The following is an 83645-nucleotide window of genomic DNA, read 5'->3' as shown; positions in this document are numbered from 1 at the left end:
ATACATCCAGAATCAGTCAGAGGGTGCTATCCATCCCCACCGTATAGACGGTGGGGAATTCCGCACCTTACGTTAAGCCACAAGATCACCCCGACCTAGGGCAAGATGGAGCGGCGCTCCGTCACGCGGTCGCTCTGCTGCTGGCGATCCGGGCTGACGGCCCAAGCCTCGAAGATCAGCTCGGGGACGCCAGGAGGGATCGTCAGGCGGGTGAGGGCTTGCCACTGCCCTTGGTCGTCGCGGGAGAAGTCCAGCAACCAACGGGGCCCATCCACCAAAGAGCGGGTGCGGCCATGCTTCACCCAAAACTTGATCCAAAAAGGAGCTTGATGGGGCGATCCGGCAGGGTCGGCCATGGGGGGCAAGCGCAACACCACATCGAAGTTGTCTCCGGCTCGGAGTTGCTCCGGCACCACCAGTTGAGGAGTGGGACAAAGCGAGTTTGAGGACTCCGTTCCGCTTACGCGACCAGAGCCCTCCGGGATCCCAGCCCGTGCCTGCGTTGGCAGGACGGACTCTAGGCAGGGTGGCTCAGCTTGGGCAGGTGAGGGAGGCAACTCTGCCGTCTCCGCTGGGGACTCCGTCCAAGGGTCGCGAACAGACAGAGGTTGAGCAGATTGCAGGGGATCGTCCTCGGGAGAGGGGGTCTCGCGCTCCCGTCGCAGGGTGGAGTCTTCTTCTGGGGCGCTGTGCTGCCAGATGCGCAACAACTTTTGCAGGGTGCGTTCCGGAGACAGCAAGGTTGGCGTCGGGGCGGGACTGCTGCTTGCAGCTTGGGGGGAGGCTTCCCGCAACTGTGGGATCCCCGAAGAGGAGGCAGGCAGCTCTCCACCTTGGCTTCGGCAGCGGATGGAAAAAGGAATGGTCAAGGGTTGCCGGTTGGGATCCCCCCACGAGGAAGGGGTGAGGCGCAGTTCTCCCTGCAAAGGCTGGAGCCAAGCGTGGCTCGGCAGAGTGATGGGGATGCTGAACACCGCCGTCCGAGCTTCTGCCGGAAATTGGATCAGCCGTTGCCCTTGGAAAATTGGGTTCTCTCCCCCTTCTTGCCAAACCCGTACCCGTAGCTCGCCGCTGCAGCCGATCCGCCCCGTCAACACCAGCACCTCATCGGGGGATCCCTCCAATTCGCTGTGCATCAGGGAAAACAGCTCTGGTGGGACGGCAGCCGCTTTGGTCTGGGCAGAGGGTTCGGGCCCCGTTGGCTGGGCCGCCAAAGGTGCTGCGGGTTCCGGCTGAGCCGAGACGGGCACAACCTGGAAACGCAGGCAGTTGTTCAGCTCTGTCTCACCGAACAGCTCGGCGATCAAATCGGCATCGCGACAGTGCAATTCCCAAAAGCCAGGGGTGAGGTGGGTGGCCGGCAAAATGATGCCGATCCCTTCCTCGTTGGTGCGCACTGAACGGGTTTGGATTTGCGCAGGAGTGGCAGCAGTGGATCCTGGATTCTGTCGGACTTCCACCGTAATGGTGAAGTGGGGCTGGGGGGAACGGGCAACGATGGTGTAGGTGTCCTCTTCTAGAACGGCCCCCTCGGCTGGTACCGGCTGCCACTCTTCTTGGCCGTTGCGCCGCACCCAAAAACTCAACATCGCTCATCACCTCTGGGACGCCAAATACTTCACCAGGTCAGCTTGCAAGAGGGTTTGCTGCTGCCCCGTGGGCAAGTGCTTGAGCTGCACTTCTCCGGCCCCAGCTTCTGCATCTCCCAGCACAACAGCCCAAGTGGCGCCGCCGCGGCTGGCCCGTTTGAACTGCTTGCTGAAGGCGCTGCCGCTGAGATCCAGCTCGGTGCAAAAACCGGCCTGGCGCAGGGCTTGGGCAATTTGAAGGGATTGAGCCTCGGCTTTGGCTCCGCGGGAGATCACGTAGATGTCCAGCGGCCTTACCACCCCCTCTGGCTGCTTCTTTTGCAACAGCAACACCAGCCGCTCCAGGCCAATGGCCCAGCCCACCGCCGGGGTGGGAGGGCCGCCCAGCTCTTCCACCAGGCCGTCGTAGCGACCGCCCCCGCAGACGGTGCTCTGGGATCCCAGCTCCGGCGAGATGATCTCAAAGGCGGTGTGGGTGTAGTAGTCCAAGCCGCGCACCAGGTAGGGATCCAGCTCAAAGGGGATGTCTAGGGCTTGGAGATGGGCCTGCACTTGCTCAAAGAAGGCCCGCGAGTCGGCGCTGAGGTAATCCGGCAGCTTGGGGGCCCTCTCGGCAATGGCACGGGTGCGGAGATCCTTGCTATCCAGGATGCGCAGCGGGTTGCGGCCAAGGCGCTCCTGCGAGTCGGGATCCAGCTCCTCCTTCAGGGGGGTGAGGTAGTCCACCAAGGCTTGGCGGTAGGCCCGCCGATCCTGCGGATCCCCAAGGGAGTTGAGCCGCAAGGTGAGGTTCTCCGCCCCCACCGCCCGCAGCAGATCCCAGGCCAAGGCGATGACCTCAGCATCGGCGCGGGGATCGCGGCTGCCCAGCAGCTCCACCCCCAACTGGTGGAACTGACGCTGCCGCCCCGCCTGGGGACGCTCGTAGCGAAACATGGGCCCACAGTACCAGAGGCGCTGCACATCGCCCGCCATCTGCAACCCGTGTTGGATGTAGGCCCGCACCACGCCGGCGGTGTTTTCGGGGCGCAGGCTCACCTCCTGCTCGCCGCGGGTGCTAAAGGAAAACATCTCCTTGCCCACCACGTCGGTGGCGCTGCCAATGCTACGGGCAAAGAGTTCCGTCAGCTCCAGAATCGGGGTGCGGATCTCCTGGTAGTTGGCCCGCCCCAAGATCTCGCGGGCGCTGGCCTCCACGCGCTGCCACAGCCTCACCTCCGGCGGCAGGATATCGCGGGTGCCCCGCACCGCCTGGATCATCTCCATGCCTGCTCTCCCTTTTTGGAGCCGCGCCAATGGCGATTGTTGTTATCCATCCATCAATTATCGACGACAGCGCTCCGCACTGCTAACAAGACAGGCTAAGCTCGCCCAGAGCGAGGATGCCGTTCGAGGAGCGGAAGCAGATCCCAGCCCAGGTAGGGGGTAGCAATTTGGCTGGCGGCAACAACAGCGGCGGTGGTGGCCCGCAAAATGGTGGGGCCGAGAGAGACCGGTACTCCCCCATGTTCCTCGGCCTGCCGACGTTCGGCAACTGTCCAGCCCCCCTCTGGGCCGATGGCCATAGCCAGGACGAGCTCCTTCTGCGGCATCCCCAGCTTCGGCAGGGCTTGCACCAGCAGGGGGACGTTCTCTCGAGCGACGGCTATACCCCACCAGTCGGCCCTGAGCTCGGCCAGCCAACTTGTCCAAGGGGTCGGGGGATCAACCTGGGGCCAGCGCAGCCGCTCACATTGTTCGGCGGCCTCCTGCACAATTTTCTGCCAGCGTTCCCGCCGGCCAGATCCCGGCTCCACCACGGTGCGCTCCGTCAGCAGAGGAGTAATGCGTGCTGCCCCCAGCTCGGTGACCTGGCGAAACACCTCATCAAACCCCGGCCCCTTGACCACCGCCAAGCCCAGATGCAGGTAAACGGGCAACTCCCGCGGCAGCGTCTCCACCTCGCCCGCAATTTGGGATCCCTGCGGCTGCCAATGGGCCAGCCACAGCTTGCCGGAGCCATCCAACACCAAGAACGGATCCCCCGGCTTGAGGCGGCGCACCCGCTGTAGGTAGTGCCGCTGCGGGCCGGTCAAATGCAGCCCACCAGCGGGATCCCGCTGCGCCGGGTCGATGGCCAGGCGGGGCAGGGAACTCAGGTCGTGCGTGCGTTCAGACAGCACCACTCCCCCCGTCGCCAGAGGGCTGCCACCACCCATTCATTGGCCTCCAACATCTCCGCCACCAACTTGGCCTGCTCGATGAGGATACCGCTGAGGATCAGCCATCCCCCCTTTTTCACCACCAGGCCAAACTCCGGGATCATATCCAAGATCACGTCCGTCAAGATGTTGCACACCAGCCCGTCCACCACCTCGGGAATATGCTCCAGGCTGCCTTGAGCCACCACAATGCGATCCGTCAGGCCGTTGAGATCCCGGTTCTGGAGCGTGGCCTGCACCGCCAGCGGGTCGATGTCTACCGCAAACACCCGCTTTGCCCCCAAAAGAGCCGCCGCCACCGACAAAATGCCCGAGCCACAGCCTACATCGGCCACCGTCACCGCCAGGGGATCCCCGCTCTCCAGGCGCATCTCCAAAGACTCCAGACAGAGCTGGGTGGTGGGGTGCGTGCCCGTGCCAAAGGCCATGCCCGGATCCAGCCGCAGCAAGAGACGACCGGGGTGGGGGGGTGGATCCAGCCAGGCCGGACAGATGAGCAGCTTGTCCCCGACCGGTTCAGGCTGCCAGTGCTGCTTCCAACTGTTGCTCCAATCCTCTGCCTCTATGCGTTCCCAGCGCAGTTTGGGAAGGGGCTGGCCGGCAACAAGGGCGTCTTGCCGCAGGCGCAGCGCCAGAGCCGCCAAATCCAGAAGCGTGGCGCGGAACCAGGGCAAATAGGCGTGAATGCTGATTCGATCTTCGCCGTAGGCCTGGCTGGCCATGCCCTGACAGCCAAAGCTCTCCAGCCGCCAAAAGATCTGATCCTCCTGGGCAGGGGCAGCAATGATGTTGAGATCCCACCAGGCCCCAGCCGGATCCGGCCCTTGGGCAGGCGAGAGCGGGCTGAGGTTGGCAACGGTCGTGCTCACTAGGGATCCCTTCAACAAACCTAAGGAAAACCGAAATGTTGGCTAACAGAATAGTGATCCAAGTCGCCAGCAGGCTAGCACTTAATACAGCACTCTACATCAGAAATTGGAGCCCTCCCCTCAATTCATCGTTTAGGCTTTAAGAGCCTGCCCCATTGTTCCTGGTTAATCTGGGATTTGAAGGCGCACGCTGTTGGCTCAGCAGCGACGCAGGGATGAACTCCCCCCAATTGGGGGATGGCCCTCAGCGGTTCCTTGGATGTCCAGCTCAGCCTTATGAGATAGATTAAATCAAAAAGTATTGAACAAGAATTGGGTACAGCGTTGACGTTCACTTCGAGCCCCAGTGATTTTACGGATAGATGGGGTTGGGTTAGGGCGTGTTGAGGAACGATGGAGAAGGAGCAATGCAGGTGGCAAGGCCGATGTCAACCGAGCAGTCAGCGCAGCAGCCGAAGGTGGCTCCTCTTGCCAGAGGGGAAAGGGCTGCCCATGAGGATCCCCAGCCGCTCAAAGTCAGCACTCACAAGGACTCCGTCCCGCTGACGCGAACGGCTCTCATGCAGCGCTTCAACCAGAGCTTTCCGCCTTTTTATAGCCAGTTTGTCAGCAGCGAGGTGCAGGCCCAAAATCTGCGCTTGGCCTATGCCCTCTACCAAACCCGCAAGGCCGTGGTACAGATGCAGGACGAGCGCGGCAAGACGGTGGTTTGTCTGGCCTATCGCAACCGACCTTCTCTGCTCAGCGACCTGTTTGGGGTGCTCACCGCTTTCAATCTTGCGGTGCATGGCATTCACCTTTACGGGCAGATCTACTCACCGCACTTGGTGTTTATCCGCGTCACCGTCTCCCGCGATGGCCACAGCCTTTCTGCCCAAACCAAGCTCAACCTAGAACGGGCTATTCACGAGTGCTTGGCAGGGGTGTTTCCCGTTCATGAAACTTTGGCGCTGGAGTTTGATCTCAAGGCCGGCTTGAAAGACACCCAGGTTTCTTTTTATTTTGACCCAGTGTTTCATCTGCCCACGCTGTTGGTGGATGTGGACAACCAGCCGGGCGTGTTTTACCGGGTGATGACCGCTCTAGCGCAGGAGGACTTGACTGTGGTTAACCTCAATCTGATGCTCCGCCGCAAACGGGCGCGCTTCATTTTCTACTTGCTGGGGCCGGATGCAACTCCAACCATGCCAGAGTTCCTAGGGCAAAAATTGGCGTTGAGCATCCGGCAGCGGCTGCAAGGGGATCCCGTCTAGAAAGGACTCCGTTCGAGTAGCGCGAACGGCACTAGATGGGCATAGGACTGGGGGGCAAGTCAAAAAGGACGGTGCTCATGTAGCGCTCGGCCCAGGCGGGGCCAAAAGCTTTTTCTAGAACGCGGCGGGTGCGGTCGTTTTGCTGTTGCTGGCTGCAGTAGCGCTGCTGCCCTTGGTAGTGGGCCAGGATCTGTGCGGGATCCGTCTGCGGGGGGAGCTGTTGCGCCAGCCGGCAGTGGATTTCCAGATAACGGCAGGCGAAATCCAAAAAGCGGTCGGCTTCCGCCTCATCGCCGGGCCGGATAAACAGACAGTAAGGGGAAAAAATCGTCCCCCACGGCGGCAACTGGCGCCGGTTTTGGAAAGGGGCGAGATGAGCTCCCAAAGCTTCCAGCTCTTGGACATAGGGATCCGGCAAAGTGGGGGTGACCGGCGAGAGATCGACGATGGCGGCGCTCACCTGGCCGCGGCCGGCCACAATATCACAGCCAAACAGCGGCAGCGGGTACTGCGGCTGCGGAAACATGACGCAGTGGAGAATATCCAGGCTTTGCCCGGCCTGGGCCAGCTCCAGGTGCAGCTTGCGAAAGGGATCCCCTTGGTAGCAGCGGTTTTCGATCTGCAATTTCTCCCCCTCTAGGCGGCCCTCCACATAGCCCAGATCCTCCGGCAGGGCATAGGGAGCCAAGGTGAGGTGGGATCCCCAGATCTCTAGGATCGCCTCGCAGAGACGCCGGATAAGGGGGTGCAGTTGGGTTTGCAGAGCAGGGGCGGTGAACATGGGAGCCAAGAAGACCGGTTAAGCGACAAGTCCTCGGAAGCCCCGCCGGGCCAATCCCCAAAGGTGCCTTCCTGAAACCCAGGTTTCAGTAAGCTGAGGTGGGACTTAACAAAGCAAGGGATCCCAGCCAGTCCAGGGCTGCCGGGGGCTTTGGCGGAGGTTGAGAGGGCCGGGTGCTGACCCTACCAGGCGTTGGCAGCGTTGAGCGCCATTGGATTGCTCGAAGACGGAAGGGGTGGGATTCGAACCCACGGTGACCTTGCAGTCACAACGCTTTTCGAGAGCGTCACAATCAACCACTCTGTCACCCTTCCAGTCTGCATAGGGCTTTACCATCTTAGCGGCAAACCGGATATCCTGCTCAAATCCCCCGCAGGATGCAGTTGATGGGAAAGTGCTCCGCACCGGCGGAGCCCAGATGAGATCATGAGGATATGGTTGCTCTATCCATTCACCACTTTCGCCAGGCCAAACAGGCGGGCCAACCCTTGGTGGCCCTTACGGCTGCCGACTACGCCACGGCTCGGATTTTGGATCAGGCCGGCATCGACTTGATCTTGGTGGGCGACAGCCTGGCCATGACCAACTTGGGGTATACCAGCACTCTGCCCCTGACCCTGGAACAGATGATCCACCACGCCCAGGCGGTGCGTCGCGGGGTGGAACGGGCCTTTTTGGTGGCCGACTTGCCCTTTTTGACCTATCAAGTCCACAAAGAACAAGCTCTCCTCTCGGCAGGGCGGCTGATGAAGGAGGCAGGGGTAAACGGGGTCAAGCTGGAGGGGGGCTACCCCGACATGGTGGAAACGGTGGCCTTTCTCGTACAGCGAGGGATCCCAGTTTTGGGCCATATCGGCCTCACCCCGCAGGCCAAACATCAACTGGGGGGCTATCGCCAGCAGGGCAAAACTACTCCAGAGGCCGAGCGCCTGCGGCAGGAAGCCCTCAGCCTGGAGCAAGCCGGAGCCTTTGCCCTGGTTCTGGAACACATGCCGGCGGAATTGGCTGCCCAAATCTCGGCCCAGGTGGGGATCCCGACCCTGGGTATTGGGGCCGGGCCAGCCTGCGACGGCCAGATTCTGGTCACCCACGACCTGCTGGGGCTGAGCGAGCGGATCCCACCTTTTGCCAAGGCTTATGCCAACTTGAGGCAGGCGATCCAAGAAGCAGTGGAAGCGTTCGCCGAGGATGTCCACAACAAAGCGTTTCCCCCCCCCTGAAGAGATCCCCTGCAAACTTGGGGCGGCCGCTGGCAGCCTCTGTCAGGGATCCCTCACCAGCACCGTCCCGCTCACCACAGCACTTTGCCCCAACCGGTCGAAGACCCGCAAACTGAGCAGGTAGGAGCCGGGCGTCAAGCTCAGGGGGGGGCGAATGCGGAAGCGGGTTGTACAGGACACCTCTCCAGACACACAATTGACTTGGGCTGCCGATAGCGTCTGAACCTCGATCCCCGACCAGGACACCTGAAACGCCAGCTCCGCCGGGATCCGACCCGGCACCGACACGGAAACCCCCAGCTCCAAAAAACCGCCCCGGCTGACTACAGACGGAATGTCGCTGCTGGTAATTAGAGGTGGCAGAGGAGTGTTGGCGGTGATCGCGTCGGCACCGCAACTAGCCAGGGTTGTCCCCAGCAAACCCAGCAGCAGTAGCCAAGGTTTGGATCCCAGCTTCATCACAAAGTTCAGCCCGAAAACTCATCTCCCCAGTATAGAAGCGGCGGCAACAGGCTTAGCGTCAGTTTTGGAAAAAGCTAAAAATTTACGCCACATATAGTGCCAAGCTGGATTTTCGCCCAGGCCATCTGCTACAGTAAGGCCCATAACCTGTCGAGCAGTGGTCATGGAAGGGGAAGAGGAGCTAAAGGCTTTGCGGGCGCGGGTGCGCAGCCTGGAGCGATCCCTGGCAGAATCGGAGGCGCTGTCGTTGCAGCAGATTGAGTGTACCCATCGCTTGGAACGTCAACTGCTGGAAGCGCAGGCCCAGATTCAAGAGCGGGATCAAGCTTTGCAGGCGTGTCAAGAAGAGCGAGAGCGGCTGGCACAACGTCCTACCCTAGAGGCTTTTCAACTGCAGCAACAGCACATCGAAGAACTGCAGAATCTCCTGTGGGAAATGGAGCGCCGTCCAACGCTGGAGCACTACCACATTCTGCAGCAGCAGTTGCAAACCAGCCAGACGGAAATCGAAACCCTCAAGACAGAATTGCAGCGGCGCGTCGATCCGGCCCGCTTTTACCAACTGCAGCAGGAGCTCCTAGAGCTGAAACAGCAGGCCGGCCAATTGGCGGAATACGCCGTCAAGTTGCCGCAGGTGCAGCTTTTACAAGCCCAATTGCAGCTCCGTGTACAAGAGCTGGAAGAGGAAAAGGCGCAGTTGCAGGCGCAAATCCAGGAGCTGGCCGGTCGGCCTTCTGCCCAGGAATTGGAAACCCTGCGGACGGAGCTGGAAGCTGCCCACCGCCAGGCCGAAGCGGAGTGGCAACGTCTGCAAACCCATCTGGAGGGCGAAAAAGCCCACCTCGAGGCCGAGCTGGCCACGGCCCGGCAGCAGATTTGCCAGTTGGAGGAACGCCCTACCCCGGAGCAGTGGGCGCGCCTGCAAGCGGAGCTGGAGCACCTGCGCCAACAAGCCTCTTTTGCCAAAGCGGAGCGGGCCACTCTCCTGGAAGAGTTACAGCAGAGCCAGCAGCGGCAGGCGGAGCAGGCCCAGCAAATTGCCAGGCTGGAAGCAGAACTCCAGGCCTTGCGCCAAGAGCCACCCTCGGCAGCAGCCCCGGTGGATCCCAGCGGCGAGGTAGAGCCTCTGCAGGCCCAGCGGATCCTAACCCTAGAAGAGCAGGTGCGGGCTCTCACCCGTGAGCTCGACGCCCTGCGGGCCGAGCGGGATCAGCTTATGCAAGAGCTGGACCAGCGACCCACCCGAGAAACCCTGGAGGAACTCCGGCGAGGGCGGGAACTGGCCGAGGCCCACCATCTGGTCAGCCAAAAACAGATCGAGAAGTTGCAGCAGCAGGTGATGGCTTTGAAAACCGAGTGTGTGCAGGCCCACGCCTACGCGCAAACTCAGGAAAAAGAGGTGGCCCTATTGCTGCAGCGTAACCAGGAGCTGGAGGAGCAACTGGCCGCCCTGCGGCAGTCGGCTCCCTCTCAACCTGCGGCTGTCGAGGCCAGGTCTGGCCGTCCGGTTGGTGCTGCGCACCGCTGGCCCGACCAGGAACGGGCGCCTGAGCAGCCTGCTCCCTCCCCAACCACCGTCCGCCCCACAACTGGGAGAACGCCCGCCGGCGGGATCCCGACTCTGACCCTCGAGGAACGGCAGGATCGGGCGGAAAAGCTCCTAAGACGCTCCGCCTTGGCCTCTGCACGGGCCGGGGGAGAAGGGGGTAGTCGCAGCCGCATCGAGTTGCCGGCTTTTGTGCAGCGGCGGCTCTACTGAGCGCTCCATTCTCGGGGATGCAGCGGCTCTCCCGCCTGAAAACGGGGCCAGGCCCAGCGCAGCAGGGATCCCAGTTGGGCATGGAATCGCTGCGGGGCAAATTGCAGGGCGTGGGCGCGAATCTGTTGCGGATCCCATTCCCGACGATCTGCCTGGCGCAGCCCTTCCACCAACGCTTCCACGCTAGCCTCGGGAACGAGGATCCCAGTTTGGCCGTGGACGACGGTCTCGCGGGTGCCGCCTCGGTCGAGAGCGACCACGGGGCGGCCACAGGCTTGTGCCTCCACCGGCACCAGGCCAAAATCTTCCTCCCACGGGAACAGCAGCACCCGGCAGTGGGCCAGCAGCTCCTGCAGACGGTCTTGGGGCTGGTGGGGTAAAAACTCGACTCGTGGCCCTGCCAGTTGCTGAAGTCGCGGCAGCTCCGGCCCTTCCCCCACGATCAGCAGGCGGCGGCCCAGCCGTTCACAGGCCGCAATGGCCAGATCCACCCGTTTGTAGGGCACCAACCGCCCCGCCACCAGGTCGTAGTCGGCTCTGGGATCCGCCACCGGCTCGAACCCCTGCAGCGGCACCGGCGGATAGATAACGACCGCCTCGCGGCGGTAGAGCTTGGCGATGCGGCGGCGGATGTGCTGCGAGTTGGCGATCAACAGATCTGGCCGTTGGGCCGCCACAAAATCCCACTGGCGCAAGCGGTGCAAAAGCCATTGGCTGATCGCATAAGTAGGACGTAGGGCCCGCATCCCCGCCCGTTCCAGGTAGAGTTCCCGGTTTTCCCAGAGATAGCGGGTGGGGCTGTGGATGTAGCTCAGGTGCAGCGTTGAGGCCCCTGTCAGGATCCCTTTGGCAAAGGCATGGCTGCTGGAGATCACACAGTCATAGGCGGAGAAATCGAAGCTCTCGTAGGCCAAGGGCATCCAGGGCAGCAGATACTTGAGGCGACCATGGTAGTTGCGGCGCAGCACCCCCAGCCACCTGGCCCAGCCCTGCAGAAAAGAAGTGTGAATCGACAGCTTCTGCCAAGTCGGCGGCAAAGTGTGAGCCGAAAAAAGGCTGACGTACAGAGGTGCCTGCGGAGCAAAGGTCAGCAGCTCCTGCAAAACCTTTTCCGATCCTCCTGGCCAGATCAGGTACTCGTGCACCAGCGCCAGGCGCTCAGGCCAGGCAGGATCCCGGCTTGGGAGAGTGGGGACGACGGCCACGGGAAGGGATAGGCACGGTCAGGACTTGACAAGACGGCGTTTTTGGCCAATCGGGCCGCTCACCTGCTTGGCTTTTTCGTCGATCCGCTCGTTGATATAGTTGTAAATTTCGCGGAAGCGAGGCAGGGCCCGCATCTCCAAGCGGCTGCCATCCTTGAGGGTGAGCACCATATCTCCCCAGACGCCCAAGCCCCGTGGCACGATGACCACCTTGGCGATCTCGCTGTAGATCACGTCAGAGCGCTCCTTGCCGCCCCAGCCGCCGATCACCGTGATGCGGCGACTGGTAATCCGGTAGTGTACCCAGAGCTTGCGCACCAGTGCTCCCACAAACAAAGGCAGGCCGACCAGCGTGGCCCCGATGAAGGAGTTCAACACCAAATCGCCACTGTGAGGGCCACCCTCAAAAAAAACCTCTTCTTTTATAGCCATGTCCAGCTCACTTGCTGCCCCGCGTCAACCCGAACGATCCTAAAAACAATCGTGACATTCTCCCGTCACCGACTGCAAGCGGTACGGCGCCGGCTTTCCCACGTCCCTGTTGGGCTTTTCCGGCCATTGCCAACGATGGAGTTTCCCTTAGCTGTCCCGGGGCACTTCCCAACCCGCCCAATCCCACCATTCGAGCCGCCGCCCGCCGGGTTGGCGAGCAGGGGAAGCAAGTAAACTACCCGCACTCTAGGCGTCAGCATGAGTGCGGGCTTTGGGTAGCCCCGCAGTTGGTAAACCAACGGCCCCTCACCCCCAGCCCCTCTCCCAGAGGGAGAGGGGAGCTGCGCGTTCGCGACAGCGTTGCGCGGCAGTAACGACGTAGAGAAAGGTTTCATTGCTATTTGAATGACTATGTAGTCTGGCTCAACCCCTTTGTTGGCCTAGCGTGCCAGGGGGAATGCCAGAGTCCAGGTATCTCGACGTTCACCGTTTGGGCAGAGCGCGGGACTTGGAGCTCCCCGCTGAACTCCTCGAAGGTTAAACAACAGGCGGAAAGCTCAGAAAGGGCAGGCGGGTGAGGATCCCTGGCACAGGGCCTACTTCCACTGGCAAGCCTTCGGCAGGCTCGAACTTGGTGCGCACATATCCCAATCCCAGGGATCCCGCTGCAGCGGGGCCGGCACTGGTCAGCAGCCCAATCTTTTCCCCCTGCCGCAAAATCGCTGTGCCGGGCAGGACTTCTCCTTGGACGCGGATCCCCCACAGAGTTTGGCGGATGCGTTTGTAGGTCACTTGCTTGGCCAAGACTTCCTGGCCGATGTAGCACCCTTTGGAGAGGGAAATGGCGTGCCACAGACCAGCTTCCAAGGGGTTGTAGTCGGGGGTGAGTTCTCGGTCGGCGGCGGGGCGACCGGCCTCCAGGCGCAGGACTTCCCAAAGTTCAGGTGGGGCCAGCTCCGCTCCGGCTTGGAGCAGGCGCTCGGCAAGGGCAGCTTTGTGTTCGCTAGCCCCCCAGAGGGTAAATCCCGGCTGGGCAAGGCCCGTGCCACAAGCCAGATGGACAGGGATCCCTTGGATCTCCACGCGGCGGTGCTCATAAGGTCTGGTTGGGATCCCTTCTGGGCCCACCACCTGCTCCAAGAGGGCCTGGCTCTGCGGGCCGATTAACCCAAAGCCAAAGGTCTGGTCGGTCTCATCTTCCAACTTTGCCCCCCGCACAAAGGGCAACAGACGCCCCAAATTCTGCATCAGCAGGCTGCGCCGCTGGGGTGAAGTCCAGATCCAGCAGTCTGCTTCTTCCACGTACACCGTTGCCAAATCCAGAATGCCGGCGGTGGAGGTCACGAAAACCGTATCCGCCCCTTGGCCGGGCTTAAGGGCTTTCAGATCTTGCGTGCTCTGGCTGTGCAAATAATCCAAGCCCGGGGATCCTTGCAGGCGCAGGCGGCCCCAGTCAGAGCGATCCAACAGCAGGGATCCCGTCCGTGTGACAGACATCGCTCACCCCAAAGATAGGATTTGGCTTTCTTTCCTACCCTAGAATAGGCTAGTTCACCCTATCGTCTGTGGCAGACCCCCGGTGTACTGATTGTGATCGAAGTTGAGGTTCACCAACAGTTGCGGCAGCTTTTGCGGCAGTCTCCCGAAGCTGTGTGGCCCCATCAGTTGACGATGGCCCGCATGGTGGCGCGGGGGCTGCGGTTGGGTCGCAGCACCTTGATTCAGGTGCCTGCTGGGGGCCAGCACCGCCTCAGTTATCTGCTGCCGGCTCTGATGTGGCCGGATGCCACGTTGCTCTGCGCTCCGGCGCCCGTGCAGGCGCAAATCTTGGGGGAAGAGATCCCCTGGCTACAACAGACCCTGCAGTTGCACAAGCCCGTCCTGCAAAAAGACCGCTGGCCGGAGCCCGATTTTCGGGGGCTGCTGTTGGTGGATCCCCTGGATTGGCTGCAGGCTCGCCTGAGAAAAGATACCTCGGAAGTGCCAACGGGGATCCCTCTGATCCTCGATGGAGCCGAAGACTTGGAAGATTGGGCCTACCAAGCGCTGACGGTGACCCTGGAAGCCAGCCACTGGCAGCAGCTCCGGCAGATCTTCCCCGCCGAAGCTGAGCAGCTTTCTCAGGCGCAGGTCAATTTGGCTCTGCGGCTTTTGCGGCGACCGCTTTGCCGCTGCCTGCTGCATGCGGATGAACAGGTTCACCTGGATGCTGCGCTGTCTTTGCTGGTGGGCTACCCCGGCTGGTTGCCGGATCCTTGGGATCAGATCCGCCGGCGGCTCAGGGATCCTGTTTCCAGTTGGATCTGGTGGGCGGAAACCGACCGAGAAACCGGTCGCCTCACCCTTCACCACAGCCCGACAGCTCTGCACGATCGGCTGGCACCCATTTGGGCCACACAGCCGGTGGTCATTATTGGGGAAGCGCTGGATCTGGATCGTCAGGCAGCAACCTATCGGCAACGGTTGGGCTTGCCGGATCTGACGCCGTTGCGATTTGCCTCAGGCGAAAGTTGGTCACGTTCCGGCGAGGCGGAGCTTTGCCTCTACTTGCCGCGCCTGCCTTTGCCCAACAACCCTCTATTTCGAGATCACCTGCTGCAAGAGCTGAAAAAGCTGATCCCTCAGACGCAAGGCTTTGTGGCGGTGTTGGTATCGGATCGGCCCCTGCAGGCACAGGTGGGTGCGGCTTTGGCCGCCGAATTCGGCTCGCGGGTGCGGGTGAACAGCCTATCTCCGGGAGAAAGAGGGATCTTGGTCTGCGACTGGCTCCACTGGCTGCACCACAAGGCCAGCCTGCCCTGCCCGGAGCTGCTGGCCATCGTCACCTTGCCTTTTCCCTCTGTGGAAGATCCCAGGGTGGCCGGACGGGTGCACCATCTGCAACGCACTCAGCAGGACTGGTTCCGTCAGTACCTTTTGCCGGTGGCCGCTGCCCAGTTGCAACGGGCCGTCGCGCCCCTGCGGCAAAACCTGCATGCGGGCCAAGACTCCAGCTCGCCGACCCGATGGGTGGCCATTTTGGATAGCCGCATCATTACCCGTAGCTACGGCGTCTCGCTGCTCAATGCCTTGGGGCCAACTTTGCGGGTCGAACAGCGCAGCCAATTGTTTGTTTAGGGATCCCTGGGCTTGTGGGCTCTTTGCCCTCACCCCCAGCCCCTCTCCCAGAGGGATGACCCAAGCGCTCCGCGCCGCTAGCGCGAACACCCCCGGCCCCTCTCCCAGAGGGATGACCCTCACCCCCGGCCCCTCTCCCAGAGGGAGAGGGGAGATTTGTATCCTAGGTAGCCAAAGCCAACCGGGATCCAAGCTATTCTGAAGGTGAATCACTCCTGTTCACCCTCTTCTCTTTCCTCTCATGACCAGTTCTACTCTCAGACCCGATGCAGCCCTGCGCGAGCAAGCCGTCTGGAAGCCGTTGCGGCAGGCCATTGTGGAAAGCTCAGGGTTTCGAGGATGGCTGCAGGGGCGGGAGCTGCCCAGCCAGGAGGCGGAGCTGGATCGTCTGGTGCATCGCTACCTGGAGCAGACCCTCTCTCACTTGGCCTACTAGAATCCCCATAACCACAGCCAAAGGGGCAAGGTGAACAGAGCCGCCAAGTAGCCCACGGCCAAGGCGGCTACGGTGAGCTCCCGATCCAGATTGTATTCTTCCGTAAGCACCAGGGTGGCGATAGCGGGGGGCATGCCCGCCTGCAGGGTCAGCACCAGCTTGGCCAAGGATGGATAAGGGGTAAAGGCGAGGCCGATCCCTACCAAAAGAGGCACGAGCAGGATTTTGATCGAGAGGGCCACTGCGGCAGGGAAAAAGGATCCCCAGCGCTTCACTTGAGCCAGCCGCATTCCCAAGATGATCAGACCCAGGGGAATCGTGCTCCAGGCAAAGGCAACCAAGCCTTGAGAGAGCCACCCCGGCAGGGGTTGGCGAGCCAAGGCCAAGCCGACAAAGAAGGCCCAAAGGGTGGGGCTGCTCAGCAGTCGGATCGCTGTTTGCCGGGGACGAGGGCGAGAGGGACTGTGGCGGCTGGCCACCCACACCCCCAGCCCATAGGCCGTAAAGAGCGTACCCAACAAATCGTAGAACAAAGCCCAGCCGAAGTAGGCGCTCCCGGCCACCGCCAGACAGATGGGGTAACCCAAATAGCCGCTATTCCCTAAGGTGGCCGCCAGATAAAAACTTCCTCGCCGTGCTCTGCTCCAAAGCCAGGGATCCCGCTCGTTCTTTCCCTGCCAGGCATGGTGTTGCCATCTTAGCCAGGCGTTGGCCAGGGCAAACCCCAGCCCGGTTGCCAGCCAGCAGACCAAAGGGGCCACCCAGATCTGGCCGGAGAGATCCGCCTTCTGGATAAATCCAATTGTGCCCAGGGGCACCCCCACCCAGAACATGAACCGGCCCAGAACGTGGGGATCCAGCCAACGCTTCCAGCTGGTGGGCAGCCTTTTCTGGAGGACAAACCCCAGCAGCGTCCAGCCCAGCAGGGGGAGATAAACCTGAAAAAGGGTGGTGAGCACGCCAAAGTGGCTCTAGGGGGAAGAGGAAAGGGATCCCGTCATCACCCAGTTAGCTAGGGATCCGCTGGGGTTCTTCACGTAGGGCAAAGATGCGCAGAATCACCGCTTCCACAACCCGGTCTGGGGTAGAGGCGCCAGACGTGATGCCGATCTGCACCGGCCCATCGGGTAACCAACCCTCGGTAACAATTGGGTCTTGGTGGAGGGGCTTGTGGCGGATGCGGTTGGGGGGTTGGATGCAGTCGGGGCCATCGATATGGAAAGAGGGCAGCCCCTTGGCCAGGGCAATTTCCTGCAGGTGGGTGGTATTGGAGGAATTGAACCCGCCGATCACCACCACCACGTCCAAGGGCCGCTCCAGCAGCTCGAACATGGCGTCCTGCCGTTCTTGGGTGGCGTTGCAGATGGTGTTGAAGCTCATGAAGTGGTTGTCCAGCTCCTGGGGGCCATATTTGCGCAGCATGGTGGTCTCAAACAGCTTGGCAATGGCGCGGGTTTCCCCTTCCAGCATCGTGGTTTGGTTGGCGATGCCAATCCGCTCCAGATCCCGATCCGGATCGAAGCCGGGAGAGGTGGCCTTGCCGAAGCGCCGCCGAAATTCTGCCGCATCTCCGCCTTGCAAAATGTAGCGGGCGACCCATTGCGCTTCTTCCAGGTTCAGCACCACCAGATATTTTTGGGCAAAGGAGCTGGTGGCCACGGTTTCTTCGTGGTTGTACTTGCCGTGGATGACAGAGGTGAATTGGGCGGCGCGGTGCTTGTCCACCTGGTTCCAGACGCGGGACACCCAGGGGCAGGTGGTATCGACGATCTCATTGCCCTGCGACCGGAAAAACGCCATCTCCGATACGCTGGCCCCAAAGGCAGGCCAGATCACCACGTCCTCGGGCCGGATCTGGGAAAAGTCCTTGTTGCCGTCGGGGCCTTTTTCCACAAAGCGGATCCCCATCTCCTGCAGGTGGCGGTTGACCAGAGGGTTGTGGATGATCTCGTTGGTGATCCAGATCTGGCGATCCGGAAAGCGGCGCCGCGCCTCGTAGGCATATTCCACCGCCCGCTCCACCCCCCAGCAGAAGCCAAACGCCTTGGCCAGATGGATGGTGATATCCCCCTGCCGATAGCGGTAAGACTGGGCGCGGATCTGCTCCACCAGAGGGCTTTTGTAGGTGGTTTGCAGCTCCCGTTGGGCCTGGTCTTTGTGCTCCTCAAACCCCTTGGCAAAGTAGGTGCTGGAGCTGCGCAGAGCCTTGCGCAGGGCGCGGGGATCTTCGGGGAAGGTGTTCGGAGAAGAAGCTTGAGAATGAGGCATGGTGGTTACTCGTGCTTGCGCCGCTGGTGCCATAAGGATCCTTTCTCAGCTTACGCCCTATCTTAAAGGCGTGCGCCAACCCGGCAGCCGGATAACCTACCCAAATCGGACAGGATCCCGGACTCAAACCCCAAAGGCCAGGGCAACTCCCGAAAGATGGCGCTCTAGGCAGGCGGCTGATCCTGCCTTTCCAGTTGCTGCAGCCGTTCCTGGAGCTGGCGGGCAGTCAGAGAAAAACTGCGCCCCGGCCAAAGAAGAGAGCCCAGCCCCGCCGTCAACAGTCCCAGGCCGATGGCCGCGGCGATGAGCAATCCCAGCGGCAGCTCCACCGAGCGCCACATTAAAAAATGGACGGTCAGGGGAGTGGGGTTTTGTCCGGCCAGGACTGCCACTCCCAAAGCCAGCAGCACCGTCAAGACCAAGTGGAACAGCAGCAACATGAGGGATCCCGTCGCAACAGTTCTATTCTGCCTTGCTGGCCGACGGAGCAGGCCAGGGCCGCACTGTGCCATCGGGCAGGATGGCGCCGCTTAGGTCGGCACCGGTCAGCACCGCTCCGCCTATTTTTGCCCCGCTCAGGTCGGATCCCTGCAGTTGCGCACGGGTTAACTTGGCTTCCCACAGGTAGGCCCCGTGCAAGTTGGCTTCCCGCAAATCGGCAAAGCTGAGATCGGCGCCAATGAGGTTGGCTTCCCAAAGGTTGGCACCGCGCAGGTTGGCCCCCATCAGGTTGGCGGAGCTGAGATCGGCTCCACGCAGATCCGCCTCCTGCAAGTTAACCCCGCTCAGCTTGCCAAAGGAAAGGTTGGCCCCTCTCAGATTCACCCCCTGCAGGGTGGCGCGTACCAGATCCACGCCCACCAGGTTGGATTCTTGAAAGTTGCGCTCGCCGGCGGCATAGTTTGCCAGCAGCTCATCTGCAGTGGTCATTCGGGGCATGGCCGGGTACCCCCAATCGCCGAGTTTATTCAGCAACCCTTGATTGCCAAACGAGGTGCTGATGACTCAATGCTAGATGTTGGCCATTATACCGTCTATCTACAGCCGCTCGCGGCTCACGGCGGGCAAGAAGGGATCCCCGCCGTTGTCTCATCTGCCCTCTGGGGAGAGGGCGGGGTTGCTTCTGCCACCCTTTGGATGTGCAGCTCCAAGTAGCCGGTGGCCGGATCCGGCTGACGGGAGAAGCGGTAGTCCAGGCTGTCGGCGAGGACAATCTCGGCGGTGGTGTAGATGAGGCAGCCGGGGCGCAGGTGCCCTCCCCAAGTTCGGCCTTGGGCATCGGCAACAGCCAGATGGAGATGGACGCCGTCCGGGCACAGGGATCCGCTCAGGGACAGGATCTCCAGGCATTCCGACAAGAGGTGATCCTCTGTTTGGTCAGCCAGGCGCAAGGTGGCTTGGCTGAGGCTGCCGACGGCGCTGAGGACAAAGGCTGCCTGCAAAGGTTGTTGGCGGGCAAAGCGCTCCAGCTCCTGCTTGAGGTCTTGGCCGGGCAGCAGGCGTAGGGGGTAGATCTTGAGGGATCCCGTGGGTAGAGGCTGTTGGCGCTCAGCAGCAGCGCTCCCCGGTCGCCAGCCGGGCTTGACCACCGGGTAGGCACGGGCAATCACCAGGCAGTCGTCAGGCACAGGGTAGCGGGCAGGAATGGTGGAGCCGGCGGCAATGGTGACATCGGATCCCACCTTGAGGGGGGCCACCAGCACCGAGTTGGCGCCGGTCTTGCTGCGATCGCCGATTTCTGTGAAGTGCTTCTGCTGGCCGTCGTAGTTGGCGATGATCGTGCCGGCGCCGATGTTGACCTGGGATCCCAGCTTGGCGTCACCCAGGTAGGCCAGGTGGGCGGCGTTGGTGTGGGATCCGATCTGGGTGTTTTTGACTTCCACAAAGTTGCCGATGCGGCAGCCGTCGCCAATCTGGCTGTGGGGACGCACATGGGCGTAGGGGCCTACCCAGACGCGATCCCCAATCTGGCTGTGGCTGACCACCGAGTAGAGAATGTGGCAATCGGAGCCGATGGTGCTGGACTCGATCCAACTGCCCGGCCCCAGGCGGGTGCGCGGCCCGATGCGGCACCTCCCGCGCAGGTGGGTTTGGGCTTCGATCACCACATCGGGGGCCAATTCCACCGTCTCTTCCAGGCTGCTGCTCTCGGGATCCACAAAGGTGACCCCGGCTTCCATCCAAGCTTCCTTGAGGCGATCCTGCAAAATCTGGTGGGCCTGGGCCAGTTGGCGGCGGTCGTTGATGCCCACAATTTCTTGCGGGTCGGCAACATCCAGGGCGATGGCTTTGCTCACCCGCTTGACGGCATCGGTTAAGTAGTACTCCTGCTGGGCGTTGTTCCGCTCCAAACTCGGCAGCACCCGGGCCAGGGCCGGCCAATGGAAACAGTAGACGCCGCTGTTGATGCGGCGATTTTGCCGTTGGGCCGGGGTGCAGTCCCGCTCTTCCACCAACTCCAGGATCCGCTGTTGAGCATCGCAAAACACCCGCCCATAGCCATAGGGATCCACCACCTGAGCCGAGAGCAAGGTCACATCCGGCTGGACTTGGCGGTGGCGTTCCACCAGCGCCTGCAGGGTTTCCACCCGCAACAGAGGCACATCCCCGTTGACCACCAGCAGATCCCCCTGAAAATCGTCCAGGACGGGTAGAAGCTGCTGCACCGCGTGTCCGGTGCCCAGTTGCTGGGCCTGCTCCACAAATTCGACCGGGTACTCCCGCAGGGTCTGTCGCACCTGCTCCTGCCCGTAACCCACGATCACCAAACAGCGCTGGGGCTTTAAGGTCAGCACCGTGCGCAGCAGCCGCTCGATCAAAGACAGGGATCCCAGCTTGTGCAGCACCTTGGGCAATTGCGACCGCATGCGGGTGCCCTTGCCCGCTGCCAGGATCGCCACCGCCAGCTCCCGCTCTGCCATCTTTGCCCTCCGATCTGCCCCCATCAAGTATACGCGGCAGTTGCTTGCCCAACCTGGAGCTGGTGTTCCCTCCCCCTCTGCCAAGCCCTGGGAAACTGCGCTAGCCTGGTGGCACGTGTAGGTGGGGCAGGGTATGGCCGAGAGCGAGGGCTCCGATACCCCTCTTCAAAAACGTCAGCGCTTGGTTCGCGAGGCAGCCGGCTGGCTGGCAGTGCTGGGGGTGCTGATCCCAGGGCTGCAGCGTTTTTACATGGGCCACAAGCGCTGGGGCTGGGTGTACTTGCTGGTGGGGCTGATGGTGTTGGTTCCCTCTATTCCCCTGCAGATCCTCAGCTATGGGCTACGAGCGCTCTGCCTGCTGGAAGGGCTATGGTTGCTCACCATGACCAATGAGGACTTCGATTTTCGCTTCAACCGGGATCTCATCGAGCTGGACTGGACCAGTGCGCAAGATCGGGAAGTCCGGGATCCCGAGCAGCAGTTGCAAAGTCAGTTGCAGCAAGGCTTGATCACCCGCGCCGAGTACGAGGAGCGCCGCCGACAAATCCGCAAGATCTCCTAAGTCGAGCATTAATCCCTGGATCAGGCTTTTGCTTGGACAGCCAGCCCGATCAATAATCGTTTCGGTGTCGTTTTTCTCAGCAATAACCCCCACCCAAGCCGGGCTTTTTCCTCTCCCTTGTCCATTCTGCTCTACTCTCCTGCCTGTCTGTATGTTGCCAAGTCTTCCTCTCGCAGCCGTTCCCCTCTTCTCCATCGCGGCAGCCATGCTCTTGGTCTACTTGCCCATGGGGGTGGTGGGCTATGCGCGGGCCCGCGTCGGCTACGACCTGCATGCGCCTCGGGCTATGTTCGATAGGCTACCCCCCTACGGCCAGCGGGCCACCTGGGCCCATGCCAACGGGTTTGAGACTTTTGGGATGTTTGCCTCAGCGGCGTTGATCGCCTACATCACCGGCCCTCACCCGGATCCCTGGTCTTTTGGCCTCAGCGGCGACGAAGGGGTAGCTGTGCTGTGTGGGGTGTTTCTGCTGGCACGGCTGCTCTACAACTTCTTCTACATCGCTGACATCCCCATCGGGCGATCCCTCTCCTTTTTGGCCGGATCCCTGGCCACCTTGGGCCTGTTGCTGATCAGCCTGCTGCCTTTTCTCGGCGGGAGCTTGGCCTAAGCTGGCGAGGGAAGTTCCCCCGTCATTTTTTGATCCTGCCGGTACCCTGACTCAACCTGCAATACTGGAAAAGGATGGCGTCCCCTATCCACGGCCCACTACGCAACGGTCAGCCATGTATACTCTGGAATTGCTTCTGAAAGGGAACCCTGCCCCCATCGTTGTCCACCAAAAAGAGGAGGAAGCGGCCAACCGGGCCTACCAAAGCATAGTCAATGCTTTGCAGAACGGCTCCCCTCAGAGCTTGGAGCTGACCTGCGACCGCACCGGCAAAAAGGTGTTCCTGCTCACCGGCGAGCTGTGTGGTGTGCAAATGACCTCTAAGTCGGGTGGCGCCAGCCCCATGGGAGCCCGTCCCGGTTTTTTGGCCCAGTTGCAAGGCTGAGGACGGCTCTTTTCTCTCTACCGCCAGGGATCCCCATGTCTGAGGTGGCCATTCGGGTGGAGAGCTTGACCTTTGCCTGGCCGGAACGTCCGCCGGTCTTGCAGGGGTGCAGTTTTGCCATTCCCAAGGGCCAGTTGTGGATGCTGTTGGGGCCCAATGGCAGCGGCAAGTCCACCCTGTTACAACTGTTGTCCGGATCCCTGACCCATCCCCAGCCTCTTTCAGGTCACCTGGAAATTTGTGGTCGGCTGGGCTATGTGTTTCAAAACCCGGATCACCAACTGTTCATGCCCACAGTGGGGGCCGATGTGGCCTTTGGCTTGGGGGCAGAGGCTCTGGCTTGGGCGGAAATTCACCGGCGGGTGGAAACAGCCTTGGAACAGGTGGGACTCAAGCACCTGATCCGCCGGCCCATCCACGGCCTCAGCGGCGGACAGAAGCAACGGGTGGCGGTGGCGGGGGCCTTGGCCCGACGCAGCGAAGTGCTGCTTTTGGACGAGCCGACCGCTCTGTTGGATCCCGATAGCCAGGCGGAGTTGCTGCGCTGCATCCGTCAACTGGTGGATCAAGAGGGCATCACCGCCCTCTGGGTCACCCATCGGCTGGCGGAACTGGAATGGGCGGACGGAGTAATTTTCCTCTCCGAAGGACGGGTGCGCTATCAGGGATCCCCAGAGCAGGTGCGGCAACAAATCGGGCAACTGTTTGACGCCTAAGGGATCCCTGCGATCCCAAAGAGATCGCAAAAGGGTGGCTGCACCTCGCCGGCGCCCCTGTCTAGAATAGGTAATGTATGCACGTGTTCAATTCGATTGACACAGGGTCATTATCCTGGACTCATTCCCCACTTGGATTGGCTGGTTCCCACCAGTTGATCCTCAGCCACATCCGATCCCTGCTGACCTGCGTCAATCGGCTATCCAGCGGGCCATCGGCCCCATCTAGTCTAAAGGAGCCTTGAGACCATGGGACTGTCTGAAGTCATCGCCAAAGAACTGGAAAATGCTCGCAACGTCTGCTCTGAGTACGGCGAAGGGGATCCCCACTGCCGTGCCGCTTGGGATGCCGTTGAGGAGGTGCTGGCAGCCCGCAGCCACCAGCCCAAAACTCCCAGCAGCCTGGAGCAGCACTGCGCCGAAAACCCAGATGCCGTCGAGTGCCGGGTTTACGACACCTAGTTCCTGGGAGCCCTGCAGATGATCTCGGTTGATTGCGTAGCGATCGACGGGGCTTGCTGCTGGGGATCCCTAGCCAGATTCACCAGCCTGCCGGATCCTTGCCGGTAGGCTTTGCCCTTCGCAGCTAGAAGGCCACTTTTGGCTGCCATCCATCGAAGCTAGGATCGGAACTCTCCAGAAGGTCGATGGGATCCCCACCGCCTTTGCAGGAGCGTCTTTTCACGAAGAAAGTTTTTGGGCCGAATGAGCCCGAACCCACAAGACAAAGGCTAGCGCCAGCAGCACCAGTTGGGGGAGCAGCGTCTGCCAAGTGGGATACAGGCCCAGCCAGCGCAACTTTGGGATCCCGATGAGAGGGGTGACCGGCAGCCAGTCCGCCACCTGCAAAGCGTGCAGGCCACTACCCAGAAACTTAAAGCCCAAATAGAAAACCAGCAGACTGAGGCCCCGGAAAAAAGCTCGCAGCGGCAATCTCAGCCCCACCTGCAGCAGCAGGATCGCCACCCCCACCAACATCAGGGATCCCAGTCCGATCCCCAGCCAAAATTCTTTTGCCGGCAGGGCGGGGGCCAACCCCACATAAAACAACACTGTTTCCGCCCCCTCTCGAAACACCGCCATAAACGCCAGGGAAGCCAAAGAAAAAACCTGGCCGGTGGCCAGTGCCGCCTGCGCTTGTTCTTGCACAAAGGTTTGCCAAGAAGCCACTGCAGCCCGGCGGTGCAACCAAAGGCTGACCGAAAACAACAAGCCTGCCGCCACCAGCCCAGTGATCCCCTCCAGCACCTCTTGCCGCGTGTGGGTGAGCAACTGCTGGAAAAACAGCTTCACCAGCAGACCCAGCATCACCGCTGCCAGCAAGCCTGCGGATCCTCCCAGCCACACCCAGCGCTGCTGAGCCGACTGCCCGCTCTTGCCCAAAAGCGCCAGCAGCGCCACCAACACCAGGAGAGCCTCCAGGCCCTCCCGCAGCAAAATCGAAGCGGCATCCAGGAAGGTGTAGTCGGACATCAGTTCACCCAGACAGGCGGCTCAATTCTGTCCGGAGCCAAGAGGGTTTCTAGGTGGTGGCCGGAATGAACTTGAGGGCAGCAGAGTTCATGCAGTAGCGCAAACCCGTGGGCGGGGGGCCATCCCGAAACACATGCCCCAGATGCCCACCGCAGTTAGAGCAGTGCACTTCTGTGCGGGGCACGAACAACTTCCAATCCGTCTTGGTACCGATCACATGGGGAGCAATCGGCTCCCAAAAGCTGGGCCAACCGGTGCCACTGTCGTACTTGGCTGCCGAGGAAAACAGCTCCTGCCCACAGCCGGCACAGACGTAAATGCCTGCGGCCTTGTTGTCGTAGTAGGCATTGCGGAAAGGAGGCTCCGTGCCCTCCTGGCGCAGCACATAGTACTGCTCTTCGGTGAGCAGTTGCCGCCATTCGGCATCGGTTTTGGTGACGGGATAGGTCTGTTGAGCCATTGCTCGTTGCTCTCCTACCAAGCTAAGGGATCCTGGGATGAACCCAGCCACGGTCAAAGTCAATAGCTTGCGTCGTCGCATGAGAGGTTCATCCATCCTCACCGTCTAAACAGCGGAAGGAGCCATCGCCAACCCGTTCTCTACTTGGCTGAGGGGGATCCGTCCGCTTTTGTCCGCTGGCTGTTGTTGGAGGATTGCCAGCAGATTGTCTTTATCTTAACTCTTCTTCTTTACGAACAGCCGCGTAAAGCCTCCGGTTTCCAACCGGGGGAGTGTCCAGTCCTTTTCCCCTCTTCCCGAAAGCTGAGCAGGTATCCATCTATGGGTTCTATCGGCAGCTTTTATCCTCAGCCTGAGGCGTAATCCCGTTACAATTAAGCTCGAGCAAGCTGCTTGTCCAACTCTAGACGAGTAATGGAGTTCTTCCTATGCTGCTGGTCGGCTCAGGCGCACGGTTTGTGCAGCAACTGGAGCAATCTGGGGCTCTGGCCATCTTTGTGACCCCAGAAGGGGGATCCGAAGGGCATTACCTGCGGCGGCTGCGCGGAGCCGGGTATGAGGTGGTCACGCTCTCCAGCAAAGGAATCGGAGATCTGGCGAGCTATTTGACGTGCAGTCATGGGGTACGGCCTGCCACGCTGGGCAAATCGGAGCGGCGCACCTATTTTTTCCCGGCGTTGATCGAGCAGTATCGAGCCACCTTGCCCGCGAAGGCGAAAGGATTGGTGTTTTGGTTTTACGAGGGGCATGTGCTCAGCCAACAGGAACTCTCTTACCTGGTGAAGCTGAGCCGGGAAGACAAGGGGGTCAAATTTGTCGTGGAGCTGGGCCGAGAGCGCTCCATTCGCTGGCAACCTCTGCAAAGCGCCTGAGCATCTTCTCAGGATCCTGGAAAATTCTCTGCTACCATCTCAGATAGATGGCCTGCAGCTCAGAACCATCCTGCTAGCGGCTTCTCTCACCTGTGACCTTGCCAACCGCCTCGCTGCAACAGGGTACTTGGTTTAAGCTGATCTGTGGCGCAAGTTTTCACCACTTGCCCTCGGTTCGCGAGCTGGCTTTTCTCTACACGCTGGCTGGGGCAGATTGCATTGACGTCGCTGCCGATCCCGCCATTGTGCGGGCTGCTCAACAAGGGATCCAATGGGCCCAAGCCGAAGATCCCCGGGCGCGCTCCCCTTGGGTGATGGTCAGTGTCAATGACGGGGAAGATGTGCACTTCCGTAAGGCGGTGCTGACGGCTCCGGTCTGTCCTGCCGACTGCCCCCAGCCGTGTCTGGCCGTCTGTCCTCCCCATGCTTTGACACCGGCAGCCCTTCCTGCCCAAGTCCACATTCAGGCAGAGCTGTGCTATGGCTGTGGGCGCTGTGAGCCGGTTTGCCCCCACCGGCGCATTGCCACCTGCGGCTATCAAGTTGCTTTGGCAGAGGTGTTGCCGCCTTTGCTCGAGTTGGGCATTCAGGCAGTGGAGATCCACACCTGCATCGGTCGTCAGAGGTCATTCGAGCAACTGTGGGGATCCCTGAAGCCCTGGCTACCTCACCTCCAGGCAATCTCGATTAGCTTTAACGATGGCCCGGGCCTGGAGGCCTACTTGAGGGATCTGCTGGCCCTGATGGATCCCTTGCCGGAGGTGTTGATCTGGCAGGTGGATGGCCGGCCCATGAGTGGCGATATTGGCGCTGGCACCGGCAAAGCCACCCTGAAGTTGGCCCAAAAGGTGCTGGCCATGGGTTTGCCCGGCTATGTGCAACTGGCGGGCGGAACCAATGCCCAAACGGTGTCGCTGTTGGATCCCGATTGGCCAGTGGCGGGGGTGGCCTTTGGCAGCTACGCACGACAGTTGGTAGCGGCCCATCTGGAAGGGCCGAGCCCAGCGGAGCCAGGATGCAATCCTGGATTGGCGGCGGGGATCCCGTTGGCCAAGCAGTTGGTGCAGCAAGTGAAGCGGCGATCCATTGCTTGCAAACAAACCTGTTTTTCCTGCGTTTAGTGACCTTGCTCAGCCATGAGTTTTCCCGCACAGCCCTCAACCCCAAATCCGTTGGCGGATCCGCACCGCTTACGCGAACACACTGGCTTTCCCGGCCAGGTTCAATACAGCGACGACTTGAGCAAACTTCTGGATATCCTGCCGGCTCCGATTCGCGAGCGCCTAGAGCAGCATCCCCACCTGGATCGATTGGTAGAAGTGGTGATGGATTTGGGTCGCCGCCCCGAAGCCCGCTTCCTTGGCTTTGCCGATTACCTCTCAGAAGAGGTGATCACCCGAGCCGACTTGGATCAAGTGATCAGTCGGGTTGGAGAGTTCAGCGGTGACAACCGGGCGGGCATCGCCTCTACCCTGCATCGCATCAGTGCCATTCGCAACCGCCAAGGCACGATCATCGGTCTCACCTGTCGGGTGGGTCGCTGCGTTATCGGCGTCATCAGCATGATCCGCGACTTGGTGGAGCAGGGTCGCTCCATGCTGTTGCTGGGCCGACCGGGGGTGGGTAAAACCACGGCTTTGCGGGAAATTGCCCGCGTGCTGGCGGATGAGCTGGGCAAACGAGTGGTTATTATCGACACCTCCAATGAGATCGCCGGCGATGGCGACGTGCCCCACCCGGGTATTGGCCGAGCCAGACGGATGCAGGTGGCCAGCCCAGAGCTGCAGCACAAGGTGATGATCGAGGCTGTGGAAAACCACATGCCCGAGGTGGTGGTCATCGACGAGATCGGCACCGAATTGGAAGCCTTGGCCTCTCGCACCATCGCCGAACGGGGGGTACAACTGGTGGCCACCGCCCACGGCAACCGCATCGACAACCTGATCAAAAATCCCACCCTCTCGGACTTGGTAGGCGGGATCCAATCCGTCACCTTGGGAGATGAGGAGGCACGGCGACGGGGCTCTCAAAAGAGTGTCTTGGAGCGCAAAGCCCCACCCACGTTTGAGATTGCCGTCGAAATGCTAGAGCGATCCCGCTGGGTCATCCATGAAGATGTGGCCGCCACCGTGGATCGCCTCCTGCGCAACCGCGAGCCCCTGACCCAAACGCGCAGCCTGGACGAACACGGCCAGGTGGTGATCGAGCGCCCGGCTCTAGCCGGCCCCCAATGGCCCCCTGCAGGTGCAGCACGGGAGCGAGGTGGATGGCGGCGCTCTGGACGGATGGAAGCTCTGCCCAAGGACTCCGTCCCGCTAACGCGATCAGAACCGCTCGAAGGTTGTTCGCGACAGCGAGGAGAGCCAAGCCTGCTCTTGGACAAGCGGGAGGACGCTGTCCCGCCGACGCCGGCGGGATCCCATCCTGCGGTTCAGGTCGTGGCTGAATCCGGAGCAGCCGAAGAGGAAGAAGATTTGGACTGGGAGGGATCCGCTCTGGCTCCAGCAGAGCGGCAGTGGGATCCGGATGAGCCGCTGATGATCTACCCCTACGGAGTGAGCCGCTTCCATCTGGAGCAGGTGATCCAGACTTTGAAACTGCCGGCGGAGGTCACCAAAGACCTGGATGGGGCAGATATTGTCTTGGCTTTGCGATCCCAGGTGCGCAGCCGCTCCAAGATCCAGCAACTGGCCCACTCCCGCCAGATCCCGATTCATACTGTTAAGGCCAATACTTTGATCGCCCTGGCCCGCGCCCTGCGCCACATCCTCAACATCGAAAGCGAAGACGGATCTGATTCCGACCTGGAGCTGTTCATTCGCGCCAGCTCGGGCGACGAAACGGAAGCTCTGGAAGAGGCCCGCCTGGCAGTGGAGCAGATCGTCATTCCCAAGTCTCAGCCGGTGGAACTTTTGCCCCGTTCGCCTCTGATCCGCAAGCTCCAACACCAGTTGGTGGAACATTATCACCTGCGGGCCCAAAGCTTTGGGGAAGAGCCCAACCGCCGCTTGCGCATTTATCCCAACTAGAGCAACTCGACAACTTAGCCGGCTAGCCCAAGCGCTCTGCGCCGCTGCCCTCACCCCCGGCCCCTCTCCCTGAGGAACGACCCAAGCGCTCCGCGCCGCTAGCGCGAACACCCCCGGCCCCTCTCCCTGAGGAACGACCCTCACCCCCGGCCCCTCTCCCTGAGGGAGAGGGGAGTTAGGGATCGACGTAACCAACCATTGGATGCCAGGATAAGCGGGTGCCAAGCCTTGGCGATGTCTCCTCAGTCCTCTCCCGGCCAGTCTCCTGGGGTGGCAAGTGGTCTGCCCGATCCCTTGCCCCCTCTTTCGACGCGACTAAAGGAAATTGCTGCGGTGTTCTTGCGGCTGGGATCCCTGGGGTTTGGCGGCCCACAAGCTCACATTGCCATGCAACACGATGAGGCGGTGATCCGGCGGGGCTGGATGAGCCAGGAGCAATTTGCCGAAGGGGTGGGCCTGTGTGAACTGTTGCCGGGGCCGGCTTCTACCCAGATGGGGATCTATGTTGGCTATGTGCGGGCAGGCTGGTTGGGGGCGGTGCTGGCGGGCTTTTGCTTCATCGCGCCGGCTTTTGTGATCGAGGTGATTTTTTCTTGGCTTTATTTTCGCTTTCAGGGGGTGCCACAGCTAGAGGGGCTATTTTTTGGGGTGGCCCCGGTGGTAATCGCCATTGTCTTGGCCTTTTGCTGGAAGCTGGGCCGCAAGGCGGTGCAAGACTGGAGCCGGGGGCTGATCGCGGTGGCGGCTTTTGCTCTGCTGCTAAGAGGGGTGAACATCCTGGTGTTGTTTGGGCTGGCGGCGCTGGTGGGGTTGGTGCTCTACGGGCCAAGGAGCCCTTTGCCAGGGATCCCAGCTCTGCTGCCGGGGCCGGTGTTGATGTTGGCCCAGACGGTGGGGGCCGCGGTTCCGCCAGAAACCCTAGCCGTGAGCAGCTTTTGGGGGCTGGAGCGCATTGGCACTTACTTCTGGCCTTTGACGCTGTTTTTTTTCAAGGTGGGCAGTGCCATCTTCGGGGGAGGGTTGGTGATCATTCCCTTCATCGCCGACGAAGTGGTGGATCAGTTGGGCTGGTTGACGCCAGCGGAGTTTTTGGATGGGGTGGCCATTGGGCAGTTTACCCCCGGCCCGGTGGTGCTGACGGCAGCTTTCATCGGCTACAAGGTGGCGGGGGTGTTGGGGGCGCTGACGGCGACGGTGGCGATCTTTGCCCCTTCTTTTGCCTTTATTTTGCTGGCAGCACCGCTGTTGCTGCGCATACGGCGCAACGCTTGGGTGAAGGGATTCCTGCAAGCCATCACCCCAACCGCGCTGGGGGCGGTTGCCGCAGCCACAGTGCCTCTGGCCCAAAAGGCGCTGCTACAAGAAACAACAGCAGCCTCGTTGATGGCCTTGGGGATCGGTGGGGCGGCCTTGATCGCCCTGCTGCGCTTCCGGCAGCCCACGTGGCTGTTGGTGATGGCTGGAGCGGGGTTGGGCTTGCTGGCCCGCAGCCTGTAGGTGCTTTTGCTTTGGATTCCTGGATCCCCTCTCTATTATGAAGAGAGCCTAACTCGCGCTTGCTGGGATTGACAGCGCTAACTTGCCTGGGGAAGCCCTTCTCCAGCGGGATCCCGGCCTTCCAGACGGCAGAACAGTTGCCGTATCAACAGCTCCCGTTGGCCCAGCGAGAGATGGGGGGCAAGGGTGCTTGGAAAGTGGGGCATGGCCAGAGTAACGCGATCCAGCAAGTCGGCGCGGCGGTGCTTTTGCTGGATGGCCCAAGCCCGCTGCACAAGATCTGCGGCTGTTCCCAGCTCCAGCCCTGCTCGTTCGGCCAGCCAAGCGGCCAATTGCTCCAAATCGGGGTCGAAGCGCAGCCGGTACATGTAGATCAGCATGCCAATCCCAAGCACTAGGCCTACAGCGCTGGCCACATAGGCAGCCTTGATGGAGGTTCCCGGCAGATAGGCCACCGCCGAGACGCGCAAGATTTCATAGGGGATGCGAATTAAGCTGTAGCCGACGACATAGGTCCAAACCCAGGTGCCATCTTTGAGTTTGGGAAAGCGCCAGAACATCCCCATCAAGAGGGCAAACAGAACCAGGTTGAGGACGCTTTCGTAGAAAAAGATGGGGTGAAAAAACTCAAACTGGCTGTATTGCGGCTCGCGGGCTTGGGGCGGGATGTACACCCGCAAGGGCCATCTGCTGTCGGGGAGAATGGGGGCCCCGTAGGCCTCGGAGTTAAAAAAATTGCCCCAGCGCCCGATGGCTTGGCCCAAAATTAACCCTGGCGTGAGCACATCGGCGTACTTCCAGCCGTTGATCCCGGTGGCGCGGCAATAGAGGTAAAGAGCAAGCGCGCCGGCCAGCACGCCACCGTGAATGATGATGCCTCCCCGCCAGATGGCGAAGGCCGAGAGGGGATCGTCCCTGAACTCCGACCAGTGGGTGAGGACGTAGTAGAGGCGGGCGCCCAGAAACCCGGACACCACCAGCCACAGGGCTAGGATCTCGACCCGTTCGCTGGCCTTGCCGGGCTCTTTCTCCAAATGGCGAGCCTCTGCCAGGGCTTTGGTCAGGAGCAGGCCGACCAACACGGCAATAGCCATCAGCAGGCCGTACCAGCGCAGCCCCAGCCCACCTACCAGAGGGGTTTCGGGGGGAAAACGGAAGACAAACTCTCCCGGTGAGCTGAAGGTAAGGCCCAGCAGACCTGCACTCCATGGATTCATCGACAACACCCTCTGCACCCCAAAATCCCCCAATTCAGTTCCAGCAGTCGGCTTCCATCAACCTCACCTGCCAGCAGGACGAAATCCTCTCCGGGTTCTTTGCTCCAGTTTTGAGCAGCCGTTCCCGCACCTCGATAGGGATCCATTCTTCCCGATCTTGCCACAGCAGCGATCCCCCTCAGGCTGCCCAGGCCATTCTTCTGGGGGATGTCGGCCTCAGTCGCGCTTCTAGTCCCGCAACACGTAGCCTACCCCGCGCACCGTCTGGATGAGGCGCTTCTCTCCTGGGCCTTCGATCTTGAGACGCAAGTAGCGGATATAGACCTCGATGATGTTGGAATCGCCCGTAAAGTCATAGCCCCACACATGCTCCAAAATCTGTTGGCGGCTGAGCACCTGGCGGGGGTGTTCCATCAAGTAGCGCAGCAGGTCGTATTCCTTGGCCGTCAGCTCCACCTGCCGCCCTCCCCGGCTCGCCTGCCGCGTCACTGGATCCAGCGTCAAATCCATAAACACCAACCGACCGTCACGGGATCCCTTGGGGTGCTGCAAATAGATCCGTATCCGCGCCAGCAACTCCTGAAGGCTAAAGGGTTTCACTACGTAATCATCCGCGCCGGCATCCAGCCCTGCCACCCGATCTGCCACCTCATCACCGGCGGTCATCAGTACCACGGGCACGCGGCTGCCCATCAAGCGCAGTTGCCGACAAACTTCCAACCCCGAGATCCCGGGCAACAGCCAGTCCAGCAGCACCAAGTCGGGGTTCTGGTCGCGGGCTGCTGCCAACCCTGCCGTGCCATCGCCGACCACACTGACCCGATACCCCTCATAGGTCAGCTCAGTTTCCAGGAAACGGGCCAGTTTGGCCTCATCTTCGATCACCAGAATGTGGGCTGAGGAGGATTCCGGTTCCGGCATATTCTCTCCTCAAAAGAAGAGGTGGGAAACTTGCTCACTGCCCACCAGCATACCCTAGCCGTAGGGATTGATAGTCGGGACCACCGAAAGCCTGCGCCAGTCTTGGGGAATCGCCTGGGGTTGATCCCAGAGAGGGCTTTGAGTTATCCAAAGGGCATCCCTGCACCTTATGGACTGTGGGCCATGTCGTCTCTACCCCCAATCGCATGGGAAAAACTGCCAGGCGCGAGGCTTTGGAACTGGCTCAGCTCATTCCCCCCAACCTTTGATCGCCTCCAACTTTGGCCTGGGCAGCAAGGTGGTGGTGAAAGCCCCCAAGTGGCTGTACGTGCCCAGGGTGAGATCCCGGAGATTGGCTTGTTCCTGGAGATGTGGCGCGGACAAACAGCCGAGACCCAAGCCAACTGGTTGCAGCGGTGGACTGCCGACGGGAATTTGCTCCTATGGGGAATTGAACAAGTAGAGCAGGAGCGGCAGCAGCAGCCCTTGCCCAAGCCCGTCGGGAACAACAGCGCCTAGCCGCAAAATTGCGGGAGTTGGGCGTCGATCCTGAGGCAATCGACTAGTAGGTGCGCCCGCGCCAAGAGCGGGGGCGACTGAGGGCCGACAAGATCACCCGCAGGACAGCCAAGGGATCCGCCAGCGGCGAAGACCAGAACGTCCAGGGGGGATCCTGGTAGGAGCCGCGAATGCCCGCCAGCACGCCCAAGCGCAGGGCGAGTAGGCCTAGGTTTAGCCCCAACAGAACCTGCTCTGTTAGGGAAAAGGGCAACCCCATCCCGGCCTTGATCCCCAGCCCCCCAACCGCCAAGACTGGGATCCCTTGGGTGAGCGCCAGCAGGGCGATATCCCCCCACAGCTGAGCTCTGGGAGTGGCGTCTTTCAAATCCAGGGATCGGCCCCACTCCCGCCAAGTTTCGCCAAAAGAAGTGTACATGCGCACCTTGAGCAGGTGCCGACCATCGCAGAAAGCTACCTTAAAGCCGGCTGCCGCGATCTGCCGCACCAGGGTGACGTCGTCGCAAAAGGAAGCCCGCGCCAGCGTGTAGCCGTTCATGGCTGCCAGCACCGAGCGGCGCACCAACATGCACTGCCCATTGGCCATCGTCCGCTCCGGCAGAGCAGCCGTGTCCCCTGCCGCCCCATAGCGGTAGATCAGGGTTGTCAAAAGAGCCGGCTGCAGCCAAGCTTCTCCCCAGTGCTCCAAGATAAACTGCGGCGCCAGGGTGATGAGATCCAGCTGGTTGGCCTGGGCAGTTTCCAGCAAGCGCTCTACCAGGCCCGGCTGGGGGCGGGTATCGGCATCAATACCCAGGATCCACTCAGAGGCGGGATCCGACTGGAGAAATCCGTAGTGCAACGCCCAGGGACGACCTACCCAGCCACTGGGCAGGGGATCGTCGGTCAAGAGGCGAAAGCGGGGATCCCGCTCGGCCATCTGCAGCACTTTCTCGCGGGTGCCATCCTGGGAGTGGCTATCCACCACCAGCACCTCGCGCACAACCGCTCCCTGGCGGTGCAGCCCTTCCAGGCAGGGATCCAGGCGCTTGGCTTCGTTGAGGGTGGGCAGTAGGACGCTGACCAGGCCCGGCGGGAAGGGGATCCCCGCTTGGCCAGGGGGCAGAGGGGAAGGGCGCCGCAAAGACGGCAGCAGCCGCGCCAGCAACACCGCCACCATTGGCAGCTGCAGGGCCAGCAAAATCAGGGCAGCCGCATCCCCCATCGGGATCCCGTGCGTATCCATTGGAGCTACCTTCCCACCTCAAACAAATCAAACAAAAGTTGCCCGGCGGAACCCAACCCGGCGACTTTGGTTCAGAATCAATGTGGCTCCCGACCTTGACTTTCTCAGCCCTTTGTGGATGTTTCCACCCAGCTCGGCCTCAAGGGATCCCTTGTCACCCTGGTCAAGCTTCCGGCAGGAAAGCTGGATCCCGCTTTGGTGCGGAAAGAGCTGGGCCAAATTCTTGCCGAGAAACCCAAACACCTCTTACTGGATCTAAGCCAGGTTACGCTGATCAACAGCAGGGGGGTGTCGGCTTTGGTGTAGGCAAGACGCCTCTGTTCTGCCGCTGGCTGTCATCTCAAGCTCTGCGGCTTAGGAGAACAAGCCAAGCTGGTTCTCAAGGTTACCCATCTGGATTCTCTTTTTGAGATCCATCCGTCAGTGGAAGCCGCCCTCAAGGATGTCTCCGAGTCCTGAAGGGGAGAGCTTGTTACAAGTTTTACCGCATCCTCAAATCAAAACCCCCTAGGGGCTAGTCTCCTGGTTCTCAACAGCCTGGGGCTGGTTTCTTTGGGCGTAGAGCTGCGCCTGTTGCCGGATTTCCTCCCGCACCTTGGGCGGGGCCAGGCGGGCCGCTTGCTCAAACAGATCAGGGGCTTGTGCCCGTAGGTCGGCATCGGCAGCAGAGCTGAGGGCTATTGCCTTGCCCAATACCGGGGCAAAATCGCTGGGATCCGCTGCAATCATCTCATCATAAAGGGCCACCGCTTTTCCCGTCTGGTTGTTGCGGGCGTAGATAAAAGCTAAGCGCAGGCGGACATCGTTATCTTCCGGTACTTCCTTCAGATAGTTCTCCAGCAGGTCAATGGCTTCAGAAGTGCGGCCCAGAACTAGTTGAACATCGGCCAGCTCCTGCAGAACTTGGCCATCTTTGGGATCCTTTTTGTAGAGAGCTTGAAGCTGCTCCAGCGCTCCTTCCAGATCTCCTGTCTCCCGCTGAATTTGAGCCAAAAAAGCTCGCAGTTGCCGATTTTCCGGCTCCAGTTCTACCAGCTTCTTCAGCGGCTCAATGGCCCCTTGCGGCTCGTTGAGCTGCAGTTGCGTGTCAATTAACCCCCGCAGGGCAATGGGGTTATCCGGCTCCCGTTCCAGCACGGCCCGGTAGCCGTCCGCCTGGGCCCGCAGTTGCTCGGTAACCAAATTGGCGGTGTCTGCCGAGTCAGAAGGCCCCAGTGCCTGCAGTATCGGGCCAAAGGAGAAGCCCAGGAACATGACTGCGCCAAACACCAGCATCAGGGCTTCCAGGAATTTGCGGAGGGGCGATTTGTCAGGTTTGGACTGAGGCATGAAGGGGCTCGCACCAATCTCTCTGTACTCTATCATCGGCCCCCTTGAAAACACAGCAGCCTACTGGCCAGGCCAGCGGCACAAAATTTGCCCTAACAAAGGGGTGGTGCTAGAACCTCGCCGGCAGCCCCCTTATCTTTAAACCTGCTGGAGCTGCTGCACCTGGGCCTGCAGGTAGGGGATCCCCACCCGGTGGCAATAGTCGCCGAAGCGCTCCTGGGGGTGACGCTCCTGCTTGTAGAGCTGCAGAAGAACTCTCATCAGCGGCACGATCTGGCTAATGTGCACCCGATCCTGAAACGGCTGGGCCAGGCGATCCCCTTGCGGGCTGGCCCCCAGCCAGATTTGGTAGTGGTCGGGGGCGGATCCCACCAAGCCGAGCTCTGCCAAGTAAGGCCGGGCACAGCCATTGGGGCAGCCGGTCATGCGCACCAAAAAGGGCGAATCCTGCAGCCCCAGCTCCTGCAACACCTGATCCAACTGGCGAATCAGGGTGGGCAAAGCTCGCTCTGACTCGGTGATGGCCAAGCCGCAGGTGGGAAGCGCCGGACAGGCCATGGAGAGCCGCACCAGCTCCGGGATCTCCTCTTTGGAAAGCACCTCATGGGACTTGAGGATCTGGTTGATGGCCTCTCGCTGGTGATCCTCGATGTCAATGAAGATCACGTCCTGCGTAGGAGTCAGCCGCAGGTGTAGAGAAAATTCCTCTACAATCTTGCGCAGGGCCGTTTTCAACTGCCGCTCCGGCGTATCTTGGATGCGGCCATTTTCAATGGAGAGGCCCAAAAACCAACGGCCATCCCCTTGCTCGTGCCAGCCCAGGTAGTCGTCGCTGTTGGGGATACACTTGGGCAAGGGACGAAAACGGGGCAATTTTTCCCCAACATACTCCTCAACAGCGCGGCGAAACTTGCGGATCCCCCAGTCGCGCACCAGATACTTCAGCCGTGCCTGCTTGCGGTCGTAGCGGTTGCCGTGATCCCGCTGCACCGCCAAAATCGCCTGGCAAACCCGGTACACCGCTTCCGGCGGGGCAAAGCAGAGCTTCTGGGCCAAAAGGGGTTGGGTCTCCTCCTTGCCGTGGGTGCGCCCCATGCCGCCGCCCACCACGATGTTGAAGCCCTTGAGGTTGCCCTTGCGGTCGGTGAGGACGATCAAACCCAGGTCTTGGGAGTACACATCGACGGTGTTCTCTCCGGCTACGGCGATGGCCGTCTTAAACTTGCGGGGCAGATAGACCGGGCCATAGAGAGGTTCCGGCCCCTCCAGCCTCACGCCGTTGCCCACAAACTGCTCGGCTTCCCGGACTTCCGGATCCACCGGCGGGATGGGAACCGGCTCCCCATCCACCCACAGCTCGTAGTAGGCAGAAGTCTTTGGAGCCAGGAGATCCGCCAGCTTGCGGGCATACTCCTGGGCGTAGCGGTAGGCAGGCCGGTTTTTGTAGGGGGCGACTGGTGCCATGACGTTGCGGTTGACATCGCCACAGGCGGCCAGGGTGGATCCCATCTGCCGGACGATGCTGGCCACCGTGGCCTTGAGATTTTTCTTCAAGATCCCGTGGAGTTGAAAGGTCTGCCGGGTGGTGGCCCGCAGGGTGCCGTTGCCGTACTCCTCGGCCAGCCGATCCAGGGTCAAGTAGAGCTGCGGCGGCACATGCCCCCCCGGAATACGGGTGCGCAACATCATCTCGTAGGCCCGCTCCAACCCCTCCTGCTTTCGCTGCTGCCGCAGATCCCGGTCGTCCTGCTGGTAGGCGCCATGAAACTTGAGCACCTGCACCGCCGCTTCGCTAAAGTGGGTAGTGTCTTGGGCCAGCTCCTGCTGCAAGGGATCCCGCAGGAAATGGCTATCTGCCTTGATCTGCTCCACCTTGGAGCGCTTGGCCTCAGAGCCGACAAGGGAGCTCATCTGATTCTCCAGTAATCCGGTCGGAATACCTGTGAAACAGGGTAGCATCTCCCCTGGACTGCGTCCAGTTCTATGGGTTTGAGGTGGAACAGCCTACCCCCCTCTCCCAGAGGGAGAGGGGACGGGGGTGAGGGTCGTCACTCTGTCTGAGAGAGGGGCCGGGGGTGTTCGCGCTAGCGGCGCGGAGCGCTTGGGTCGTCACTCAGGGAGAGGGGCCGGGGGTGAGGGGTACCAGGGCAGATTGAGAGCTAAGGCAGCGCTCTAGCCGGCCAGGGCCAAGCGGGCGCCGTATTCTGCCGCCGACCAGAGTTTCCAGGCAGAGTTGCCCTGTAGCTCCAAGACCAGGTCGTGGTAGGCCAGGAGAGTGGGGCGGTGGCCGACGCTGACGTAGATGGTGTTGAGGTGTTGCAGTTGCAGGTAGAGCAGCTTTTCGTTGGCTACATCTAGAGCGCTGGTGGCCTCGTCCAAAATGGCGTAGCGGGGCTGAGTAATCAAAATGCGGGCAAAGGCCAGGCGCTGCTGTTCCCCCAAAGAGAGGGTGCTGGCCCAATCTTTCTCCACGTCAAAGCCGCCCACCCGCTCCGGCAAATCGGCTAGGTTCACCTGGGCCAAAACCCGGATGAGATCTGCATCGCTGAGATCCCGGCGACGACCTGGATAGAGGAGTTGATCCCGCAGGGATCCCAGCAGCATGTAGGGCTTTTGCGGCAGGAAGAGCATCTCGGTGGTGTCGGGGCGGGCGATGGATCCCTGGCCGTTGTTCCACAGGCCGGCAATGGCCCGCAGTAGGGAGCTCTTGCCGCTGCCGCTGGCCCCCACAATGAGCAGCCGTTGGCCCGCCTCTAAACTCAGAGACAGATCCCGCACCAGGGTTCGTTCCGAGTTTGGTGTTAGCAAAGTAACCTGCTGCAGCGCCAGTTGGGGAGCGATGCGAGTTTGGATGGTGCTCTCCTGGTCGCGGGTGTGGCGCAGGGCCGGATTCTCCAACGTTTCGTAAAAGGACCCTAGACGGTTGATCCCGGCGGCAAAGCTGGAGATGCTCTGGATCTGGTTGGCCACAATTGAAAGGGCACTCAGCACCTGGCTAAAGGCGATGGTGGCTTGGGTAATGGTGCCAAAATCCCGTACGCCGCTAAAGTAAAGGGGGGCCACAATTACGTAGGGCACAATGCGCGTGAAATAGTTATAGGCATACTGAAAAATGTCAATAATGGCCTGCCAGATGATTAACAAGTCAAAGTTGCGCAGGGCAGCGGCAAAGCGATTCAAGATCTGCCTCAGCTCTAGGTCTTCTCCCTGGTAAAAGGCGATGGACTCAGCGTTGTCCCGCACGTGGACTAGGCTGTAGCGAAAGTCAGCCTCGTAGCGCAGTTGATCGAAGTTAATTTTAATCAGCTTGCGACCGGCCAAAATGGCAATGGCGGTGCCGATGGTAGCATAGATAACCAGTCCCACCGCCAAGGGGCGGGAGATGCTGTAGAGAATGCCGGTAAAGGCGTAGAGGGTGAGGATCGAGTCGAGAATATCCAGCAAAAAAGAAAGGGTGGTGCCGGTAAAGGAGCGAACGTCTTCGGAGATGCGCTGGTCGGGGTTATCAATCTCTGTGTTAGCGGCGTTAGAATCCAGCTCGTAGTAGGCCCGCTGCTCGAAGTAGCGATCCAGAAAGTGGTCGGTCAGCCATTCCCGCCAAAACAGGCCCAGCTTCAGCCGTGTATACCGATAGATCACCAAAATGGGAATGGCCGAGATGATCAACACCCCGTAGATGATTAAAAACTGCCAGAAGGTGTTCTCTTCTTTTTGCTGTAGGGCGGTGTCGATAAACCGAAAGATAAAGCTGATCATCACGTTTAATCGGTTTACCGTTAAAGATAGAAACAGCAAAAAGGTCAACAACAGCCATTGCAGCCAGCGCCGCTGAATCTGGCGCCACACCAGCCCAAAGGCCAGGCTGCTCAGAGCCAAGCTGGCTGCGGCCACCCACAGCAGCGGCGAGGCCAAGTTTCTCTCCGTTTGCGCCACCAGCCCGGCTGCTACATTGGTAAAAAACTCTGGGAACAGGGCCTGACCAACCAAGGTCACCCCAATCTCCACAAAGAACATCAAGGCAACCACAAACACCATGGCCGCTGCCAGCAAGCCAAAGAAAATCCAGCCCCCATAGCGCACCCGCGGATAAAAGTAGGGCTGGGCTACCGTGATAAAGCGGTCCCAAAGTTTGCGGTCGAAATTAAATTGAGCGGCTTGGGATTCCATGTTTGTGGTCGTGGTCAAGAGCGTGGGATCGACATCTTCCAGGCTAGCAGGCCAGGGATCCCTTCTCGGTCCACCAGGAGCAAATCCCTTCGCCTCTGAGGAAGAGCCCCGTTGCTCATGCTGAGCCAGTGCTGGTAGGGTTTATGTCCAGCCTACTTTTGCCCAAAGCTTCTGTTTTCAGTCGGGATCCCCTTGCAGCCGCTTTTGCCACGCCGCTTGGGCCGCCAGCCACACCGTCTGGACCGGCACGCGGAACTCTTGGGCGCAGGCCACACAGTCGCGGAACTCCGGCTGGGCGTTGACAAGGCGGCCATGGTGATGGGCCACCTTGATGTCCACCAGGCCGTAGGGGGTTTCCACCCGCTCGATCCGCCGCTCCAGGACGGTGCGCTGCTGCTGGGAGTGGCGGATGCCCAGGGTGGTGGTTTCCCGGAAGATGAGCTCCTGGCACTCCGGCACCCGATCCGGCGGGCAGATTACCGTCAACAACACCCCTGGTCGCCCCTGCTTCATGGTGATGGGCTGGGTAAACACATCCCAGGCGCCAAGGATCAGCAACTGCTCGCAGGTATAGGCAATCACTTGGGGGTTGAGGTCGTCAATCTGAGTTTGCAGCACCGAGACGATCTCGGTTGGCTCTTCCCCCTGGGACTGGCCAATCCAAAGACGAAACACGTTGGGAATGGGCAGCTCGCGGCTGCCGGCCCCGCGCCCCACTTTTTCCAGCCGCAGCGGTGGACAGGGCCCAAACGCTTCTGCCAGCGCCACCGCCAAGGCTGCGCCGGTGGGGGTAACCAGCTCGGCTTCCACGCCGTTGCTAAACACCGGCACCCGCCCCATCTCCCACAGCTCGATCACCGCCGGCACGGGCACCGCTAGTTGGCCGTGTTCGGTGCTCACCCAGCCGCCGCCAATGGGGTGAGGAGAGGAGATCACCCGCTCCACCTGCAGCCAATCCAGGCCGATACAGGTGCCGACGATATCCACCAGGGCATCGACGGCCCCTACCTCGTGGAAATGCACTGTTTCCAGGGGCACCCGATGGACTTTTGCCTCTGCTTGCGCCAGCTTCTCAAAAACTTTGAGGCTGCGGGCCTTGACCGCGGGAGCCAACCGGGATCCGGCAATCAAAGCCTGGATTTCCTTCCAAGGGCGGGCGGGCGGGGATCCGTCCAACACTTCTACCACCGCCTGTAGGGCAGGCTGGCCACACCGCTGCACCCGCTTCGCCTGCAGGCTGTATTCCCCCTCGATGCCCAGCGCCTGGAGCTGCTGCTTGAGATACTCCAAGGGCACCCCACAATCCAGCAGCGCCCCCAGACACATGTCGCCGGCAATGCCCGCCGCACAGTCGAAGTAAGCTATTCTCATGCCAGAGAACTGGGGGTGACAGCTATTGTAGGCAGCAACTGGCCTGGTCCGGTGATAGGAGAGGAATTAGGCTTCCCCAGAGTCTGAAGATTGAGAAGATTGGGCAGCAGATTCCCGCCAGTGTTGGATGACGTTGCCCAAATTGCGCCGAAACTCTCCAATTCCCAAGAGGGATCCGGGGTTGGGATCCCAGGAAGCCGAGAACACGCCGTAGCTGATGCCCAAAAAGCCAAGGCCAAACAAGGTTAGCGACTCCACCAAGGTGAAGTAAGGGGGCAAAGCCACCACATGGTTGGTTAAGAGGTAGTAATTGATGAAAAAGCTGCTCAGGCCCAGCCCAGAGGGGATCCCGGAAAACACCAGGATCCGCCGCACCATCCGCCGGCTGACCTCAGGGGGGATCGCAGCAACAGGTTCCTGCTTAGGCGGCTTCTTCTCGACCTCAGCAGAGGTAGAACTGGGGCGACGGCGGACGGCTTTGGAATGGCGGCTGGATTTGGCCACAAAGACAGCTCTCCGATAGCGTTTTGGATGGGTACCTACTTTTTCACCCGGATGTTCAGCCGTTCGGCCAGCTCCCGGAAGCGGTCAGGAGAATGCTTAGCGATGTAGTTGAGCAGCCGCTTGCGCCGACCGATCATCATCAGCAAGCCGCGGCGGGAGTTGAAATCTTTCGGGTTTTTCTGGAGGTGCTGCGAGAGTTGGTTGATGCGGCTGGTGAGCAGAGCCACCTGAACATCGGCAGAACCGGTGTCGGTGTCGTGAAGTCGATAGCTCTCGATGATCTGCTGCTTCTCTTGTTGCAATAAGGCCATAAGATCAAAGGACTGGATGCACTGCTTCAAAATAATAACATCGACCTTTTGTCCCTTGCTATTGCCGGGGATGATCGTGGAGACAAGGGGATCATGACACCAACCTCTGGAAATCCTCCGGCACTGCCGGCTTTGCTGGAACTGCTGAATTCACAAGACCTGGGAGATCGGCTGAGCGCCGTCAACAAGGCCAGAGAACTGCCTGGGCCAGAAGCCTTGACGCTGTTGCAGCAAGCCATAGCCGACGAGAATGCCCGCGTCCGCTATGCCGCCATCAGCCAGATGGGCACCCTATCTGGTGTCGATCCTGCCCCCCTTTTGCCCATTTTGCAGCGCTCTTTGCGAGAAGATCCGGAGTTCGATGTGCGGGCTGCTGCTGCCGCTGCCCTGGGGGATCTGAAGCAGCCGCAGGCCCTGGACGATCTTCTGGGGGCTTATCGGCGGGAAACAGAGTGGCTAGTGCGATTCAGCGTCGTCGCCGCCCTGGGGGAGCTGGGCAACTCTGCCGCCTTCGACACCCTGGTGGAAGCTTTGCAAGCAGGAGATGATCTGCTGACAACAGCCGCTGCCGCCGCCCTGGGGGATCTGGGGGATCCGCGAGCCATCCCCCATCTAGAGCCCTTCATCGATTCAGACGATTGGCAGTTGCGCTACCGCGTCTGCATTGCCCTGTCCAAGCTGGGCACCGAAGCCGCCCGCCCCGGCCTAACCCGGCTGGCCCAGGATCCCCAAGAGCAGGTGGCCGCCCACGCCCGCGCCGCCCTGGAATCCCTGTAGATCTCCGGCCAACCTGCCCTAGCTCATGGCGTTGATGATGTAATCAAAGTAGGGAGCGGCCTCGGCGGCGGAGTCCGGATCCAACAGGCTGAGGGCTGCTTCCTTCAAAAAGACCATCGCGTCGATCATGCCGGCGATGGGCACGTTGAGGGCGTTGTACATTTCCCGCACCCCTATCAGGCCGATGGACTCAATCGGCTCTTTGCTGCCGGCAATAATGCCATAGGTCACCAGACGCAGGTACCAGTCGTAATCTCGCAAACATTGGTTGTAGCGCTTGTCACCGTAAGCATTGCCGCCGGGTTGCACATATTCCGGCCGCTTGGCAAATAGCCGCTTTTGGGCCTCGTCGATGATGCGCTTTTTATTTTCTGTTAGCACCTGAGCGATTTGCAGACGCCTCTCGCCCGTAGTCATGTAGTTTCTGATGGCTTCCAGTTCGCTGACTGAGAGGTAACGCAGTTGGTCATCCGCGGTCTCGATGATCTGGTTGATCACGCTCACGGTAGGGATTCTCCTGTTTTGTAACGCTCTTTCAATTCACTTAATCAAGCCAGCCCAGCAACCCATCCCCCTAGCCAAAGGTTGGCCCAGAAGATGAGAAGACAACTTAGCAAGCTAACTGCTCCCAGTTTAGGATAGGACAGACCTTCCCTCAAGCACCTGGCCCAGCCGGCAGACTGGCTCTAAATCCGGCCTCGCAGCCATTGGGCCATCTCGTTGGGACGTGGGGCGGCCTCCAGACACACCTCTGCGGTAATCCGCCCCTCTTGGTAAAGCTTAAACAGAGACTGATTCATGGTACACATGCCCTCGTAGGAGCCATCGGCGATCAGCTCCTCAATTTCGTCCACCGCTCCCCGCTTGATGTAGTCGCGGATGGCATCGGTGTTGCGCATGATCTCGTGGGCCGCTGCCCGCTTGCCATCGGTGGTGCGCACCAGCGTTTGGGCAATAATTGCTACTAGAGTCTCCGCCAGTTGCAGGCGCATTGGCTCCTGCTCCTCCGGCCTGTAGATCCCCAAGAGACGCTCGATGGTGCGGACGGCGCTGTTGGTGTGCAGGGTTCCGAAGACCAAGTGGCCCGTCTGGCCTGCCTTCAGAGCTGTATCCACCGTTTCCCGATCCCGCATCTCCCCAATCAGGATGATGTCTGGATCTTCCCGCAGCGAGGCTTTCAAGGCATTGGCAAACTCCAGGGTGTGGATGCCGACCTCCCGCTGCCGCACCATTGATTTCTTGCTCTGGTGGACGAACTCGATGGGATCTTCAATAGAAATGATGTGCTTGGGAAAATTGGAGTTGACGTAGTCCACCATCGCCGCCAGAGTCGTGGACTTACCGGAGCCGGTGGGGCCGGTCACCAAAACCAAGCCTTTGTGCTCTTCGGCAATGCGCTTCAACACCTCAGGCGCCCGCAACTGTTCCAGCGTCAAGATCTTGAGCGGGATCAGACGCATCACCATGGCCGGGCCGAGCAGAGAAACAAAGCAGTTGACCCGACAACGCACCAGACCCTCGTACTGGATGGCGGTATCCAGCTCCAAACATTCTTCAAACTGACGAATTTGGTTCTCCGGCAAGCTTTCCCGCAGCCAGCCGTAGAACATCTCGGTGGTGGTGACCGGGTAGTTGCTCAAGACCATCTGCCCCCGATCCCGGAAACGAGGCACTTCCCCCACCCCCAGGTGAATATCGGAGTAGCCCTTGTCGTAGGCTTCCTGTACCAGTTGGCGCAGCGTCGGGCCAGCGGGGGCAGACTTAGGAGCAGCAGCGGCCACCGGGATCCGCCCAGCAGCCGTGGGGCGAGCTGGGGGCACAAAAGGCGGAGCAGCCGGACTGGGGGGCGACACCGGAGGCCGACCCGCAGCGGCAGGAGGAGTGGGCAGAGGCATCTGCGGGGGAGTGGCAGGGCCGGGCATGGGCACCGGTGTCTGCGGGGGAGCGGCAGCCACGCCCGGCGGGATGGGCCGGCCCAGGATAGGTTTGGGCGCACTGGGGGCAGGGCGCGATCCAGTTCCTTGCGGGAGGGGAGCAGCCGCACCCAGTATCGGATCCAACTGCGTTGGGGGCTCCACCTTGGGCGTCTGAGCAGCCGCACGCGGAGGGCGCTGGGCAACAGGCGGGGTCGGCGGCTTCCAACCGGAGTCTAAGTCGGTGGGAAATTGATTTTCGGGGCTGACCTCGCTCATAACAGGCCTCGCTTCTGGCAGGATCTGCGTCGATTTTAAGCTAGTATTCCCAGCCTGAGCAGAGGATTAGCTTTCTTGCCGGCAAAGCTCCGCGGGATCCTTAAAAGTTGGACGGGTGACGAATGAGGCTCAAGAACTCCTCCCGCGTGCGGGGATCCTCCTGGAACACCCCCACCATCGAGCTGGTAACCGTCCAAGAGCCGGGCTTTTGCACCCCCCGCATCACCATGCACATGTGGGTAGCCTCGATAACCACTCCCACCCCATAGGGATCCAGCATGGTCATCAAGGCTTCCGCGATCTGGCGGGTAAGACGCTCCTGAACCTGCAGGCGGCGGGAGTACATCTCGACAATGCGGGCAATCTTGCTCAGGCCAACCACTTTTTGGCGGGGGATGTAAGCCACATGGGCCTTGCCGATAAAGGGCAACAGATGGTGCTCACAGAGGCTAAATAGGGTTACGTCCCGCAGCAGCACCATCTCGTCGTGGCCCTCGTCGAAGATGGCGCCGTTGATGAGATCTTCCAGGGACTGCTGATAGCCGCTGGTCAAAAACTTCAGCGCGGCCACCACTCGCTCCGGGGTTTTCTTGAGACCCTCCCGCTGGGGATCTTCCCCAATGCCCCGCAGCAACGTCTCCACTGCGGCCACCATCGCCGGATCCAGGCTTTCTGAGCCCCTGGGCTCTTGCTCTGCCGAGTGGGACAGATCGCGAATAACCCGAGACTTGAGGTTGGCTTTGTCGTTGAGTCGCAATTCGGCACCGGATCCAGGCTTGGCAAGAGTCATAGCAGGATATTCCTTTGGTTGAACGAAGGGTTGAAGGAACTTGTCGAGGGAGACAGGGCCGGGAAACCCTCAAAACTGGGCTAGCAAGGCCACCCCAGGAAGGGCCAGCCTAAAAGGCCCCCGCCGCCGGCATGAGGGTGAGATCTTCCACCACAGCACCCCTGGGCAGGCGAACGAGATAAGCAATCAAGTCCGCCACCCACTCCGGCGAGAGCATTTTGGAACGGTCGAAATCCACCTGAACCGTATCCGTATCCCAGAGAGGCGTATCCACCGCTCCGGGACAGAGGCTGGTTACCCGGATGCCGTGCTGTCGTTCTTCTTCGGCCAAGGCCTGAGAAAAGCCCAGCAGGCCGAACTTGCTGGCGCAGTAGGCTCCCCAATTGGGAAAGGCTCGCTTGCCCGCAATCGAGACGACGTTGACAATCACGCCGAAGCGCTGCCGGCGCATCGCCGGCAGGACGGCTTGGGCGCAGAGAAAAGCTGCCGTCAGGTTCAAGTCAATCACCCGCTGCCAATCCGATAAAGCTACGTTGGCCAAGGGACCAACGTAGGCCACGCCCGCATTATTCACCAAGACATCGCAACCGCCAAATCGATCCAAAAGAGCTTGCAACTGCTGCGGTAGAGCGGGCAAGTCGGCCAAGTCGATGGGAAAAACCTCCGCCTTTCCTCCTTTTGCCTGGATCTCCGCCTGCACGGCCAGCAAATCGGGATGGGAACGGGCCACCAAAGCAACCGCTATCCCTTCCTCGGCCAGTCTCAGAGCTACCGCTTTGCCGATCCCTCGACTGGCCCCTGTGATCAAGGCACGTTCGGGAAACTGGGGCTCAAAACTCATCCACAATAAGACTCTAGGATGCGCTGTCAAGAACAAGCGCCACCAGAGACCGGTAAACTTCGTTAACTGAGTTTAACACTGATTCCCGCCTACCACTCGAATCAAACGGGAAAGGCTGGGATTGATCCTATCCCTGCCGCCATCCATCTGCCCTGAGTCGGGCCGGGCAGGACTTAAGGTATGGTAGTCTGGTGAAAAATAGTGAAAATCTTTTGCAACAACTGTCATGACTGAGTTCTTGGTTTCCTCAACGTCCACTGCTGCCCGGGCGGATTCTCCCTACATTCTTCAGGTTGAGGGCATTAGCAAGAGGTTTCCTGGCCAGCGGCAGTTGGTTTTGCAGGAAGTGGCGTTTCGTCTGCCCCAGGGAGACATCTTGGGGATTGTGGGCCCGTCGGGCTGCGGGAAAACCACCTTATTGCGCACCATTGCCGGCTTTGAGCAGCCGGATGGCGGGCGGATCCTGCTGGGGGGGCGAGTGGTGGCCGGGGAGGGGCAATGGATCCCACCGGAGCAGCGGGGGGTGGGGCTGGTGTTTCAGGATTTTGCCCTGTTTCCCCACTTGGACGTGCTGGCCAATGTGATGTTTGGACTCCGGCCCGCCACCCTATTTGCGTCGGCAGGGGGGGGCGGCAATCGCTCCTCCTCACCTGAGTTGCGAGGCGCTGCCCAACAGGCGCGGGAACGGGCTTACGAGGTCTTGCGGTTGGTGGGTCTAGAGGACTACGCCCATCGTTATCCGCACGAGCTTTCCGGCGGGCAACAGCAGCGGGTGGCCCTGGCTCGGGCTTTGGCCCCCAGGCCCAGCCTGATCCTTTTGGATGAGCCGCTCAGCAATCTGGATGTGCAGGTGCGCTACTATCTGCGGGAGGAAATCCGCAAAATCCTCAAGCAAACCCAGACCTCGGCCATTTTCGTCACCCACGACCAGGAAGAGGCCCTCTGCCTTTCCGATTGGGTGGCGGTGATGCGGGAAGGGCGTATTGAGCAATGGGGATCCCCGGAGGAAGTCTATCGAGAGCCGGCCACCCGCTTTGTGGCCGAGTTTATTACCCAAGCCAACTTTCTTCGCTGTGAGCGGCGGGAGTTCGGTTGGCAGGCTGAAGAGCTGTCGCACATCCCCTTTCAGGCTTTGGGAGATCAGCGCGACCCCAGCTTGCGCTGCGCAGAGCTGATGATTCGGCAGGAGGAGTTGCATTTGCATCCTGACCCTCAGGGCGGCCTTGTCATCCGGGATCGACAGTTTTTGGGACGAGAGTATCGCTATTGCTTGATCGCAGAGTCTGGCAAAGAATTGCACGCCTTGGCGCGGGAAGCGCTGCCTGTGGGCACGCGAGTTCGAATTGCCATCGGGCAAGGTCGTCTGTTTCCCATTGCTGGGCCTGAGGGATCCCCGCTACAAAAACAAACCTGACCCAAAAGCCGCCCTTTTGCCCGACGTTCTCCCGGAGGCATGACCCAGGCGCTCCCTATCTGGCAGCAAACTGGGTAGGCTGTTGATGGAGGGGCAGTGGCAATCTATGCAGGGATCCCGCATCATTGCCGGCACAGTGGAGGAGCGAACCGCGTTGGCGGAGTTCCGCGTCGGTGTGGATGCGGTCATTTTTTCCATCGATACCGAGCAGAATCGCCTTCTGGTGCTGCTGGTGCGGCGGCGGGAGGATCCCTTCCGCGGTTGCTGGGCTCTGCCAGGAACGCTGGTGCGACGCTCAGAATCCCTAGAGGCAGCGGCCTACCGCATCTTGGCAGAGAAAATTCGTGTTAAAAATCTCTACCTGGAGCAGCTCTACACCTTCGCTGGGCCAGAACAGGATCCCCGCGAGGCCGAGGATGCCTGTGGGCTACGCTACCTGTCGGTCAGCTACTTTGCTCTGGTGCGATTCCAGGATGCTCAACTGCTGGCAGACGGAGTGGAGGGCATTGCCTGGTATCCCGCTGACCAGATTCCCCCTTTGGCCTTTGACCACGAAGCAATTTGCCGCTACGCTCGCCGTCGCCTCTGCGCCAAGTTAGAGTACAGCCCGATTGCTTTCGATATTTTGCCCGCCACCTTCACGCTGGGGGAGGTCTATCAGCTTTACGGCACCGTTTTGGGCGAGGGGTTCTCCGATTACTCCAATTTTCGCGCCCGCTTGCTAAAACTGGGCATTTTGCGGGATACCGGCCAGAAAAGCACCCAGGGAACAGGCAGACCGGCAACTCTTTACCGTTTTGATGCAGCCGCTTTCGAGAAAATCCGGCACAAGCCGATGGTATTCGTTTGAGGTCTGCTGGAGGGATCCAGCCAGATTTGGTGGGTACAGATTCGCTTCTATACTAAAGGGGGTTCTGTACATGACTACCCGGACAAAGGCTTATGCCGAGATAATGTGCAACTTCGCTCCCACAAAGTCGGAAAAAGCTGTGGTTCAGGGTATCGATAACTAGCATGCGGCAGGAGTATCTTGACAGCTTTTGGCATGACGCAGCACTCTTGGTCGTTTTGCATCTGGAGTCAGCAGACCGTATTGGTTGCCCCATCCGTCGTAGCCATCGCGTACCTGGCGCGCGAACACATCAAGGCGCGGCCCTTCAAAATATTCCGCAATACGCTTGTAGAAGGAATCCGGTTTGGCGCTATGAGTTGTCGGAGTTTCTGTAAAGCAGGTCTGCATCTTACCAAAATGTTTTCGATCAAACACAGCCTTGCCCTTATATCCGAATAGAACGTGCTCAGTGGTAACTTGGTAAGGTCCAAATGGACATGGGCCAGTACGCTTATTCCATGTGATCATTGTATAGAAGGTGAATCCCCACGCTTCCATTAAGTCGAACGCTATCTTCAGGATAGGCTCTCCGGTGCTGCGATCCTTGCTATTGGTTGCCCACAACCACAAGAAGCTCTGCTCTTCCGCCCACAGGTTGATGGGTAACTTCATCAATTCTTCCTTGCTCATTGTGGGATAGTCCAGAGTTGTGGTTTGATTGGGACGAGCCTTGCGTTTGCCGGTTTTGCCTTGGTTCCAAGGTGGATCAACGACAAGAACTCGGTAGCGCTTATCCAGGTTCGTTGCGATGACTGAGGGATCGTCCATGGTGTGCGGGATCCCAGTTTTCTCGCCTGGCGCGCGGGCAGGCATCTGGTCTGGCGTTTTATCCAAAGAGCGCGGTGGGTTTTTTGTCATGCTATGGCTTCCGTGGGACTGGTGCAGATGAGGCACACGCCCTCGGCTTTGGGGATAAGCGTGTGGACACGGCAATTATCCTCGCTCGGGCCCCATCACAGCCTCACCGCTAAAGCGATGATAGAGCCTGTAGAAGCCCGTTTCAGCCCCAGCCAGATACTTTGCGATGCCGTTGGTGTGGGCCATCTTCCCAGAGGCACCCTCTGCAAGGGGGTAGGCCGTGGTGGAAGCAGGCGGCAGCAGCCAGAGAGCTGTGCTAAGATTAGGAACCATGATAGGTATTGTTTCAGGAGTTCTCCAAGCATGTCTGCAGCAATAGATATCGCTGATGCCACCTTTGAAGAAGAGGTGCTTCGCAGCGATATTCCGGTCTTGGTCGATTTTTGGGCACCTTGGTGTGGCCCCTGCCGCATGGTGGCTCCTGTGGTTCAGGAGATAGCTGAGCAGTATGCCGGCAAAGTTAAGGTTGTAAAGATCAATACTGATGAGAATCCTCAAACTGCCAGTCAGTACGGTATTCGCAGCATTCCCACTCTGATGTTGTTCAAAGGCGGCCAAAAGGTGGATGTGGTGGTCGGTGCTGTGCCCAAGGCAACTCTGACCACAATTTTGGAAAAGCACTTCGACACAGAAGATAAGCTGGGTAGCTCCGTACTTTAGTGCGCGACCAAGTTGCTGTGCTACGCTCTGCTCGTCTGCTGTGGTGAAAAACTCGCAAGGCCGATGAGCACAGGCGCCAGTAGGCAGGACTTCAAGGCTTTGTCTTGGCGTTTATGGGTTCACCTCTGGGCGGTGTAGGAAATCTCCACCGCTACGCAGAGGTGGGCCGATGCCTGTGCGAAGTAGCCGGGACAGGAGCCCAGATGTTTCGGAATGTAACTTTTGAGGTCTGGATGGGAACTTGGTTGATATTTTGTGCCGAGAACTCATTAGAGTGAATCTTAGAGAGCTTTGGATCCCAGCTTGACCGATTCAGTTTCTTCTCTTCTGCGAGAGGTTTTTTCCAGCGCTGAGACCCGCCTAAAGCAGTTGGAACATCACCCCAACCGGACAGCGTGGCTGCGGATTTTGCAGTCTTTGCAGCGCATGGGATCCCTGGAGCTAAGCCGCTTGGATGCCAAAATCTTGGCGGCCACTCTTGAGGACTTGGAACAGGGGTTTGCTGCCTTTCAAAACTATGTCCATCAGCGCAAGATCACCGTTTTCGGCTCGGCACGGCTGGGGCCGGAAAGTCCCGAATATCGTCAGGCCCAGTTGTTTGCCCACTGCATCAGCCAGCGGGGGTTCATGGTGCTGACGGGGGGCGGGGGCGGTATCATGGAAGCCGGCAATCGAGGGGCAGGGCTGGAAAACTCATTTGGGCTCAACATCCAGCTTCCCTTCGAGCAGATGGCCAATCCCGTCATTGCTGCCAGTGATCGGGTCATCAACTTCAAGTATTTCTTTTCTCGCAAGCTCTTCTTTGTCAAAGAAACCGACGCGCTGGTGCTTTTCCCTGGCGGCTTTGGCACCCAGGATGAGGCCTTTGAATGCTTAACCCTAATGCAAACCGGCAAAACCAAGCTCATGCCCTTGGTGCTGGTGGACAGAACAGGTGGCTGCTACTGGAAGGAATGGGATGAGTACGTGCGGGAGCACTTGCTTGGCCGCGGCCTAATCAGCCCAGAAGATCTTTTCCTCTACACCTTAACTGATGATGTGGGAGATGCCTGCCAGCAGATTGTCGATTTTTATCGTGTCTTTCACAGCAATCGCTACGTGCGGGAGCTTTTGGTCTTGCGCCTGAATACCAAACTCTCGCCCCAAGCTCTGGATACCTTGAATGAAGAGTTTGCCGACATTCTCGATGGGGGCCGGATCGAGCAAACCGAGGCCCTGCCGGAAGAAGCTGAGGAAGATATTGCCCATCTGCCGCGGCTGGTGATGCACTTTAACCAGCGTAACTTTGGACGGCTGTGGCAAATGGTGCGCCGGATCAACACGCTTCATCCAGGACAGCCGGATCCTCTGCAAATGCGCCCCGACCAAAAGTAGGTGCTGCCCTCACCCCCAGCCCCTCTCCCTGAGGGAGAGGGGAGTTGGAGGGGCGCGTTTGCGACAGCGTTGCGTAGCAATAACGGCATAACGAACCGTTTCGTTGCTATTGGATTTGAAGTGACTGGGGTAGGTTGATTGTCGGAAGGGATCCCAATGGGCCAGTTGTTTGTCAAAATCTGCGGGATCACCCGTCAGGATCAGGCGGAGGCCATTGCCGCGTTGGGGGTGAGCGCTCTTGGGTTTATTGCTGTGCCCGATACGCCTCGCTATTTGCCCCTACAGGAAATGGCCCGCTGGGTGGGATCTCTGCCCGGCCCTGTGGAAAAAGTGGGGGTCTTTCTGGATCAGGATCCCCGCGTCATCGCCGCCTGGGTGGAAGCGGTGGGCCTCACGGCCATCCAGTTGCACGGCCAGGAATCCCCCCAGGATTGTCGGCAGTTGGGGGAATGGCTGCCCGGGATCCGCCGCATCAAGGCCTTGCGCATTCGCCACCCGGCGGATCTGGAAGGGGCCAATCTCTACCGAGACTGTGTAGAGGGGCTGCTCTTGGATGCCTATCACCCCCAACAGGCGGGTGGAACGGGGCAAACCCTCAATTGGCCGGAACTGGCCCACCGATCCCTGCCCTTGCCTTGGCTGCTGGCCGGTGGGTTGAAACCGGACAATGTGCGGCAGGCCCTCAGCCACCTTCAGCCCAACGGCATCGATCTCTCCAGCGGTGTGGAACGCCGGCCAGGCGATAAAGACATCGACAAAGTCCGGCACCTGTTGCAGCAGCTCCGCTCCCAGGGGTGGGAGATCGCTTCCGGGTGGCCACTGACACATGATAGGCCGGATCCCTAGCGCAGGGACTGAATATCCAACCCCGGCTCAAACATCAGTTCTTTCACTTCTCCAAACCGGCCCATCACCCCAAGCTCCCGGTCGTTAAAGGTCACCAACACACCGCCCGCATTGCCGGTACGCAAAACAATCGATTGCTCCGCTTCCCAATTCAACTCGGCCCCTGGCTGTAAGGTAGCCTCGAAAACCGTTTGCCCATCGGCAATGACCCGCAACCAGGAGGGGCGCTCGACAACGCGGATGTCCAGACGCACCGGCTTGCGCCCCACTCCCCCTGAGTAGGCTTCCAATATCTCGGGAAAAACGCCTTGAATGCGCGTCCATTGGTCAAGGGTGGGAAACAGTTGGCGGGCCGTAGGCTGAGCTGCCGGCAGGGTGCGATCCGGAGAGTTGGCAGCAGGGGGTTGCTGGCCAGATCCCTCTCGGCCAATCCTCGGCAGGCTCACCAGCCAACGCCCAAAGGGATTGCCTGTGCCTTCCAAAAGAGCCGATAATCCCCCCACTGCCAGCACGACCAGCACCACATAGGCGACCCAAAGGTGGAGAGGGCGCAGGGCAAAGGCGGGCTGCCCACCAGCAGCCAGAAGGGGAGCAGATCCAGGGGGCGTTTTGGCCGATAGAAGTGGAAGAGCCTGCCGAGACAGGGCTTCGCCATCCAACCCCAAATAGTTGGCATAGTGCTTGAGAAACCCTTGCACATAGACCGGCTCCGGCAACCGGCTCAAATCGGCTTCCTCCAGCGCCTGTAGATACTGGGAGCGAATAAAGGTATCGTTGGCTACTTCGCTTAACGTCAGGCCCCGTGCCTCCCGTGTTTGCCGCAGCAGGGATCCCAGGGCTTCCAATCGCGTTAGCGGGACGGAGTCCTTAGAGTGTGCTGACTCTTGCATCGTTTGGTCACCTGTGGAAGAGAGGAAGCTGGTTTACAAGCAGCCCCAAATTGTCAGCAGACAAGAAGATACAGCCGCAAGCCGTTCTGTCCTTTTCTCCCCGTACCCAACATTATGAAGAAGGACGGGAAGAGAAAAAAGAGGCGATCTTGGGCAGAGCTGAGCTGTCGGCGGCGGCAAACGGGGCCAGCAAGGCCTGAACCTCTTGGGGATCCAACTGGCGGAACTGGCCTGCCCTCAGATTGCCCAGACGTACTGGGCCGATGGCTTCCCGATGCAAGGCCAGCACCGGATGCCCAAGCTGCTCTGCCACCCGCCGAATTTGTCGGTTGCGTCCCTCAAACAAAACTATCCTCAGCCAGGAGGAATCGGGATGCTTTCTCTGCCCGGAATCGGGGGCAGAACAAAACTCCACTTCCGCCGGCAGAGTGGTGTACCCCTCTAAGTCTACTCCGTCTCGCCACTGTTGCAGGGTGGCCTGGCTCGGATGTCCCTGTACCTGGACTCGATAGGTTTTGGGCAGATGGTAGCGCGGATGGGTTAGCTTCAGTGTCAGGTCACCATCGTTGGTGAGCAGCAAAGCGCCACTGCTATCGACATCCAGTCGGCCCACGGGATAGAGGCGGATCTGTCGGTTCCAGGGTGGGGGAAGCAGATCCAGCACTGTCTTGCGTCCCCAGGGATCCTTACAGGTGGACAAGACCCCCAGCGGCTTGTGCAGAAGCAAAACGTGGCGGGCCGGATCCCTGCAAGAGATTGGCCGCCCATCCACCTCGACGCAATCCTGTTCCGGATCAGCCTTAAAGCCCAGCTCGGTGACCACTTTCCCATTCACCCGAATGCGACCCGCCAGGATCCAGGCTTCCACCTGGCGACGAGAGGCCAAGCCCTGCTGAGCCAAAAGCTTCTGGAGCCGTTGGGGTTTTGCCATGGGGATTGAACGGCAAAAGCAGCAACCGAAGCTGAGGGTGCTAGGCAGCGGAGTCTTCGGGATTGGAGAGCCGGTCGGGCAAATCGACGGCATTGGGGGGCAACAGCAGCATTGCCGACTTCGACCCTGAGCTATCTCCTAAAGAATAGCTGAGGCCACAATCAAATTCTTCTGCCAGCCGGCAGACTTCCTTGAGATCTCCCACCGACCAGATGCTCCAACTGCTGCGAATCTGGTTATCTACCCACACTTCCACACGGTTGCCCTCGATGTGAATGATGCGCTTGGGGTTGATTTCTGAAACGCGGCCTGTAGACTCAGCCAAGGCCTCCGGCCCGCTGACGCCAACGGAAGATTTTTGCCTCAAAGCCCCCAGAGCAGCCATTAACTGCGGCAGAGCCAGTAAAAGGTGCTGAGTGGCTTGTTGGGGTTGCCCTTTCAAGCAGGAAACCAAAGCTTCGGCAACACTCTGGTTCAGAGCCTGCAGAGCTTGGAGAGGGGTGGCACCTGCCAGGGCGGGATCCGGTTGCAGTGGGCTTTGAACATCCATGAAAAGGCAGAAAAGGCATGGACAGAAACTTTACAGCCCTTTCGCAGGTTCGCTACAGCGACGCTGATGCCTTCGCGTTATCAGTGGGCGGCACTATTGCGACTCCCAGTTGGGATAGAGCGCTCTGGTGGTCGTTTAGGCGTGCCGCAGGCATTGATCCTGTTCAGGTAACCACGGGAAGGGCTGTGTAGTTTCTTCAGCCTAACAAATCCAAAAACTTCTCGGTGAGAAAACCTGGCTTTGACATTGTCCGCGTCGCCGCGAAGCCGTTGGCCATCAGGGTAGATTCTTTGCTCTCTTGTGCACAGCAGGCTGAGCTTTAGCGCAGATCCCCCAAGGTGGCACGAAAGTGGGCAGCCATTGTTGTTTGCTCAATTGTCTTCTTCACCCCCGGCGGTGTCCTCCATCGTTTCCTCAACCCCGGGCTCCTCCTGTTGTTGAGCCTCGGCAGGCGGTCTCAGTTGGTTGAGCAGGGTCAGAACCCGGGATCCCCGCTCCAAAGAGCGATCCTGCAAAAACACCACCGTCGGCACCCGTCGCAGGCCGAGGCGCTGGCCAATTTCCCGCCGCACGAAGGGAGTGGCAGAGGCCAGCCCCTCCATGGTCTGCTGCTGGGCCGCTTCATCGCCATAGATGCTGACGAAGATGCGGGCATTTTGCAAGTCATTGGAAACCTCGACATCCACAATGCTGACCATGCCCGCCCCCACGCGGTCATCTTTGATCTCCGAGAGCAGGATTTGGCTGACCTCCCGTTTGATCAGCTCGGCTACCCGTGCCACCCGTCGCGCTGTCGCCATTTTTGGATACCTAGGTTACCGCTCATCCGCAAACCGGCTCTGGCCGGTGTGGAGCAGAGTCCTCGTCGGCTCGATCCCCAGAACAGTAGCCGATGCTACGAGCATCTCTCTCTTCTACCTTTATCTTGAATCCATGTCCACCTTGCCTTGAGTATGAATACCTAAAGCCATCGATGGATGGATGGAGACGTGATGATCAAGACGCCAGAGGCCCTGCGGCGCTCCATTGAGCAGTTTATGCTGAATGTCACAGAGCCGCTTGACCCCTTGCTCTCCCTGAAGCTAACTCAATTGGTGGTGATGTTGGGGGATACAGCTTATGCAATGGGGTACAGCGATGGCCAACAAAAGCCAGATGAACGCTGCCGCTATTGTCCCAGCCGGCTGCTCGACCGTCCAGAGATTTGACAGAGCCCTTTAAGGTTCTTCATAGTCTAGCTCCTGGCTGTCCAGGAGGGGGGAATGAGTTGAAAGGGGTGGTGGGAACCGGCCAAGATGGGATCCCGTCCCTCAGTAGCCTATGACTTCCCCGGTTTTGATTTGGCACCGTCGCGATCTGCGGCTAGCAGACAACACAGCCCTACACGCGGCGGCGCAGCGCAGCCCGCAGGTGGTGCCGGTTTTCGTTTTCGACCCGCAGGTTTTGCAGCGGGCGGATATGGCCCCGGCCAGGGTGGCGTTTCTCCTCCAGGCATTGCAGGAGCTGCAGGAGCGCTACGCCCAGATGGGGATCCCGCTCCTCTGGCGGCGGGGGGATCCGGCGGTGGAGCTGCGGCAGTTGGCCACCGAGCTGGGGGCGCAGGCCGTGTTTTGGAACGAGGATCTGGATCCCTTGGCCCGGCAGCAGGAGAGTCAGGTGCGGGCCAGCTTGACGGAAGCCGGGATCCCGTCTTTTTCTTACCAAGATATGCTGCTGCACGGTCCGGGGGAAGTGGTGACCCAGGCGGGGGATCCCTACTCGGTTTTTACCCCTTTCTGGCGCCGCTGGTCCAGCTTGCCTAAGCCGGATCCCTTCCCCACTCCCAAGGAGCTCCAGCCGCTGCCAAGCCTGAAAGCTCAACCTCTGCCCACCTTGGCGGATCTGGGCTTTGTCTGCAACCAGCGGATCCCGGCGGCAGGCGAGAGGGCAGCTCAAGCGCTGCTTGAGGATTTTTGTCAGGGCCTGCGCATTTTGGACTACGAGCAGGCCCGCAATTTTCCGGCTGAACAGGGTACCTCTCTCCTCAGTCCCCACCTGTGCTGGGGAACCATCGGCATTCGTCAGGTGTGGCAGGCCACGCGGGAGGTGGAAGCAGAGGTGCGCAGTGAAGAGGCCGAAAGCAGCCTGCAAACTTGGCGGCAGGAGCTGTGCTGGCGCGAGTTTTACAAGCATGTCCTGGCCCACTGGCCCCACGTGGAGAGCGGCGCCTACCGGCGAGCTTTTGATGCGCTGGAGTGGGGCAACCGGCAGGACTGGTTTCAGGCCTGGTGCTCCGGACAGACGGGTTACCCCATCGTGGATGCGGCCATGCGCCAGCTCAACGAGACCGGCTGGATGCACAACCGCTGCCGCATGATCGTGGCCAGCTTTTTAACTAAAGATCTGCTCATCGACTGGCGCTGGGGAGAGCGCTACTTTATGCAGAAGCTGGTGGACGGGGATCTGGCCGCCAACAACGGCGGCTGGCAGTGGAGCGCCGGTGTGGGCACGGATCCCAGGCCGCTGCGCATCTTCAACCCGGCCACCCAGGCAGCCCGCTACGACCCGGAAGGGGAGTACATCCGTCGCTACCTGCCGGAGCTGGCGGGGCTAGATACCCCGGCTTTGCTGTGGGTGGGGGAGGATCCCAAGGGATCCTGGGCCCTACAGGAGCGGCGGCGCTGCGGCTACCCGGATCCCATCGTGGATCACAAGGTGCAGCAGCAGGAGTTCAAGCGGCGCTACCAGGCGGTGCAGCAGAGGCACTCTCAGCCGGCCCAGGGCAGACTATCCACTCTTTCCTAGCTCTGGACAAGACGTGGCAAGGACTTCCCTCACCCCCAACCCCTCTCCCTCAGGGACTCCCTCACCCCCAACCCCTCTCCCTGAGGGAGAGGGGAGTTAGAGCAGCGCGTTCGCGACAGCGTTGCGTTAATGACTTATGGAAATGAAAAGGGGATCGCCTGGATCCCCTCGGTCTTCAGAAGTTCGGAGCCAATGCCGGGTTGCCTGAGACTACGGCTTCAGCTCGCTGGGGATGCGCTCCCCGAAGAGAACTGTGTAGAGAATGCGGTAGATGTCGGTGTTCAGGATCCCGGTGGTGGGCACCAGCTCTTGGGCGTTCAGGCCCGCCGCGCGGGCGATAACTCCACTGCCGGCGTCGTCTCCAGTGGCCCACGCCACCGCAAAGGGGCGGCGGTTGCCGTTCTTGTCGGGTGCTGAAACAAATGGCTTCGTACCCGTGCCCTCGACGCCATCGATAGGGGCGCCGCTTTCTTCGGGGTCAGTGGGGGGCAGCGGCTCATCGGCAGACTCCACATCCACCAACTGCATCCCGCCGGCGTTGCTGTCGCTGGTGGTGATCATGAAGGTTTTGGGATTCTTCTCGATGAAGTTAAGAATTACCCCAATGGCATCGTCAGCCCGCTTCATGGCCTCCAGGCAGCCGGAAGCATTGAGGTTGTTGCACATGTTGTCGGTGCCCTCTTCCTCAATGACGGCGAAGAAGCCCTTGGGATTGCGGGAGATCCGCTCTAGGGCAAACTGCGTCATCTCGGCAATGGTGGGTGCGCTGGCAATGTAGTTGGGCAGGTTTTGGGCCCGCAGCTCTTCTTCAGGTTTGTCGTAGAAGGTGTCCTCTACGTTGAACACCCCCAAAACCTTGGCGGCATCCGCCGGCAGCTTCAGCAGCTCGTCGCGGGTATAGACGACGGCATACCCTTTTTTCTTGGCTTCCTCGATGAGGTTGCGGCCATCCTTGCGCTTCCCTTGGCCAAAGCGCCCCTGGACGCCTTCCGGCAACAGCCATTCCTCACCGGCCCCCAGGATGATGTCTACCCCCGACTCCACCACTTCCAGGGCAATCTCCTCGTAGTCGCTGCGCTTGGGAGCTTCAGCCACAAAAGCAGCCGTCCCCGGCTCGATGATGGATCCCGACTGCACCAGAGCCGTGCCCAGGCCTGCCTCAATGGCATCTTCCATAATTGTGTTCAGGGTGCCGTTGGCCGAGGGATACTCTTTGCCGTCGGGATCCAAGCCAAAAGTCGCGCCATGCACGCGAGTGCCTGTGGCATGCGTCACCGCCCCGCCGTTGGAGGTTCCACCCAACAGGTCAAGGTGATGGCCACGATAGGTGGTGATGACAGGCAGGCGATCCCAGTTCAAGAAGCCATCCGGGCCGTAGTGGAGAATGCGGGTGATGTCCCAGTGAGAGGCCGAAGTGCCATCGGGGTGGAAAAAGATCGCCCCGTTGCCGGTCGGCTTTGGCGCCGCCTGGGCCAGGCTAGAAAAAAGGGAAGAGGACAGCAAGCACAGCGTTGCGGCCAGAGCTGCCCTCAGAGAATGGTTACGCATAGTAAATCTGCCCTTGCTTGTTCAAGGCTGAACGTCAAGAAAAGTAACACAGCCTTGGAGCACCTAGCAAGGGCTAGGCTAAACCCGAGGGCAGAGCTCACTTGTAGCGATGGCCTGCCGCCCCAGTCTATGGCAGGGTCTATACCTAGAGTTAACTATCTCTTAACCCCTTCATAATGTCAAGGCTTCTCGTAGAGCTCTTGGGAGACTTGCGCCAGGACATAGCCGTCTTCCGGTCAAGCGGCTCTTTTGGGGGCAAGAGAGGAATTTTGGGTCTGCCAGGCCTGCCTAAGCTGTCTGAGGCATTGTTGCCAACGCCGCAGTTCCCCGGCTTCCAGCGCGATCCCGCCAAAGCGCACCTCCAGGTAGCGCTGCAGGAACTGGATGGCGAGCTCGGCTTGGGGCAAGTTGGACTGGCGCAAGTGTTCTAGGCAGGCTTCAGGACCTAGGTGGGCTGGGATCCCCACTGCCGTCGCCAGCTCCCGCAGTTGGAGGTAAAGTCTGGAGATTGCCTGGCGGCGCCGCTGCGATTTGGGCAGGGCCGTCGGGATCCAGCGCATGCCGGCAAAGGCCAGACTTGGCAGCAGGATCCCGATCATCCAGGTGGGCCATTCTGGGGGCGGCTGCCACAGGGATCCCATCACCACTCCATTGCCAAGTGTGGCCAAGAGGACCCATCCCCCATCCCGCCAGTGCAAAGCCTGGTAGCGGCGGCGGCGGCCCCAGTAGGCCGTGAAGCCGGTGATCAAAATCACCCCCAGCAGCGGCAGGCTGTTCTGTTGCAGCCTTTGCCCCCAGCCCACCAGACCGCGACGGAAGGCGGCGGCAACATCCTCTCGATCGGAAGAGACCGCTACTGCACTGGCGATCTCCTGAATCTGCCGCCAGATCTGCCGCTGGGTGGATAGATCGTACTGGATGACGTACTTAAACCAACGGAAGCGCAGGCTGTCGTGAAAATCTTGCAGGGGATCCCACCAGCTTTGCCGCTGGCTGACATTGGCCTCTGGCGGCGTGGCGTCGAAGAGGATCCATCCATAGGGGCCAAAGGGGATCTCCGTCCAAGAATGGGCATCGGCGTTGCGCACCGCCAGGTACTTTTCCTGCGCCACCCAGCGCCCGCCCAAAAAGCCATTGACCACGCGGGCCGGGATGCCAATGCTGCGGGCCAGCACCGTCAGGGCGGTGGCAAAGTATTCGCAGTGGCCGCGGCGGTGGGTAAACAAAAAGGCCTCCAAAGGCGGTTCGGCCCCGGGATCCGGCAGATCCGTGGTGTAGGCGTAGTTCTCCAGCAGGTAGTTCTGCAGAGCTGTCGCCTTGCCAAAGACATCGGGGATCCCAGCCGTGATCTCCTCTGCCAATGCGGGAATGCGCGGATCCAGCTCTGCCGGCAGCTGCAGGTAGGCTGCCTGCTGGGCTGGGTCAAGAGCACTTAGCAACTCCGCCTGGCCGAGCTGGCGCAGGCGGGGCCCCAGATCGCGGGGGATCCAGCTCACGGCGCGATAGAAATAGGGCATCCGGGGGGGCAGGGAATGGCTGACATCCCCGCTCTCGTGCAGGAGGAGGCGGCGAGTTTGCCGTTGCCATGCCTGCTGAGGGGTCATCGCCCCCCCCCGATCCAACCACTCCACCTCCAGCAGCGGCGCCACCCCAAAGACGGTGTTGGTGGCCAGCGGCTCTAGGTAGATAAGCTGCTCCAGGGAGAGGAACTGGAGGTCGCTAGCGGTGGGGATCAAGGGGGAAGCCGAGAGGGCAAAGACCCCTGCTGCAGTGGGGAAAATCGGGATCGCGCGGTTCAGCGTCCGCGACCAAGCCCGCCCGTCGTAGCGATCAAAGCTGATCCCCCGCCAGTAGAGGGACTCCACCTGAGGCGGCACCCCTGCCGGGAACTCCACCCGCATAACAACAGTGCTGTCGGTCTTGAGGGTGCCGAACTCCCCCAGGCTGACTTCCTCGGCAAAGCCAGTGGTCATCACCGGCGAGCGGGCCTGCCGGCCTAGGATCCCCAAGCTAAGGCGCGGAAAGAGGAAAAACAAAACCACCGCGAGAAGGGTTGCCAGCAAAGCCAGGGATCCAAGCAACCCCAGAAAGTTGAGGTCGATCCCGCGAACTTGGCTGGCCGCCTGCGGGTGCTGCTCCGCCTGCAGGCGCAGGTGATAGAGGGTGAGGTTAACCAGCCCCACCCCCACATACAGCAGGAATAAAAACCCAAAGCTGATGTCCTCGTTAAAGAGGGTGGCGATGGCCATCAGAAGCAAAGACAACACCGCCAACTGAATGTGGTCGGCTGCCCGCTCCCGCTGAAACAACTTGGCCCCCGTAAGGTAGAGCACCAGGCCTATGGCCCCATCCGAAAGCGGCAGCACGCCCGCAAGCACCAGGGCCGCCAGGCTGACCAGCACGCTCACCGTCAGGGGCATCCACAGGGGCGCATAGCGGGCAAAGCTAATGCGGGGCGGCTCCCAAAACCAACTGGCAGCCCCCGCTGCCAAGCAGAGGGCGATAACCGCCGGCGACAGGGCCTGATCTCCCAGACAAAGGGCGGCAAAGGCGATCCCCACCAGCAGGTAGATGAAGAGCTTTTGGACGGCAAGCAGTGGCCAGGTCATGGGCTAGGTTGCTTCGGGATCCCTCAAGTGGCCCTTCCAAGATAGCCAAGTCTTTCCTCTTCTCCTGCCCCCTATTGCCGCCACCCCTTGCGATGGGGAGAAGACAGACTTCTGCTGCAGCACTAGAATCGTTAATGTTCCTTAACTTTTGTTGTTTTTCGACTCGCCAATTTTGGGCAGAGTCTCCACCCACGCTGCACACAGAGGGGATGAGATGTCCGGCCAAAACGAAATCCATGTGGTGGGGGCGCGGCAGCACAACCTCAAAAACCTCGAGCTGCGGATCCCGCGCAATCGCCTGGTGGTGTTTACCGGCGTCTCCGGCTCTGGAAAATCTTCTCTGGCCTTCGACACCATCTTTGCCGAGGGGCAGCGGCGCTACGTGGAGTCCCTCAGCGCCTATGCGCGGCAATTTCTGGGGCAACTGGACAAACCGGATGTAGACCGCATCGAGGGCTTGAGCCCAGCCATTGCCATCGACCAAAAGTCCACCAGCCACAACCCCCGCTCCACGGTTGGCACCGTGACCGAAATCTACGACTACCTGCGGCTGCTGTATGGGCGGGCCGGGATCCCCCACTGCCCCCATTGTGACCGGGTGATTGCCCCCCAGACGGTGGATCAAATGGTGGACCAGATCCTGGCCCTGCCGGAGCGGACGCGCTTTCAGTTGCTTGCGCCCGTGGTGAGGGGAAAAAAGGGCACCCACGCAGCGCTCTTGCAAAGCCTGAGCCAGCAGGGGTTTGTGCGGGTGCGCATCGACGGCCAGGTGCGGGATCTCAGCGAGGAAATTGAGTTGGCCAAAACCAAGGCCCACACCATTGAGGTGGTGGTGGATCGGCTGGTTAAGGGCCCCAACATCGCAGAGCGGCTGGCCGATTCCCTGACCACCTGTCTGCGCCAGTCGGGGGGACTGGCGGTGGTGGAGCTCTTGCCCCGTGAAGACGAACGGGAACACCTGCTGCAAAAAGTAGCCGAGGTGGCGGGGCAGTACCTCAACGGCAAGCCAACGGAGCTGATCTTTTCGGAACAATTTGCCTGCCCCGAACACGGCTCCGTGCTGGGCGAGCTGTCGCCGCGGCTATTTTCCTTTAACTCCCCCATCGGCGCCTGTCCCGTCTGTCACGGCCTGGGCTTTGAACCCATCTTCGACCCCGACCGGATCGTGCCGGATCCCAAGCTCCCCCTCTATGCGGCCATTGCTCCCTGGGCGGAGCGGGAGAACCCCTACTATCTGGCCCTACTGGCGGGGGCTGCTAAGGCCTTTGGCTTTGAGCTCAGCAGCCGCTGGTGCGACCTTACCCCCGAGCAGCAGCAGCTCCTCCTCTACGGCAGCGACCAGGAGATCTACGTTGAGGCGGAATCCCCCCAGGGGAGCCGGGGCTACTACCGCCGCTTTGAAGGGGTAATCCCGCAGTTGCAGCGGCACTACCAAGAGACCACCGCCGAAACCTACCGGCAAAAGCTGGAGACCTACCTGACCTACCGCCCCTGTGCTGCCTGTGGCGGATCCCGGCTGCGGCCAGAGGCCCTGGCCGTGCGCGTCGGTGGCTACCGCATCACGGATCTCACCGAGATCTCCATCCGCGACTGCCTGCAGCGCCTGGAGCAGCTCCAGCTTACCCCCCGCCAAGCGCAGATTGCCGAGCTAGTGCTGCGGGAGATCAAAACCCGCCTGCAGTTTTTAATTGACGTGGGCCTTGACTACCTCACCCTGGCCCGACCGGCCATGACCCTTTCGGGGGGCGAGGCGCAGCGGATCCGACTGGCCAGCCAGATTGGCTCCGGCCTGACGGGGGTGCTCTACGTGCTGGACGAACCCTCCATTGGCCTGCACCAGCGGGATAACCAACGCCTCTTGCAAACCCTATTCCGCCTACGGGATCTGGGCAACACCTTAATTGTGGTGGAACACGATGAAGAGACCATTCGCGCCGCCGACCACATCGTGGACATTGGCCCTGGCGCTGGCATCCACGGCGGAGAAGTGGTGGCCCAAGGATCTCTAGCCGACATCCTAGCCTGCGAGCGCTCCCTCACCGGCGCCTATCTGTCGGGGCGGCGGCGGATCCCAACCCCAGCTCAGCGGCGACCTGGCAAAGCCGTCTCCCTCAAGCTCACCGATGCCCACAAAAACAACCTCAAGCACATCGATGTGGAGATCCCCCTGGGCAAGCTGGTCTGCGTCACCGGCGTCTCCGGCTCCGGCAAGTCCACCCTGGTCAACGAGTTGCTCTACCCTGCCCTGCAACACTCCCTCGGCCAGAAGGTGCCTAAGCCAACGGAAATGGGGGAGCTACACGGCATTGAACACATCGACAAGGTCATTGTCATCGACCAATCCCCCATTGGCCGCACCCCCCGCTCCAACCCCGCCACCTACACGGGCCTCTTTGATCCCATCCGCCAGGCCTTTGCCCAGACTCTAGAGGCCAAGGCCAGGGGCTATCACTCTGGCCACTTTTCCTTCAACGTCAAGGGGGGGCGCTGTGAAGCCTGCAAAGGGCAGGGGGTGAACGTGATTGAAATGAACTTCCTGCCGGATGTGTATGTTACCTGCGAAGTGTGTGGGGGCAGCCGCTACAGCCGCGAGACCCTCCAGGTCAGGTACAAGGGCAAAAACATCGCCGAAGTCCTAGACATGACAGTGGGGGAGGCGCTGGAGTTTTTTGCCGCCCTACCCCCTGCCGCCAAGATCCTGCAGACGCTGGCCGATGTGGGCCTTGATTACATCAAGCTGGGTCAGCCCGCTCCGACGCTTTCCGGGGGGGAAGCGCAGCGGGTGAAGCTGGCGGCAGAACTGGCCCGCCGCTCCACCGGCAAAACCCTCTACCTGCTCGATGAACCCTCCACCGGCCTGTCGTTCTACGACGTTCACAAGCTCTTGAATGTTCTGCAGCGGTTGGTGGATGCGGGCAACACCGTGCTGGTGATCGAGCACAACCTGGACATCCTCCGCTGTGCCGACTGGATTATTGACCTGGGGCCGGAAGGGGGCGACCAGGGCGGCCAGATTGTTGCCGTCGGCACCCCTGAAGAAGTGGCCGAGCATCCCGGATCCCACACGGGGCGCTACCTAAAGCAGGTTTTGCAACGACATCCCCCCGGCCACTGAGTAACTCAGGGTTACTCTGAGCCTTTTGCCCGTGTGGCATGATGATCCAGAAGGAAAAGGTTCGCATCCTCCCCAAGGGTAGAGCCAAAGAACTCCGTCCCGCTAAAGTGCTCCGCAGTGCTGACGCGAACGGTAGACCATATATGCCTGGAGCGACCGGAGTCCTTATGGTAGGGCAGACCCTGGGTGGCCGCTATCAGATCCTAGAAGAACTGGGATCCAGCGGGCAAACCTACCTGGCCCAAGATGGCCATCGCCCTGAACAGAGCTGGGTGGTGATCAGGCGTTGGCAACCTCGCTCTCCCAAGGGGGAAGAGCCCTCTGCCGCCCGGCAGCGATTTGAACAGGCAATGGCGCTGTGGGAACGCCTGGGATCCCATGAGTGTATCTCACGCCTGCTGACTTATTTTGAGCAAGAGGGAGATTTTTACTGGGTAGAAGAGTGGATCGAGGGGCAGACTCTGGAACAGGCCCTGCGCCAGGCCACTGAGCAAGGTCAGCCTTGGACAGAAGCTGAGGTGCGGGCCTTTTTGCAAGATGTGCTGCAAACCTTGGCCTTGCTACACAGTGAGGGGGTAAACTGCTGCAACCTAGAGCCCTCTCGCCTGATCTGTCGCCGGGCGGATGGCCGCTGGGTAGTGTTGGGCTTGGGCTGCTGCAACTCTGGGCCCGAGGCTGCCGACAGCGATCTGGAGGCACTTGGGCTCATCGCCATACAGGCCCTCTCAGGGATCCCGCCCCACAAGCTGTTTCGCGACCCGTTGACGGGGGAGCTGCGCTGGCACGATCTGGCTCCTACCAGCGCTCCTTTTGCCGCTTTTTTGGATTGCCTGGGGGGTTGTGACCCGCGGCAGCGCTTTGCTTCGGCAGCGGCAGCTTTGGCCGCTCTCCAGGCTTTGCCTCTGGCAGAGGGCGTCTCTCCCGGCGCTGAGATCCTGCCCGACCCTGTTGCCGCCGCTCCCTTACAGGAGCCGACTACGCCGCCGCGTTCCTCGGTATCACTGCGGGCGCGTTTCTGGATCCCACCACTTTGGGCGGGGAGTAGTCTGGCGGCTTTGCTGGTGCTACTCGGAGTTGCTGCCTGGCAACTGGCGGCCAACCTCAGCCTGTGGGGAGAGAAGGCAATTGTGCCCAGGGACTCTGTCCCGCCCGCGGGAACGATGGCAAACTTGGGATCCGCTGGGCTCAAAAGCTTCAGCTCCCCAGAGCAGCCGCCCAATCCCTCCAGGACTGGATCCCTATCCTCTTCCAGCCCTGCCCTCAACCTAGCTGACTGGGCCAAGTCCTTGCGGCTCAAGGCCACACTGGAAGGCCCCGCCGCTATCACCGCTCTGGCCATCAGCCCGGATGGAGATCTCCTGGTTGCCGGGGGAGACGACGGTGTCATCCGCTTTTGGGATCCCCAGGCCGGCCAACTGCTGCAGAGCTGGGTAGGCCACGAAGGTTCGATTGAGACGCTGGCCATCAGCCCCGATGGTACCTTTTTGGTGAGTGGGGGGGCCGACAAGACGGTGCGGGTCTGGGATTTGGCCCCTGCCTTGCCGTCGCGGGAAGGGGTGCCACGGCTGCAGTTGCAGGGCCACACCGAGCTGATCAACAGCGTCGCCATCAGCCCCGATGGCCGTTGGATTGCCAGCGGCAGCGCCGACCGTACCATTCGCCTTTGGCAAGCTGAGGATGGCCAGTTGGTGCGCACCATCGACAGCGCCGCCCACCCGGTTACCCAGGGGTCAGGCATTACGGCGGTGGCCTTCGCTCCCTCTGGGGTGGCGGAAAAAAGGAGCCCGCCCTGGATCCTGGTGGCCGCCAACGGGGATCCCACCGTTCATCTTTGGGATCCCGGCAGCGGGGCTTTGTTGAAAACCCTGGAGGCCGACTACCCCATCGAGCAGGTGCTCCTCAGTCCCGATGGCCGCCACTTGCTCGCCGCCAGCGCTTCCGGCGTCTGGATCTGGAACGTGGGCACGGGATCCCTCGAGCGCACTCTGGCCCAGCCCTTGTCTGGCTTGGCCACCCTTGCCCTCAGCCCCGATGGCCGCCTGCTGGCCAGCGGCACCGATCACCGCGCCCAGCAGATCAAACTCTGGGATTTGGGCAGCGGCAAAGAGTTGCGCACCCTGGGCGGCCAGACTTGGATGGTGAGTGCTCTGCTGTTTGGCCCCAACGGGCAAACCCTTCTCAGCGGCGGTGCCGATGGCGCCATTCGCATCTGGGGGCCAGAACATCCTGCCTCAGAAGGGGACTCAGCCTTGAGGAATCGAGCCAGGTAAAATACTCCACGGAGAAGGGATCCCAGCAGCATGGGCAGAGTGGTCATTATCGGGGCAGGGCTGGCCGGCTTAACCTGCGCCAAGGTGCTGAGCCAGGCGGGTTGGAGCGATGTCCTAGTCCTGGAAAAAAGCGACGGCCCCGGCGGGCGGGTGCGCACCGACGCGGTGGAGGGCTTCCGTTTGGATCGTGGCTTTCAGGTGCTGTTTACCGCCTATCCCCAAGTGCGGCGGCATCTGGATCTAGGCCAGCTCAATCCCTGCCCCTACCGTCCGGGAGCGATGCTGGCCCAACCCGGTCGCTGCTGGCTGTTGGGGGATCCCCTGCGGGATCCGACCAGCATTGTCCCTTCCCTCTTCAACCCCTTGGCCAGCTTTGGCGACAAGCTCAAGGTGCTACAGTTGCGGGCGGAGCTGGCGCGGCGCACCCCAGAACAGGTTTTCCAAGAAGGACTGGGGGGATCTGACCGCTCGGTGCGGGAGTTCCTAGAGGAGTACGGATTTTCCCAAAAGATCTGCCAGCACTTCTTCTACCCCTTTTTCCGCGGCATTCTTTTGGATCCAAATCTGGCCAGCAGCGCCCGCCTCTTTGCCTTTTATTTCAAGATGATGGCCGAAGGAGCCATCGTCACCCCGGCGCTGGGCATGGGAGAGATTGTCCGCCAACTGGCCATCCACCTTGCCCCAGAGCAGATCCGCTACCAAACCTCGGTGGAGCGCATCCTGGTGGAAGAGGGAAAAGTGCGCGGGATCCGCACCGCCAAGGGCGAGGAGATCCCTGCCGAGTGGGTGGTCTGCGCCACCGATGCCCCTCAAGCGCGGGCCTGGCAGGCCGAGCTCTGCCCTCAAGCTGCTGCGCCCATCCCCACCCAGGGACGGGCGGTGACCTGCCTTTATTTCTGCGCCCCCTTTTCCCTGACCCGTGGCGCCTACTTGTACCTCAACGCCAGCGGCCAAGGCTGGGTCAACCACTGGGTGCAGCTCACCCACCTCAGCCCGGCGCTGGCTCCTGCCGGTCAGCATCTCTATTCGGTGACGGTGTTGGGGGATCCCCCTTTGGGCAATGAGGAGCTGGCCCAAGCCTGCCGGGCAGAGCTGCAAACCTATTTTCCCAAAGCCCCCTTGGAACGATTGCGCCTGCTGCGGGTGTACCGGATCCCTTTTGCCCAGTTTGTCCAGCCGCCCGGCTTTCAGCAGCATCTGGTTCCCACCTGCAGTGGCCTGCCGGGCCTTCTCTGGGCTGGAGAATACACCCACCAGAGCAGCCTTGAGGGATCCCTGCGCAGCGGCGAACAAGCGGCGGCCTGGATTTTACAAAAATCTTCTGTATAGCAAGACACAGACTTTGACTTTCTTAATCCCCTTCTCAGCCCAAAAAGGGGGATGGCGTGGTATGAAGGGGGTGGTTGCCACAGGGATCCCTCTACCATGCAAAGCGCTACTCTTAACCCGTTTTTCCTTCTGCAGCGCTCGTTTGAAGTTGTAGGCCCCGTCTATGGGCCGCTGTTGATCCTGGCCTCTCCCGGCTTCTTCATTCCCATCGTCGCAGAGCTGATCCCACTTTTTGGGGGGATCCTCAATTTGGCCTACAGCCTAATTGTTGCTCCCATCCTGGCTGGCGCAGCCTTTTGGCTGGTGGATCAGCACCTGAAGCGGCAAGCTCCCCTACTGGGCAACAGCCTCGACTGGGCCCTCTCGAAGGCAGTGCCCCTGGTTTTCGGCAGCATTCTGCTGGCGCTAATTGTCATGCTTGGGATGCTGCTGTTTGTGCTCCCTGGTATCTACTGGGGGGTAAGGCTGGTTTTCACTCTCTGTGCGATTGCCCTGGAAGGCAAAGGTGCCACGGAAGGTCTGGGCTACAGTTGGAACCTCGTCAAAGATCGCTGGTGGGGCGTGTTTTGGGCTTTGCTGGCTGTGAGTTTGATCTTCGGCATCCCACTCCTGATTTTGTTTCTTGTTGGGGGGATCCTGGGAGCTGCCTTGGGTGCGGTTGTGGTTGGAAATGCTGCCGTCACAGCAGTTGCGCCCATCCTCGATATCTATACGGTGCTCCTGTTCCGATCCCTGCAGCAGTTGAAAGAGCAAGCGGCCTACCAATAGCTAAGAGTTTTTACCCCTGTTTGGATGGCAAAAAGGGGATCCCTGTGCTCCGTCTTGAGACGAGAAGGGATCCCTTTCCTATTTTTGCCATCACTGCCCTCACCCCCGGCCCCTCTCCCAGGGGGAGAGGGGAGTGCTCTGCCAGACCTCTAGTTAGGAAGAAGGGCGCTCCAGGATGCCGCCCCCCAGCAGGAGATCCCCGTGGTACCAGACGGCGGCTTGGCCAGGGGTGACGCCAAATTGCGGCTCGGCAAACTGTAGCTTCACCCGCTCCGGCGATTTTGGGATCACCATAGCCGGCACCGGTGGGGTACGGTAGCGCACCTGCACTTCCACGGCCAAGGGTTCTGCCGGCGCAGGGATCGAGACCCAGTTCACCCGCCGCACCCACGCCTCAGCTTGGGTGGCTTCTTCCCGCTCTCCCACTACCACGCGGTTCATGGCCGCATCGATGCGCACCACATAGAGCGGACGGGAAGAGGCAATCCCCAGCCCCTTGCGCTGGCCGACGGTGTAGTGGTGGATACCTTCGTGATATCCCAGGACTCGCCCCTGGGTATCGACAATTTCCCCCGGCCTTTGACCCAGGTGCTGATCCAAAAAGTTGCGCATCGAGCCGTAGGTCTCGATCAAGCACAGATCCTGGCTTTCGGGCTTGTTTGCCGTAACCAAGCCGTAGCGCGCGGCAATCTGACGGGTCTGGGCCTTGGTGTACTCGCCCAAGGGGAAGAGACTGTGGGCCAGGTGCTCCTGGCTGAGGTCGTAGAGAAAATAGGACTGATCCTTCTGCCGATCCACCGCCCGCAGCAGTTGATAGCGCCCCAGCTCGGCCTCAAAACGCACCCGCGCGTAGTGGCCGGTGGCGATCTGAGAGATGCCCAGCGTCTCGCGGGCATAGGCCAGCAGGGGGCCGAACTTCACCAGCTTGTTGCATTGGGAGCAGGGCAGCGGTGTGATCCCCTCCCCATAGCCGGCCACCAAGTAATCGACAATGGCGGCCTGAAACAGCTCACGGCTATCCACCACATGGTGGGGGATCCCCAATTGCTCACAGATGGCAGCAGCATCCACCAGGCCGTCGGTGCAGCACTGGCCTTTCCCCCGCATCAGCCAGAGAGTCACTCCCTCCACGGCATAGCCCTGTTCGTGGAGAAGGGCCGCCACCGTGGAGCTGTCTACCCCCCCAGAAAGGGCCGCCACAATGCGGGGCCGAGAGGGGGATCCGGCTATCTCCGGAGCAACTAGAGGATGGGGGCTGGTAACCATCGCAGCAGGGGATCAGGAAACAACAAGGGTCGGCAAATCCTCGCCTCCCTACACCAGGCCAAACCCGGATTTCCAGCTTAGCTTGCTTCCGAATCGGCTGGCCGGGATCCCGCCTCAGGCATGGGCTCTGGGAAGCCCCTTTGGCGCAGCCGCCGCAGCGAATCCAAAGCTGCCGCGGCAACGCTATCGTGGGGATCCCTGGCCAGATAGTTGAGGGCAGAAACACTCTTGGGCGAGGGCAGATTTCCCAAGGCCTGGGCCAGCCGCTGCCGCACCAGCCAATCTTCCGACTGGGCAAACCGCAGGATGTGATCCAAAGCCCGCAGATCCCCCAGTTCTCCCAGAGCTGCAATGGCCGCCTGCTGCAGCAACACTTCCGGCCCCTCCAACGCCCGCAGCAGCACCTCATAGGCCCGTGGATCCTTCAGGTTGCCCAGGGCCACGGCGGCGCTGAAGCGCACCAGCCACTCCACATCTTCATAAAAAGCCCGCACCAGGGCCTCAAAAGCCCGCGGATCTTCCAAGTAGCCCAGGGCGCCTGCTGCATCGGCGCGAATGCCGTAGTCCGGGTCTTGGGTGAGGATCTCCAGCAGCTTGGGCAGACAGGCGTCCGTCTGCTTGATCCCCAGGGCAAAGACGGCAAAAGAGCGCACCTGCAGGTTTTCGTCGTCGATGACCTGCAAAATCAGCGGCACCGCCTGCTCCGCTGGCACATCCCGCAACTGGGCCAAGGCCACCATGCGATCCGCAGGGCGTTGGCTGCGCAAGCGTTGGGCGATTTCCTCCAGACGAGCGGGGTTGACAGGATCCAGAGCAGAGACAGTCATGGTCTTAACAAATATTTACAATCTTTCTCCAGTATGACAAACTTTGCTGCGCTCGGATAGGGGCCGGCTTTGCCTACCCCGGTCGGGATCTCTATCGACAGGGGCCGAGGTTTTGATTGGAAATCCTAGCATTGTTGCTGAAAAAAGCAGCTCGATTGAGCCCCATCCCCAAGATTTTGGCTATTTTGGTGATGCGAGGCTCTCTGCCGGTGGTCTCTATGCTGAAATCTTCGCCTGGTCGCCAACTGCTCTCACTTGGGATCCTCCTGCTGTCGGCAGGGGGCATGTTGTGCTTGTCCCCTCGTTTATCTTCTGCTTTGGCCAACGAACAAGCGGTTCCCGAAGCGGAGCTGGCGCTGCAGCCGCTTTTGCCGCCGGGATCGCGCATCCTCCGCTCCCGTCGGCTGAGCGACACAGAAGCCGAGATCTGGGTGGAGTCGCGCGGCGGCAGCAGCCCTGTAGTTATGCGGCTCAACGCCTCAGGCCGTTGGGAACAGGATATGAACGCTACTCTGGCGCGGGGAGCCAGCCAGATGCAGGCTCTTGCCCGGCAACAAACGGCGAGCCTGCCCGAAGGCTTTGGCCAAACTGCTCCCGACCAACCTCCGCCGGTGCCTTCTCTTCTGCAGGCTACCCAAGCTGCCTCTAGCCTGATCCCACCGGTGGATCGGGAGCAGGAAACCCAGCGGGCCTTAAGTGGGGCCGGACGGGCGGATCCCTTTGTGCCCCAAAACGTGCGTGCCCCTGAGCCAACCCTTGACCTGCCACCTCTGCCTCCGCCTCCGGAACTGCCTCCGCCCGGTGGCGAAGTGCCCGTAGCAGTGGCCACGCCGCTCCCGACGCCCACTCCTGACCCGGCGGCCTTTGCCCGCAGCGTGCAGGTTTCTGGGATGATCCAGATTGGTGGCGAATCCTTTGCTTTGGTTTCTGGCCCAGGCGTCATCCCTTCTGTGGTGCATGCCGGGCAGAACTACCAAACTGCCAAAGTGGCCGGAGTATCGGTGCCAGAGCGACGGGTTGTGCTCTCGGAAGGAGGCGAGACCGTCGTGAAGACAATGCAAGACACCACTGTGATTGTGGGTGCGCCCTAGCCGTGGCTATTCCAGAGCCCAGCGGTTTGATCTATTCTCCCGCCTCTGGGCAAGGGATTTTTCCAAAGTCAAGTCTAACTCCCCTCTCCCTCTGGGAGAGGGGCCGGGGGTGAGGGTGCCTCTGGGAGAGGGGTTGGGGGTGGTCGCGCTAGCGGCGCGGAGCGCTTGGGTGCCTCTGGGAGAGGGGCCGGGGGTGAGGGAGTCTGGGAAAATCAAAAACGAGGCTCGCTGTTGAGGCGTGACGGCTGCTGTTTTAAATAGCGCAAGAACTCCCGCAGTTCGGCCTCATTCAGTTGGTGGCGAGATTTTTTCTGGAAGCGACGCTCCAGGAACTCTTGTCCTTCCTTGCGGCCCCAGCCAATACGCTGCATCTCGACATCTGTTTGAGCAATGATGTCTGATAGATCATCTCCATAGGCTCCCGGCTCGCTCAAGCTGGGCAATTCTGAGGGAGTCGGCTTCGCAGGGATCCCTGTTGGCTCAGGGGCTTGAGGGGCAGGAGAAGAGTGGGTGCGCCCATTGGCCAAGGCCAAGTCGGGAGTTGGCAAATAGGGCAGCCTGGCGGCAGCAGAATCCATACCCAAGCTCAAGGAAGTTGCGGAATGACCGAATCCTGCGTGGTTTAAAGCGCGCTTCAGCGCAGCATCTTCCGCTTCTTCTACTGTGTTGGAGCCGGCAATACCACTGCCCAGAACCGTGTTGTTCACCACCACCTGGGCTTTGACAATGTAGATCCCTTCTTCTACGCGCAACAGATCGGTGAGCAAACTGCCCATAGGGTACCGATCTCGAAACTGTTGAATCATGTTTGCGCCGAAACCTGTCGCTGCTCGGGTCTTGACTACAAGCTAGCTTGAAAGTACGCCTCACATCCAGATCTCAACGCCTCAATCTCAAATCAACATCGGCTAAAGATGTCTATCGAGCAGATCCCAACAAGAAGAGAAGTCTTTCCCAACAGTCAGCGTTCGGCTCGACAAGGGTATGCTATGGCCAAGGGATCCAGTTGCCAAGGTTGCCCTGAGTGGCTGGCTTGGAAAAGGAAAACTGATTTATTATCGCTGCACAGCAAGGCATAACGGAGAACCATGGCTAGCGATACAACCGGGGTCAGCTCAGCCAGTTTGGGGCAGGCAGCCATTCGAGAGCGCAATTATGGCACTGCTTTGCAGTTGCTGCGGCGGGCTTATCGTGCGGATCCCAGCCCGGAGAATGCCCGTTGGCTGGCCACCGCCTACGAAGAAGCGGGGTATGCCCAATTGGCCGCCCTCTATCGAGAATTGGCCCAAGAGCGCAGGGAGACTCCCAAAGCAATTCAATTCCAAGCCCCCAAACCTCCCGGCGCCCTTGCAGAACTGAAGCAACCCCCTTCTGAACCGCCGGAGCGCAAGACCATTCCCTTGCCCCAGCCGATCCCACACCCAACCCCACCGGCATCCTCTCCGGATCAGCCGATTTGGGTCTACAAGCCCGCCCCCATTGACCCCAAAAGCATCAGCCGTCAAACGCCCCTTCGATCTCAAGCCGCGGAGCCTGCCCCTTCCCCTCAACAATCGGCGGAGAGGAGCAACTATCTGCCGGTTCAACACGCCCCGGATTTACAAAACCCGCAGCAGGGATCCCCCTTCCTGCGGCGGCTGAACCAACTGCATCGCCAGTTTAAGGATCGGCCCACGGCGGAGCTGGCTCTGCAACTGGCGGAAGCCTACGACGAGCAGAAGAACTTCAAAGAGGCCCAGCGCTACTACCGAGAGGTGTTGGATCTGGATGATTCCTGGCTGTTGCGACCAATGGTGCAGGAGCGCCTGGAAGAGCTGCAGCAACTGCAGGAGCAGGGTTCTTTGGCGGATCCCTCGGCCCAAAGTTTGCTCAAGCTGGCCGAGAAGTTGGAGCAGGAGGGGGAAATCGCCCGGGCCGAGCAAGTTTACCGCCAGATCCTAAAAATGAATGCCACCCTGGATGTTTATGCTAAGGCTCGCAAGGGGCTAAATCGGCTCTATCCGGACGGAAAGCGGTGAACGGCAGACCCTCGCATTTCCCCTGAACCGTCACAATTCGGAAGCAGCTTCTCCTCAAAATGGATCCCGCGGGTCGAGGGCATCTCGCAGACCATCCCCCAGCAAGTTAAAAGACAAAGAGGTGAGCACCACCATCAGGGTGGGGGCTAGCACCAGCCAAGGCTGCAGAATGATTACCGAAGCATTGGTGGCCAGCGACAGCATATTTCCCCAAGACGCATCCGGCTGTTGGATCCCCAGGCCGATCAAGCTCAGCACCGACTCCGCCACGATGTAGCCGGGCACCGCCAAGGTTGCCGAGATCACCACGTAGGTGGTGGTCTGAGGCAGAATATGCCGCACCAGCAGATACAGGGATCCGGCCCCGGCCACCCGCGCCGCCTGCACAAAGTCTCGCTCCCGCAAGGACAGCACCTGGCCCCGAATGACCCTGGCCAAGCCCGCCCAACCCACAAAAGAGAGGATGGCCACAATCACCAAAAAGCGCTCGGCATTGCTGAAGGGCACGCCGGTCAGCGGGTTCACCTGCAACACCGCCGCCAGCGACACCAGCAAATACAGGGTTGGGATCGACATCAACACCTCAGTCAGCCGCATCAGCAGCGTATCCACCCAGCCGCCGAAGTAGCCGGATATGGCCCCCACCAGCAGGCCGATGGGAAAAGAGATGCCGATGCCCACCAGGCCAACAAACAGGCTGACGCGCCCGCCATAGACCAGACGGCTGAAGTAGTCGCGGCCCTGATCATCCGTGCCCAGCAGGTGCAGCCGCGCTACCGGCAGCCCTTCCTCTGGCCGCAGGGGGACGGTGCCGAACAAATGTCGATCCCAGGGGATCAGCCCCAGCCAACGGTAAGGAGTGCCGGCCACAAACAGGCGGATCCCGGCGGGACGGCTGCTATCCACCAAAAGCGGACGTTCGCCCGTTTCCAGATCCACCGGCCCCTGGCGGGTGGGGTAAACGTGGGGCCCCAGCCAAGCGCCCGACTCATCCCACAAGTGAATGGCGGTGGGGGGCAAAAGGGATCCCCCTGGCTGCGATTCCAGCGGGCTGTAGGGGGCAACAAACTCGGCAAAAATGGCGCAGACGTAGAAAAAAATGAGAATGTAGGCTCCCACTTGAGCCCAGCGATTTTGGCGCAGCCGTTTCCACCACTGCATGAGGCCAGGGTCCCGGTTGGGCGAGTTGCCAGAACGAAGTTGGCTTTTAGTGTAGCTAAGCTTTGGGGTTATTTCGAAGACACTGCCCACGCCGTCCAATCTTGAACGGATCCCCCTAGCCGGCCAGGGAATAGCCGCGGCTGCAGGGGGCCATCATTTCCATCCGAGCTGCGGCGATGGTCTGCGGCAGCACCCCCACCAGCCGCGCCAAAATGTCATCCGGCAACTGCTTGACCAACTCCGCAGAGAAAAACTCCTCCAAGCTAAAGAGCAAAATCCGCGCCCGCTGGGCCGGCAAAGGATTATCGGTGATCTGCTGCAACCAGCGCATCCAGTGCAGCCGCTTGGTATAGGCGTTTTGCCGCTCTTGATAGCCCTGAGGATGCAACAGAGCCACATCCCCAATCGGGATCACGCTGCTCGACTCCACATCCAAGGGCCCCCCCACCGCAGCGCCCGGCCCGGCAAACTCGGCATGAAACGTCTTGCAGATGATCAAGGCGTTGTGCCGCTGCGGATCCACCATCAGCAATTGGCCGCTGCTGAGGCTGCGAATCAGTTGACCTGGCTCAACCCACTGAACCAGGCTATGGCTGTTGGGAGAGGGCTCGTTCATACCTCTTTAAGATATCTCAGCTCCCCTTCCCCTTACATGAGATCTTCAACTTTCGCAGCTCTGCTTGACCAAATCTTCATAGATTGGGGGGAGAGGGCCAAACGTGGCCTTCCCCCAAGCTACTGGCGGGGGGTTTGGATCTCGCCGACAACCCGAATGGCGATCCCTTCGCCGGCCTGGCAGCGGCCAATGCGGCGGGCATAGGAGTAGCCGGCGCTGTGGAGCTCTTGCAAAAGCTCTGCGGTGAAGGCGGGATCCACCGCCAGCAGCAAGCCGCCGCTGGTTTGCGGATCCGCCAAGAGCAACTGCTGCCACTCCGGTAGAGAGTCGGCCTCTACGCCTTCATAGCCTTGCCAGTTGCGGCGGGCTGCACCTGGGAAGATCCCCGCCTCCGCCAAGGAGAGGGCCTCGGGCAAAAAGGGAATAGCAGCCAAATCCAGCTCGGCGCTTACCCCTGAGCCACGGCAGACCTCTAGCAAGTGTCCCAAGAGGCCAAACCCCGTTACATCGGTTAGGGCGTGAACCTGGGGTCGCCGCGCCAGTTGTGGGCCGATGCGGTTAAGCTGAGTCATCACCTGCAAAACCTCGGCGTAGCCCGCTGCGCTAAGCTGACCCTTTTTTAGGGCGGTGGTCATCACCCCGATCCCCAGCGGCTTGGTTAGGATGAGGTCGTCGCCGGGCTGAGCCGTGGCGTTGCGGCGGATGTGCTGCGGGTGGGCCAGGCCTGCCGCCACCAAGCCGAAGATGGGCTCGGGCGAATCGATGGAGTGCCCCCCGGCCAAAGGGATCCCGGCTTCCTGACAGATCTGGATTCCCCCGGCCATGATCTCCCGAATAGCCGACAGGGGCAGGGTGTTGACCGGCATGCCCAAAATGGCGAGGGCGAGAATGGGCGTGCCCCCCATTGCGTAAACGTCAGAGAGGGCGTTGGCTGCGGCAATGCGGCCAAAATCCACCGGATCGTCCACGATGGGCATGAAAAAGTCGGTGGTCAGGATCAGGGCCTGCTCGTCGTTGAGTTGGTAGACGGCGGCATCGTCGCTCGTTTCAGCCCCCACCAACAGGGCCGGATCTGACCAAAGAAGAGGCAGCTCCTTAAGAATCTGCTGCAGCAGCGCCGGGGCAATTTTGCAGCCGCAGCCGCCGCCGTGGGAGTACTGGGTGAGGCGAAGGGGAGTCTCCATGCAAGCAAAGGGAGAAAACGTCGGCCTGACTTTACTGTAGCGGCAGCTAGCAGCAACTGGAAAAAGGGGCGCTGGGCTAAGGTTGAAGGGATCCCTCTACCCATAGCGTTGCCATGTCTTTTGTCCCCTTGCACTTGCACAGCGAGTACAGCCTTCTGGACGGGGCTAGCCAATTGCCGCGTTTGATTGAGCAGGTGGTGGCGATGGGTTTGCCAGGACTGGCCCTGACCGATCACGGCGTCATGTATGGGGCCATTGAGCTGGTGAAACTGTGTAAAAGCAAAGGGATCAAGCCGATTATTGGCAACGAGATGTATGTTATCAACGGCGATATTCGAGACAAAAGTCGCAAGTATCCCAAGTATCACCAAGTGGTTCTAGCCAAAAACACCCAGGGCTATAAAAACTTAGTGAAGCTAACCACTATTTCCCATCTCCACGGCGTTCAAGGCAAGGGGATCTTTGCGCGCCCCTGCATCAACAAAGAGTATTTGGCCCAATACAAAGAGGGGTTGATCGTGACCAGCGGCTGTCGAGCTGGGGAAGTGCCCCAGGCCATTTTGCAGGGGCGGCCAGAAATTGCCCGCCAGGTTGCCGCCTGGTATCAAGAACAGTTTGGAGACGATTACTACATTGAGATCCAGGATCACGGCTATCGAGAAGACCGCTTTGTCAATGTGCAATTGGTGCGCATTGCTCGCGAATTGGGGATCCCGATCATCCTCACCAATGATAGCCACTTCATCTCCTGCTGGGATGTGGAGGCCCACGATGCCCTGCTCTGCATCCAAACAGGCAAATCTCTCACCGAGAAAGATCGCCTTCGCTACAGTGGGACGGAATACCTGAAAAGCCCAGAAGAAATGCGCCGCCTCTGCCGCGATCACCTGGAGCAAGAGGTGATCGATGAAGCCATTGCCAACACCCTCAAGGTGCTGGAAAAGATCGAGGGCTATGACCTATTTGGGGAAATGCGCATGCCCGACTACCCGGTTCCACCGGGCCATTCTGCCGATAGCTATCTCACCGAATTGGCCTGGCAGGGCTTGGCAAAACGCTGCGGCGTTGCCTATCCAGATCAGATTCCGGAAAACTATCAGGAGCGCCTGCGCTTTGAGCTGAATATCATCCAACAAAAGGGCTTCTCCAGCTATTTCCTGGTGGTTTGGGACTACATTCGCTATGCCCGCGAGCACGGGATCCCAGTAGGCCCAGGCCGCGGTTCGGCAGCCGGATCCCTGGTGGCCTATGCCCTGCAAATTACCAATATTGACCCCGTCAAATATGGGTTGCTCTTCGAGCGTTTTCTCAACCCAGAACGGCAATCGATGCCGGATATCGATACCGATTTCTGCATCGAGCGGCGGGGAGAGCTGATCGACTATGTAACCCGCAAGTATGGTCAAGAGCGAGTGGCCCAAATCATCACCTTCAACCGCATGACTTCCAAAGCTATTCTCAAAGATGTTGCCCGGGTGCTCGATATTCCCTATGCCGAAGCCGACAAAATGGCAAAGCTGATCCCGGTATCGCGGGGCAAACCGGCAAAATTGGAAGAGATGATCGGCGAGAACACGCCGGCCCCCGAGTTCAAAGAAAAATACGAGAAAGACCCAACCACTCACCGCTGGATCGAGCTGGCCCGCCTGTTGGAAGGCACCAACAAAACCTTTGGGGTTCACGCTGCCGGCGTGGTCATCGCCAAGGATCCCTTGGATGAGATCGTGCCCTTGCAATACAACAACGAAGGTCAAATTATTACCCAGTACTCGATGGAAGATATTGAGTCTCTGGGCCTGCTGAAGATGGACTTTTTGGGGCTGCGCAACCTGACGATGATCCAGCGGGCTGTGGAGCTGATTCGAGAGCACAGAGGGGTCACCATCGACCTGGATAACCTACCATTGGATGACGAGAAAACCTACCAACTTTTGGAAAAGGGAGAGCTGGAAGGGATCTTCCAACTGGAATCTTCCGGGATGAAGCAGGTGGTGCGAGAGCTCAAGCCTTCCAACTTAGAAGACATTTCCTCGGTCTTGGCTCTTTACCGACCGGGGCCATTGGATACGGGCATGATCCCAGACTTTATCGATCGCAAACATGGCCGCAAGCCGGTAACCTATGCCCACGATCTCCTCAAGCCAATCCTTCAAGATACCTACGGCGCCATTCTCTACCAAGAACAGATCATGCGCATTGCCCAGGACATGGCCGGCTATACCCTGGGCCAGGCCGACCTGCTGCGGCGGGCGATGGGGAAAAAGAAAGTTTCCGAGATGGAGCAACAGCGGGAGCAATTCGTCCGGGGAGCTTTGGAGCGAGGTGTGGCCAAGGAAGTGGCCACGGAACTATTTGACCAGATGGTTGCTTTCGCCGAGTATTGCTTCAACAAATCCCACTCTACGGCCTATGGACTGATTACTTTCCAGACAGCCTATCTCAAGGCCAATTATCCAACAGAATACATGGCGGCGCTGCTTTCTTCTGTGGGAGGGGATCAAGATAAGGTGCAGCGCTATATCACCTATTGTCTGTCGATAGGGATCCAGATTCAACCGCCCGATATCAACCGCTCTGGGCTGGATTTTACCCCCCAAGGATCCAGCATTTTGTTTGGTCTAGGGGCGGTGAAGAATGTGGGTGAGGGGGCGATTCAAAACATCCTGGCTGCCCGCCAGGCGGGGGGCCCCTTCACCTCTTTGGCCGACTTTTGCCAGCGGGTGGATCTGCGCCTGGTTAACCGTCGCGCCATCGAGTCGCTGATCTGTGCAGGCGCTTTTGATTGTATTTCCCCCAACCGCAAGCAATTAATGGTGGATCTGGATCCCATTCTCACCTGGGCGACGGAGCGGGCCAAGTCCAAAGCCATTGGTCAAGCCAGCCTATTTGATTTGTTGGGCAGCGACAGCAGTGATGGCCAGGGATTTATGGAAGCGCCGCGGGGGCCTGCTACCGAAGATTTTCCAGCGCCAGAAAAGTTAAGGCTGGAACGGGATCTGTTGGGTTTTTATGTTTCGGATCACCCGCTGCGACGGATTCAAGAGCAGGCGCGCCTGTTGGCTCCCGTTAACCTCTCGGATTTGAGCGGCTACGCAGCCGAGACTTCTGTAGGCATTCTGGCCCTAGTGACTGCCATCAAAACCGTAACCACCAAGAAAGGGGATCGCATGGCCATTGTGCAACTGGAAGATCTCACCGGCAGTTGCGAAGCGGTGATCTTCCCCAAGACTTACGAACGTTTGCGCCATCGCCTGGAGGTGGATCAACGGCTATTGATCTGGGCCAAGGTGGATCAGCGGGATGAACAGGTGCAATTGATTGTCGAGGACTTACAGCCAATTGAATCGGTGAGTTGGGTTACGGTGCAACTCCCTCTGGAGGCTGCCGGCACATTGGAGGATCGATACCGCCTGCAAACATTGCTTGCCCGCCAACGCTCGGAAGCCAAGGAAGAAAATCGCATCCCCGTTGTGGCGGCCATCGTCGCCCCTCCCCACACGCTCTGGGTGAGGCTGGGATCCCAATTTTGGGTTAAAAATGCCCAGGCTGCAGTTGAGGCCCTCCGCCAAGCTGGCTATACCGCCCGCAGCGAAGCGCTAGCCTCTTAAGCCGTCAACCCAACTGTTGTTCCAGCCAAGTGCGTAACTGGGTCACGGTTAGCCGCGGCGAGGGGCGGGGCAGAGATCGTTCGGGATCCCCCGCCAAGCTCAGCACGGGAACCTCCAGTTGGTAGCGCTCCCACCAGGTGGGGTTAGTGGTGATGTCGCGGATTTCCAACGTGGCGATCTCAGGGATCTGCTGCAACTTCTCCGCTAGGCCCTCGCAGAGGTGGCAGCCGGGCTTGCTGTAGAGGATCAAGGGCGGCCAAGGCATAGGGGATCCCTAAAGGCTGACAGTACAGGCCAGACGACGGTGCTGCAGCGAGGGCATCTGCCGCCGGATAAGCTGCAGGCGCTCCGGGTCGATCTCGGCAATGGCCACCCCTGGTTTTTCGCCGCCGGCATCCGCCAGGATCGTCCCCCAAGGATCCACGATCATGGCGTGGCCATGACATTGCCGCCGCTCGTAGTGGGTGCCCACCTGGGCGGGAGCAATCACATAGCAGGTGTTTTCAATAGCGCGACACTGTAGCAAAACCTGCCAGTGGTCCCGGCCCGTGTAGGCGGTAAAGGCGGCGGGGATCAACAGCACCTGCGCTCCTCGATCCACCAAGGAACGATACAGCTCCGGAAAGCGCACGTCGTAACAAACCGATAGACCTAGCATGCCCAGCCGCTCTTCCTGGCAGACCACCACCTCGTTGCCGCTCACCACCGTGTTCGACTCGCGGTAGGTGTTGCCGTCGGGCAGGTTGACGTCGAAGAGGTGGATCTTGCAGTAGCGAGCCAGCTCCTTGCCCTCGGGGCTGTAGAGGGCGGCGGTGTTGTACACCTTGCCTTGTCCATCCGGCACCGGGTATCCCCCGCCCAGCACGAATACCTGGTAGCGCTGGGCCATCTTGGCCAAAAACTCCTCGGCCCGCTGCGCGATCTCCGAGGCAAGGCGAGCTTTTTCTTCCTCCGGCCCCATGAAGGCAAAGTTTTCCGGCAAAGCTACCAGCTCACATCCCCGCCGCGCCGCAAAGTCAATCCACTCCTCTGCCTGTTGTAGGTTGCCGGCCAGATCGGGGGTGCTGGTCATCTGAAGGGCGGCTGCCAAATAGGATCGCATGGGGAAACTCCAGGAAAACTCAAAGGATCCAGCCGTCTAGCCCACCAGGTGCCACCAGCCCAACGCAGGCCCCACAAATCGCACCACCACCCAGACAATGGCCAGGAGAATAATGCCGGCCCAAGCGCCCCGAGTTGTCCAATTGTAGATCGTGCGGGCTTGGGCTTTGGTGAGAGGAATATCTTTGAGCTGGGGAAACAGTAGCTCTTGGTCAGGGTCGGGGCTGTTGCGGGTTTTGCGGCGCTTTGCTTCGCCCATAGGCTGGCCTCCAATGGTTTTGGCACAGTCGTGACTTTCATCTTAATTCTTCTGTGCCTCTCCTAGCTGGTGGGGTTGCGACTGCTGGGTCGGCTGAAGGTTTTTTAAGGGCACTTTGTCGGTGCCGGGGTTCTGGGCAAGAAATTTGGGAGCCTAACTAGAGGCGCTGGTGTAAAAGCGCAGGGCAAAGCGCCAGAACAAATGGGATCCGACCAACAGCCCCGCCGCCAGCAGGGCGGATCCCACAAGCCACGGCCACTGGGCTCGTCCCAACAGGGTTTCTGCCGGCACCGTGGTCAAGAAAGCCACCGGCACAACGAAGGTAAAAAACAGCCGATAGGCCACCGGATAGGCCACCAGGGGGAAGCGCCCCGCCTCTACCAAGCCCCGCAGCACCTCGGTGACGTTGTAGATCTTGACAAACCAGATGCTGGTGGCCCCCAGCATAAACCAGAGGCTGTAGAGGATGACCAATCCCAGGAGCAGGGGCACCAGACCCAAAACATAGGCCCAGGCCAGCAGCCGCAACTGGATCCCGGCGTAGAGAATCAGCACCAGGCCAAAGCCGATATCCACCAGGCCCCAGGGAGAGAACACCCGGGTTGACAGCCAAAACTGGCTACTAATGGGCTTGAGCAAAACAAAATCCAGAGTGCCCTCCTGCACCTGCTGCACGATGCGGTTTAAGTTGACGTTAAAGAGGCTGGCCGACACCCCCTGCAAGATGGTGAACATGCCCAAGACGATGAGCGCCTCCGGCCAGCTCCAACCCCCCAGGCGGTGCCCCTGCTGATAGAACAGTGAAAGCCCAAACAGAGCTGACCCCAGGCCACCCACGCTGCTGAGGCTGGCAAAGAAGAAATTGGCGCGGTACTCCATTTCTGCCGCTACAGAAGTGCTCCAAAACAGCCACAGCACCCGCAAGTAGCACAGCATTCGTTCTCTCTCCAATCTCAGATGAACTACCCCACCGCGCAGGCGGGTGGGGTTTCCTCACCCGCTTGACAGCAGAGCTTTTGTCTCTTCTTCTGCCCCAGTTGCTTCATCGTTCGCGGCAGCGGGATGGAGTCCATCCCGTGTACCGGGTCTCTGTTCGCAAAGCGTGGCGCTAGCCATAGTAGAGCTGAAGCATCCAAGACTCACGAGGCTGGTTCCCAGCCCCGGTTGCTGATTAGTAGCAACGTTGTAGAAAACCATCACCGTTCCCCTGTCCCGCGGTATCGCAAACCCACAGGCAGAACAGACATGGTAACGGTTACTTAGCTCTGCCCACTCCTTGTGAACAGCACCGCACTCCGGACAGCGCTGAGACGGCTTGAGGGTTTGCGTGGGAAGAAACAAGACCAGACCACCTTTCTGCTCAATTTTGTAGGTCAGCATTTGGTTCAGCGTACC

The 83645-nt window shown here is 60.3% G+C and carries 77 protein-coding genes, 1 tRNA gene and 3 pseudogenes; 31 read left to right on the top strand and 50 right to left on the bottom strand.

What is annotated here, in order from left to right:
* Positions 1 to 95: 95 nt before the first annotated feature.
* The 4 genes from NW851_RS08265 to prmA form a co-directional block, all read right to left on the bottom strand.
* The gene (locus NW851_RS08265; protein WP_414333603.1) at positions 96 to 1589 is read right to left on the bottom strand and encodes a hypothetical protein; all 1494 of its coding nucleotides are present in this window, start codon (positions 1587 to 1589) and stop codon (positions 96 to 98) included.
* A gap of 6 nt (positions 1590 to 1595) precedes the next feature.
* Positions 1596 to 2855: a histidine--tRNA ligase gene (hisS, locus tag NW851_RS08260; RefSeq protein WP_414337716.1), complete on the bottom strand. Its 1260-nt coding sequence runs from the start codon at positions 2853 to 2855 to the stop codon at positions 1596 to 1598.
* Between the two features lie 95 nt (positions 2856 to 2950).
* A complete protein-coding gene (locus tag NW851_RS08255) occupies positions 2951 to 3751 on the bottom strand; it encodes a 16S rRNA (uracil(1498)-N(3))-methyltransferase (RefSeq protein ID WP_414333607.1) in 801 nt (266 codons plus the stop codon).
* The gene (gene prmA, locus NW851_RS08250; RefSeq protein ID WP_414337713.1) at positions 3724 to 4659 is read right to left on the bottom strand and encodes a 50S ribosomal protein L11 methyltransferase; all 936 of its coding nucleotides are present in this window, start codon (positions 4657 to 4659) and stop codon (positions 3724 to 3726) included. The genes NW851_RS08255 and prmA overlap by 28 nt, the downstream gene beginning before the upstream one ends.
* A 425-nt stretch (positions 4660 to 5084) precedes the next feature.
* Here prmA and NW851_RS08245 point away from each other — a divergent pair, with 425 nt between their 5' ends.
* Positions 5085 to 5912 carry a hypothetical protein gene (locus NW851_RS08245; protein WP_414337710.1) on the top strand — a complete coding sequence of 276 codons (828 nt, stop codon included), beginning with the start codon at positions 5085 to 5087 and terminating at the stop codon, positions 5910 to 5912.
* 31 nt (positions 5913 to 5943) lie between these two features.
* On the opposite strand, the gene NW851_RS08240 is transcribed toward NW851_RS08245, so the two are convergent.
* Entirely contained in the window at positions 5944 to 6693 is a 750-nt protein-coding gene (locus NW851_RS08240; RefSeq protein ID WP_414333613.1) for a phycocyanobilin:ferredoxin oxidoreductase, read from the bottom strand.
* A gap of 227 nt (positions 6694 to 6920) precedes the next feature.
* Positions 6921 to 7007, bottom strand: a tRNA-Ser gene (locus NW851_RS08235).
* A gap of 120 nt (positions 7008 to 7127) precedes the next feature.
* Here NW851_RS08235 and panB point away from each other — a divergent pair.
* On the top strand, positions 7128 to 7913 hold the full coding sequence (panB, locus tag NW851_RS08230) for a 3-methyl-2-oxobutanoate hydroxymethyltransferase (protein WP_414333614.1): 786 nt from the start codon (positions 7128 to 7130) through the stop codon (positions 7911 to 7913).
* A 42-nt stretch (positions 7914 to 7955) separates the two neighbouring features.
* Here the strand turns inward: panB and NW851_RS08225 are convergent, their stop codons facing one another.
* A complete protein-coding gene (locus tag NW851_RS08225) occupies positions 7956 to 8372 on the bottom strand; it encodes a hypothetical protein (protein ID WP_414333616.1) in 417 nt (138 codons plus the stop codon).
* A 166-nt stretch (positions 8373 to 8538) separates the two neighbouring features.
* Here NW851_RS08225 and NW851_RS08220 point away from each other — a divergent pair, with 166 nt between their 5' ends.
* The gene (locus tag NW851_RS08220) at positions 8539 to 10134 is read left to right on the top strand and encodes a hypothetical protein (RefSeq protein WP_414337705.1); all 1596 of its coding nucleotides are present in this window, start codon (positions 8539 to 8541) and stop codon (positions 10132 to 10134) included.
* On the opposite strand, the gene NW851_RS08215 is transcribed toward NW851_RS08220, so the two are convergent.
* From NW851_RS08215 to NW851_RS08205, 3 genes are all read right to left on the bottom strand, one after another.
* The gene (locus NW851_RS08215; RefSeq protein ID WP_414337703.1) at positions 10128 to 11339 is read right to left on the bottom strand and encodes a glycosyltransferase; all 1212 of its coding nucleotides are present in this window, start codon (positions 11337 to 11339) and stop codon (positions 10128 to 10130) included. The genes NW851_RS08220 and NW851_RS08215 overlap by 7 nt on opposite strands.
* Before the next feature lie 18 nt (positions 11340 to 11357).
* On the bottom strand, positions 11358 to 11771 hold the full coding sequence (locus tag NW851_RS08210; protein WP_414333622.1) for a PH domain-containing protein: 414 nt from the start codon (positions 11769 to 11771) through the stop codon (positions 11358 to 11360).
* A 537-nt stretch (positions 11772 to 12308) separates the two neighbouring features.
* Positions 12309 to 13268: a YgfZ/GcvT domain-containing protein gene (locus NW851_RS08205; protein ID WP_414333624.1), complete on the bottom strand. Its 960-nt coding sequence runs from the start codon at positions 13266 to 13268 to the stop codon at positions 12309 to 12311.
* Between the two features lie 93 nt (positions 13269 to 13361).
* Between NW851_RS08205 and NW851_RS08200 the strand changes: the two genes are divergently transcribed.
* On the top strand, positions 13362 to 14888 hold the full coding sequence (locus tag NW851_RS08200; protein WP_414333626.1) for a hypothetical protein: 1527 nt from the start codon (positions 13362 to 13364) through the stop codon (positions 14886 to 14888).
* Positions 14889 to 15129: 241 nt separating this feature from the next.
* On the top strand, positions 15130 to 15324 hold the full coding sequence (locus NW851_RS08195) for a hypothetical protein (RefSeq protein ID WP_414333628.1): 195 nt from the start codon (positions 15130 to 15132) through the stop codon (positions 15322 to 15324).
* On the opposite strand, the gene NW851_RS08190 is transcribed toward NW851_RS08195, so the two are convergent.
* From NW851_RS08190 to glmU, 6 genes and pseudogenes are all read right to left on the bottom strand, one after another.
* Positions 15321 to 16283: an AEC family transporter gene (locus tag NW851_RS08190; RefSeq protein WP_414337699.1), complete on the bottom strand. Its 963-nt coding sequence runs from the start codon at positions 16281 to 16283 to the stop codon at positions 15321 to 15323. The genes NW851_RS08195 and NW851_RS08190 overlap by 4 nt on opposite strands.
* A gap of 49 nt (positions 16284 to 16332) precedes the next feature.
* Positions 16333 to 17592 (bottom strand): 4-hydroxy-3-methylbut-2-enyl diphosphate reductase, encoded by a 1260-nt coding sequence (locus tag NW851_RS08185; protein WP_414337725.1) that lies wholly within the window; start codon positions 17590 to 17592, stop codon positions 16333 to 16335.
* Positions 17593 to 17756: 164 nt separating this feature from the next.
* On the bottom strand, positions 17757 to 18032 hold the full coding sequence (locus NW851_RS08180; RefSeq protein WP_414333634.1) for a lipopolysaccharide assembly protein LapA domain-containing protein: 276 nt from the start codon (positions 18030 to 18032) through the stop codon (positions 17757 to 17759).
* 22 nt (positions 18033 to 18054) lie between these two features.
* Positions 18055 to 18522 (bottom strand): pentapeptide repeat-containing protein, encoded by a 468-nt coding sequence (locus tag NW851_RS08175; protein ID WP_414333636.1) that lies wholly within the window; start codon positions 18520 to 18522, stop codon positions 18055 to 18057.
* Between the two features lie 125 nt (positions 18523 to 18647).
* Positions 18648 to 19181: a PPC domain-containing DNA-binding protein gene (locus NW851_RS08170; protein WP_414337723.1), complete on the bottom strand. Its 534-nt coding sequence runs from the start codon at positions 19179 to 19181 to the stop codon at positions 18648 to 18650.
* Positions 19164 to 20513: pseudogene (glmU, locus tag NW851_RS08165) on the bottom strand (bifunctional UDP-N-acetylglucosamine diphosphorylase/glucosamine-1-phosphate N-acetyltransferase GlmU); the annotation flags it as partial. The gene NW851_RS08170 and the pseudogene glmU, both read right to left, overlap by 18 nt.
* 133 nt (positions 20514 to 20646) lie before the next feature.
* Between glmU and NW851_RS08160 the strand changes: the two are divergent.
* From NW851_RS08160 to NW851_RS08140, 5 genes are all read left to right on the top strand, one after another.
* Complete coding sequence (locus NW851_RS08160) at positions 20647 to 21075, top strand: SHOCT domain-containing protein (protein WP_414336248.1); 429 nt, start codon at positions 20647 to 20649, stop codon at positions 21073 to 21075.
* A gap of 151 nt (positions 21076 to 21226) precedes the next feature.
* Positions 21227 to 21685 carry an MAPEG family protein gene (locus NW851_RS08155; protein WP_414337694.1) on the top strand — a complete coding sequence of 153 codons (459 nt, stop codon included), beginning with the start codon at positions 21227 to 21229 and terminating at the stop codon, positions 21683 to 21685.
* 115 nt (positions 21686 to 21800) lie between these two features.
* Positions 21801 to 22070: a hypothetical protein gene (locus tag NW851_RS08150; RefSeq protein ID WP_414333639.1), complete on the top strand. Its 270-nt coding sequence runs from the start codon at positions 21801 to 21803 to the stop codon at positions 22068 to 22070.
* A 35-nt stretch (positions 22071 to 22105) separates the two neighbouring features.
* Complete coding sequence (locus NW851_RS08145) at positions 22106 to 22786, top strand: energy-coupling factor ABC transporter ATP-binding protein (protein WP_414333641.1); 681 nt, start codon at positions 22106 to 22108, stop codon at positions 22784 to 22786.
* Positions 22787 to 23035: 249 nt separating this feature from the next.
* Complete coding sequence (locus tag NW851_RS08140; RefSeq protein ID WP_414333643.1) at positions 23036 to 23248, top strand: CP12 domain-containing protein; 213 nt, start codon at positions 23036 to 23038, stop codon at positions 23246 to 23248.
* A gap of 219 nt (positions 23249 to 23467) precedes the next feature.
* Here NW851_RS08140 and NW851_RS08135 read toward each other — a convergent pair whose 3' ends face one another.
* Together NW851_RS08135 and msrB are read right to left on the bottom strand one after the other, a co-directional pair.
* Complete coding sequence (locus tag NW851_RS08135; protein WP_414333644.1) at positions 23468 to 24259, bottom strand: FTR1 family iron permease; 792 nt, start codon at positions 24257 to 24259, stop codon at positions 23468 to 23470.
* 49 nt (positions 24260 to 24308) lie between these two features.
* Positions 24309 to 24719: a peptide-methionine (R)-S-oxide reductase MsrB gene (msrB, locus tag NW851_RS08130; RefSeq protein ID WP_414333661.1), complete on the bottom strand. Its 411-nt coding sequence runs from the start codon at positions 24717 to 24719 to the stop codon at positions 24309 to 24311.
* A 428-nt stretch (positions 24720 to 25147) separates the two neighbouring features.
* Here msrB and ndhN point away from each other — a divergent pair, with 428 nt between their 5' ends.
* The 4 genes from ndhN to chrA all read left to right on the top strand — a co-directional run bounded on the left by ndhN (position 25148) and on the right by chrA (position 30117).
* Positions 25148 to 25591 (top strand): NAD(P)H-quinone oxidoreductase subunit N, encoded by a 444-nt coding sequence (ndhN, locus tag NW851_RS08125; RefSeq protein ID WP_414333646.1) that lies wholly within the window; start codon positions 25148 to 25150, stop codon positions 25589 to 25591.
* Positions 25592 to 25683: 92 nt separating this feature from the next.
* Positions 25684 to 26712, top strand: coding sequence for an LdpA C-terminal domain-containing domain (locus NW851_RS08120; RefSeq protein ID WP_414333648.1), 1029 nt, complete (start codon positions 25684 to 25686; stop codon positions 26710 to 26712).
* Positions 26713 to 26727: 15 nt separating this feature from the next.
* A complete protein-coding gene (locus tag NW851_RS08115; RefSeq protein ID WP_414333649.1) occupies positions 26728 to 28620 on the top strand; it encodes a R3H domain-containing nucleic acid-binding protein in 1893 nt (630 codons plus the stop codon).
* A 234-nt stretch (positions 28621 to 28854) separates the two neighbouring features.
* Positions 28855 to 30117, top strand: a complete 1263-nt coding sequence (chrA, locus tag NW851_RS08110) for a chromate efflux transporter (RefSeq protein WP_414333651.1) — start codon at positions 28855 to 28857, stop codon at positions 30115 to 30117.
* Positions 30118 to 30194: 77 nt separating this feature from the next.
* Here chrA and lgt read toward each other — a convergent pair whose 3' ends face one another.
* Positions 30195 to 31334: a prolipoprotein diacylglyceryl transferase gene (gene lgt / locus NW851_RS08105; protein ID WP_414333653.1), complete on the bottom strand. Its 1140-nt coding sequence runs from the start codon at positions 31332 to 31334 to the stop codon at positions 30195 to 30197.
* 228 nt (positions 31335 to 31562) lie between these two features.
* Positions 31563 to 32255, bottom strand: a complete 693-nt coding sequence (locus NW851_RS08100) for a response regulator transcription factor (protein WP_414333655.1) — start codon at positions 32253 to 32255, stop codon at positions 31563 to 31565.
* Positions 32256 to 32573: 318 nt separating this feature from the next.
* Here NW851_RS08100 and NW851_RS08095 point away from each other — a divergent pair, with 318 nt between their 5' ends.
* Positions 32574 to 32774, top strand: coding sequence for a hypothetical protein (locus NW851_RS08095; protein WP_414336280.1), 201 nt, complete (start codon positions 32574 to 32576; stop codon positions 32772 to 32774).
* A 43-nt stretch (positions 32775 to 32817) separates the two neighbouring features.
* Here NW851_RS08095 and NW851_RS08090 read toward each other — a convergent pair whose 3' ends face one another.
* Positions 32818 to 33999 carry a glycosyltransferase family 2 protein gene (locus NW851_RS08090; protein ID WP_414337685.1) on the bottom strand — a complete coding sequence of 394 codons (1182 nt, stop codon included), beginning with the start codon at positions 33997 to 33999 and terminating at the stop codon, positions 32818 to 32820.
* Between the two features lie 114 nt (positions 34000 to 34113).
* Between NW851_RS08090 and NW851_RS08085 the strand changes: the two genes are divergently transcribed.
* Positions 34114 to 34305 carry a hypothetical protein gene (locus tag NW851_RS08085; protein ID WP_414337683.1) on the top strand — a complete coding sequence of 64 codons (192 nt, stop codon included), beginning with the start codon at positions 34114 to 34116 and terminating at the stop codon, positions 34303 to 34305.
* 201 nt (positions 34306 to 34506) lie between these two features.
* On the opposite strand, the gene NW851_RS08080 is transcribed toward NW851_RS08085, so the two are convergent.
* The 6 genes and pseudogenes from NW851_RS08080 to rpsO form a co-directional block, all read right to left on the bottom strand.
* Positions 34507 to 35328 (bottom strand): tetratricopeptide repeat protein, encoded by an 822-nt coding sequence (locus NW851_RS08080; protein ID WP_414337680.1) that lies wholly within the window; start codon positions 35326 to 35328, stop codon positions 34507 to 34509.
* Between the two features lie 138 nt (positions 35329 to 35466).
* A complete protein-coding gene (locus NW851_RS08075; protein ID WP_414337677.1) occupies positions 35467 to 37239 on the bottom strand; it encodes an NADPH-dependent assimilatory sulfite reductase hemoprotein subunit in 1773 nt (590 codons plus the stop codon).
* Positions 37240 to 37500: 261 nt separating this feature from the next.
* Positions 37501 to 39495, bottom strand: a complete 1995-nt coding sequence (locus NW851_RS08070) for an ABC transporter ATP-binding protein/permease (protein WP_414337674.1) — start codon at positions 39493 to 39495, stop codon at positions 37501 to 37503.
* A gap of 177 nt (positions 39496 to 39672) precedes the next feature.
* On the bottom strand, positions 39673 to 40866 hold the full coding sequence (gene larC, locus NW851_RS08065; protein ID WP_414337671.1) for a nickel pincer cofactor biosynthesis protein LarC: 1194 nt from the start codon (positions 40864 to 40866) through the stop codon (positions 39673 to 39675).
* A 66-nt stretch (positions 40867 to 40932) separates the two neighbouring features.
* Positions 40933 to 41388 (bottom strand): annotated as a pseudogene (locus tag NW851_RS08060) (photosystem II biosynthesis protein); the annotation flags it as partial.
* 17 nt (positions 41389 to 41405) lie between these two features.
* Positions 41406 to 41681: a 30S ribosomal protein S15 gene (gene rpsO / locus NW851_RS08055; protein ID WP_414335006.1), complete on the bottom strand. Its 276-nt coding sequence runs from the start codon at positions 41679 to 41681 to the stop codon at positions 41406 to 41408.
* 93 nt (positions 41682 to 41774) lie between these two features.
* Here rpsO and NW851_RS08050 point away from each other — a divergent pair, with 93 nt between their 5' ends.
* On the top strand, positions 41775 to 42458 hold the full coding sequence (locus tag NW851_RS08050) for a HEAT repeat domain-containing protein (RefSeq protein ID WP_414337668.1): 684 nt from the start codon (positions 41775 to 41777) through the stop codon (positions 42456 to 42458).
* Positions 42459 to 42476: 18 nt separating this feature from the next.
* On the opposite strand, the gene apcD is transcribed toward NW851_RS08050, so the two are convergent.
* The 4 genes from apcD to NW851_RS08030 all read right to left on the bottom strand — a co-directional run bounded on the left by apcD (position 42477) and on the right by NW851_RS08030 (position 46281).
* Positions 42477 to 42962 carry an allophycocyanin subunit alpha-B gene (apcD, locus tag NW851_RS08045; RefSeq protein WP_414335004.1) on the bottom strand — a complete coding sequence of 162 codons (486 nt, stop codon included), beginning with the start codon at positions 42960 to 42962 and terminating at the stop codon, positions 42477 to 42479.
* Positions 42963 to 43144: 182 nt separating this feature from the next.
* On the bottom strand, positions 43145 to 44380 hold the full coding sequence (locus tag NW851_RS08040) for a type IV pilus twitching motility protein PilT (protein ID WP_414335010.1): 1236 nt from the start codon (positions 44378 to 44380) through the stop codon (positions 43145 to 43147).
* 370 nt (positions 44381 to 44750) lie between these two features.
* On the bottom strand, positions 44751 to 45440 hold the full coding sequence (gene folE / locus NW851_RS08035; protein WP_414335003.1) for a GTP cyclohydrolase I FolE: 690 nt from the start codon (positions 45438 to 45440) through the stop codon (positions 44751 to 44753).
* 109 nt (positions 45441 to 45549) lie between these two features.
* Positions 45550 to 46281: an SDR family oxidoreductase gene (locus NW851_RS08030; RefSeq protein ID WP_414337664.1), complete on the bottom strand. Its 732-nt coding sequence runs from the start codon at positions 46279 to 46281 to the stop codon at positions 45550 to 45552.
* A 226-nt stretch (positions 46282 to 46507) separates the two neighbouring features.
* On the opposite strand from NW851_RS08030, the gene NW851_RS08025 reads away from it, so the two are divergent.
* Together NW851_RS08025 and NW851_RS08020 are read left to right on the top strand one after the other, a co-directional pair.
* A complete protein-coding gene (locus NW851_RS08025) occupies positions 46508 to 47695 on the top strand; it encodes an ABC transporter ATP-binding protein (RefSeq protein WP_414337661.1) in 1188 nt (395 codons plus the stop codon).
* A gap of 106 nt (positions 47696 to 47801) precedes the next feature.
* Positions 47802 to 48545: an NUDIX hydrolase gene (locus NW851_RS08020; RefSeq protein ID WP_414337719.1), complete on the top strand. Its 744-nt coding sequence runs from the start codon at positions 47802 to 47804 to the stop codon at positions 48543 to 48545.
* Positions 48546 to 48704: 159 nt separating this feature from the next.
* On the opposite strand, the gene NW851_RS08015 is transcribed toward NW851_RS08020, so the two are convergent.
* Entirely contained in the window at positions 48705 to 49445 is a 741-nt protein-coding gene (locus NW851_RS08015) for an MT-A70 family methyltransferase (RefSeq protein WP_414335000.1), read from the bottom strand.
* A 303-nt stretch (positions 49446 to 49748) separates the two neighbouring features.
* On the opposite strand from NW851_RS08015, the gene trxA reads away from it, so the two are divergent.
* The 3 genes from trxA (at position 49749) to NW851_RS08000 (ending at position 52325) form a co-directional block, all read left to right on the top strand.
* Entirely contained in the window at positions 49749 to 50105 is a 357-nt protein-coding gene (gene trxA / locus NW851_RS08010; protein ID WP_414334999.1) for a thioredoxin, read from the top strand.
* Positions 50106 to 50408: 303 nt separating this feature from the next.
* Positions 50409 to 51479 (top strand): LOG family protein, encoded by a 1071-nt coding sequence (locus tag NW851_RS08005; RefSeq protein ID WP_414334998.1) that lies wholly within the window; start codon positions 50409 to 50411, stop codon positions 51477 to 51479.
* A gap of 156 nt (positions 51480 to 51635) precedes the next feature.
* Positions 51636 to 52325: a phosphoribosylanthranilate isomerase gene (locus tag NW851_RS08000; protein ID WP_414334858.1), complete on the top strand. Its 690-nt coding sequence runs from the start codon at positions 51636 to 51638 to the stop codon at positions 52323 to 52325.
* Here the strand turns inward: NW851_RS08000 and NW851_RS07995 are convergent.
* The 5 genes and pseudogenes from NW851_RS07995 to rbfA all read right to left on the bottom strand — a co-directional run bounded on the left by NW851_RS07995 (position 52322) and on the right by rbfA (position 55496).
* The gene (locus NW851_RS07995) at positions 52322 to 52984 is read right to left on the bottom strand and encodes a DUF4115 domain-containing protein (protein ID WP_414334859.1); all 663 of its coding nucleotides are present in this window, start codon (positions 52982 to 52984) and stop codon (positions 52322 to 52324) included. The genes NW851_RS08000 and NW851_RS07995 overlap by 4 nt on opposite strands.
* Positions 52982 to 53215 (bottom strand): annotated as a pseudogene (locus tag NW851_RS07990) (helix-turn-helix domain-containing protein); the annotation flags it as partial. The pseudogene NW851_RS07990 and the gene NW851_RS07995, both read right to left, overlap by 3 nt.
* Positions 53216 to 53327: 112 nt before the next feature.
* Positions 53328 to 54146 carry a pseudouridine synthase gene (locus NW851_RS07985; protein WP_414334857.1) on the bottom strand — a complete coding sequence of 273 codons (819 nt, stop codon included), beginning with the start codon at positions 54144 to 54146 and terminating at the stop codon, positions 53328 to 53330.
* A 40-nt stretch (positions 54147 to 54186) separates the two neighbouring features.
* Positions 54187 to 54696 carry a hypothetical protein gene (locus tag NW851_RS07980; RefSeq protein ID WP_414334856.1) on the bottom strand — a complete coding sequence of 170 codons (510 nt, stop codon included), beginning with the start codon at positions 54694 to 54696 and terminating at the stop codon, positions 54187 to 54189.
* Positions 54697 to 55067: 371 nt separating this feature from the next.
* Positions 55068 to 55496 carry a 30S ribosome-binding factor RbfA gene (rbfA, locus tag NW851_RS07975; protein ID WP_414334855.1) on the bottom strand — a complete coding sequence of 143 codons (429 nt, stop codon included), beginning with the start codon at positions 55494 to 55496 and terminating at the stop codon, positions 55068 to 55070.
* A gap of 192 nt (positions 55497 to 55688) precedes the next feature.
* Between rbfA and NW851_RS07970 the strand changes: the two genes are divergently transcribed.
* Positions 55689 to 55904, top strand: coding sequence for a hypothetical protein (locus tag NW851_RS07970; RefSeq protein WP_414334854.1), 216 nt, complete (start codon positions 55689 to 55691; stop codon positions 55902 to 55904).
* A gap of 112 nt (positions 55905 to 56016) precedes the next feature.
* On the top strand, positions 56017 to 57480 hold the full coding sequence (locus NW851_RS07965) for a cryptochrome/photolyase family protein (RefSeq protein ID WP_414337655.1): 1464 nt from the start codon (positions 56017 to 56019) through the stop codon (positions 57478 to 57480).
* A 210-nt stretch (positions 57481 to 57690) separates the two neighbouring features.
* Here the strand turns inward: NW851_RS07965 and NW851_RS07960 are convergent, their stop codons facing one another.
* A complete protein-coding gene (locus tag NW851_RS07960; RefSeq protein ID WP_414337652.1) occupies positions 57691 to 59028 on the bottom strand; it encodes an alkaline phosphatase in 1338 nt (445 codons plus the stop codon).
* A gap of 236 nt (positions 59029 to 59264) precedes the next feature.
* Positions 59265 to 61637, bottom strand: coding sequence for a DUF3488 and DUF4129 domain-containing transglutaminase family protein (locus NW851_RS07955; protein ID WP_414337649.1), 2373 nt, complete (start codon positions 61635 to 61637; stop codon positions 59265 to 59267).
* A gap of 214 nt (positions 61638 to 61851) precedes the next feature.
* Here NW851_RS07955 and uvrA point away from each other — a divergent pair, with 214 nt between their 5' ends.
* From uvrA to NW851_RS07935, 4 genes are all read left to right on the top strand, one after another.
* Positions 61852 to 64752, top strand: coding sequence for an excinuclease ABC subunit UvrA (gene uvrA / locus NW851_RS07950; RefSeq protein WP_414337647.1), 2901 nt, complete (start codon positions 61852 to 61854; stop codon positions 64750 to 64752).
* Positions 64753 to 64919: 167 nt separating this feature from the next.
* Positions 64920 to 67022, top strand: a complete 2103-nt coding sequence (locus NW851_RS07945) for a protein kinase domain-containing protein (RefSeq protein ID WP_414337642.1) — start codon at positions 64920 to 64922, stop codon at positions 67020 to 67022.
* Positions 67023 to 67052: 30 nt separating this feature from the next.
* The gene (locus NW851_RS07940; RefSeq protein ID WP_414337640.1) at positions 67053 to 68351 is read left to right on the top strand and encodes an FAD-dependent oxidoreductase; all 1299 of its coding nucleotides are present in this window, start codon (positions 67053 to 67055) and stop codon (positions 68349 to 68351) included.
* 96 nt (positions 68352 to 68447) lie between these two features.
* Entirely contained in the window at positions 68448 to 69119 is a 672-nt protein-coding gene (locus NW851_RS07935) for a glycerophosphoryl diester phosphodiesterase membrane domain-containing protein (protein ID WP_414337638.1), read from the top strand.
* A gap of 153 nt (positions 69120 to 69272) precedes the next feature.
* Here NW851_RS07935 and mnmA read toward each other — a convergent pair whose 3' ends face one another.
* Positions 69273 to 70385 (bottom strand): tRNA 2-thiouridine(34) synthase MnmA, encoded by a 1113-nt coding sequence (mnmA, locus tag NW851_RS07930; RefSeq protein WP_414337635.1) that lies wholly within the window; start codon positions 70383 to 70385, stop codon positions 69273 to 69275.
* Between the two features lie 77 nt (positions 70386 to 70462).
* Positions 70463 to 71212 carry a HEAT repeat domain-containing protein gene (locus NW851_RS07925; RefSeq protein ID WP_414336171.1) on the bottom strand — a complete coding sequence of 250 codons (750 nt, stop codon included), beginning with the start codon at positions 71210 to 71212 and terminating at the stop codon, positions 70463 to 70465.
* Positions 71213 to 71367: 155 nt separating this feature from the next.
* On the opposite strand from NW851_RS07925, the gene NW851_RS07920 reads away from it, so the two are divergent.
* Positions 71368 to 72303, top strand: coding sequence for a hypothetical protein (locus NW851_RS07920; RefSeq protein ID WP_414337634.1), 936 nt, complete (start codon positions 71368 to 71370; stop codon positions 72301 to 72303).
* 212 nt (positions 72304 to 72515) lie between these two features.
* Here NW851_RS07920 and NW851_RS07915 read toward each other — a convergent pair whose 3' ends face one another.
* Positions 72516 to 73079, bottom strand: a complete 564-nt coding sequence (locus NW851_RS07915; RefSeq protein ID WP_414337632.1) for a hypothetical protein — start codon at positions 73077 to 73079, stop codon at positions 72516 to 72518.
* 312 nt (positions 73080 to 73391) lie between these two features.
* Between NW851_RS07915 and NW851_RS07910 the strand changes: the two genes are divergently transcribed.
* Positions 73392 to 74321: a hypothetical protein gene (locus tag NW851_RS07910; RefSeq protein ID WP_414337630.1), complete on the top strand. Its 930-nt coding sequence runs from the start codon at positions 73392 to 73394 to the stop codon at positions 74319 to 74321.
* Between the two features lie 54 nt (positions 74322 to 74375).
* Here the strand turns inward: NW851_RS07910 and NW851_RS07905 are convergent, their stop codons facing one another.
* The 3 genes from NW851_RS07905 to selD all read right to left on the bottom strand — a co-directional run bounded on the left by NW851_RS07905 (position 74376) and on the right by selD (position 77282).
* The gene (locus tag NW851_RS07905) at positions 74376 to 75482 is read right to left on the bottom strand and encodes an ABC transporter permease (RefSeq protein WP_414337628.1); all 1107 of its coding nucleotides are present in this window, start codon (positions 75480 to 75482) and stop codon (positions 74376 to 74378) included.
* A gap of 115 nt (positions 75483 to 75597) precedes the next feature.
* Positions 75598 to 76098: a hypothetical protein gene (locus NW851_RS07900; RefSeq protein ID WP_414337625.1), complete on the bottom strand. Its 501-nt coding sequence runs from the start codon at positions 76096 to 76098 to the stop codon at positions 75598 to 75600.
* A gap of 119 nt (positions 76099 to 76217) precedes the next feature.
* Complete coding sequence (gene selD / locus NW851_RS07895; protein ID WP_414335589.1) at positions 76218 to 77282, bottom strand: selenide, water dikinase SelD; 1065 nt, start codon at positions 77280 to 77282, stop codon at positions 76218 to 76220.
* 113 nt (positions 77283 to 77395) lie between these two features.
* Here selD and NW851_RS07890 point away from each other — a divergent pair, with 113 nt between their 5' ends.
* On the top strand, positions 77396 to 80890 hold the full coding sequence (locus NW851_RS07890; RefSeq protein WP_414337622.1) for a DNA polymerase III subunit alpha: 3495 nt from the start codon (positions 77396 to 77398) through the stop codon (positions 80888 to 80890).
* Between the two features lie 4 nt (positions 80891 to 80894).
* Here the strand turns inward: NW851_RS07890 and NW851_RS07885 are convergent, their stop codons facing one another.
* From NW851_RS07885 to NW851_RS07865, 5 genes are all read right to left on the bottom strand, one after another.
* Positions 80895 to 81155 carry a glutaredoxin family protein gene (locus tag NW851_RS07885; protein WP_414335592.1) on the bottom strand — a complete coding sequence of 87 codons (261 nt, stop codon included), beginning with the start codon at positions 81153 to 81155 and terminating at the stop codon, positions 80895 to 80897.
* A 9-nt stretch (positions 81156 to 81164) separates the two neighbouring features.
* Entirely contained in the window at positions 81165 to 81992 is an 828-nt protein-coding gene (locus tag NW851_RS07880; RefSeq protein ID WP_414335594.1) for a carbon-nitrogen hydrolase family protein, read from the bottom strand.
* Between the two features lie 36 nt (positions 81993 to 82028).
* The gene (locus NW851_RS07875) at positions 82029 to 82250 is read right to left on the bottom strand and encodes a DUF2839 domain-containing protein (protein ID WP_414337619.1); all 222 of its coding nucleotides are present in this window, start codon (positions 82248 to 82250) and stop codon (positions 82029 to 82031) included.
* Positions 82251 to 82403: 153 nt separating this feature from the next.
* The gene (locus tag NW851_RS07870; protein ID WP_414337616.1) at positions 82404 to 83186 is read right to left on the bottom strand and encodes an ABC transporter permease; all 783 of its coding nucleotides are present in this window, start codon (positions 83184 to 83186) and stop codon (positions 82404 to 82406) included.
* Between the two features lie 57 nt (positions 83187 to 83243).
* The coding region (locus tag NW851_RS07865) for a zinc ribbon domain-containing protein (RefSeq protein WP_414337613.1) at positions 83244 to 83645 on the bottom strand (402 nt) is incomplete at its 5' end.

Source organism: Synechococcus sp. H55.7 (genome assembly GCF_047462395.1).
In the GTDB taxonomy this organism is placed as follows: Bacteria; Cyanobacteriota; Cyanobacteriia; order Thermostichales; family Thermostichaceae; genus Thermostichus.
The sequence above is the reverse complement of the archived record's forward strand: the minus strand, read 5'-3'. Positions and strand labels throughout refer to the sequence as shown.

Coding starts and splice junctions, on each gene's coding strand:
- NW851_RS08265 (WP_414333603.1), bottom strand. CDS start 1,589: ATGTTGAGTTTTTGGGTGCGGCGCAACGGCCAAGAAGAGTGGCAGCCG.
- hisS (WP_414337716.1), bottom strand. CDS start 2,855: ATGGAGATGATCCAGGCGGTGCGGGGCACCCGCGATATCCTGCCGCCG.
- NW851_RS08245 (WP_414337710.1), top strand. CDS start 5,085: ATGTCAACCGAGCAGTCAGCGCAGCAGCCGAAGGTGGCTCCTCTTGCC.
- NW851_RS08240 (WP_414333613.1), bottom strand. CDS start 6,693: ATGTTCACCGCCCCTGCTCTGCAAACCCAACTGCACCCCCTTATCCGG.
- panB (WP_414333614.1), top strand. CDS start 7,128: ATGGTTGCTCTATCCATTCACCACTTTCGCCAGGCCAAACAGGCGGGC.
- NW851_RS08225 (WP_414333616.1), bottom strand. CDS start 8,372: ATGAAGCTGGGATCCAAACCTTGGCTACTGCTGCTGGGTTTGCTGGGG.
- NW851_RS08220 (WP_414337705.1), top strand. CDS start 8,539: ATGGAAGGGGAAGAGGAGCTAAAGGCTTTGCGGGCGCGGGTGCGCAGC.
- NW851_RS08210 (WP_414333622.1), bottom strand. CDS start 11,771: ATGGCTATAAAAGAAGAGGTTTTTTTTGAGGGTGGCCCTCACAGTGGC.
- NW851_RS08205 (WP_414333624.1), bottom strand. CDS start 13,268: ATGTCTGTCACACGGACGGGATCCCTGCTGTTGGATCGCTCTGACTGG.
- NW851_RS08195 (WP_414333628.1), top strand. CDS start 15,130: ATGACCAGTTCTACTCTCAGACCCGATGCAGCCCTGCGCGAGCAAGCC.
- NW851_RS08185 (WP_414337725.1), bottom strand. CDS start 17,592: ATGCCTCATTCTCAAGCTTCTTCTCCGAACACCTTCCCCGAAGATCCC.
- NW851_RS08180 (WP_414333634.1), bottom strand. CDS start 18,032: ATGTTGCTGCTGTTCCACTTGGTCTTGACGGTGCTGCTGGCTTTGGGA.
- NW851_RS08175 (WP_414333636.1), bottom strand. CDS start 18,522: ATGACCACTGCAGATGAGCTGCTGGCAAACTATGCCGCCGGCGAGCGC.
- NW851_RS08160 (WP_414336248.1), top strand. CDS start 20,647: ATGGCCGAGAGCGAGGGCTCCGATACCCCTCTTCAAAAACGTCAGCGC.
- NW851_RS08155 (WP_414337694.1), top strand. CDS start 21,227: ATGTTGCCAAGTCTTCCTCTCGCAGCCGTTCCCCTCTTCTCCATCGCG.
- NW851_RS08150 (WP_414333639.1), top strand. CDS start 21,801: ATGTATACTCTGGAATTGCTTCTGAAAGGGAACCCTGCCCCCATCGTT.
- NW851_RS08145 (WP_414333641.1), top strand. CDS start 22,106: ATGTCTGAGGTGGCCATTCGGGTGGAGAGCTTGACCTTTGCCTGGCCG.
- NW851_RS08140 (WP_414333643.1), top strand. CDS start 23,036: ATGGGACTGTCTGAAGTCATCGCCAAAGAACTGGAAAATGCTCGCAAC.
- NW851_RS08135 (WP_414333644.1), bottom strand. CDS start 24,259: ATGTCCGACTACACCTTCCTGGATGCCGCTTCGATTTTGCTGCGGGAG.
- msrB (WP_414333661.1), bottom strand. CDS start 24,719: ATGGCTCAACAGACCTATCCCGTCACCAAAACCGATGCCGAATGGCGG.
- ndhN (WP_414333646.1), top strand. CDS start 25,148: ATGCTGCTGGTCGGCTCAGGCGCACGGTTTGTGCAGCAACTGGAGCAA.
- NW851_RS08115 (WP_414333649.1), top strand. CDS start 26,728: ATGAGTTTTCCCGCACAGCCCTCAACCCCAAATCCGTTGGCGGATCCG.
- chrA (WP_414333651.1), top strand. CDS start 28,855: ATGTCTCCTCAGTCCTCTCCCGGCCAGTCTCCTGGGGTGGCAAGTGGT.
- lgt (WP_414333653.1), bottom strand. CDS start 31,334: ATGAATCCATGGAGTGCAGGTCTGCTGGGCCTTACCTTCAGCTCACCG.
- NW851_RS08100 (WP_414333655.1), bottom strand. CDS start 32,255: ATGCCGGAACCGGAATCCTCCTCAGCCCACATTCTGGTGATCGAAGAT.
- NW851_RS08090 (WP_414337685.1), bottom strand. CDS start 33,999: ATGGATACGCACGGGATCCCGATGGGGGATGCGGCTGCCCTGATTTTG.
- NW851_RS08080 (WP_414337680.1), bottom strand. CDS start 35,328: ATGCCTCAGTCCAAACCTGACAAATCGCCCCTCCGCAAATTCCTGGAA.
- NW851_RS08075 (WP_414337677.1), bottom strand. CDS start 37,239: ATGAGCTCCCTTGTCGGCTCTGAGGCCAAGCGCTCCAAGGTGGAGCAG.
- NW851_RS08070 (WP_414337674.1), bottom strand. CDS start 39,495: ATGGAATCCCAAGCCGCTCAATTTAATTTCGACCGCAAACTTTGGGAC.
- larC (WP_414337671.1), bottom strand. CDS start 40,866: ATGAGAATAGCTTACTTCGACTGTGCGGCGGGCATTGCCGGCGACATG.
- rpsO (WP_414335006.1), bottom strand. CDS start 41,681: ATGGCCTTATTGCAACAAGAGAAGCAGCAGATCATCGAGAGCTATCGA.
- NW851_RS08050 (WP_414337668.1), top strand. CDS start 41,775: ATGACACCAACCTCTGGAAATCCTCCGGCACTGCCGGCTTTGCTGGAA.
- NW851_RS08040 (WP_414335010.1), bottom strand. CDS start 44,380: ATGCCCGGCCCTGCCACTCCCCCGCAGATGCCTCTGCCCACTCCTCCT.
- folE (WP_414335003.1), bottom strand. CDS start 45,440: ATGACTCTTGCCAAGCCTGGATCCGGTGCCGAATTGCGACTCAACGAC.
- NW851_RS08030 (WP_414337664.1), bottom strand. CDS start 46,281: ATGAGTTTTGAGCCCCAGTTTCCCGAACGTGCCTTGATCACAGGGGCC.
- NW851_RS08025 (WP_414337661.1), top strand. CDS start 46,508: ATGACTGAGTTCTTGGTTTCCTCAACGTCCACTGCTGCCCGGGCGGAT.
- NW851_RS08020 (WP_414337719.1), top strand. CDS start 47,802: ATGCAGGGATCCCGCATCATTGCCGGCACAGTGGAGGAGCGAACCGCG.
- NW851_RS08015 (WP_414335000.1), bottom strand. CDS start 49,445: ATGACAAAAAACCCACCGCGCTCTTTGGATAAAACGCCAGACCAGATG.
- trxA (WP_414334999.1), top strand. CDS start 49,749: ATGTCTGCAGCAATAGATATCGCTGATGCCACCTTTGAAGAAGAGGTG.
- NW851_RS08000 (WP_414334858.1), top strand. CDS start 51,636: ATGGGCCAGTTGTTTGTCAAAATCTGCGGGATCACCCGTCAGGATCAG.
- NW851_RS07985 (WP_414334857.1), bottom strand. CDS start 54,146: ATGGCAAAACCCCAACGGCTCCAGAAGCTTTTGGCTCAGCAGGGCTTG.
- NW851_RS07980 (WP_414334856.1), bottom strand. CDS start 54,696: ATGGATGTTCAAAGCCCACTGCAACCGGATCCCGCCCTGGCAGGTGCC.
- rbfA (WP_414334855.1), bottom strand. CDS start 55,496: ATGGCGACAGCGCGACGGGTGGCACGGGTAGCCGAGCTGATCAAACGG.
- NW851_RS07970 (WP_414334854.1), top strand. CDS start 55,689: ATGATCAAGACGCCAGAGGCCCTGCGGCGCTCCATTGAGCAGTTTATG.
- NW851_RS07965 (WP_414337655.1), top strand. CDS start 56,017: ATGACTTCCCCGGTTTTGATTTGGCACCGTCGCGATCTGCGGCTAGCA.
- NW851_RS07960 (WP_414337652.1), bottom strand. CDS start 59,028: ATGCGTAACCATTCTCTGAGGGCAGCTCTGGCCGCAACGCTGTGCTTG.
- NW851_RS07955 (WP_414337649.1), bottom strand. CDS start 61,637: ATGACCTGGCCACTGCTTGCCGTCCAAAAGCTCTTCATCTACCTGCTG.
- uvrA (WP_414337647.1), top strand. CDS start 61,852: ATGTCCGGCCAAAACGAAATCCATGTGGTGGGGGCGCGGCAGCACAAC.
- NW851_RS07945 (WP_414337642.1), top strand. CDS start 64,920: ATGGTAGGGCAGACCCTGGGTGGCCGCTATCAGATCCTAGAAGAACTG.
- NW851_RS07940 (WP_414337640.1), top strand. CDS start 67,053: ATGGGCAGAGTGGTCATTATCGGGGCAGGGCTGGCCGGCTTAACCTGC.
- NW851_RS07935 (WP_414337638.1), top strand. CDS start 68,448: ATGCAAAGCGCTACTCTTAACCCGTTTTTCCTTCTGCAGCGCTCGTTT.
- mnmA (WP_414337635.1), bottom strand. CDS start 70,385: ATGGTTACCAGCCCCCATCCTCTAGTTGCTCCGGAGATAGCCGGATCC.
- NW851_RS07925 (WP_414336171.1), bottom strand. CDS start 71,212: ATGACTGTCTCTGCTCTGGATCCTGTCAACCCCGCTCGTCTGGAGGAA.
- NW851_RS07915 (WP_414337632.1), bottom strand. CDS start 73,079: ATGGGCAGTTTGCTCACCGATCTGTTGCGCGTAGAAGAAGGGATCTAC.
- NW851_RS07910 (WP_414337630.1), top strand. CDS start 73,392: ATGGCTAGCGATACAACCGGGGTCAGCTCAGCCAGTTTGGGGCAGGCA.
- NW851_RS07905 (WP_414337628.1), bottom strand. CDS start 75,482: ATGCAGTGGTGGAAACGGCTGCGCCAAAATCGCTGGGCTCAAGTGGGA.
- NW851_RS07900 (WP_414337625.1), bottom strand. CDS start 76,098: ATGAACGAGCCCTCTCCCAACAGCCATAGCCTGGTTCAGTGGGTTGAG.
- selD (WP_414335589.1), bottom strand. CDS start 77,282: ATGGAGACTCCCCTTCGCCTCACCCAGTACTCCCACGGCGGCGGCTGC.
- NW851_RS07890 (WP_414337622.1), top strand. CDS start 77,396: ATGTCTTTTGTCCCCTTGCACTTGCACAGCGAGTACAGCCTTCTGGAC.
- NW851_RS07885 (WP_414335592.1), bottom strand. CDS start 81,155: ATGCCTTGGCCGCCCTTGATCCTCTACAGCAAGCCCGGCTGCCACCTC.
- NW851_RS07880 (WP_414335594.1), bottom strand. CDS start 81,992: ATGCGATCCTATTTGGCAGCCGCCCTTCAGATGACCAGCACCCCCGAT.
- NW851_RS07875 (WP_414337619.1), bottom strand. CDS start 82,250: ATGGGCGAAGCAAAGCGCCGCAAAACCCGCAACAGCCCCGACCCTGAC.
- NW851_RS07870 (WP_414337616.1), bottom strand. CDS start 83,186: ATGCTGTGCTACTTGCGGGTGCTGTGGCTGTTTTGGAGCACTTCTGTA.